Origin of the sequence: Flavobacterium sp. S87F.05.LMB.W.Kidney.N, from assembly GCF_004366435.1 — a bacterium.
Taxonomy (GTDB): Bacteria; Bacteroidota; Bacteroidia; order Flavobacteriales; family Flavobacteriaceae; genus Flavobacterium.
The window spans coordinates 769,149-864,073 of sequence record NZ_SODX01000002.1; the positions used below are offsets into that span (position 1 = coordinate 769,149).

Consider the following 94,925-nt stretch of genomic DNA (forward strand, 5'->3'; position numbering starts at 1 on the left):
AGATCTTCATTTTCTGCCAATGTATTTAATCCTAATCCGTGTGGAATGTAAACAGCATCAAATAATACCGATGAAGCCGTTAAAAAACTAAATTCGGCAGCAATTGCACCATCAGAATCAGTTATAATTGACCCTAAATGTGGCGCAATAATACATCCCTTAGCGTCTTCTTTTTTAAGTGCTTTTTTCATATTCAGAACAGCAGCTTCAGAAACGCCATCAGAACAAATAATGGCTACTTTTCTAGAAGCAATTGTTGGTGAATTTGTTGGATTTTTAATCATGCTCAATGCTTCTGAAGCAGAAACACTAGATTCTACAGTTTGAGGTTCTTGAGGACCGCCTTCGTTTTCAGGAGATACACCTTTATTAATCGGTGTTTCCAAAATTGGCGGAACAGTAGCTCCAAGTCCAAGAGCCACTTTTTCAGCAAGAGTGGTATCAATTTGCGAAAGCAGTCCTAACATTCTAACTCTTATGGCAGTAGTTTCTACTTTCCCAAGTTCAAAACGCAATGCTTTTACAATATGGCTTTTTTCTTCTGGGGTTTGGCTGTTAAAAAATAATTTTGCCTGCCCAAAATGATCATTAAAGCTTTCGCTTCTTTCTCTTACTTTATGCGCATCAACTCGTTCATTAAAACTTGCAAAACCGCCTTGTTCAATTTTTGCTTGATAAGGACAGCCGCCGCCAAGTGAATTAGGATGATAACTTACGCGACCTTTATTAATTTCCTGACGCATATGTCCGTCACGTTGATTATTGTGAACTGGAGCGACACTTCTGTTAATTGGGATTTCATGAAAATTTGGACTTCCTAATCTAGAAAGCTGTGTATCGGTATACGAAAATAAGCGTCCTTGTAAAAGAGGATCATTACTAAAATCAATTCCTGGTACAATATGACCCGGGTGAAAAGCAATTTGTTCTGTTTCTGCGAAGAAATTATCTGGATTTTTGTTCAGAACCATTCGGCCGACAATAGTTACCGGAACTAATTCTTCAGGAACTAATTTTGTTGGGTCAAGAAGATCAAATTCATACTTATTTTCATCTTCAGCAGGAATTACTTGAACGCCTAATTCCCATTCTGGGAAATTACCCATTTCAATTGCTTCCCAAAGATCTTCTCTGTGAAAATCTGGGTTTTTTCCTGAAATTTTTTGCGCTTCATCCCAAGCAACAGCGTGAGTTCCTAATTTAGGTTTCCAGTGAAATTTTACAAAAACAGATTCTTCTCTTTCGTTGATCAATCTGAACGTGTGCACTCCAAAACCTTCCATCATTCTATAACTTCTTGGAATGGCGCGATCAGACATTACCCACATGATCATGTGCATGGATTCTGGCATTAATGAAATGAAATCCCAAAAAGTATCATGCGCAGATGCAGCTTGCGGCATTTCATTATGAGGTTCTGGTTTTACTGCGTGAATAAGATCGGGAAATTTAGCGGCATCTTGTATAAAAAACACAGGAATGTTGTTTGCAACTAAATCATAAATACCTTCTTGAGTATAAAATTTAACTGCGAAACCTCTGGCATCTCTAGCAAGATCTGTAGAGCCTCTTGATCCTGCAACGGTAGAAAATCTTGCAAAAACAGGAGTTTTAAGACCTTTTTCTTTAAGAAAACCTGCTTTAGTTAATTCTGGAATTGGATTGGTTACTTCAAAAAATCCATGTGCTCCTGATCCGCGTGCGTGAACAATTCTTTCTGGAATTCTTTCGTGGTCAAAATGCGTTATTTTTTCCCTTAGTATGAAATCCTCGAGTAGAGAAGGTCCTCTTTCTCCAGCTTTCAGCGAGTTGTTATCATCATTAATTCGCAGGCCTTGATCTGTGGTTAGAAATTTGTTTGTGCCATCTGATTTGTTGATTGATAAATCGCGTTGTTTTTCGTCTTGAAAATTTTTCATAAAATATCTTATTAGTTAAATACTTTGAAATTTTGAAAAATTATAACCCTTACTTGTCAGATCTCTAGCTAGTTAAAAGTTGTAATTTTTCTTTTATCAAATGTAAATTATCCTAATGTCACGTATTTATAATATTACAATATATAGTTCTACAATTACCAGTAGGTCAGATAAATAAAAAATGACCATCAACTAATCAGGTGTTTTTTTGGCATCAGTACAAGATTAACTAAAGTTAATTTTTACAGATAGGGAATGACTTATAAACTAAATGATCTATTATTTTATATTATTGAACGTAATTGCTCAAGTAATTACAGTTAATTTAGTTAATGATTTTTCGATACTGGACTTCTAAAAAATTGGTCATTCATTAAAATTGCTTTATCTTTCCACTTAAAACAAAATATTTCGCAGGTGCAGTTAAGTAAAAAAGAATTCGAAAATTCATTTCTAAAAAATGGAGGAGAATTAGGAACCCTAGTAAGGGAAATGAAATGGAGTAATACCTCTTTGGGAGAAACAGAATCTTGGCCGAATAGTCTTCGTACTTCTTTGAGTATTATATTTGGTTCGAGTATTCCTATGTTTGTTGTATGGGGAAAAGACAAGATTTTTTTTTATAATGATTCTTTTCGCCCCTTTCTTTCTGGTACAGAAAAGCATCCGCATGCTTTAGGAAAATCATTAAAAGAAACTTTGCCGCTGGAATGGAAAAGTGTGTCTGATGCTATTTATAATATGATAGATGATGGTATTTCTAGATCTGAATCTAATATTGTAACAGTTCTCAATAGAAATAACGTTTCACAACGCGTATACCTGACTCTGGGATATAGTACTATTTTCAATTCCAATAATACAATTGAAGGTGTTTTTGTAACCTGTACAGAAAATTCAGCAATAATTCCCGATCTTATAGAATCCGGATCTGTTCGATCACAGCTCAACAGCGTTTTAATGCAGTCAAATGCAGGAATTGCACAAGCCAATATTGAAGGGCGGGTAATAGAAGTGAATGACCGCTACTGTCAAATGCTGGGTTACAGCAGAGAGGAAATATTAAAAATGAATCTGGGAGAACTAACTCATCCTGATGATTTAGAAAACAATATGATCCTTTTAAAAGATTGTATTGCAAATGGAAAGGATTTTCTAATTACCAAACGCTACATCTGTAAAGACGGTTCTGTCATTTGGGTTAACAATAGTATTTCTTTAGTCAAAGATGCAGCGGGAGAAAAATATATTACAGCAATTGCTATAGATATAACCGCCGAAAAAGAAAAAGAAAAACAATTGCAGGTCAGTGAACTTCGTTTTCGTGCACTTATTGAAAAAGCTCCTGTTGGTACTGCTTTATTTCGTGGCAGTGAATTTTATATTGAATTGGTCAACGATGCAATGATGGAATACTGGTCAAAAGATATTGCTATTATCGGTAAGAAGATAAAAGAAGTCTTTTCAGGTAAAGATTACGAGGATTTATATAGAAAGCTCAATGAAGTTTATGTAACGGGAGAAGAATATAAAATTTCTGGAATCAGAATTCGAAACGAAAAATCGAATCTAGAACAGTATTTCGATTACTCCCTTACACCTTTGCGTGATGAGAAAAATACTGTTTATGCCATTCTCGTTATGGCTTCTGATGTTACCTCATCATTTAGGGCCCAGCAGGAAATAATAGCACGTCAGGATGAGTTGGTAACAATGTTCGAACAGTCACCTGTAGGTATTGCTACTATTAGTATAGAAGAAGATTTGATTTTTCAAAATGCTAATAAATTTTATTGTGAATTGGTAGGGCGCCAGCCTCATGAAATTATTGGGAAACCACTTTTGGAGGCACTTCCAGAACTAAAAGGTCAGGGATTTGACGACCTTCTAAGGCAAGTGATCCAAACAGGTAATGCCTATATTGCCAAAGAAGTAGAAGTAGAATTGCTCCGCAAAGGCAGGCTCGAAGATGTGTATGTTGACTTAACTTATCAGCTTAACCACAATGCGCTTGGAGATGCAACAGTTTTATTGGTAGTAGCTACCGACGTAACGCAACAGGTCCTAAGCCGCCGTGAAGTAGAGGAGAGCGAAACCAAATTAAAAACCCTGATTGCTGCCGCTCCCGCTGGTATAGGTCTATTTGTTGGTCGGGATCTTATTATAGAATATCCTAACCAGACTTTTATTGATATAGTAGGTAAAGGACCAGATATTAAAGGACTTCCGCTGCGAGAGGCTATGCCAGAATTGATAACTGAAGGCCAAGCGTACCTTAAAATACTCGATGATATTTTTACTACGGGAGTTCCTTTTATTTCACCTGCTTCGCTGGTCAAAATAAACCAGAATGGAGTCCTTAATGATAATTATTATAATATTTCGTATACACCACTGCGTAACAAGGCAGGAGAGATTTATGCAATTTTAGATATTGCTATTGATGTCACGGCACAGGTTATGGCACAAAAAGCAATGGAAGATAGTGAAGCCCATCTGCAGTTATTAAGAGATACTGTTCCGGCCATGATTTTTTATCTGGACGAAGAACAGCGTTATCAAACTTATAACAGTGTATTTATGGAGTGGTTCTCTGTAAATGAACATGAAGCCATTGGTAAAAGTGTACGGGAGTTTTTGGGAGAAGCTGCCTATGCAAAAACACTTCCGCATCTTGAGGTCGCTTACGGAGGTGAGCAGGAGAAATATGAAATGTTTGCTCCTTCGAGAATGGGAGTTACAAGATGGCTTAGTATTGTATATACGCCGCATAAAAATAACGAAGGAAAAGTAATTGGCTTAATTGTTCATGCTACTGATATTACACAGAGTAAATTAACGGAGATTGCACTTCGAGAAAGCGAATCTAAACTTCGTTCGGTATTGGCAGCTGCGCCTGTATCTATAAGTTTATTTGTAGGCGAGGATTTAATTATTGAGAATGCAAATGAACCCTTTATAAAGAAAATAAATAAAGGAGATTCAATAGAGCAACAATCTTTAATTACAGTCTTGGAAGGAAGTTCTCCTGAATTTATAAAAGCCGTACAAGAGGTTTATCGCAGTGGAGAACATTTGGCTGCCAATGGGGTAGCAGATATCCATACTACAGAAGAAACGCCGCAGTATCACAATATAAGTCTTACGCCTTTGATGGATAGTAAGGGTGAAGTATATGCGGTACTGTATGTAAGTTCTGATGTTACAACAGAGATCAATGCAATTAAGAAAATTGAACAAGCTGAGGAAGCACTTCGATCTGCTGTAGAACTAGCACAGTTAGGTACATGGTCAATGGATGTCAATACAAGAATGAGCACCGTTTCTGAACGCCATGCCGAAATGTTTGGACTTAATGGTACTCATGTATCATCTCAAGATATACAAGCGCTTATCAAGCCTTCAGATCATAAACGGGTAACAGAGGCTTTCTTTGCCGCACAACAAGCAGGATCTAGCGGAAAGTACGAAGCTGAATACCGCATTATTCATGGAGAAAGCGGAAAGGAAAAGGTAATTCATGCTGTTGGGCAAACGTATTTTGATATAGAGGGCAAACCACTAACAATTAGCGGGACAGCACAAGACATTACGATTCAGCGTGAACTGCAATTGGAACTGGAGATTGAAGTAGCACTTAGAACCAGAGAACTTGAAACTGTTTTACAAGAGCTACAGGCTTCTAATTTAGATTTGGAGCAGACCAACTATGCCTTGAAACATTCTAACGAAGAACTAGCACAATTTGCGTATGTAGCCAGTCACGACCTTCAAGAACCTTTACGAAAAATTCGAATTTTTGCAGGTTTGCTGCAGGAAGAAAATTCAGGAAGAAATCCGAAAACTTTAGTGGAAAAAATTTCTTTTTCAGCAGCGCGTATGAGTCAGTTGATTTCAGATCTTCTGAGTTTTTCTCGATTAATACAACCTGAGAAAAGTTTACAGCCTGTAGATTTAAATAAGGTAATAGAAAATATTTGGACTGATTTTGAGCTGGCCATTGAAGAGAAAAAAGCAGTGATTGAAATGGGAAAACTGCCAGTGGTTCAGGCTGTAGGTTTACAAATGAATCAGCTGTTTTATAATCTTATGAGTAATTCTTTAAAATTTACTAATCCAGAGGTTATACCACAGATTAAAGTTAGTTCGACTTTAGTTTCTCGAGAATATGTAGCGCAGTTTACAGATTCTCCGCTAGTACTAGGCGAGTATCATCATATTTCATTTACCGATAACGGAATTGGCTTTAAGGAAGATTATAAAAATAAAATTTTTGAAATTTTCAAACGTCTGCATGGACAGAATATTTTTCCAGGAAGCGGTATTGGTCTTGCTTTGTGCAGAAGAATTGTTATGAATCATCAAGGAGTTTTATTTGCAGAATCTCAATTAGGAGAAGGATGCACATTCCATATTTTCCTGCCAGATTTCCCAAAAGATAGAAATAGTATTTAAACCTGATTAAAGAATAATCCGTATATTGGGATAATAGCACGCAAAAAAAAAAAGAATAAAATTATGTTATACAAAGAAATTCTACTCATTGATGATGATATAGATGACGCTGAAATATTCATGGAAGCGGTCTATAGTATCGACACAGAAATAGTTTTTCGCGTCGAAAGTAACCCCGTTAATGCATTCAATAAATTAGAAAGCGCCGAAAAGCTTCCTGATTTGATATTTCTAGATTACAATATGCCACTTTTAAATGGTAAAGAGTTTCTGCAGAAAATAAAAAGTCATGAGAAACTGAAAGACATACCTGTAATCTTGATTTCAACGCCTTCCCAAGAATTTGTTCAGGACTTATTGCAAAAAAAAGAAATTATACACTATATGAGTAAGCCCAATAGTTATGATGAACTCATTAGTATGCTCAAATCTGTACTACAATAATCTAACTATTTCTTTATCTTAAGATTCAGTAGATTACACCAAAGTTTTTGATCTAATTAATGAGACGATGAAGGAGTTAAACTTGTACGCCAATATTCCATGATATTTTGAATCATTAACTTGTATGTTGGGAAATTTTCTTCTTTCGTAAAATAACCCTGCACATTATAATTGTAAGCTTTAGTTACATTTTCAGGATTTTTTGAAGTAGAAAGAAAAATATAAGGCACACATTTTTGACTTATTCCGTCATGAGCAAGAATCTGGCTGCGAAGTTCGAATCCATCAATTTTCGGCATATTAATGTCCGAAAGAATAAGAAAAGGATTTGTCTGAGGTTTTAACAAATAAGGAATTGCAAGTGTAGGGTCTTCAATGAATACAATTTTGTTCGGGTAGCCCAGACTATCAAAGATATCTTTAAGAAAATTTCTGTCATCTTCGTCGTCTTCTATTATAATGATTTCTCCATTTCTTCTCATGGTGTAAATATACCACAATTATTGGAAAAAGTAGTGTATTATAAAAAACGAACTTTTATATTTTGCAAGAAATTAAACTATAGTTTTAGTATTTGATTTGCCAATTTTATACAACCTAATTTAATAGCAGCTAAGAATTCATTATATTTTTTTTAATTTTCTACTGGTTGATATTCAAATATTTGAATGTTATAATATTGAATTAGAATTGTATAAGCTAACTGTTTGAATGCTCCCTACATTTGATAAACTAATTTTAAAAATTATTATCATGAAAGATTCAAATACAAAGACAGCTGCAAAAAAGCCAGCTGCATCTAAAACAAACGCATCTAAAACAAGTGCGTCTAAGACAAGTGCATCTAAAACAGCTGCACCAAAAGGAACTGTAAAAGCTAAATCATCAGCAGCAGAAGGATTAAGAGACTTATTTGTTGACTCTTTAAAAGATATTTATTGGGCAGAAAAAGCTTTGACTAAAGCATTACCAAAAATGGCTAAAAATGCAACCTCTCAAAATCTTATTGATGCAATTAATGAGCATTTAAAAGTTACTGAAGGACAAGTTACCCGCTTAGAAGAAGTTTTTGCATCTGTTGGAGAAAAAGCTGTTGCAAAAAAATGCGATGCAATGGAAGGCTTGATCAAAGAAGGTGAAGGGATTATGGAAGAGACAGAGCAAGGAGCAGTTCGTGATGCCGGAATTATTGCAGCATCTCAAAAAATTGAACATTATGAAATTGCAACATACGGAACACTTGCAGCGTTTGCTAAAACACTAGGTGAAGATGAAGCAGTATCACTTTTGGTTCAAACTTTAAACGAAGAAAAAGAAGCTGATACTACCTTAACAGAAGCGGCTTATAATACTATTAATTTTGACGCCACAGAAGGCGATGATAAATAATAGAAACGCTTAGTTATGAAAAAACCTCCATCTGAAATAAGGATGGAGGTTTTTTTATTTTATATTTTTATGAAATAATTTGACGTGTATTGGACTCAAATCAGTTTTTGCAGGACCATTCATTACCGTTCCATCTGATGCAAATCGAGAACCATGACACGGACAGTCAAAAGATTTTTCGTTAGTATTCCATTGCACGATGCAGCCTAAATGCGGACAAACAGCCGAGAAAGCATGCAGCGTATTATCATAATCACGATATACGGCAATTTTTTTCAAACCAGACGAAAGAACACCTCCTTCACCAGCATTTAAATCCGCAGTATTTTTTAAATCAGAAGCTTTTACCCAATCCAGATATTGTGAAGCCATATTCGCAGTTTCTTTAGCAAAATCTCCAATAGATTTGAGTGAAATTCTTGAAGGACTGTATAACTCTTCCCATTTGTTTTTTATTCCAATTATTGCATCACTGATAATCATTGCGCCAATTGTGGCATGAGTCATTCCGTTGCCAGAATCACCAGTTATAATATAAATATTATCATCACCAGGATTTTTCCCCATATAACCTAAACCATCTACAGGTTCCATTATCTGGCCAGACCATCTGTAGGCAATATCTTCAAGTACAGGGAAATAATTTCGTGTCCAGCTTTCCAGTCTTTCATATCGTTCAAATTCCGAAATTCCTTCTTCATCAGCCTGCCCAGTTTTATGATCTTCTCCACCAGAAATCAGCAGGTCATATTCGTCATCAAAATTTTCCAAACGAACATAATGATAAGGTTGCGAAACCCATTTCGAATTTAAATCGCCAGTATCCCACCATAAAGAATTTGGCAGTTTGCCTTTGGGAACTTTGCCCGCAATAACATAACTTCTGTAGGCCGCTTGTTTGGTGTGCATCGTAAAAGTATCGTTAATAGGCGAATTAGTAGCCACAACAATATGTTCTGCAGAAAAATTATACCCATTTACTTCTGCACCATCTTTAGTAATTTTTTCGGCTCTTGCTTCTGTATAAATAGTTCCGCCAAGAGCAATAACTGCATCAGCAACTCCTTTAAGGTATTGCAAAACATGAAATTGAGCCTGATTATTAAAAACAATACATGGCATAGATTCCCCACCGTTTATTGTTGGGGTTTCTTTTAAAAAAGCGGTATCTATTCCAGCGTTTTGTGTGGCATTGAATTCCTTTTCTAGATTTTCTATTTTATCCGAAGGATGCAGAAACAAATAACCGTTTACTCTTTTGAAGGAACAATCGATATTTAAAGTCTGCACTATATTTTCTATTTCATCAATTGCAGCACTGTGGCTTTCGGCGGCTAGTTTTGCTCCATCTTTGCCAAAAGTATCTTCTAAATAATAATATCGATCATCTAAGGCGCAGGACAAATGTGCTGTAGTGCGGCCGGTTTCTCCGCTTCCTATCACACCATCGTCTACTAAAACCACTTTTTTACCTGCTTTTAATAATTTATAAGCTGTAGTCAGACCAGCAATTCCACCGCCAATAATAAGGACTTCTGTTGTAATATCTTGGTCAGGATTTTGAAAAGCAAGAATAGAAGTAGAATCAATCCAATACGATACATTGCTTCCTGACGAAATGCTGCCATCATTCCATTTATCATCTGTTTGTGACATAATAAAATTGTTTTAAGGATTATTGGATTTGAATCAGATTTTTCAAATCTCTCTCAAATTTATAAAATCAACACCCCAAAATATTATAGCTTAAAATGATTAGTTTACATCATTACCAGTCAATTTTTATGTAAGAAAATGGAATTAAAATATAATATTAATGGTTTAAATAAGAGTTACTTAGCGTTCTATTAATGTAAAAATAAATATTATGAAAGCAGCAGTTATCCATGGACCTGGATCCATAAAATACGATACAGTCGATGACCCAAAATTAAATGCCAAAGACGATATCATTCTTAAAGTTACTTCGACAGCAATTTGCGGATCTGATCTTCATATTTATTCAGGAGGATTTCCTCAGCCCAGACCTATGGTTCTCGGGCATGAATTTATGGGGATAGTAGAAGAAGTTGGCTCTGAAGTAACTCATGTTAAAAGGGGCGATAGGGTTGTAGTTCCTTTTCCTATTGCATGCGGAAATTGTTTTTTCTGTAATCACGATGTTCCCGGAAATTGTGAACATAGCAATCCTGAACATTATGGACCTGAAGGAGGCATAGCCACAGAAAAAGGAGGTGCACTTTTTGGATATACAGATCTTTACGGAGGTTATGACGGAGGTCAGGCTCAATACGTAAGAGTTCCTTATGCAAATTATGGACCAAGAGTTGTTCCTGATAATTTAACAGATGAGCAGGTTCTTTTTCTAACAGATATTTTCCCAACTGGATATACAGGAGTAGATTGGGGAGAAGTTAAAGGAGGAGAAACAGTAGCTATTTTTGGTTCGGGACCAGTTGGTTTAATGGCTGCAAAAAGTGCCTGGTTAAGAGGAGCAGCGCAAGTTATTGTTGTAGATACTCTTCAGTACAGACTTGATAAAGCAAAAGCTACAACGGGCTGCACTACTATTTTATGGGAAGACGGACCAAAAGATGTTGTAGAACATATTCGTTCTTTAACAAACGGCCGCGGTGCAGATGTTTGTATTGATGCCGTAGGTTTTGAACCTGATCGAAATCTAGGTGACCGAATTAAAGCAACTATTAATTTTGAAAAAGGTTCCATAAAAGTACTAGAAGCTTGTATGAGTGCTGTAAGAAGAAGTGGAATAGTTGCTGTACTGGGCGTTTATCCTGTTAATTACGATAATTTTCCGTTGGGACAATTCTTTGACAAAGGAATTATCCTAAAAGGCGGACAAGCTCCTGCACATAAACATATTGATAAATTACTAGAATATGTGGTTCAGGGAAAAGTACAGCTTGATGATATTATTACACACAGACTGCCATTATCTGAGATTTCGCATGCTTACGACATTTTTAAAAAACGTGAAGACGGATGTGTAAAAGTAGTTCTAGATCCTTGGAAGTAATTCAACTCTATATCACGAGTAATTTATATTGAAGTAAAAGAAAGGGAAAACTTTAAAACTATTTAGAGCTTTCCTTTTCTTTTTTTAAAGCAACCACTATTTATTTAGGGATTTTTGAATACTTGATATTCAATAAATCATTTAATAATATAATAAAGCTCTATAATGTTGTAAAATACTGAAAGCCAGTATAAGTAATTTTAACATTGAGAAAAATAAATGAATTTTCATGTTGTGATTTATTTATTAAATAATGAAAAGAGAAGATTTTGTATAACAATAAGGATTAAGATTATGTTTAAGAAAGGTCAAAAAGTACAGCAGGAATTTGGTAATCAAGTAATGAAAATTATAGATTTTGAACCAGATTTGATCGAAAATGTCATTACCCAATGGGAAGATGAACAAGGAACTATTGTTACGGGAAAATTTATGGAATCTCAGCTTTTACCAGCAGATGAATAAATGCAGAATATAGAGGGATTATGGTTTAATATAATATACCTAAAATTATGAAAATGAATTCAACATATAATAAGAATACTTTCTATGATTATCAAGAAAAGGATATCGAAAGTTTATTTGGTCATAAAAAAATAACTACAATACAAAAACTGTTTTATGAATTGCCAAGTGCTGGCGGTATATCAGTAATGTTTTCTGAAATGAACATATTATGAAAACTTTTATACGCAACAACGGACTTTCAATTTGTTTCTTATTATTATTTTTTGCTTCGTTTGCCGGGCAGATTCTTTTTGGTTTTAAAGAATATAATAAAGATCTTATTGAAAACGGAGTGACTCCAATTACTATATTATCTTATTTCTCAACAGGACATTTTGTAGAGTCTACTTTTGAAAATTGGGAAAGTGAATTTTTGCAAATGGCGCTTCTTGTTGTATTAACCATTTTTTTACAGCAAAAAGGATCTTCAGAATCTAAAGATTTTGATAAAGAAGAAGAGGTTGACCGTGAACCTTCTCCCAATAAAAAAGACGCTCCTTGGCCCGTTAAAAAAGGAGGATTTATTTTGGCTCTTTACAAGCATTCACTTAGTATTATGTTGTTTTTATTATTTGCGCTTTCATTCGTTGCACATTTTTATGGAAGTTTAAAAGACGAAAATGAACAGCTCTCTTTCAAAGGAATGCCCCTAGAAACAGCATCAAAATATATTACCGATTCAAGATTTTGGTTTGAATCATTTCAAAATTGGCAGAGCGAATTTTTATCAGTATTTGCAATTATAGTACTTTCTATTTATTTGAGACAGATAGGTTCATCTCAATCAAAACCTGTAGATGCACCTCATGCAGAAACTGGCGAGTAATATTTGTTTAAACAAAATTTCAAAATTTACCATTAATGCTATCTTAAACAAATGATGTATGCATACAATTTCACCATGGGCAGCCACAGTGCAGGCCGATTTAGAAAACAGCGTTTTAATATGGGAAAAGGAATTTCATAACTATTTTTTCCAAGTTTATAATACAGGCGATTCATTATGGATTTTGGTGATTTGGCCAAATCAGGTAAAGATGGCCTTTCGTGCCGCTTTTGCTATGAATAGTTGTTTTGAAGTCACAAATCTATTTGATGACGAGGAAATACTCATAATTAATTTAGAAACAAAACTGGGCACTTACAGCACAGCTATTTCTTTTCCGAATTCTGATAAAGCTTTACTTCATTATAAAACTACATTTAAAGCTAATCAGCCTTTTATGATTCCATTTTGGCCAAGAGATATAATTCCGGTAACCCAAAGTGGAAATGTTGCCAATACAAATGGAACCATCCATACCAATCAAATAGGTTCAAGGTCTGGACTACTTTTTGCAAGTATGACCAAACCAAAAGGAGGTTCTTTTTTTTACTTTCAAGATTTGGGCTCTATAAGCGAATATTGTGAGGCAACAGAAACATCATTAGAAAATACTGTTGGCGGAAGCTGGCCTGAAATTGGTTTTCAATTACCAATAACAGAAGAAAAACCTTTGCCTTCAGATAAAGCCTATGTGATATCAGATGCCTATGTTTTATTTTCTGAAGATACAATTGAAAATGAAATACAAGAAACACAAGAGTTTATTAGAAATTTGGCAGATGTTTATTGCGTTTTACCACATCCTGAAATCATTTATCACAACTGGCCTGAAATTACCCAAAATTGTCTGGACGAGTTGTATCATAATAAAGGATCTTGGACTCAGACAAAAGGAAACTCTTTTTTAAATGCTTATTTGTGCGATTACGATACTCCGGCAGAAGTTATGGTTCAGCTCGCCGTATTAATGCCTCTTAATGAATTAACCCTCTGGTACGGAGAAACACATCCAGTTTATAATGATTTGCTCGAAGGAATAGATTCGTTTTATGATCCTAAAATAAAGACAATCAACAGATGGCTTCCAGAACTTATTGAAGAACTTGATAAGTCAGAAGAACAAAAGAAGGAAATGGTAATGGATTCCTGGTACCTGCATCATCCTCTCATGAATCTGACAAGACTCGCTTTGAATGGCGAAAAAAAAGCAGAAGATCTCGTTTTAAAATCTATTGAATTTGCCATTAAGGTTGCGCATCATTTTGATTATAAGTGGCCGGTATTTTATAAAATGGATACTCTTGAAGTTGTTAAAAAGGAAACTGCTCCTGGAGAGGGAGGTGAAAAGGATGTGCCGGGATCATATGCACATTTAATGCTGTTGCTGTATCGCTTGACAAAGGAGAAACGTTATCTAAATGAAGCTGAAAAAGCAGTTAAGAAACTCATAGGCTGTGGATTTAGTATTTTTTATCAAGCGAACAATACCGCTTTTTCTGCTGGAGCACTTTTAGAATTATATAAAATTACGAACAAAAAAGAATACCTGGATTTAAGTTACGCTTGTCTGGCTTGTCTTTTCAAAAATATGCAGATATGGGATTGCCAATACGGATTTGGGAAAAACTACCCAAATTACTTTTCTGTTTTTCCTCTTAACGAAGCACCTTATACTGCCGCATACGAAGAAATGGAAGTATATGCAGCGCTATCAGAATATTTAATACAGGCCGAATCGATAGATCTTGAACCTGCATTAAAAATTCTTATTCCAGAATTCTTAAAATATGCTATCAGCAGATTTCCTTATTATTATCCAACCAAACTTCCTCCTGAGATGGTTTCAGACGAAGCTAAAACAGGCGAAATAGGCAAAACATTTTGGATTCCGCTCGAAGATCTTTATAATGGATGGGAAAAAAGCGGACAGGTAGGGCAGGAAGTTTATGGAGCTGGCGTGGGTTTTGGAGTCATGACAAGACAATATCATCAAGTAAGAAATGAAGACTTTTTAATTTTTACAGATTATCCAATTGTAAATTTTAAAAAAGTAAAAAAAACAATAACATTTAAAGTTTTAGGAAATGCGGATTTCGAATGCAATTTTAAAATTCTACTAAATGAGAAAAGTAAAATAGATTTTGAAGTTTTCCAAAATAAGAAAAAAATCGAACCTGAATCTAAATCCAAAACTTTAGCAGAGTACAAAATAAATGGAGATTCTTCTGTAAAAATAATTTTGTAGTGTTTGTTGTTTGATTTTTAGATAGATGTATGAAATATATAAAATCTAGAGATCGATAATGTAACAATAAAAGAGTGTGGAGAAATAACTTTGAATAATAACTAAAAAATAAAAATTATGAAAACTATATTCAAAACCTCGATATTAATCTTCTTGTTTGCAGCGGTCATTTCTTCATGTAAAAAGAATGAAAATGCTGCTGAAGATAATACTTATACCAATAGTGCTGATTCAACAGAAACAACTATTGATACTGTCGGACCAAATTCTGACACCACAAATACTAGTACAAATGGAACAACCGGTGCCGTTGGTGAAGGTTCTACAGGTTCTGGATCTGACGGAACAACGCAAAAAGGAAGTACTAGTGTAAAAACAGACTCAACATCTAATAGTAAAGGCAGTAAATAACTGCCCTGGTTGATTACTTAATGTTGAACCTGCAGCAGTTGCTTGCTGCAGGTTTGTTTTTTAAATAAAAAAAAAATTGATCAAATTCTAGAGAATCAAAATTACGATTTCTTTATCGAAATTCAGGCAGGAAAATAGGTAGTTAAAAGATTTAAAGTTGTCTCATAAATAGGCTTCTGTCGTACTTTTGCGAGCAGCCATGCCAAAAAGCTCATGATCAAAATATCCTTAGGTCCATTTTGAGATGTAATGATAAAATCTTCAATTGTTTTTTGAAATTTTTCAGTTTTTATAATTTCTGGTTTCAGTACATATTGTTCTACAAATAAAAGATACTGCATAACTCGCTCTTCATTTACCGTAAAAAGATATTTTTTGTAACGGCGTTTAAAACTTTTTATACGCGATATTGCCAGTTCTGTATTTTCTTCCTGTACATGAAGCAAGATTTCTACAAGACACTTTTTGATTGTCCAGTCCATTCCCATTTTTTTTTCGTACCAGCTGTCGGTATGGTTTAGTTTTGCCATTTCTTTTACGGCATTACGTCCTGCATTTTGCTGTATATAAAAAACGATCAGCATCAAACGAATATCATTACTGTCATTAGGATCTGTCTTTTTATTTAAAGTTAAAGACTTCTCGGCAGTCTCTATCGCTTTTTGAAAATTTCCAAGATAATTTTCATTGAAAGAAAGCAGTAAAAAATATCTCAGGCAAAAACGCTGATAATACTTACCACACTGATTATTCAGTTGTGTAAACATCGAATTCAAATAGCTTAAAGATTCTTTAAATTGACCATTTCTAAAATAGAAGTTCGCTATAAAATATAATATGTAGATATGATAGTACAAATGCTTATTTGTCAAATCTGCTTTTTTACTAATGAAGCGATAGCTTTTAAGAACAAATGGCTGTATAAGCGAGAAATTGTTGTTTATAGAAGCATACTCATTGGCAATGAATAAGATCTGGTAAAGAGATTTAAAAGTTAATCCTTGTTTTAAAGAAATTCCGTATGTTTCAATAGTGCTTTTTATAAGCGACTGGAAGTCTACAATCCGGCTTTCATGATAAATAGCAGCCAGTTCGCGTCGCAAAACAGCATAGCCCAAATTAAGCTGTTCTTCGTATTCGAGCTGTTTTTTATTTGCTTTGAAATTCTGTATTATTTTTTCAATTGGCTGTGACAGATCGAAGTGGGCAAACTGTATCTGAGTCAGATATATTTCATTAAGCAGACTAAAATGTTCCAAGTTGACTGCAATTTCTTCAGCCTTTGCCAAACATTTGAAAGCCGTTTTTTCGAGTTTATGTTCAAAAAATAGGCGGCTCACAACAATAAGACGAAGTATTGCATTTTCTTGTGAAGTATCATTTTCAAAACTTCGATTAGCCATGAAGTCAATCATGTTGTCATAAAGTCTTTTTCTAAGGGCATGATACGCATCTGTACTTTTTGTATCTAATGAATTCTTTTTGTTAAGTTTTATATCGTCAGTTTTTAAAGAATTAAATAAAGCGATATTACCTGCATCTTTTCGCTTGTTTTTTCTTGATAAATACTGTATGAATGCCTTTTTATCATTCTCATTCATTATGTTTGATATTTCTTGGAGTGCATTCATAAATAAGATTTTTATTGAGGTAAAAATAATAAAATGTATTTTATATCGTCAGTTTTATATGGAAATTGATTTTGATAACTCCTGCTTCATCCTGAAATTTGTCTCATAATTATAAAACATAAAATTATGGAACCGCTAAAATCAAATGAATCAAACAACAATTCAGAATCAAAAAATGCAAAATCAAACAATGGATTTAATCCGTTAAAACCGAGCGCTGCCTTTGTGGGAGCATCTTGGATGACATTAATTATTGGTATGACCTCTTATTGTATTGGTCTTTACAATTCGGAAATGGCTTATAACGAAAAAGGCTATTATTTTACAATTCTTCTCTTTGGTCTTTTTTCTGTAATATCAGTACAAAAAAGTGTGCGTGACAAGCTGGAAGGAATACCAGTAACCGACTTATATTACAGTATAAGCTGGTTTAGTACTATTGCCTCTATAGTCTTACTTATAATTGGTTTGTGGAATGCTAATTTACTATTGAGTGAAAAAGGTTTCTTCGGAATGTCATTCGTATTAGGATTGTTCTCTGCCCTTGCTGTGCAAAAAAATACCCGAGACCTTAAACAATTTGAATCTACTATTGTATAATATTTTAGCGGAGCCTCATTACTGTCACAGCAATGTGCAGTTTTGAGGTTTTCTAAAGTTTAATTCGTATGATTATGAAATCTAGATACAAAACGATTATTTATAGTATGGGAGTATTATTGCTTGCCATTAATGTTCTAGATAAAATTTGGTGGATATATATAAGCAAAATCTACACTGAGTTTGAAGATTGCAAGACAGCTTATCTTAGTGTGTTTCCCGAATGTATTCAAGATGCTTTTCTTTTAACAGTTATTGAAATATTTTCATTAGCAATAACGGCGATTATCTTTTCAAAAGCTAAAAAGGCTGCTTATCTAAAAAAGACATCCAAAATTCTGATGATAATTTCTTTAGTACTCTGTGGATGGAATGTTTTTTCTTTGATGTAAAAGATTTACAATTTTACATATTATACAAAAAAAAAACACTTCACAATGAAGTGTTTTTTACTTGGTTGCTAATAAATAATCTAGATATTTTATATAAAAAAGAGGCTCCCCAAAGCCTCTTTTGCATTAATGTTTCCCATTTCCTTTGCCCTTACCATTTCCATTATGGTTCCCACTATCGTGATGTCCATTATTCCCTTTACCAGGTTTTGGACCAATTGTTTTTTGAGGTTTTCCTTTATAACCTTTTGCATATTTTACCTTATGGGTTTTAAAATTGTCATAAGGACGGTCTCCTCTATAATCTGTCAAAACTACTTTGTACTCATTGTAAAGATCATAATTTCTATAGGCAGCAGGCAATGCTCTTGTTCTGACCCATCTTCCGTTGTTTAAGTACACATAATTTGACGTGCTTACATCATAATAAGTCTCAAGATCTGGAAGATAATAATAGCGAACATCTGTGTAGCCCACCGGACCCCATGCAGGAGGAGTTCCTATATTTACATTTACAGATACTTGTGCTTGAGATTGACTAAAAGAAAAGAATACGATTCCAATCAATAAATATTTTAAAGTTTTCATAATTTCATTTTTTTAATTCATTACTGTATTTAGAATAAACAAGAAGCGTGCCTAAATTTATTTTATTTTTTAAGTGGTTGATTATCTTTTATTTGTATTTTATATTAATGCTTATAATATCCGAAGTCATATTAGTAGTTCTAGTATAATGCCCGTAACGGAGTTCTAATGTATTCCAGTGTTTAAGTCCAAAAATTCCGTTTAGAGGCGTAAATTTCATTCCCATTCCAAAGAAACTACTGTTAAACTTAGATAAATCATAATTGCTGGTGTAATATTCATCAGCTGCAGTATGTTCTCCGTATGGTTTAAAATATTTAGTTCCTGTTTGTGTATAATATCTATAAAAAGGACTGACTGAAAAAGCCTGGGTTAATTTCACAGGAATTTCAATATCGGCAGTATGCGCTTTTAAGCTCCAATCGTCAGTATAATATCTGTAATAAGCACGAATAATTATATTGTCTCCCAAGAAATAACTGGCTCTGATTCCCAATGGAATTTTGAATCTGGTATCCGGCATTTTTTCCTGATGCACCGAGCCATCTACAAAATAAACTCTATGAAAAGGAAGGCTTAAGTATCCATTTTGGCTGATTACATCTCCTACAAGCATTACCTGCAGGTTCTTGTTTACAACCTGCGAGTAGCTTAAAGTTCCTGCAAAAGTATTACGGTTGGCGCTGCCATAGCCTTCCTGGCCTGGAGGGCGGAGCTCGACTGGTTCAATTAATTTTAACTGATCTATAAAGGTCTGAAATTTAGCTGTAAATTCTCCGTTTCTGTCTTTTGTTTTTTGTGAGAAGCTGATGTTTCCTCCAAAGGACTGGTAGTCAAACTCCGTTGATGATGAAACTCCAATTCCCAATGTTCTTCCTTTTTCTTCATTCTCTCTCAAATAAGTCAACGAAGGATAGAAGCGGTTGTCTGAAGATGATGCAGATGAATTGGCACTCAAATCAATCATATCTGATGATGCTGAGGTATAGTGATCTATACCAGCTTCGATATCAAAAGTGTGCTTAATTCCAGTTTCTCCGTATTTTACTAATTTTACATCAATAGTATTTGCTATATCTGTAAGGTGCTCAGAACCAATACCTCCAGTAACGGCAGAATTATCTCCATCCTGTTTATAATAACTGGAAACCAGATTTACTTCTTCCAGCTTTAATTTTTTGCTTTTATAACTAATAGAATCAGTAGGAACATTTTGTGCTTTTGTCTGAAATAATGCCAACAAAGCAAACCCTGTTATGAATATTCTTTTCATTTTTTTATAGTATGAAAATTAGTTACACCCGCAGCCGCCACCGCTTTTTCCTGAATTTGCTCCGGAAGCTCCTTCACGGTAGGATTGAAAACTGAGTTCTGTCTTTTCGATTTTTCGATTAGAAAGTACCATTTCAGAATCGTTGATTTTTCCCTTCTGGTATTCTTTTACCGAAGTACAAGAGGTGAACAGAATAGCTGTAAAAGCAATGCTGCAGAACAGTACCAGTTTTTTTTGCTTTGGCTTTTTCATTTCAGGTTAATGTTTTTTGATGTGTAAATTTTATTGCTGTCATCGATAATAATACAATATAAATCAGGGATCTGATCTATTAAAAATAAGCCTGCCTTAATTCCCATAACTGCTATTGGAGTTGCCATTGCATCTGCAAATTCTGCATTAGAAGCGATAATGGTAACACTTTTTATTCCGGTTATTGGCAGCCCTGTTTTTGGGTCAATGGTATGCGAATATTTTTTTCCATTAATGGTTACGAATTTTTCATAGTTGCCAGAGGTTGCTACTGCTTTATTGGATATTTCCATGTACGAAAAAGCACCATTTGGAGAGTCAGGGTTTGCTACGCCAATTGTCCATTTTTTTCCATCAGGCTGTAATCCCCACGCAGATAGATCTCCACTGGCATTTATAATGCCGCTTTGAACATTTTGTTTTAAAAGGATCTGTTTGGCCATTTCAGCGGCATAACCTTTTCCAATACCTCCAAAACCAATCCGCATTCCTTTTTCTTTTAGAAATACAGTTGAGTTTTCTTTGTCCAGCATGATATTTCTGTAATCAATAAGGTGCACCATTTTTTTTGCTGTCAGTGCATCAGGAAGTGTGGTCATTGTTTTGTCAAAATTCCAAAGACTTTTGTCGATACTTCCGTAAGAGATATCAAATGCACCTTGTGTGATTTTCGAAATTCCAATGGATCTTTCGATAAGATTAAAGACTTCCAGATCTACTTTTACAGGCTGAATTCCTGCATTATCATTAATCAGATTGGTCTGGCTATCTGTGCTATAAGTAGTCAGCAGCTTTTCAATCCGCCTGATTTCTTCAATAGCAAGATTAATATTCTCATTTCCTTTTTTCTCATTTTCAGCTACAACTGTAATGGTAAAGTTGTTTCCCATGAGTTTTAGGGATTGTGAATATTTTTGCTTTTTGAATATGTTATTTTCGGCTTTCACAGATCGCTTTTATTTCGGCAGTCCATTGTTCAGGTGAGGTTTCAGGTTTTCCGTGCCAGGTTTTGATTACTTTGCCATCAGCATCTAGAAGAAGTGTTAGAGGAAAACTGCCTTCTTTATTATATATTTCAGCTAAGGCTTCATTACGCTGGACTTGTTCGGCTGTTCCGATGTTTTTCTTTTTTCTTGGAAAATCAGCATTAACCAGTACTAAATTTTCATTTGCCATATCTGTGAACACCTGACTTTCAAAATATTCTTTGCGCGTTACGATGCAGGGTCCGCACCAGTCTGAACCAGAGAAGTTCAAAAGAATTAATTCGTGCTTTTCTTTTGCAATTTTTTTTGCATTATTAAAGTCAGGTTCCCAATTTACAGGAGACATAAATGTTAATAGGAGAAACATTGCGATAAGCTTCATTATTCAGTTTGTTTTTAGGTATATACGAAATAACGAATTAGAAGGGATCTTATTTTTTTTTCTCGCTTAAGATTTGATTAAATTTATATTACATTGAAATCCTAACTTTTTAAGCGGTCTGAACTCCAAAAATATAGCCAACTAGCGCAGATGCTGCCATTGCAAAAGTACCCCAGATACAGATACGCATTACTGCTTTTAAAATATTTGATCCGCCTGCCTTTGCAGCTAGTATTCCAGATAGTGCCAAAAAAAGTATTGAAAAACCATATTGATAAAATACCATTTGTTTAATAGGAGCGAGAATAGCTACTACAAGCGGTAAAATACCTCCAATAATAAATGAAACAGCCGATGCAAATGCCGCCATTAATGGATTGGCCTGCGTAATTTCATTTATTCCTAGTTCATCTCTTGCGTGAGTTTCAAGAGCATTATGAGCGGTTAGTTCATGAGCGACCTGTTTTGCTAATTCTTTATTTAGTCCCCTTTGAATGTAAATATGTGTCAGTTCTTCAAGTTCAAGTTCTGGCATATTTTCCAACTCTGCTTTTTCTCTTTTAAGATCAGCAGATTCAACATCAGCCTGGGAACTTACAGATACATATTCGCCTGCTGCCATAGAAAGGGCACCAGCTACTAAACCAGCCGTTGCAGCCAGTAAAATAGGTTCTCTTGTTACACTCGCTGCAGCTACACCAATTGCTAAACTTGTAGTAGATAAGATTCCGTCGTTTGCACCTAGGACAGCTGCCCTTAACCAGCCGCTTCTATTGATATAATGATTTTCAGTATTCATAGTTCATGTAAATTATTTGTCCAGTCGAAATAAGTTTTAAGAAATTCCCTATTTTATAATTATGTTTCATTCTGGGCAGGCTTTTGTCTATACCATTTATTTCACTTTTATATCTAAATAAAATTAACTGAAAATGTCTTCTATCATGTGATTAGTACAAATAGACTGATTCTAAATTTTAGCCATTATAATTTTTGATCTTAATTACCGTAATCAAAAATATTTATTCAATATTATATACTTTGTGTTGTTTGTTTTAAAGGAAGCGTTACTGTAAATTCGGCTCCATTATCTTTTTCTCCGGTGGCTGTAATTGTACCATGATGTCTTTTTGCTATTTTTCTGCAAAGCGAAAGCCCGAGTCCATTTCCTTCATATTCGTCTTTAGAATTTAATCTTTCAAAAGCATTAAAAATCCTTTCAGCGAAAACAGAGTCGAGTCCGATGCCATTATCTTTAACGACAATTTGTACAGCATCTTCACCATTTAATGTTGTATTTGCACATGTAATAATAACTCTTGGCGGCTCATCTGCTTTTGAGAATTTTAATGCATTTTGTATAAGGTTATAAAAAAGCTGTGTAATAAGAATAGGCGCTCCTTCTATTTCGGGCAGATCACAAGAACTCAATATTGCGCCTTTCTCTTTTATAATCAGTTCTAGGTCTGTTTTTATACCGTCAATAACTTCATTGAGATTAATTTTTTCAATAGACTGCTTGGTTTTATCAATAGTAGAGTAGCTGAGAATACCTTCTATTATATTGTTCATTCTAAGTGTAGACTGGTCTATTTTATGGAGATATTTTTTACTGCTCTCATTAAAATTAATTTCTTTTTCATTTTTTAAAAGAGTATTGAAAATTTTAATTTTTCTTACAGGTTCTCTTAGATCGTGACTTACTACATTTGCAAAATGAAGTAGATCATCATTTGATCTCCTTAGTTCTTCGGTGCTGTAAGCAACCTGTTTTTTTAATTCTTCTTCAAATTGCCTCTGCTCACTAATATCCTGAATAATTCCAATTATAGTGATTGGAATTCCATTTTCATCTTTAATAATCTTGCCATTAATTTTTGTCCATCGTATGGATTTATCATTATTTACAATTCGAGCTTCATAACATATTTTCCCTGTGCTTTCAGCTTCTTTATGTGCTTTTTCACGAGCTGCTAAATCGTCTGGATGAAGTTTTGCGACTAATTCTTCAGTGGATATTTCTGATTCAATAGCGCATATAGAATTGAAATTCCCACAGGTTTTGATTTTTTTGGTTACAAGGTCTATTTCATAAGTTCCCATTCCAGATGACTCTATTGCAATTCTAAGCCTTTCTTCTGCACTCTGAACCTGTTGCGTAGCCATATGTAAATCAGTTACATCTGCGCCAGTATTCATTACTCCATAAATTTTTCCTTGTTCATCAATAAGAGGAATGAAACTATAATTGAAATAATATGAATTTGTGACGCCATTACTAATTAGATCTACCTTTTTGTCTTGAGCATGAAAGGGAATTCCAGTTTTAAGTACATTAAGTGCCTCATCAAAAAAAGAATCTTTTTTAATCTCAGGAAGAATGTCAAGATAATTTTTGCCTATTACATTATTGCCTTTCCCCCAAAGTTGAATCATAGCAGTATTGGCAAGCTCAATTTTTAGATTATCACCTGTATAAACTGCGATAGGCAATGGTGTATGGTCAACTATATCTTTTAAGATCCTCACATTTTGATACATAGCAATTTATTTTAGGTTTTTGTTTGACAAATCTAATTTTTTATTAAACATTTTTGTTACACTAATAAGCTAAAGTGTTTCATAATTTGTGGCTAATATTAACTCCAAAGTATCGTTTTAATTTGGGGTTTTGTGTTATTACAAGGAAAGCTTATTATTGAAATCTAAATTAAATAAACAATTCTATTTTGTTTAACCTTGTTTTAAAATAATTAAACAAAATAAAATATTTAACAATTAAATAGATCAATTATTTAGAAATTGGAAAATTAAGAGTAAATGATTTGAAATTTTAATACTTAATATCTCATTTTTAAATTTGGTTTTGTAAAGTAGATTAAAGTAAATGTAATTGATTTTTCGACAGAACTTTACTTTTTAAATCAATCATATTTTAAATTCTAAGTTTTGCATCGATTTTGTCAAAAAACTTTTCAGGAATTTTTAAAAGGTCAAAAAATGTTTTTACACAAAAAACTAATAGTATCATTTTTTAGTCTCTAAGATTTAAACCTTTTCTTCGGCAATCAGAGAATGAATAAACAATTCCTTTAATATGTATTTTCAACAATACCATTTTTAAATAAACAAACTGTAAAATATGTCTATGTTTTTGATTGATGAATCCATCTTTTCTGATAGTCTTATACATAATTTTATTTTCCAGTTCAGAGCCCATTATTTTGCTCTAAATTTTATTAAATAAGAATTGTTAATTATTAGTAATAGATTTTTGTTTGGTTTGTTTTGTGGGGAGATTAAATAGTTAATCTCCCTTATTTATGTTTTAGAAATGTTTTAAGACAATTTAATAAATATGTGATTGATATGAAAAAAGAGAATTTTCTAAATAAAAAGCACGGTTCTTTAAAAAGAATTGTACCATTTTTTATGCTGCTGTTTTTTTGTGTAGTGAAAGTATACTGCAAAAATGAAGAAAAAACAGAAAGTGCCCAAAAGGTAATAGAAAGACTTATAGGTAATCGTGCCAGCGAGTTCGAATTAAGCATTATTGAAAACAAAGGGAATAAATTAGATTGGTTTGAAATTGAAACAACAAACAATAAAGTAAAAATAAAAGCATCAAATAATACTGCTGTATGCTATGCTGCTTATAATTTTCTTAGGGATATAGGTGCAGTTTTAGTCAGCTGGGAAGGAAATAGAATTCATTTACCCGAGACATGGCCAAAATATTCTAAAAAGAGTGAGACACCATTTCAATATAGAGAATATTTAAATGCCTGTACTTTTGGTTATACGACACCATGGTGGGATTGGAAACGATGGGAACAAGAAATCGACTGGATGGCAATGCACGGAATAAATCTTCCTACCGCAATGGAAGGTCAGGAAGCAGTATGGCAGGAACTATGGAAAGAGTATGGCTTGACCAGCAATCAGTTAGAAGCTCATTTTGCAGGGCCAGCCTATCTGCCATGGCAGCGAATGGGGAATATTAATAGTCTAGAAGGACCATTGCCAAAAGAATGGTTTAGTAAAAAAGAAGAGCTGCAAAAGAAAATATTGGAAAGGATGAGAGCCTTAGACATGCATCCTGTTGTTCCTGCTTTTAGTGGTTATGTGCCTAAAGCTTTTGCCGAAAAACATCCTGAGGCTAAAATAACAGAATTAAAATCTTGGTCGGGAGGCGGCTTTGCAAGCACTTTTCTATTAGATTCCAAAGATCCATTGTTTAAAAAAATAGGAAAACGTTTTATTGAAATTTATACCCAAAAGTATGGCGCATCTAATTTCTACTTAGCAGATTCTTTTAATGAAATTGAACCTCCTGTTTCTGAGCATAATAAATACGAAGAACTTTCTAATTACGGAAGTGCAATTTACGAAACTATTAATGAAGCAGCTCCTGGTGCAGTATGGGTAATGCAGGGATGGCTTTTTGGAGACAATAAAGACTTCTGGACAAAAGAAGCAACCAGCGCATTTTTAAGCAAAGTTCCAAATGACAGATTGATGGTTCAGGATTATGCCAATGACAGGTATAAGGTATGGGAAAATCAAGAAGCTTTTTATGGTAAACAATGGACTTATGGTTATGTCCATAATTATGGAGGATCAAATCCTGTATACGGAGATTTAAATTTCTATAAAAATGAATTGACAAGTTTGCTGCAGAATCCAAATAGAGGAAATATTGTGGGTTATGGGGCAATGCCAGAAGGCTTAAATAATAATTCAATTGTTTATGAATACATATATGATCTTGCGTGGACTAAAGGAGAGCAGCCTCTTAATAACTGGCTGACTAAATATTTACATGCGAGATATGGACAAAAACCTACTCAATCTATTTTTCAAGCTTGGGAATTATTACTAGAATCTGTTTATAATGTGAAATACTGGGAAACTCGCTGGTGGAATGATAGGGCTGGAGCATATTTGTTATTTAAACGCCCAACGGCCACAATTACAGAATTTAAAGGAAATCCTGGTGATAAGAAAAAATTAAAAGAAGCTTTGGATATCCTTCACAAAGAAGCTGCAAAGTATGATAAAAAGAATTTCATTAACTACGATTTAATTGATATTTCAAGACATTATTATTCATTGTGTATTGATGAGGATTTAATGAAATGTGTAAAAGCCTATCAGCAGAAAGATGTTATCAAAGGAGACCAGCTTTTTAAAAAAATAGAAAAACAAGCTTTGGAGATTGATAAAATGATGTCCGGGCAGCCATTAAATAGTTTAGATCAATGGGTAAAATCGGCTTCTGATTACGGAAGTTCAGCAGAGGTTTCAAAATTATATGTAAAAAATGCAAAAACACTAATTACGCTTTGGGGTGGAGAAGGTCATTTGAATGATTATGCTTCGCGATCATGGCAGGGAATGTACAAAGGATTCTATTGGCCGAGATGGAAAATGTTTTTAGAAGCCTTTAGAAAATCAGTTGTAAACAATACTCAATTTGATGAATCTAATGAAAGAGAATTAATCAAAAATTGGGAAATTAAATGGACTGAAAGTAATTAAAATAATACTTAATTGCGATTAATTCGTAGATACATAAAAAATAACCAATACTTCATAACCAAAACCAAAACAACAATGAAAAACAGGAACTGAATCTTCGCGAAAACGATTTATTAGTAAGTTTTTAACTATAGAATTTTAGAAAAATAACTTTGGCAAGCCTTACTATCACTGACTTTATAGAAATTATCCATGTTTATGAATAACTTGTCCATTTCTTAACATTTCATTAGCACTAATTTCGTCAGTACTATTTAACCAATTAACCAATATCACAATGGAAAAACTTAAACTTTTATTATTAGCCCTTTGCTTTGGCTTCTCAATTAATACCTGGGCACAAAAAACAGAAGTGTCCGGTGTAGTTTTAGATGACAAAGGCATTCCACTGCCAGCCGCCAATGTACTAGAGAAAGGTACAACGAATACAGTAACAACAGATTTTGATGGGAAATTTAAAATTTCAGCTTCAAACAAAAATGCGACACTTATATTTTCCTTTATGGGATTTGATGATCAACCGGTAAAATTAGACGGGACAAAATCAAATTATACGGTTAAATTACAGTCAACTACAACTAACTTAGAACAAGTAGTAGTTGTAGGTTACGGAAAAGGATCTCGAAAAAACCTTACTACTTCTGTAACTTCTGTAAAAGCCGAAGATTTAAACCGAGGAGCAATCAGTGACGTGGGACAGCTTTTGCAGGGTAAAGTTTCTGGTTTGAACATTTCCTCTAGTGGTGACCCAACTAAGACAGCATCTGTAGTTTTGCGTGGAGCATCAACATTAAATAGTTCTCAAGGACCATTTTATGTAATAGATGGAATTCCAGGAGTCGACATTTCTGTAATCGCTCCAGATGACATTGCTACAATTGACGTTTTAAAAGATGCTGCTGCAACAGCAATCTACGGTAACCGTGCGGCAAATGGTGTTATCATGGTAACTACAAAAAAAGGAAGTAAGGGCAGAACGCAAATTGCATACAATGGTTATGTGGGCTGGGAAGAAGTTTCAAATAATCTGGACATGATGAATGCAGATCAGCTGAGAGCTTTTACAACTAAAAACAATTTGAATTTTACTCCAGAAAATGATAAAGGCGCTAACACTAACTGGCAGAAAGAAATTTTAAGACCAGGACGTGCGGCATCAAGCAGTCATAACTTGTCTATGAGCGGCGGAGGCGATCATGGAAACTATACCGCAAGTATTACTTCTCTTAACAAAGAAGGAGTAATGTTGAAAAGTGATTTTTCTCGTATCATTGCTCGTTTGTCAGTCGAACAATTTGCTTTTGATGATAAGGTTAAATTTGGTTTAAATGTTACTAATTCTAGTACCAAATATCAAAATGTACCACAGCGTAATACTGTTCTTTTACAAGCAGCGAGTTATCTTCCTGTCTCACCAGTAAGAAATGCTGATGGAAGTTATTTTGAAAATTTTGTCAGCCCAGGATATTTCAACCCAGTAGCTTTAATCGAGCATGGAACAGACGAAACTAAAACGGATAACCTTGTTGGGAATCTTACTGCAGAAGTAAAACTACCATTTGGAATTACTTATAATTTGAATTTAGCACATCAAAGATTAACTGCATCTCATGGAGAATTTTACGACAGCTATTATTCACAATACAATAGTGCCAACTTCTACAACAATCCAGATCCGCCTTTGACAAAATCTTTAGTAAATTTTGGTGTAAATGGTTCTGCATTGAGAAATTCTTATGAAACAAGAAACAATATTATTGAGAGCTTCTTTACTTGGGACAAGTCAATAGGAGAGCACAAAATAAAAGCGGTTTTAGGGTATTCTTGGCAAGAAAACACTTTAGGTGATGGTTTTCAAGCTACAACAACAAACTTTCCTGTAGACAATGTTGGATATAATAACCTTGCTTTAAGTAATTACACTTCTGTTAATGGGTATGTAGTAAATTTTGGAGATAGTAAAGCATATCAAAAAACACGTTTGATCTCATATTTTGGACGTTTAAATTATAACTATAAAGATAAATATCTTTTACAAGGATCTCTTAGAAGAGATGGAGGCTCTATGTTTGGAGCAAATAACCAGTGGGGATATTTTCCTTCTGTAGGTGGTGCTTGGAGATTAGACAAAGAAAGTTTCATGCAGAATCAAAGCTTTTTTAGTGATTTGAAAATCCGCGGAAGCTGGGGGGTAACTGGAAACTCTTCTGGATTTAATGCTTACACAGCTCAATTTATTTCTGGAAGTTTAGGAACTTTCTATTATAACGGACAACAAATTGGAGCTTACGGGCCTAACCAAGCCGCTAACCCAGATTTGAAATGGGAAAAAACAGCTACTTCAAATATTGGAGTTGACTTCGCTATCTTAAAAGGAAAAGTTACAGGTTCTGTTGATTTATATAATAAAAAGACAACAGACATGATTTTCAATTATAATGTTAATCCTGTACTTGTGCCAGTAGGAACAATTGTTGCAAACGGTGGTACAATGTCTAATAAAGGTATTGAGGTTAGTTTAAGCACAACTCCAGTTAAAACAGCAAATTTCAGCTGGACAACTAATCTGAATTTATCACATAATAAGAATGAAATCGTAAAATTAACCAGTCCATTCTTTGTTGGAGGTGATTCCATTCGTCGTGTACAGCCAGACGGTGGCGGACAAACAGGAAGTACATTACAAATCTTTAAAGAAGGAAAACCTTTAGGACAATTCTTTACATTGAAATATGCAGGAAAAAATGCTGCAGGAGTTTCACAATACTATGATAAAAATGGTGATTTAACTACTACACCTCAAATTGGAGTAGATTATCATTATGCAGGAAGCGCACAACCCAAATTATTGGTAGGATGGGCAAATAATTTTCAATACAAAAAATTTGATTTAAGTATTTTCTTCAGAGGAGTATTTGGTAATAAAATTTTCAATGCAACTCGTGCCGATTTATTCAGGCCAAGCACCGCAATGACCAATAATATTTTAGTTGATGCAGGAAATGAATCACCAAATGACTTAAACTCTTACAAGTATTCAGACCGTTTTATAGAAGACGGCAGTTACGTAAGACTAGACAACATGACTTTAGGATATAATTTTGGTAAGGTGGGCAAATACATACAAAGCGTACGTATTTACCAAACAATAAACAACGTATTTGTTATTACCAAATACACAGGAATTGATCCGGAAGTAGAACAAGGAGGAACAGCTCCTGGTGTAGATTCAAATAATTTCTATCCAAAAACCAGAACTTATATGTTTGGTTTAAATGTGATCTTCTAAAAATTAAATGCTAAAAATTATGAAAAAGATATTAAAATATTTAGGACTTCCAGTACTTATAGCTGGTTTATTATGGTCTTGTGACGATCTAGAAGTGCCTATTACAACACAATTAACACCTGAAGTATTTCCTCAAAACTCAACACAATATATTCAAACTACTGGACCTGTTTATGCAGCTTTCCGCGGTGAATTTTCATTTGCCTGGTGGTGGTCTCAATCTTTATCTACAGATGAAGCTATTTTGCCGTCAAGAGGAGGTAACTGGTTCGATAATAGAAACTATATTTCGATGCATTATCATGATTGGAATGCTGATAATGGTATTATCGGAAGTCTTTGGGATTGGTCTTCTAAAGTGATAGGAACAAGTAATCAGGCAATTTCTATTTTAAGACAAACAATGCCGGAGGGTGCAGAGAAAAAAACTTTGATTTCAGAGTTAAAAACTATGCGTGCTATTTCGTATTTCATGTTAATGGACAGTTATGGAGATGTACCTTTAGATACCTTATATGGAGATTTTACATCTCATGCTAAAACACCAAGAAAAGAGGTTTTCAATTTTATTGAGAGCGAATTAAAAAATGCAGTTCCCAATCTAAATCCAGCAGCGGGAATTACAACCTACGGTAGACCAAATAAACAGACTGCTAATGCAATGCTTGCTAAATTGTATTTAAATGCTGAAGTTTATACAGGGACACAACGTTATAATGAATGTATTGCAGCTTGTGATGAGGTAATTAACTCTAATTTATATGCTGTTGAACCAAGAGCGACGTATTTGCAAATGTTTTATCCAGCAAACGGACCACAAATGAAAGAGTTCATTTTTGCAGTACCTTATGATCCAGCAGCCGTTACAGTTGGTTATAACGGACAAATGTATCACGCTCGTTATGATGTGCCACGTTCTGAAAGAACTAAGTTTGGTCTTCCTTATACACCAAGTGCACCAAGAAGTACGCTGCCAGAATTTTATGCTTATTTCAATGATGCAAATGACATTCGTAACAAACAGTGGCTTACGGGTCTCCAGTATATGAATGATGGAGTTACACCAGTAATGGTTACTACAACTAAAAAAGGATACGATCAATTTTATACTGGATCTGATGGCGGTGCAACTTACACGTATCAGGTAAATTTAACACCAGATATTATCCTTCGTCAAAGTGTAGCCTTATTCGATCTTGGAAACGATGAAATTGCTTGGAATATGGGGTATAGAAATATTAAATTTTATCCAGATGCAACATCAACAAATCGTAACCAAAAGAACGACGTTCCTTTCTTGCGTTACTCAGATGTTCTTTTAATGAAAGCAGAGTCAATTCTTCGAGGTGGAGCAGTAACTTTAGGACAAAGTGCAGATGCATTAGTAAATATGGTTCGCTCTAACCGTACAACATCTGCAGCCTTGAGCGGTGTAACTTTAGAAGAGCTTTACAAAGAAAGAAGCCGTGAATTTGCTTGGGAAGCTTGGCATAGAAATGATATGATCCGTTTTGGAAAATATGAAGGACAATGGGGATACAAAACCAATACAGATGTTTATCGTCGTGTTTTCCCAATTCCAACCAACGCGATGGTCTTAAATCCAGCCCTGATTCAGAACGATGGATATTAAAAATAAAGTTTTAGTTAAGTACGCATTGTAACCCAATTTTAATTTTGAAAAGGAGAAGAGCGTAAAAATTCTTCTCCTTTTTTACTAAAGAAAAACTGGTTTCTAGTTGCTCGTGAGAACCAGTTCAGTTTCATTTTCATTTTTTTGAATGAATGCAAAGCTTAATCAAATGCCGATCTTGAAAGTCAATGAAAGATTAAGCTTTGTACCATTCTATCAATTTATACTTTAAAGAATAATATAACTCTTTGTTGTTTAGAAAATAGTATCTCTACTAATTTCAATTAGCCTATTCCGAACAAAAAAATTTGTCTAAACCATATTTGCCCCACCAATAAATAGAATAAATGAAACTAAATAAAATCTATAAAATAGGACACATTGTAATAGGTTTAACTCTTATTTTTTTAGTGTCATGCAATGCTCAGAAAGCTGTTAATTTAAAGAAAAAACAGCTGTCTGATATGGTATATCCGTTGTTGGACACCGAAAATTCTAGATGGTTTTACTTTTCATCAGCAAGTCGTCCCTTTGGAATGGTAAACCTAAATCCTGATACCGAAATTAACGGCGATTGGGGTGGCGGTTATAAATATACTACAGATACAATTAAAGGTTTCAGCCACATTCACGAATGGCAAATGTCAGGAGTATCAGTAATGCCCGTAACAATTGCACCAGAAAATAAACCAACAATCTTTAAAGACTTTTATTCCAAATTCAGTCACCAAACCGAAATCATTACTCCAGGATATCATTCTTTAAAACTAGATCGTTATCAAATAATTACAGAATTAACCAGCACACAAAGAGTTGGTTTTCATAGATATACTTTTCCTGTAAAAGCACAAAAAGCAGTTCTTTTTAATTTGAACACTATTTTAGGACCTTGCGAAAATACAAATGGGAAATTAGAAAAAAACAATGATTATGAACTTTCAGGATCATTAGTTTTGAGTACCAATTTTAGACGTCCAAAACCATTAACCGTATTTTTTAAAATTAGAACCAATGAGCCTATTTCGGCTATAGAAAGAGATAATCTAACAGGAAATTATTTAGTTTATTTTGATAAAACAAAAGAACAATTATTGATGAAAGTGGGAATATCCTACACTTCAATTGAAAATGCCAATAACAATATAGAAACTGAATTACCAAATTGGGATTTTAATAAAACAGTTGATAATTCCAGAAATGAATGGAGTAATTTATTAGGAAGAATAAAAATAGAAGGCGGAACCAAAACCGATCAAAGAAGATTTTATACAGATCTTTGGCATGCCCTGCAAGGGAGAAAAATGATTAGTGATGCAAATGGATCCTATCCTGATAATACAGGGGAAAAATTCAGGGTGGGACATTTGCCTGTAAATGCAGATGGAAAACCAAAATTCAATCATTACAATTCAGATGCTTTTTGGGGCGCACAATGGACAATAAATAATCTTTGGGGACTTGTATATCCTGAAATTATGGAAGAATTTGTGTATTCGCTCATGCAGTATTACAAAGACGGAGGCATGATTCCGCGCGGACCTTCAGGAGGAAATGATACTTACGTCATGACAGGAGCTTCTGCAACACCATTTATCGTAAGCGCCATTCAAAAAGGAATTGTAAAAGATGATTTAGAGGAAATTTATACCGCACTCAAAAAAAATCATATGCCAGGCGGTATTATGGAAAAAGCAGGATATGAACATAATACGAACATTGGAGGCGGATTAAAATATTATTTGCAAAAAGGATATGTCCCTTATCCGCTTCCAGAAGGTAATTTCGGAAGCCATGAAGACGGTGCAAGCCAGACTTTAGAATACGCTTACCAAGATTGGACTTTGGCACAATTGGCTAAAAAATTAAATCATAAAGAAGATTATAAGTATTTCATGAAAAGAGCCCAAAACTATCAGAATATTTTTGATAGCAAAATAGGCTGGATGCGTCCGAAAAATGTAGAAGGAAAATGGCGAGAAAATTATGATCCGTATCAATATGAAAATGGATTTATAGAATCGAATGGAGCTCAGTCAACCTGGTTTGTGCCGCACGATATTGAAGGTCTGGCAGTTTTGATGGGAGGAAAAGAGAAAGCTGTCGTAAAATTGAATACTCAATTTGAAACCGCTAAAAAACAAAAGTATACTTCAGGTACATCGCACGATGCAGAATTACACCCAGAATTCAGTAGAATTCCTGTAAATTTTGGAAATCAGCCATCTATGCAGACCTCTAATATTTTTACGGTTTTAGGAAGACCAGATCTAACACAGTATTGGACAAGAAACGTAGTAAAAGAAACTTTCAGCGGATTATCACCTTCAACGGGATATAATGGAGACGAAGATCAAGGATTAATGGGAAGTTTAAATGTTTTGCTCAAATTGGGTTTATTTCAAATGAATGGAGGAACAGACCAAGATGCCGTTTACCAGATAGGAAGTCCAATATTTAATAAAATTTCGATAGATTTAAATCCAAAGTATTATTCAGGGAAAACATTTGTAATTAAAGCAGCCAGCAACAGCAATGAAAATGTTTATATAAAAGACATAAAATACAACCATAAAGAAGTACAAAATTTTAATCTTTCACACCAAGATATTATCAGTGGAGGTGAGTTGATCTTAGAGATGGCTTCTCAACCAAACCCTTAAAACTAAAGAAATAATATACAATGAAAATAATATCCAAGTTTATCTTTTTTTTAGGAATATCAATTTTTAGCGCAAGTACGGCTAAAGCACAGCAAACAGTTCATCAATATGTAGATCCGATGATAGGATCAGAAGGAGTTGGGCGGGTTTTCATTGGTCCGTCTTGTCCATACGGAATGGTAAAGCCAAGTCCAGACTGTACCTCAAGTCCCAACAGCGGCTGGCTTCCAATGCCAAAAGAAGTTACAGGTTTTAGCCAGGTACACGTAAGCGGAACAGGCGGAGGCCCGAAATACGGAAATATTCAAATCATGCCATTTTCTGGAGCTTTAGATAAAATGGATCAAACATCCTTTAGAACAGAAGAAAATGTAAAACTCGGATATTATGAAACTGTTTTTAAAGAAAATAAAATCAAAACAGAAATAACCACTGGAGAAAAAGTATCTTTTTACCGTATTACTTATCCCAAAAACATTTCAAAAGAATTAAAAATTGATCCTGGATTTTTTCTGGGAGAAGAAAAGATTCCAGATGCCAGAGAAGCTCAGCAGTTTGTAGGTTCGCAGATTGAAATCGTTTCGGATACCGAAGTTCGAGGATACAGCAGAATAAGAGGCGGATGGAATAACGGACGCGCTTATACCGTTTATTTCTGGGCAGTTTTCGATCAGCCAATTGCAAAATATGTAACCTTTAAAGATGGGAAATTTTACAACAATCAAAAAGCGCAGTTTGATTCAGGAAAAAAAACTGGAGCTCTCATTTCTTTCGGAAACACAGGAAAAGAAGAACTAAATGTCAAAATAGGAATCTCATTTTTAAGTGACTTAAAGGCAAAAAATAATATTGAAGTAGAAATCGCACACTGGAATTTTAATACTGTTTTAACTGAATTAGAAAATAAATGGGAAACATTATTAAACCGAATTAAATTATCGGAAGATACATCAGATGCTTATAAAAAAATGTTTTACACAGGTTTATATCATACCATGATTATGCCGGTTGACCGAACAGGAGAAAATCCGTTATGGACAAATGATGAACCATATTACGACGATTTTTATACAATTTGGGATACGTTTAGAACTTCGAGCCCTCTAATTACTTTGATTGACAGCAAAAGAAAAGTTGAAATAATCAATGCGATGCTGAACATTTACAAACGCGAAGGATATCTGCCAGAAGGAAGAAGCGGAAACGACAACGGAAGAACTCAAGGAGGTTCTAACGCTGAGGTTGTTATAGCCGATGCTTTTGTCAAAAACTTAAAAGGAATAGATTACGAAATGGCGCTTCAGGCTATGATCAAAGACGCGACAGTACCGCCGGGAGGAAATGAAGAAAAAGAAGGAAGAGGCGGATTATTAGATTATCTAAAATTAGGTTACGTTCCCTACGGAACAGACCGCGCCGGAAACCGAACAATCGATTATGCATACAATGACTACAATATTGCTATTGTAGCTAAGGGATTAGGTAAAATAGATTTGTACAATCAATACATGAAACAAGCAGACAGCTGGCAGAATTTATGGCGTTCGGATTACGAAAATAATGGCGCCAAGGGTTTTATTATGCCAAAAGACAAAGATGGAAAATGGCTGGATGATGTTGTTTTTGGAGAATCAAAAATTCAGAAACCTACTTTCAAATATACGCCAGTAATTATCGAATCTCCTTGGTATGTCTGTCATTGGTGTGTGTTTTTCTACGAAGGAAATTCATGGGAATATTCATTTAGCATTCCGCACGATGTTCCAGAACTGGTTCGTAAATCTGGAGGAGAAAAAGCTTTTGAAGAAAGATTGAATACCTTTTTTAACTCAGATTTATATAATGTTGCCAACGAGCCGTCATTCTTAACACCATGTCTATATCACTGGATCGGGAAACCGTATAGGAGCAGTGACAGAATCAGGACGATTATCAAAAATAATTTCAATACCTCAAGAGAAGGTCTGCCTGGCAATGATGATTCTGGGGCAATGTCTTCCTGGCTAGCTTTCCACATGATGGGATTGTATCCAAATGCAGGACAGCCTTACTATCTTATTAATACACCTTTGATAAAAGAAACAACGATACAATTGGAGAATGGTAAAAAGTTTAAAATCTCAGCTAAAAAAATGAACGATAAAAGCAAATACATAAAAGCTGCTTGGTTAAACGGAAAACCGTACAATAAAGCGTGGATTTTACACGATGATATAAATAATGGAGGAGAATTAATTTTAGAAATGGATTCAAAACCTTCCGTATGGGGAACAACATTTTTACCGCCAGCAAAATAAAATGATGAACAAGATGAAAAAAATAATAGTAGTATTTCTGTTTTTATCATTTTATGAAACAGGAAAAGCACAAACCTACATTCCGACACTTAAAAACAATACAGAACTGAATTATGTCTGCAAATTGCACGGACAGACCAGAACTTTATCCCTTAAAGCGGAAACAGCAAAAGGCGGTCTAACGTTTAAACTAGAAACTAGAGGCGTAAAAAGTAGTATTGTAATGCTTCCCGAAGCTGTTGAAAAAGGTAACGCCCTAAGCTTTAACCAAGGAGAATATGCGCCAGTTTTAAACTTAAAACCAACAGAAACTTTTTTTATGATTTCAAGATCGGCATATCAAGATCTAATAAAAAGTAGTTCATTCGTTTATAATAACACAAATTATGTCTTAGATAAAAGCGAAGATAAAAATCCTGTTTCTATTGATGGAAAAATAGTCGATGCTTTGCACGTAATCGCGCAAATTGATGAAACCGAAATGTGGATCGTAAAAAATACTGAATATCCGTTAATCTGTAAAATAATTAAAAACCCGTTAGGGATAAATTTTGTTTTGGTGAAAGTGGATGATAAGTAAAGAAAATATTTTCCCTCCTGTTGTTTTGTAGTGCTGCTCTTTTTTTATCACAAAATGAGTATTTATTGAGAAATCGTTTGCGTAATAGTGAAAGTATTGAAATCTTAGTTTAAATTTACGAGAATTAAATTTTAAACTATAAATAATTGAAATTATGAGATTATCAGTCATCATCACTTTACTTTTTTGCTGCATTTGTTTTGGACAGAATAATACAGACACCAGTTTGTATATGAAGTCTGATAAAATTACTTATTTGACAGATATTGGCTCAGAAACAGGAGATTTATATAAAACCATTGGACATCACGGTCCAGCTGTTGAAAATGAATGGATGGCTTTGAGAATTTATTTTAGCGATAAAGTAGCGATTGACGTTTATTCTAAAGCTAAACCAGGTTTAGAGTTAAGAAAAGCAAATTGGTACCCAACACCGCAGCAGCAAAAAGAAGGATGGGGAGCTGATTATTATAAAGTAGCATCAACTGTTGGTTTGGGAGGTGTAAAACTTTGGGACGGCGAAAAAGTTGTGCCTTTAAATCCAGTAACAAATCGTTTAGCACGTGTAGGAAAAACAGATACTACTTCGTGGATGGAAATGATTTCTAGAGGGGTGCCATACAAAGGAAAAAAAGTAGACATCTTAGTTCGTGTTACAGTGTTTTCTGGTAAAAGAGAGGCTAAGGTTGAAGCAGTTTCTTTAAGCGGAGAAAAAGTGCAGTTTGCTACAGGAATTAATTATTTCAAAGATTTTGGAACTAAAAAAGGAACAAATTATATCGCAGTCTGGGGAAAGCATCCCGAAGATGTTGCCGCTGAAATCGTTGAGATTGGAGCAGCAATTATGTATAATCCAAAAGATTATGAAAAAAGTACAGATGACGGAACTCAATATTTATTGATCTCAAAACCTGCGAAAAATTTACAAACAACAATTATTTCTTCAAGTGCAAGAGAAACAGAATTAAACACTTTAGATAAATTGGAAGCTTACATTAAAAAATAAAGCATAAAAAATACATGTTTAGAATATCGGCTATAGTAGTACTATTACTTTTTTTATATTCCTGCAAATCGCAAAAGGTCTCTAAAAAAGAAGTTCAAATCGCTTTTATAGCCGATGTTCATTTACAAGATATTTTTGCAAAATTTGAGGATAACGATTATCAAGGAATTAAAAATCCGATTACTGGCGAATATGCCAATATCAGAACAATGAATTCTCAGCTGCATTCTACCAGAATTTTCAATGAAAATTATTTTGCCTTTTTAGAGGCCTTGAATAATATTGTAAAAAGAGGTATCAAACAAGTTGTGCTTCCAGGCGATTTTAGCGATGACGGACAACCCGTTCATGTGCGCGGATTGAGAAAAATACTTAATGAATATTCTCAAAAGTATGGTTTATCTTTTTGGGTGACTACAGGAAATCATGATGTTGTAAGGCCATTTTCGCAAGATGCAGCAAAAACTGATTTTCTGGGTAAAGGTGGAAAAGAGCAGGTTATAAGCAGTTCTAAAGAAAATTTCAACAAAAATAAAAGTGAATTAGAACCTATAATTACTTCTGATATAAAAAATTGGGGTTATAAAGAAACCATTCACGAAATGCGTGATTTTGGTTTTTTTCCGAAAAAAACAGATTTGTATTGGGAAACGCCATTTTCAAACTATACGTATGACCAATATAATTTTAAAGAAGCGCAAAAAGAATCTTCTTTAGAAAAAAGAACGTATGCAATTAAAAATACCAGTTTGTTTCTTACAGATGCCAGTTATGTAGTTGAGCCTATTAAGGGAATCTGGCTTTTGGCGATAGATGCCAACGCTTATGTTCCGAATGAGAAATTATCAGGAAAACCAGATAATCCGCAAGATTTTTCAGGAGCCAATACAGGTTACAATAACGTTCTGGTTTATAAAAGCCATTTATTAAACTGGGTGAAAAAAGTTTCAGCAGAAGCGAAACAAAGAGGAAAAATACTGATAGCTTTCAGTCATTACCCAATGGTAGATTTTAATGACAACGCATCGCCTGAATTAAAACAGCTTTTTGGTGCCAATAAAATGCAATTACAAAGAGTTCCTGATGAAGAAGTAGCACAGCAATTTGCAGATGCTGGAATTCAGATTCATTTTGGCGGCCATATGCATATTAACGATACAGGAGTAAGGACTTCTGCAAAGGGGAATACTTTGTTTAATATTCAAACACCTTCATTAGCTGCCTATATGCCGGCTTATAAAATATTGACTATTCATTCTGATTCTGAGTTTGAAGTTGAAACAATTGTCATTGGCAAAGTCCATAAATTCAATAGTTTATTTCCTTTTTACGAAGAAGAATATGCTCATTTGCAAAACACGAAAAGTGATCATATTTGGAATAAAGAAATTTTAAAAGCTGAAGATTATAAAGAATTTACAAATTGGCATTTAAAAGAATTGGTGCGTTTAAGATTTCTGCCAGAAGATTTTCCAGCCGATTTTCTAAAATCAATTATAAATATTTCAGGCAAAGATTTAGTAGAAATAAATAAAAACACATCAGAGATTGCCAAAGATTTAAAATCAAACTCCCTGTCAATTTCCGATTTTGAATCATGGACTGGTTTTGATATGATTTTCGATTTTTACCGTTTAAAAAATGCCGGTGAATTGGCTGTTTCACAAATTGAAAAAAAGAGATTAAAGCAATACGAATTGGTTTGCATCCAATTAAAAAAATCAAATAATCCCAAACTCGTTTTATGGGCCGAAATATTCTTGAAAACCATGGATGGAGAGCCTTCTAATCATTTTAAAATTGATTTAAAAAACAACAAAATTGATAATTTATCTGTTAAATAATTTTGATATTTATTAAGTCAAAAAGTTTAAATTACATTTATAATTTATTTTAATGAAACAGCAATCCCTTGTAGCAGTCTTGTTTTTTACCATTTTTTATCATTCTTATTCACAGAATATAAAATTTGCGCATTATAATGACAATAACGGATTGTCTCATAATTCGGTGCGCCATATTGTACAGGATAAGAAAGGTTTTATGTGGTTTGGAACGTTTTCAGGATTAAATCGTTTTGACGGTTACCAGTTCAAAAGCTATATGAGTTCTACCCCTGGAAAAAATAAACTATACAACGATGACATAACAGCTTTGGAGCTGGATGAACAATCTAACCATTTATGGATTGGTACCAGAAAAGGATTGACTCTTTTCAAAATGGATACACATGTTTTTACCACTTTTTTTCATAAAAATGAAGATCCAAATAGTCTGCCCGACGACGAGGTGCGATCTGTTTATGTCGATAAATTTAAAAGAGTCTGGGTTGGTACTAAAACAAAAGGAGTATATCTTTTTTTTCTCAAAGAGAACCGATTTGAAAAAATTAAGCTTAAAGGTTTTGATTACGTAAAAGAAATTTTTGAAGACAAAAAAGGCAATGTCTGGATAGGAAGTTATGAAAAAGCATCGGTAGCAAAAATTACTATGGATGCAAAAGGAGCAATAGTAAAGATTAACAATTACACGCTATCTGTTCCAAATTCAAACATAAAAAATCCATATCTTAATTTTATTTACGAGGATGGCAAATCGGATATTTTTGTTGGAACCCGTGAAGGATTATACAAGCTCGATCGAGCCACCGACCAGTTTGTAAATTTATATATAGAAAACAAACAAATTAGAGGCGCTTTAGGTCCGTATTTTTTATCAGTAGCCCGCGCTCCAGACGGAAAATATTGGGTAGGAACTTTGGGAGGATTGTTGGTTTGTAATCAATTAGAAGACATTCAGAAAGGAAATTACAAATGGTATTATTCTATTTTATCAGATGACACTTCACTTGTAGATAATTTAATTTCAGCCCTTTATTTTGATGCATCAGGAGTTTTGTGGATTGGAACAGAAGATGGATTGGATAAGTATGATCCTTATGAAAATCAGTTCACTTTAAATAAAGATATATCACGTTCTATTGGCAATCAGGCACCTCGCATTAGGGGTTTTGCTAAAACTTATGACGAAAAAGTGATTGTGGCAACCTATCACAACGGACTTTTTATTTCTAATACAAAGGGCTCAACTCCTTTGCACAATACCGGAAAAGACATTGCCAGTATTTATTCTGATGATGGAAAAATATTTTATTGCGGTCTTTGGGATGGTAATATTTTAGTTTACAATTACGGCACAAATTCTTCGAGAGAAATAAAAGCTGGATTTGATAAATCGCCTGTTTTTGCTTTTAGAAAAATTACAGATGATTTGATGATAGTGGGTTCTTTTGGTGAAGGCGCAGTGATTTTGAATACTAAAACACTTCAAATACAAACTTCTAGTAAACTTTTGCCAGACTTTCAAATTAATGCCATTGAAAGAGATGCCAAAAACAATGTTTGGTTTGCCACCGAAACAGGAGTGGTAAAATACAATATCAATTCAGGAAAAATAGAAACCTATTCATCCCTTTTTATCAAAGAAAAAGGAGTGCCGCACGATGAAAATGTCAGCGATATTTTAGTAGATGCAAAAGGAAAAATCTGGGCGTCAACACGTTTTGGATTATGTTTATACAATCCGAAAAATAATCAATTTGAGCCTGTAAAAAATCTAAAAGAACTTTCAGGCAAATGGATTACCGATATTTTATCTGATGCCAACGGAAATTTGTGGCTGAACATCAATAATAATAACATTGCTTTTGTTAAATCTAATTTAAAAGATATTAGTATTTATCACGTAAACAGCGGTAACAGACTAGACGTTTTTAGTTCTAGCGGCTTTTTTTACTTTAATAATTCTAATATTTTCCTTGGAGGTAAAAACGGAATTATTTCTTTTTCACCGCCAGAAATGAAAAGAAATAAATGGTCGCCGTTACCTGTCATATCCGAATTTAAAATTCAAAATGAGGAAGTATTTCCCGAAATGGAGATCAATGGAGAAATTCCGCTTTCAAAAGATTTGAATTATGGAAAAGAAATAGAACTTACCCATAAAAACCGCAATTTTTCGATCCAGTTTTCTGCTCCTTCATTTGCAAATGAAAAGCTGAATAAATTTCAATACATGCTGGAAGGTTTTGATAAACATTGGATTACGGCAAACAGTACTTCTAGAATAGTCCAGTATACCAACCTTTATCCAGGAAATTATGTCTTTAAAATAAGAGCAAGCAACAGTGACGGATATTGGAGTAAATCGGTTTCTTATAAAATAAAAATCCTGCCTCCTTTCTGGCTTACGCCGACTTCTTTTTTACTGTTTTTAGCACTTTTATTTGGTGTTTTTTATTTCATCAGAAAAGAAATTAAAAACCGAATTCGTTTAAAGCAAGAATTGCTTACTGAAAAAGTAAACAGGGAGCACGACATTAAACTGAACAATGAGAAGTTACGCTTCTTTACCAATATTTCGCATGAATTAAGAACCCCGTTAACGCTTATTTTAGGTCCGGCAAAACAGCTTTTGGACGAAAGCAGCAATGCTACCGATTATGAAAAAAGCAGATACAATCTGATTTATCAAAATGCCAGCAGATTGCTGAATTTAGTAAATCAAGTATTAGATTTTAGAAAAGCACAATCTGGTGAATTAAAATTAAAGGTAACTCAAACGGATATTCTTGCTTATTCGAAAAATATATTCGATTCCTTTAAAGAAATGGCTTATAATAAAAAGATTAAGCTCAATTTTATTACTGAAGATGAGGAAATAAATGGCTGGCTGGACAATGATAAATACGATAAAATTCTTTACAATCTGTTGTCGAATGCCTTAAAGTTTACTAATAAGAACGGAAACGTAGATTTTTACGTCAGGCTGAAAGATAGTGTTGAAGATATTTTAGTAATCGAAGTAACGGATGACGGAATAGGAATTCCATTAAAGAGTCAGGATAAAATTTTTAAACGTTTTTATCAGGCAACAAACAGTAAAGCCAATAATACAGGATCTGGTATTGGTTTGTCGCTGGTAAAATCTTTAGTAGCAATTCATAAAGGAACCATTTCTGTAGAAAGCACACCAGGTAAGGGAAGTACGTTTAAGGTTGAAATTCCAATTGACAGAGCATCTTATGAACATAAAGAAGTTTTTGAATATGCACTGAAAAATGATAATCTGAGTATGCTTATTCCAGAAAAAGCGGCTAAGAAAATCATTCGGAACACGGAACTTAAAGAGAAAATATTGGTAATTGAAGATAACAGTGAACTCAGAAAATATCTGGTTGACTATTTGTCTGATTATTACAAAGTTTATGATGCAGAAAATGGTGAAGAAGGGTTGAGAATCTGCAGACAAATTAAACCCATTTTATGCGTTACCGATGTTATGATGCCCGTGATGGATGGACTTGAATTTTGCCGACAACTTAAAAACGATGAGTTCATTAGCCATATTCCGGTGGTAATGCTTACCGCCCTTTCTGAAAACATGGATAAAGTTAAAGGGTACGACATGGGTGCAGACGGCTATTTGGTTAAACCCTTTGAGCCATTACTGCTAAAAACAGTGATTGAAAACATGATTAAATCAAGGCTGGAGCTTAAACAGAAATTCTCTGGAGAAGTAGAAGGAAAAATCAGCATGCTGACTCACTCTCCAATTGACGAAGAATTTATGGAAAAAGTTACCAAACTAATCAATGATAATTTAAGCGAAGTAGATCTTTCAACAGAATTTCTATGCGATAAACTGGGAGTTAGTTCTTCAAAATTGTACAGGAAAATTAAAGAACTGACCGATTTGGCACCAAACGAATTCATCAGAACCATTCGTTTAAAAAAATCAGCAGAACTGCTTAAAACTAAAAAGTATAATGTATCAGAAGTCACTAATTTGGTTGGTTTTAATGATCCATTATATTTTAGCCGTTGTTTCAAAAAACAGTTTGGTTTTCCGCCTAGTAAAATAATCAATTAGTTTTTAGCCGCTACTTACACGAATTATTTTTCGAAACATAGCCTAAGGTTTCCACTTTCGGCGCGCGTTTCAAATTCGCATTGCAAATCCACAATCTAATTTTTCAGGCTTTCTCACACAGTATAAACCGTGGGCTGTATTAAAATGCGGGAATAAAAAAAAGTCAATAAAAAAGTATAAAAATCTTACAATAATTAAAATTATCCATGTTTTTGATGTATTAATCCATTTTGAACGGTAGATGTAATTCTATTTTTGTCTTATAACTTTTAAACTTTTTAGCATTATGAAAAAGCATATAGACACAGATAATCCGTTGAATAATTTAGATGAGTGGGAAGATGATTTGTTGCTGCGATATCCTGATCCTTCAGAAAGTACACCAGAAAAACAAAAAGAAGAATTTAGAAATTACGTCGATTCGGAAAGAGTAGAAACGGTTAAGGAGTTTTATAGAATAAACCATACTTATCAGACTTATGATTTTGTATGCAGTAAAGAACAGGATTTTCTGCAGTTTAATAGAAAAGAAATGTCAATCTGGGAAGCTGTTGAGTTTTTAAACACACTTGTAGATGACAGCGACCCAGATATTGACTTAGACCAGACACAACATCTTTTACAGACTTCTGAAGCCATTCGAGCAGACGGACATCCAGATTGGTTTGTATTGACAGGATTTATTCACGATTTGGGTAAAGTTTTATGTCTTTTTGGAGAACCGCAGTGGGCAGTTGTGGGCGATACATTTCCAGTGGGCTGTGCTTATTCGGATAAGATTGTTTATTCGGAGTTTTTTAAAGAAAATCCAGATTATACCGACAAAAGATTCAATACCAAATTTGGTGTATACACAGAAAACTGCGGGCTGGATAATGTAAAAATGAGCTGGGGACATGATGAATATCTTTACCAGATTATGAAAGATTATCTTCCAGATCCAGCTTTGTATATGATTCGCTATCATTCGTTTTATTCACAGCATAAAGAAAATGCTTATGCTCATTTGATGAATGAAAAAGACGTCGAAATGTTTGACTGGGTAAGAAAGTTCAATCCCTATGATTTATATACCAAAGCACCTGTTAAGCCAGACGTAAAAGCACTACTTCCATATTATAAAGAATTAGTGGCTAAATATTTACCTGAGAAATTGAAGTTCTAGGAATATCAAAATTTCATTTGAAAGCTATCTAAAACCAAAATAATGTATAAAACCAAAACCAAAATATTTTTTATAAACCTTTTACTGCTTATCACGGCAGGAATTTCGGCTCAGGAAAAAGACCGCAACGACTGGGAAAATCCACAGGTATTTCAAATTAACAGAGAACCTGCCCGTGCAGCTTTTCTTCCTTATGCAGATGAAACTTCTGCGATAAGCGATAAATATGAAAAATCACCTTGGTATTTTTCTTTAAACGGTAAGTGGAAATTTTCCTGGTCGCCAACACCAGATCAGCGCCCAAAAGATTTTTATAGAACGGATTTTAGCACCCTGCACTGGAAAGAGCTTCAGGTGCCTTCAAATTGGGAACTGAATGGTTATGGTATACCAATTTATACCAATATAACCTATCCTTTCGAAAAAAATCCGCCCTTTATAAATCATTGGGATAATCCTGTTGGTTCTTATAAAAAAGATTTTGTACTGCCTGAAAACTGGAAAAATCGACATGTTTTTCTTCATTTTGAAGCAGGAACATCTGCCATGTATATTTGGGTAAATGGTGAAAAAGTAGGATATACCGAAAACACTAAAAGTCCTGCAGAATTTGATATTTCTAAATATTTAAAACCTGGAAAAAATGATCTGGCTGTAGAAGTTTACAGATGGAGTGATGGCTCATATCTGGAAGATCAGGATATGTGGAGACTTTCTGGAATTGACAGAAATGTATATTTATACAGCACAGATAATGTTCGCATTTCAGATTTTTTTGCCAGACCAGATTTAGATACAAAATACAAAAACGGAAGTTTGAATGTCGAAGTAAGTTTAAAAAACCTTACGTCGACTGCTGTTAACAATCAAAAATTGACAGCAAAATTGGTAGATGCTTCTGGAAAAAACGTATTTACAAAAGAACTTGATGTCAATTTTGAAGCTTCAAAAATTCAGGCAATCAATTTTTCACAAAAGGTATCCAATCCTAAATTATGGAGTAGTGAAACGCCAAATTTATACACTTTGCTTTTGACTTTAAAAAATGCAAAAGGAGAGATTATCGAAACCGTTTCCACTCAAATTGGATTCAGAAAAGTAGAATTAAAGGGCGGACAATTATTGGTAAACGGAGTCCGAATAATGGTTCATGGTGTAAATATTCATGAACATAATCCAAAAACTGGACATTATCAGGACGAAGCCACGATGATGAAAGATATCAAAATGATGAAGCAGCTGAATATTAATTCCGTACGCTGCAGTCATTATCCAAACAATATTTTATGGGTGAAATTATGCAACAAATACGGTTTGTTTTTGGTAGATGAAGCCAATATCGAAAGCCATGGAATGGGAGTAGAGGGACAGCCTCTTATTTATATGAATCCAAAAACGAATCCTGGCCACCTTCCAGAATGGAGAGAAGCGCATCTGGATAGAATCTATAGTCTTGTTGAAAGAGATAAAAATGCGCCATCTGTCATTATTTGGTCATTAGGTAATGAAAGTGCCAATGGACCTGTTTTTCATGAAGCCTACAAATGGATCAAAAAAAGAGATAATACAAGATTAGTTCAGTTTGAGCAGGCAAAAGAAAATGAAAATACAGATATAGTATGTCCGATGTATCCAACAATTGCTTACATGAAGGAATATGCGGCACGTAAAGAAGTCAGCCGTCCATACATCATGTGTGAGTATTCGCATGCAATGGGCAATAGCAGTGGTAATTTTCAGGAATATTGGGATATCATTCGTGGCAGCAAAAATATGCAGGGCGGATTTATCTGGGACTGGGTAGATCAGGGATTTGAAGGAACAGATGAAGCAGGCAGAAAATATTGGACCTACGGCGGCGACATGGGGAGCCAAAACTATTTAAACGATGAAAACTTCTGTCACAACGGATTAGTTTATCCCGATAGAACTCCACATCCCGGAGCATTTGAAGTAAAAAAGGTATATCAGGATATTTTATTTAATGTCATTGATATCAAGAACGGATTAATTGAAATTGTAAATGATTTTGGATTTACAAATCTAAATAAGTACAACTTTAAATATGAGGTTTTAGAAAACGGTAAAGTAATTAAAGAAGGAATAATTAATGTTGCTCTAAATCCAAAAACAAAAAAGCAGTATAAGCTCGATTTACCGACATTAGAGTCAAAAGAAGGAACAGAATATTTATTGAATGTCTTTGCGTACACCAAAACGGGATCAGAATTACTGCCTCAGAATTTTGAAATTGCGAAAGAGCAATTTGTTATCGAAGACTCCAATTATTTTGCAAAATCAGAAAAGATAAATACTGCTAAAATTCAGGAGGAAAAAGAGCAATTTGTTCTGACGTCAAATAATGTTGTTGTAAAAATCAGCAAATCAACTGGATTAATTTCGTACTACAGTTTAAATGGTGAGGAATATTTTAAACAATATCCTGAACCCAACTTCTGGAGAGCACCAACTGATAACGATATTGGAAATAAAATGCAAATTAGAACTAATGTTTGGAGAACGGCAGGAAAAAATACCACTTTAGAAAACATTCGGCAGACAGAAGAAAATGGGCAGCAGTATGTGATTGCAAAATTAAAACTGAACGATGTTGCATCTGATTATACTATCAAATATTCATTAGGAAATGATGGTGCTTTAGCAATACAATCATCTTATAAAAAAGGCAGTAATCCGTTACCAGAATTACCTCGTTTCGGAATGATTTTTACCTTGAAAAAGACATTGGAAAATCTGGACTACTATGGAAGAGGACCTTTTGAAAATTATCCAGACAGAAAAACAGCCTCATTCAAAGGAATTTATAATAGTAAGGTTGCAGACCAATATGTGCCTTATACACGCCCACAAGAAAATGGATACAAGACCGATATACGCTGGTTCAAATTGTCAAGCAATACAGGAAATGGCTTGGAAATAAAAGGTCTGCAGCCTTTATCTATGAGTACTTTGAATAATTATCCTAGTGATTTTGACGGAGGAATTTCTAAAAAGAATATGCACTCCAGCGATATTACCCCAAGAGAAGAAGTAGTAGTTTGTGTCGATTTAACACAGCGAGGTTTAGGAGGAGATAACAGCTGGGGATTGCCGCCGCACGAACAATATGTACTAACACAAAGTGAATACAGCTACGGATTTGTTATTCAACCAATAAAATAAGTTTGCAGTTTGCAGCCTCAGTATTCAGCATAAACTACACTGAATACTGCGACTGCGGCTGAATACTAAAAAAACTATCAACCGACCACTGAATATTAAAAAATGAATAAGCCTACAAATGGAAGATTAATTTCCTTAGATGCACTGCGGGGATTTGTGATGTTTTGGATTATGAGCGGGGAACATATTATCCATGCTCTGGCAAAAGCAGCTCCAATTCCTGTTTTTATCTGGATGTCATCACAGCTGCATCACGCAGAATGGAATGGAATTACTTTTTATGATATGATTTTTCCTGTGTTTCTATTTGTTGCAGGAGTTTCTATGCCATATTCTTTTGAAAAGAAAATGAGTTTAGCGGGAGTAAAAACACCTCAGGAATTGCCTTCAAAAGAAAAACGAAAGATTTATTTTTCCATGCTGAAAAGAACCTGTATTTTACTGGTTTTAGGTCTTGTAGTAAATGGATTGTTGCGATTTGACGGTGTTGACCACACGCGTTTTGCAAGCGTTTTAGGGAGAATTGGACTAGCATGGTTTTTTGCCGGAATCATCTATTTGAATTTTGATTTGAAAAAACAATTGATCTGGTTCTTCGGAATTTTAATTGGTTATTATGCTGCAATGAAATGGATTCCCGTACCAGATTTTGGAGCTGGAGTTTTGACCAAAGAAGGATCGCTGGAGGGCTATATTGACCGTTTGCTTTTACCCGGCAGACTGCACAGCACAGTTTACGATCCAGAAGGCATATTTTCAACCCTGCCTGCTATTTCGACCGCTTTGCTGGGTGTTTTTACGGGAACATTTTTAAAATCAAAATGTCATTTATCTATAAAAGTAAAAATTCTTTTAATGGCTCTTGCAGCAGTAATTTTAATTATTGCTGGTTTAATTTGGGATATTAATTTTCCAATCAATAAACATTTATGGACAAGTTCTTTTGTTTGTTTTGTTGGCGGGTTTAGTATTTTATTTTTTGTTTGTTTTTATTTAATTATCGATTTACTGGATTTTCATAAATGGGCATTCCCTTTAATTTTAATCGGTTCAAATTCTATTTTAATTTACATGGCCGCCGAAGGTTTAGTAGATTTTAAACATACGGCAGATTATGTCTTTGGCGGACTTATAAATTTTCTACCGCTTATTTGGCAGCCCGTATTTGCCGCTTTATCAGTAACTGTTATACAGCTTCTTTTACTTTATTTTCTATATAAAAGAAAATGGTTTCTAAAAATTTGATACAAATCAAATCTTAAAATACATTTTACTATCTAACCACACAATAACCACACAATTATGAATGTATTACAAACCGCAGATTACATTGTTTTCTTTATTTACTTTGTCATAGTTACAGCTTATGGAATGTATATTTACAGAAGCAAGAAAACTGCAGCCACTAGTTCCAACGAATATTTTTTAGCCGAAGGATCGCTTACTTGGTGGGCAATCGGAGCTTCTTTGATTGCTTCGAATATTTCAGCAGAACATTTTATAGGTATGAGTGGCTCGGGGTTCGCCATCGGACTTGCGATTGCTTCTTACGAATGGATGTCGGCTGCTACATTAATTATAGTGGCAATGTTTATTTTACCAGTTTATCTTAAAAACAAGATATTTACTATGCCGCAATTTTTGGCCAAAAGATATAGCGGAACAGTCAGTACTATTATGGCTATTATTTGGCTGTTAATATATGTATTTGTAAATCTTACGTCTATTATTTATTTGGGAGCTTTGGCGATTTCATCTATTGCGCCGGTAAGCTTTCAGTTTTGTGTTATTGCATTAAGTTTATTCTCGGTAATTGTTACTTTAGGCGGAATGAAAGTGATTGGATATACCGATATGTTTCAGGTTATAGTCCTAATTCTTGGAGGATTAGTAACAACTTATTTAGCTCTAACATTACTTTCGGATCAGTTTGGTTTTGGAAAAGACATTTTAAAAGGACTTTCTATTATTGCCCATGAAGCGCCAGGACATTTGCATATGATATTAGACGAATCGAATCCGCATTACAATGAACTGCCTGGAATGTCTGTTTTAATAGGCGGTATGTTAATCAATAATCTGGCGTACTGGGGATGCAATCAATATATTGTTCAGAGAGCTTTGGGAGCCGATTTAAAAACTGCCCGTAAAGGAATTTTATTTGCTGCTTTCCTAAAATTATTGGTCCCAATTATAGCTGTTTTACCAGGAATCGCGATGTTTGTAATGCATGAAAACGGCATGTTTCAGCAGGAAATGGTAGATGCTGCTGGAGTTTTAAAACCAGATCATGCGTATCCAACTTTAATGAATTTACTTCCTGCAGGTTTAAAAGGAGTAGCTTTAGCGGCTTTAACAGCTGCAATCGTAGCTTCTTTAGCCGGAAAAGCCAATAGTATTTCGACTATTTTCTCTTTAGATATTTATAAAAAATATTTTAATTCTCAGGCATCAGAAAAAAAGCTGGTTCGTACAGGAAGATGGTGTGTGGTTGTCTGCATGATCATAGCCGCTTTTGTTGCGCCGGCATTAAAATCATTAGATCAGGCCTATCAATTCATACAAGAATATGTGGGCTTCTTTTCTCCTGGAGTTTTAGCCATTTTCTTATTGGGAATGTTCTGGAAAAAAACAACTCCGTCAGCGGGACTTGCAGGCGCATTATTGACAGTTCCACTTGCGGCAGTTTTAAAATTCCTTCCAATGTGGACAGAAGGTGCTTTCCCAGATTATCCTTTTTTAGACAGGATGACCATTGTTTTTTTCATGATTGTGTTGATAATGGTTGGAATAAGTCTGGCAAAACCAGTTTCTGAAGAAGAATCTGAAATCCATAAAATAGAGGTAGATAAATCAATGTTTAAGGTGTCTTCGGAATTTATTATAGGGTCATTTATTATCAGTGGCGTTTTAGTGGCTTTATATACTGTTTTTTGGTGATTTTAATTAGTAATTGAAAAGAAATAAGTATGAATATTTACAACAAACAAGTTTTCAAGAATTGCTTCATTTTGTTTTTTCTTTTGCAGCTGAGCTTCAATGCAGAAACGTATGCTTTTAAAAAGAAAGATTATTTAATAACTGCTTATGGCGCCGTAGGAGATGGTAAAACTTTAAATACCAAAGCTATTCAGAAAGCTATCGATGCAGCAAATAAAAATAAAGGAGGAAGAGTTATTTTTTCTAAAGGTAAATTTCTATCCGGGAGTATCGTTTTAAAAAGCGGAGTAGAATTGTTTTTTGAAGAAGGGGCAGTATTATTAGGAAGCATCAATCCAAATGATTATCCAAAGTACGGAGAAATAAGAGCTTTGATTGTAGCAAATGAATCAAAAAATATTGCCGTAAATGGAAAAGGAATTATAGATGGACAAGGAAGAGAACTGGCATTGGCAATCGACAGCCTGCATCATACTGGAGTTCGAATTGATCCAAAATACAATTATAGAAGAATGCGTCCTGAAGATGGAAGAGGAAAACTCATTTCGTTTGTAAAATGCGACTCGATAACCATGACCCATATTACCTTAAAGAATAGTCCAGGCTGGGTGCAGTGTTTTACAGATTGCAAAAATATTGTAATTGATGCTATGCAAGTCAATAGCAGAGCTTACTGGAATAATGATGGGATTGATATTGACGGATGCGAAAATGTTCGCATAACCAATTGCAATGTAAATGCAGCAGATGATGGAATATGCTTAAAATCAGAAGTACCGGGCTTGCATAATAATAACATTTACATTGCAAATTGCACGATCAGATCAAGTGCCAATGCCGTAAAATTTGGAACTGGCTCTTATGGCAGTTTCAAAAATGTAACAATTGAAAACATCAATGTTTTTGATACGTTCAGATCGGCAGTTGCAATTGAATCTGTTGACGGGGCAGCAATTGAAAATATTAATGTTTCCAATATAACCGCTGTAAATACAGGAAACGCAATATTGATTCGTCTTGGCCATAGAAATGGAGATAAACCGGGATATATCAAAAACGTATCGGTTAAAAATGTAAAAGTGCAAGTTCCTTTTGGACGTCCAGATATAGATTACGATATGCGCGGGCCAGAAGTAGATTATTTCCATAATCCGTTTCCTGCTTCGATCGCTGGAATTCCAGGACACCTTGTAGAAAATGTGACTTTAGAAAATATAGAAATTACATATCCCGGAAGAGCTTCAAAAGGAATGGCATATCATCCTTTAAGCAGATTAAAAGATGTAAAAGAAAACATAAGCGGTTATCCTGAATTTACCATGTTTGGAGAACTGCCTTCTTGGGGTTTTTACGTTCGTCATGTAAACGGAATCGAAATGAAAAACATAAAACTGAAACTGGAGAAAGAAGATTTTCGTCCCGCTTTTGTTTTTGATGATGTACAAAATCTGACAATGAAAGGTATTGATGTTCCTTCTGATAAAATCAGCCAAATTATTTTTAAAGATGTTCCATCAAGTAATTTGGACAGCGAATCTTTAAAAAGGAAAATAGAGCCAGAACAAAATAAGTTTGAACTGCCTGCTAAATAAAATTGCGCCGCAGAGACGCGAACCAGCAGTATAAAATTAAAAAAATAAACCGAAAACTTTGCTAAAGCTATTTTAAACAAGGTTTTTAATAAATAAATTAAAATGAAAAAGAAATCTATAATTGCGATCCTGATTTTTTGTCTGTCTTTAACAGTCTCGGCACAGAATGTTTATGACGTTAAAAAGTACGGAGCAAAAGGAGATGGTAAAACCAATGATGCAGCAGCCATTCAAAAAGCAATTGATGCCTGCAGTAAAACCGGAGGAAGAGTTTTAATTCCGGCACCATTTACATTTTTAGCTGGACCAATTGATGTTAAATCAAAAGTAGATCTTCATATCGAAGCAGGAGCAAAATTATTGGCTAGTCCAGATGAAAAGTTATATACAAAAAGCGCTTTTAGGACCAATCCAGGAGAAGGTACAATATGGATTGGAGGAGAAAATGTTGAGGATTTTACCATTAGCGGAAGTGGCAAAATTGATGGAAACGGAATTTCTTTCATGGGCGAGGAATTAGAAGATTCGTATGTTTTAAAACCATTTAATGTGCTGGATCCAAGACCGCATGTGTTAACCATTATTGGAGGAAAAAATATCAGAATTAAAGATGTTCATATCGGAAATTCAGCTTATTGGACCATACATTTAGTAGGTTGTAACGATGTTGTAATAAGCGGGATTACTTTATTGAACAGCTTAAAAGTACGCAATAGCGATGGTATCGATTTGGATCATTCTAAAAACGTAAGAATCAGCGATTGTTATATAGAAAGCGGTGACGATTGCATTTGTTTAAAAAACAGAAGGGAATTTGAAGAATTTGGCGCCTGCGAAAATATTACAGTGACTAATTGTACAATGACCAGCAGCAGCTGTGCGATCAAAATTGGATCAGAAAACATGGATGCAATCAGACAAGTAGTGTTCAATAATTGCATCATTAAAAACAGCAATCGAGCATTAGGAATTCAGAACAGAGATGAAGGAACAGTGAGCGATGTCATTTTCTCAAATATCATTATCGAAAGTAAGTTGACCACAGATACTTGGTGGGGAAAAGCAGAACCCATTTATGTAACGGCTTTTAGCAGGGCAAAAGGAAATCATAAAGATGCCAATTGGCGTTTTCCAAAAGGTGCAACAGAAGGAAAAGTGGGTGAAATAAAAAACATCTATTTCTCTAATATTCAATGTACAGGAGAAAATGGTGTGTTTGTGAGCGGCGAATCAAAAGATAAAATAAAGAATATTGTTTTTGACAATGTGAGTATTTTTATAGATAAGACAACATCTTTTCCAGGTGGAGTATACGATAGAAGGCCTTCTAATGTTGAAGGTTTTGTAAAAGGAAGTACTTCGGGATTTTATTTTGATGTTGCTGAACGTATTAAAGTTCAGAATTGTACCGTACAATGGGGGGAAAATAAACCAGAATATTTTAAACATGCAGTAGAAAGTAAAAACGTAGATCAATTAATCGTAACAAATTTAGACGGAGAATCAGCTTTTCCAGCTAAATTAGAGGCAGTAAAAAAATAATTCTTTCATTCCAAAAACTATGAAAAATAAGATCCTTACAAAATTTACTATTTGTGGTATTCTTTTAAGCAGTTTTTATATAAGTGCTCAAAAAGTAACTTTAGAAGTAGATGCCTCTAAAACCATTACTAAAATCCAGCCAACCATGTTCGGGTTATTTTTTGAAGATATCAATTTTGCTGCAGATGGAGGGCTATATGCCGAAATGATTAAAAACAGATCTTTTGAATTTGAAAAACCTTTAATGGGATGGGAACAGCCCAATACAAAAAGATCTTCATTAAATAAAGAATCGGGTAGCGCAGCGCCAATAAAAATTGAGGCAGATAATACTGTTTTTTGCAGAGTTGAAATTAATAATGCAAAAGGTTATGTTTTAATAAATGAAGGTTTTAGAGGAATGGGAGTGAAAAAGGATGCAAAATATAACCTTTCTTTAAAAGCAGCAAATCATAACCAAGGTGTCAAAAAGATTATATTTCAACTTATTGATAAAGATCAAAAAGTAATTGGAGAAACCAGTGTCGATCCAAAATCTGAAAAATGGACCAATTATACCGCACAAATAACAGCACTTCAAACGGAAGCCAAAGCAAAATTGAAAATAACTTTTGAAGGAACAGGAACTATAGATTTAGATATGATTTCATTGTTTCCTGAGGATACTTGGAAAAACAGAAAAAATGGTCTTCGTAAAGATTTGGTGCAGCTTTTATATGATATGAAACCTGGTTTTTTACGCTTTCCGGGAGGCTGTATTGTTGAAGGAAGAACGTTGTCAGATCGTTACCAATGGAAAAAATCAGTTGGAAATGTAGAAGACAGAAAAACGATGATGAACCGTTGGAATGTAGAATTCAGTCATAAACAAACTCCAGATTATTTTCAAAGTTTTGGATTAGGATTTTTTGAATATTTTCAGCTTTCAGAAGATATTGGTGCAGAACCGCTTCCCATTTTAAGCTGCGGCATGGCTTGTCAGTACAATACTGGTGAATTGGCTCCAATAAACGAACTTGACCCTTATGTACAGGATGCTTTAGATTTAATTGAATTTGCCAATGGTGCTGTCACAACTACTTGGGGGAAAATCCGCTCGGATATGGGGCATCCAAAGCCATTTAATCTAAAATATATTGGAGTTGGAAACGAACAATGGGGACCCGATTATATTGAAAGATATAAAGTTTTTGAGAAAGCAATAAAAGCAAAATACCCAAACATCATTATTGTATCTGGAAGTGGTCCTTCTCCAGACGGTGAACATTTTGATTTTGCTATGGAAGAACTTAAAAAACTTAATGCAGAACTTGTAGATGAGCATTATTATAAAAGTCCGCAATGGTTTAGAGAAAATGCCGGGCGTTATGATAATTATGACAGAAAAGGTCCCAAAATATTTGCTGGAGAATATGCTGCTCAAAGTGTTTCAGGAGCCAATCCGAATAACAGGAATAATTGGGAATGTGCTTTTTCTGAAGCTGCTTTTATGACCGGACTGGAAAGAAATGCAGAAGTAGTTCATCTAACATCTTATGCCCCTTTAATGGCTCACGAAGATGCTTGGCAATGGACTCCAGATATGATTTGGTTTAATAATCTACAATCTTATGGTTCCGCCAATTATTATGTACAGCAATTGTTTTCAACCAATAAAGGGACAGATTTATTGAGTATTACTAAAGAAGCTAAACCATTAACGGGGCAAAACAATTTATACGCATCTGCAGTAAAAGATGCCAATACAAAAGAAATAATTGTGAAATTGGTTAATACATCGGCATCAAATCAAGAGGTTTCGATTGATTTGAAAGGAGCAAAATTAGGTTCAAAAGGAAGTATAATTACACTTGTAAGTCCGAATGTTCAGGATGAAAATACGTTTGCAGATCCGAAAAAAATAAGTCCGAAAACAGGAGAATATAAAATTGCAAAAGGGAAACAGCAATTGAATCTTCCTGCGTATTCGGTAACGGTTTTAAAACTGAAGACTATTTAATTAAAAATTTAAAAATGATGCTTTACAATCTTTTAAGAAAAAGTTTTTTGCTTTTGTTTTTGTTCCGTTTTGTGGGTTATGCCCAAGATTTAAAACTCCAATACAATCAGCCCGCTGTTGAATGGACAGAAGCTCTGCCAATTGGAAACGGAACACTAGGTGCAATGGTTTTTGGAAGAATAGATTCTGAATTAATTCAGTTGAACGAAGCAACTTTGTGGAGCGGCGGACCTGTGCAGAAAAATGTAAATCCAGATGCTTTTAAGAATTTGGCTCTAATTAGAGAAGCACTAACGAATGAAGATTTTGAAAAAGCCTATGCTTTGACTAAAAACATGCAGGGGGCTTACAGCGAAAGTTTTATGCCCTTGGGAGATCTTATTTTGACACATGATTTTGAGGGACAAAAAGCAGCATCTTATAATAGAAGTTTGGATTTACAAACGGGATTAGCATCTACCAGTTTTAATATAAAGGGTGTAAATTACAAAAGAGAAATATTTGCTTCGGCACCAGCGCAATGCATTGTGATTAAACTTTCGGCAGATCAGTTGAAGAAACTCTCAGTAACAATTGATGCTTCAAGTCTTTTAAGAAATCAAAAAACAGTACAAAATCAGTCAGTGGTTTTAAAAGGCAAAGCGCCTTCGCATGTAGATCCGAATTATATTGATTATAACAAAGAACCAATCGTTTATGAAGATGCATCTGGCTGTAGAGGAATGCGTTTTGAATTGATTATTAAACCCGTAATAAAAGACGGTGTAATGAATTCTGATGGAAATAAATTAGTAATTAAAAATGCATCTGAAATACTACTTTTCGTTTCGGCAGCAACCAGTTTTAATGGCTTTGATAAATGTCCAGACAGCGAGGGAAAAGATGAACATAAATTCGCAGAAAATCCAATTAAAAAAGCTGTAACAAAGAAATATGATAATTTACTAAAAGATCACGTTGCAGATTTTCAGCATTTTTTTAATAGAGTTTCTTTAAAGCTTAATGAAAAAGAAACCGATAAATCGAATCTTCCGACTGATACAAGATTAGAGCAATATGCAAAAGGCGAAAAAGATACTGGTCTTGAAGCTTTATTTTTTCAGTTTGGGCGTTATTTGTTAATTTCTTGCTCGCGTACACACAATGTGCCGGCCAACCTTCAGGGAATCTGGAATAACAAACTTCGTGCACCTTGGAGCAGTAATTATACGACAAATATTAATTTGCAAATGAATTATTGGCCTGTTGAATCGGGAAGTTTGTCCGAATTGTTTTTTCCGCTTGACGAGTTCATTAAAAATGTTTCGGTAACAGGAACAGAAACAGCCAAAAGTTATTATCATGCCAATGGGTGGGTAGTGCATCATAATTCAGATATATGGGCAATGACCAATCCTGTAGGTGATTTTGGAAAAGGAGATCCTATGTGGGCCAACTGGTATATGGGAGCCAACTGGCTGAGCAGGCATTTATGGGAACATTATGAATATACAGGTGATAAAGAATACTTGAAAAAAGTATATCCAATTATAAAAGGAGCGGCAGAATTTAGTTTAGACTGGCTTCAAAAAAACAAAGACGGCTATCTGGTAACGATGCCTTCAACATCGCCAGAGAACAAATATTTTTATGATGGAAAAAAGCAAGGAACTGTAACGACAGCTTCTACCATGGATATCGGAATCATAAAAGATTTATTTGAAAATACCGTAAAAGCATCTAAAGTCCTAGGCACCGATTTAGAATTCAGGCAAAAAGTTAACAAAGCTTCAGATCAATTACTTCCTTTTCAAATTGGAAATAAAGGACAACTTTTAGAATGGTATAAAGATTTTGAAGAAGAAGATCCGCATCACAGGCATACATCACATCTTTATGCTTTACATCCTGCAAATTTAATAGCACCGCTAAAAACACCAGATTTGGCTGCGGCAGCAAAGAAAACATTAGAATTGCGCGGCGACGATGGTACGGGCTGGAGTCTGGCATGGAAAGTAAATATGTGGGCGAGACTTTTAGATGGGAATCACGCTTATAGATTATTTAAAAACCAATTAAGATTAACAAAAGAAAACAATACCGAGTATAGCCGACATGGCGGGTGTTATCCAAATCTTTTTGATGCTCATCCGCCTTTTCAAATCGATGGGAATTTTGCAGGAACAGCTGGTGTAATAGAAATGCTCATGCAAAGCCAGAACAAAAAAATACATCTGCTACCCGCTTTACCAGATTCGTGGACAGACGGAGCAATAAAGGGGATTACAGCAAAAGGTAATTTCACTGTAGATATTAAATGGAATGATGGCAAAATGAGCCAGGCCAAAATTGTATCTAATAAGGGAGGCATTTGTGCTGTAAGAGCAGGAGAACCATTCGTAATTGAAAAACTTAATATCAAAAGCGAGAAATCGTCTATTGGTTACACCGTAGTATTTGAAACTAAAAAGGGAACATCTTATACCATAAAACCAGTCAATTAAAAATATATTAAAGCTAAAGATAATGTATACAAATAAGATCTTACTACCCATATTTCTCTTCTCCTGTTTTTCGGCAATCAGCCAGATTTCGTTTGGAGATTCGAACAAAATCAATGACAACTGGAAATTTAATCTTCAGGATATTTCTGATGCCAAAAACGTTTCATTTGACGACAGTAAATGGCAGCAGGTAAATGTGCCGCATGACTGGAGCGTAAAAGGACAACTGAGTCCGACTCTTGCAAGCTGTACAGGTTATCTGCCAGGAGGAATTGCCTGGTATAGAAAATCTATAACTATTCCGCAAAGTAAATCGGGCGAAAAAGTCTATTTGTATTTTGAAGGGGTTTACAATAGAAGTGAAGTTTTTATTAATGGACATTCATTAGGAAAGCGTCCAAATGGTTATATATCGTTTGCTTATGACGCTACTGGATTTGTAAAATATGGCAGTGAAAATATCATTTCTGTTCGTGTAGACCACAGTCAAAGTGCTGATTCAAGATGGTACAGCGGTTCTGGAATTTATAGAAATGTTTGGTTAGTTTATGCAAATCCAGTACATATTGCACAATGGGGAGTTTACGCTTATCCAGAAGTAAAAAAAGGAAATGGAATATTAAATGTTGAGGTTGAAGTCGAAAATAGCTCAAAAGAAAAAACTAGCCTTACAATTATAAATGAACTTTTTTCGCAGGATAGAAAATCAGTAGCAAAATCTTCTTCTAAAGTTGAAGTTGCAGCAAATCAGAAAGGAAAAATAGCTGCTAAAATAAACGTAAAAAATCCACAATTATGGGATTTAGATAATCCGAATTTATACGAACTCAAAACTACAGTTTTACAAAATGGAAAAGAAATTGACAAAACAGTAACACAAACAGGTTTTAGAACTTTTACATTCGATCCTAATAACGGTTTTGCCCTTAACGGAAAATGGATGAAAATGAAAGGCGTTTGTTTACACCACGATGCTGGAGTTCTAGGTTCTGCCGTTCCTAGAGAAGTTTGGAAGACCAGATTGAAAACCCTGAAAGAAATTGGAGTAAATGCGATTCGTACAAGTCATAATCCGCAGGCACCAGATTTTTATGAGCTTTGTGACGAATTAGGATTATTGGTTTTAAACGAAGCTTATGACGAATGGGAATTTCCAAAACGCAAATGGTTACAAGGCTGGAATTATGGAACGCCAGGATTTGAAGGTTCATTTGATATTTTTGCCGATTGGGCAGAAAGAGATTTAGAAGATTTTGTCCGTCGTGATAGAAACCATCTTTCCGTATTTGCGTGGAGTATTGGCAATGAAGTAGATTATCCAAACGATCCGTATTCGCATCCAGTTTTAGATAAAGGAACCAATGGTTTTGGACAGGCTGCGTATGGTGGTTACAAAAAAGATGCACCAGATGCCATGCGACTAGGGGCTATTGCCAAACGCTTGGTTGCAGCGGTTAAAAAATACGACAAATCTCGTCCTGCAACGGCTGGTTTGGCGGGTGTTGCAATGTCTAACGAAACAGAGTATCCAGGTGCTTTAGATATTACAGGATACAATTATACAGAAAGTAAATATCAAGAAGATCACAAAAAATACCCTCAAAGAGTGATTTACGGAAGTGAAAATACGCATAATATAGAGCCTTGGCTTGCTGTAAAAAATAACAAACATATTTTCGGGCAGTTTCTCTGGACAGGAATTGATTATCTAGGAGAATCTGGAAGATGGCCCTCGAGAGGATTTTATTCTGGTTTAGTTGATTTTGCGGGCGTAATCAAACCAAGAGGATATTTCCGCCAGTCATTGTGGTCAGATAAACCAATGGCTTATTTAGGAACGTATCCGCTGACAAATGAAAAAGATATTTCTAAAGATGCTTGGGCAATCTGGAATTACGAAACTGGACAAAAAATTCGCGTGGTTTGTTATACCAATGCGGCAAAAGCACGTTTAGAATTAAATGGAAAAGTAGTAGGCGATACCAAATCGTACGATGAAAAAACGGGAATAATATATTGGGATATTCCGTTTGTTTCAGGAAAATTAGAAGTAGTTGGTTTAGATAAAAGCGATAAAGAAGTAACTCATTATGCAATTAAAACAACAAACCAGCCAGTTGAATTAGTTATTGACAATAAAGATATTACCATCAGCAGAGACAAAGGAGTAGCTAAAATTATGGTTCAGGTTAAAGATCAAAACGGTCTTCCAGTTATGCTTTCAGACAATGAAGTGAAATGTACAATAAGCGGACCCGGAACTTTATTAGGACTTGAAGCGGGAAACAACAGCGATATGACAGATTACACAGATAATGTACAGCGAGTTTTTCATGGACACATTGCAGCTTACATTCAGGCAAATGGAGAAGCACAACCTATCAAAATTAAATTTACGAGCCAGTGGTTAAAACCTGATGAAGTAACCATAAACGTTAAATAGAAAAATAGTATTCAAATTAATTCAAATTAAGATGAAGATAAAAAACACAGTTGTGTTGGTATTAGGAATTATTATGTATTCGATCTCATCGAACTGTCAAAATAAAACCTTTCAAAAAGAAGAATTCAAGCAATGGTCTCAGACACCGCCAATGGGGTGGAACAGCTGGGATTGCTATGGCCCAACAGTTGAAGAACACGAAGTAAAAGCCAATGCCGATTACATGGCAAAAGAGCTCAAGAAATTTGGATGGGAATATATTGTTGTTGATATTCGATGGTTTGTTGAAAATGATAAAGCAGGAGGTTATAATCAGACAAACCCGCGATATGTAATCGATCAGTACGGAAGATATCTTCCAGCCGTTAACCGATTTCCTTCTGCGAAAGATGGACAAGGTTTTAAGCCTTTAGCCGATTATATCCATAAAAAAGGATTAAAATTCGGAATTCATATAATGCGTGGAATTCCGAAGAAAGCAGTTGAAGATAAACTCCCACTAAAAGAAACCAACGGAATCACAGCAGACCAGATTTATTCTACAGCATTACAATGTGAATGGTTAAGAGATAATTATACTGTTGTGGCAGATAAACCCGGAGCTCAGGAATATTATAATTCTATCTTCGAATTATATGCACAATGGGGAGTAGATTTCATTAAAATCGATGATTTATCAAGACCTTATCACGAAGGAGAAATCAACTTAATAAGAAATGCAATCGACAATTGCGGACGTAAAATAGTTTTGAGCACTTCACCTGGAGAAACACCAATTTCTGCTGCACCACATGTAACTACACATGCCAATATGTGGCGTATGGTGGATGATGTTTGGGACACATGGCCGCATATCACGCATTTGATGGATGTAGCACAAAAATGGTATCCATACATTGCACCAGGAACATGGCCAGACTGCGATATGATTCCGTTAGGACGTATTTCGATTAGGGGAGAGCGTGGCGAAGACAGAATGACGCGTTTAACAAAAGACGAACAATATACGTTGATTACATTTTTCAACATTTTTAAATCACCATTGTTCTTTGGGGGAGACTTACCTAGCAACGATGCCTTTACGCTATCTTTATTGACAAATAATGAGGTCGTGAAAATGCATAACGAAAGTACAGCAGTAAAACAACTTTTCCAGAAAGAGGGAAAGATTGCCGTGACTTCAAAAAATGCAAAAGATGGAAGTATTTATCTGGCTTTGTTTAATATCTCAGATACAGTTTCAAAAAAAGTAATTGTAAACCTTTCAGATCTTGGAATTTCAGGTTCTGTGGAGGTTTTAAATATGTGGACAGGCGAAAAATCAAAAATAATTTCAAAAGAAATAGGAACAGATTTAAAATCGCACAGTTCTGTTTTATATCAATTAAAAAGTAAAAAATAGATAAATGAATATTTTTACTCTATTAGTATCTTTTGAAATATAAACAACAAATGTTCTTAAAAGTACATAAAAAAAGCCAGCGGAAACTTGATCGTATCCGCTAGCTTTAATTTTTTTTGTGCTTTTTTCAAACTAGAAAAGTACCTTCTTAGTTATAATATGGCCATCATCTAATGTTGTTTTAACTAATAAAATTTGAGGCCCTGATTGAATGCTGGAAATCTCTAATTCTGACTCCCCGATATTTTGTTTATTGTAAAGCAGTTTTCCTGCTATGTCGAAAACAGAAACCTCATTTAATCCTGTCTTGTCCGATTTTAACCTGATGGTTTTATCCTTCGATGCAACATTTAATTTCTGTGGAACATTTTTAAAATCATCTATTCCTAAGTTTTTATCAGTACCATAACTTATAAAGAAACGATCTGTAAAAACACCTGTAGGAGAGGAGAATGTATAACCGCCACTTTTCAAATTATGAACAGTACCAGTTTCTTTATCATGTAAATAAATATTGTAGTTTAATAAATCGCCATCAGCGCGATCAATGGCAATAGTCAAATCTCCAACAATACTGGATCTGTAACCCAGAGGCACTGTATCGGCTAAATCGAATGGCAGGGCGCGTCCTTGAATAACGAGTTTTTTATCCTCATTGATACTGTAAAAATCGGCGAACTTGTTAGCATCCAATGAGACAGCGTCATAATTGAGATCCCATCCGTTGGTGGCTCCTTTTACATATCCGATAAGAATTTGTTTAAATAAACCGTTGGGATTTGTTAGATTAATCCACACCCTGTGTCTTTCTGTTTCAAGTGGGCTAATGGATTTTGTAAAGCCTACAGCTTCAAAGATTTGATAAGGGCTGACAGCAATAGGATTAGATAAGAGAACCGAATTAATAGGAAAAAGCAGGACAGATGATAAGAAAAGTTTTTTCATAATACGATAATTTAAATGTTTAATAAAGAGATATACGCTGATACCTTGGTTCTCTAAAAATTTTAAAATATCATCAATAGAAAAGATGCACAGAATGAATATTCTGAAACTAGAAATACAAAATAAATACAAAATAGATTGTGATGAGTAGTTTTTTCTCCCTAGCGATGATTTTTAAATTTGTAATTTGTTTTTAATTATTAATAAATAGTAAAATTTTATTGATCGATGGTAAAAAGCCACGCATTTGTTTTTTAATAAATTTAGGTAATACATCGGTTTTTTTAACCGTTAGTCGATCAATTATTATGTTAAGTTAAGAAATTTTCTTTCATTATAAAAGTTAAAAAATAAATAAAATGTGATTTTAACACTATTTAATTTCTGGCTTTTAGTCTGTTTTTACAAAAAAATACATGTTGAACAATAGGAAGCGATTCAAATAAAGAATTTATGAATCTATAAATCGAGAAATTAAATTTAAAAGCAGAGGTTTTGAAAAGGAATATTGATGATTGTACTGTTTATTAAAATCCTGTGTTTTCAAGGCCTCTTTCATACTGTTAAGATATCCTGCTCCCATCTACTTCTGCTGGCTGTATTGGTGTTGTCAGCTACATCATCCATTTTTTATTTTTTTGGACTCCAGTTGGGATATAATGTTTTGAACGGCTGAGAGTAGAATCTCTTGATAATACGGAATACCGTAAAAAACTTACAAATAATTAAGTTATATTGCAAGTGGTATTATACTGATTCAAATTTGAAAAATGATGTTTAAGGCATTTTTATCGGATACAGTATGAATCAAGAATCGGGAATAATTGGCATTTTAATTTAAAAATATAAGCTCAGCTCCATTTAAATGAAGATAATACAAAGTTTTTGGACCGGTAATTCAACTGATATAAAAAGTAATTATGGCTGGTTTTCCTATAAATACAATTGGTTGAGCTGGATTTTAAGCTGTCACCAATTGGTGAAATTTCATAAAGATGTTGAATTGTACACAGATCGTTTCGGATATGAGATCTTAATTACAAAACTTCAGCTTCCGTATACAAAAGTTCATGTCGTTTTAGATGATTTAAATGATTATCACAGTGATCTCTGGGCTGTTTCTAAAATTAAAGTATACCAGATGCAGACCGAGCCGTTTCTGCACATTGACGGAGATGTTTTTGTTTGGGAATCTTTGAATGAAAAATTTCGTGATGCGGCTGTACTCACGCAGAATTTAGAAATTACTGCCAGTAACTATGCTAAAATGTGGAATGAAATTTCACCCGAACTCCTGTACATGCCCAATGAAATGAAGAGCTATCACAAGCGTCCCGATAATTTTGGATGCAATATGGGCGTTACAGGGGGAAATGATATTGATTTTTTTAAAGAGTATGCCAGAATCAGCATTGATTTTTTAGATAAAAACAGAAAAGCCTGGTCCAAAATAAACTGCCTTAATTTTAATCTATTTTTTGAGCAGGTGCTGTTTTATCAGTATGCTCAGAAGAGGGAGGCAAAAATTGATTTTTTGTTTAATGAAGTGTACAATGACGGCTACTATTCTGGTTTTGCTGAATTTCAGGATGTTCCCGATAAAAAGTATTTACATTTACTGGGAGCCTATAAAAAAAATCCTGCCGTATGTAAAGCTATGGAAGTCTATGTAATGAAAAATTATCCACAGTATTATTCAAAATGGGCCGTAATGATCAATGAGGCGGAAGGCGAGCAAAATGAAATTGAATTTTTGACCCCAGAAATGGCAGCAGAACTGATTTCTATGTTTGATCATGAGCTCAAAAGTAAAAAGTTTTCTGCTGAGCATTATCTGCTGAAAAGGGACCTTTATACAGAAGGTCTGTCAGGTTATCTGAAAAGCATGCTTGGGAAAAAGGAAGATTTTAATATCGCGCTGTTAGACGGCCTTGAACAGACAGTCTCTGAGCTCAATGGTGAAGAAGTGTCTTTTCTGGAAATAAAGGAGCATAACGCTGCTCCTGGAAAATACCAGCTGGATGATTTAGATCAAATTGCATTAGGCGCAATAGAACCGGGAATCCCGTATTCTGAGTTTATTGCAGAAATGCTGGTTCATTTTGATTACGACACACAGGAGCAGCAAGACGGCATTTTAACACTTTTAAACGGACTTCTTGCCAGTTATATTGTTTTAAAAATAATCGCAATTTATAAATAAGAATAATCTAAAGCATATTGGTCAAACATTTCATAGGGTTCATTGTTTCATGAATATTTTTAGATACTCCTTGTTATAAAAGCAGTAATTATGTTAAAATTTAAAAAAAAGAAGCTAAAAGTAAGTAATTATCGTAAAAATAAATCATATTTGTAAGTATAATTTTGGTTTTGTGGATACCAGAACTTAATCATGACCTTGCACAGTTAATTCAAAGATATTTAAGCAGTAAAAAAACTGCGCTAAAACAGACATAAATTCCAAGTGTCTTTAAATGATTGGAATAATAATCACTTTAAAACTATAAGTTATGTTTAACAAAAAACCAAAAGACAAAGAAGTTAAAAAATTTCTACCGAGTGATGTGCAAAAACTAACTGAAAAACAGTTAAAACAGACTATGGGAGGTTATCAGTATCCTAATCTGTGTTATGATGAAATTAGAAACAGATATTATAAGTGTTAATTCAGCCTTGAATAGAACATCAGGATCTTGAAGCTCATTTTAGTGCTGTTCTTAAAGACACTTTATAATTCCAAATTAAAACTGCCAGTATTTATGCTGGCAGTTTTTTTTTATCCAAAAAGTAATGAAAGTTCTTTGGTCATAAACTTTTGGGATGTCTTATGGGTTAAGAAATTTAATATTATAAGCCTAGTGTGCCTCTCATTTTGATTATTATCTTATCATTTTGATAATAATTTGAATAGTGTAATTACTATTTTGTTCTTTATTATCTTGATAATTAATTACTTGCAAATATTTATTTTTCTTGGCATACCCTTTGTTTTTTAGCTTTCAGAAAAATTACAGTTGTTTTAAACTTGATAGAATCGAATTGATTTGTAGGTTCTAAAACTTTTGCTGCAACTTTAACAATATAGATATATGAAAACAAATAAGACTAGAAGTAAAGAGATTACGAAACAATACATAACAAATAAATCTACACACAATAAAGGAAGGGTAATAAATTTAATGGTGTTCACCATAGTTTTCTTTATTACTGTTTTGCTAATCTCTAAAATATTGTAAACTAAATTATTATGAAAATTATGAACCCTATTATAGATCCTAAAATACATTTGCCTAGTAAAAGTGCTTTATTTTCAAGCTCATTTTACACTAAAACAATCCCTTCAACTGCCGCGGATGTTTTGGAACCAGTTGAATTTATTATTGAGAAAGCCAGATCTGTTCATACTTTTTGGATCAAGCAAATCAGTGAGGTAACATTATCATCGGCTATCGCACGTGGAACAGGTATTTCTCAGCGCTCTCCAGAAATGCTTGAAGCAAAAATGAAAAAAGGAGAAGCTGTCATCGCTTTTGCATCAGATGGCAGGTGGGCAGGTTTTTCTTTTATTTCTGCATGGGAGAAGGGAAAATATGTTTCTAATTCAGGATTAATTGTAGCACCTGAATTCAGACATACTGGACTTGCAAAAAGGATTAAGAAAACTATTTTTGAGCTGAGTCGTGAGAAGTATCCAACTGCCCGTATATTCAGTTTGACTTCTGGTCTTGCCGTAATGAAAATGAACCATGAACTAGGTTTTGAACCGGTTACATTCTCGGAACTTACAAGTGACGATCTTTTTTGGGAAAATTGCAAGACTTGCGTGAATTGCCCAATATTGCTCAGTAAAGAAAGAAAAAACTGTTTGTGTACGGCAATGCTTTATGATCCGAAAGCTGATGCATTTTCATCTGAGGACAATTGATCTCAGACGTATAATATTTCAGTTTGGACAGCTTCCTTTATATATGCTTTTATAATAAGGAGAGAGGTGTAAGCACATTAACAACAACCGACCCTATAAACAAAGTAAATAGGACTTTTAAACAAAGTTTGCGGGATAAATGCTTTTTATTTTTGTTCTAATAAAATTTTAAAAAAATGGAACAAAATAATTACAACGGAGCTTTACAAAAACCGATAGGTTCAGGCTTCAACAAAGCATCAACAACAACAGATGTTATCCAAGGAATTGATCTTACAGGCAAAACCGCAATTGTTACAGGTGGTGACGGTGGACTTGGATTAGAAATCACCAAAACACTGACTTCGGCAGGGGCAACAGTTATCGTTCCAGCAAGAGATACGGAAAAAGCAAAGAAAAATCTGCAAGGAATTTTCAATGTAGAAGTACAAACATTAAATCTAACAAACCCAGATTCTATTGATGCATTCGCTGAAAATTTTTTAGCTTCGGGTAGACCGCTGCATATGCTTATAAACAATGCAGGTATTATGTGGACCCCTTTGCAGCGTGATCAGCGTGGTTATGAAGGACAATTTTCTACCAATCATTTAGGGCATTTTCATTTGACTGCGAAGCTGTGGGACGCCTTGAAAAAAGCAAATGGAGCAAGGGTGGTAAATGTTTCATCCTCAGGGCATCACTTTTCGCCAGTTCTTTTTGAAGATGTAAATTACAATGTTAGGAAATACGACAAATTTGAAGCTTACGGGCAAGCCAAAACAGCAAACGTGCTTTTTGCGGTAGAACTGGATAAAAGAGCACAGCAGTTTGGTGTTCGTGCTTATAGCTTACACCCTGGTTTAATTCTAGAGACGAATTTGAGCAGATATTTAACTTTTGAAGATTTTGTTGCAATAGGTGCATTGCATCCAGACGGAACACCAAACATTGAAGCCGAAGCAGAAATGAAAAAAATACAAAAAACCAAAGAACAAGGAGCTGCTACAACCGTTTGGGCAGCTACGAGCCCTAAACTTCAAAATATTGGAGGTGTATATCTAGAAAATGTTGAAATTGCAGACTACAATCCTGATTTCTATGATAGTGAAGCCGGCAGAAAAAGTCCTGCTGGAATAGCTGGGGTTGCACCGTTTGCAGTGGAAGACCAGGCTACCCAAAGACTCTGGACTATAAGTGAAGAATTGACTGGTGTAAAATTTGACATTTAATATAATTGAAAGAAATAAGGCTTACATAGTTGAGCCTTATTTCTTTTTTTACATTTGCATTATGGCAACAAGACAGATAAATAACCATGCTGAAATTGTTTTTACTTGCAGCGAAGCAGTTCATCACAATACCGAAATGATAGCTGAAGAACATTCTGTTGTTCGGGTTTTGTCGGGCGAACTAAAAGTAATCCAATCCAATAGAACGTATGTTTTGGGAGCAGGTGAAACATTTCTGTTTCCACGAAACAGGCTGGCTTCATTGATAAAATCTGAAAAAGACGGTCTGCCTTACAAAGCAATTATCGTAAAACTTACCCACGATGTTTTGAGAGATTTCTACGAGCATAAAAATATGGAAACCTTTCTGGCTTCCAAAACTGACAACATTATTCCGTTCCCCAAAGATCCTTTGCTGGACAGTTTTTTCGCTTCAATGCTTCCCTATTTTAACTTGGATTACAAGCTGCCGCAAGACCTGTCGACATTGAAAATTCAGGAAGCTATTACTATTTTACGTTCTGTAAATAGAGATATTGATACTATTTTGTCCGATTTTTCAGAACCGCACAAAATCAATATTTCAGCGTTTATGCAAAGAAATTATATGTTCAATATGCCAATAGAAAAATTTGCTTATTTGACTGGACGCAGTTTGACTACTTTTAAGCGGGATTTTAAAAAGGCATTTGATACCACACCACAAAAGTGGCTGACAATGAAACGGCTGGAACTTGCCCATTACCAGCTGACCGAAAAGCATAGAAAACCTATTGACGTTTTTTACGAAGTTGGTTTTGAAAACTTATCACACTTCTCGTATGCCTTTAAAAAACAATTCGGACAGTCGCCAACAGAGCTTGCTGTAAGAAAAACAGATGTTAGCCGCTAGCCGCATTCTAATATGGCGAGTTAATTACGAAATTCATTGACATTTCTCTAATGAAATCCTGAACTGAATCTTTGCTCTTCGATTTCAACTACTCCTTCAAGACGTTATATTCTGCCTAAACTGACAGTTCGACAAACGAACTTAGAAACCTTGATTAGGATACATCTTTCAGAGAATTGGCTACTTTGACCGTTTTAAAGTTTCTGACCTTTGTGTTATAATTAAAAAACATGAAAATGGAAGCAAAAAATTCAACAGCAGACAACATCCCTTCACAACAGAAAAAAACAATTTTAATTACAGGTGCAAGCAGTGGCATTGGAAAAGAAACTGCAAAGTTATTTCAGTCAAAAGGCTGGAATGTAATTGCTACAATGAGAAATCCAGAGAGCGGATCAGAATTAAAACAGTTAGATAATGTGTTAGTTACAAAACTTGATGTTTTAGATCTGGATTCTATTCACAATGCATTTATGGAAGCCGTTCAAAAATTTGGCAGCATTGATGTATTACTTAATAATGCTGGTTATGGTGCATACGGACCACTAGAGGCATTTAGTAGGGATGAGGTTTTAAGACAATTTAATACCAACGTCATCGGACTTTTAGATGTTACCAAGACCGTTCTGCCTCACTTTAGAAAGAATAAAAAAGGTATTATAATTAATATTTCTTCTATTGGAGGCAAAATGACTTTTCCTATGGGTTCATTGTACCACGGAACAAAATTTGCCGTCGAAGGTATTTCAGAATCGCTTGGTTTTGAACTAGCACAATTTGGAGGACAGGTTAAAATTGTCGAACCAGGTATGATAGCAACCGATTTTTCAGGCAGGTCTTTAGTTTTTAGCAACGATGAAAACATAACCGAATACCAAGGTCTTGTTGGTTCGTTGATGGCAGCAATGCCAACAATGGCTGAAAATGCTTCGCCTGCAAGTGTGGTGGCTGAAGTAATCTTTAAAGCTGCAACCGATGGAACAGATCAGTTAAGATATACAGCGGGAGAAGATGCTAAAATGCTTATGGCAAACCGTCAGCAATACGATGACGCTACATTTATTAGCGGTATAAAATCACAATTTGGGCTTAAATAGCAGAATGAGGTTATCCAAATGCCTATAAAGAAATCTGGCTTCAAACTCTCGATCTCTCTCTATATAGCTGTCGCGAAACTGGTTTATGAAGTGCGGCAACTGTGACACTTTTTAAGTTTCTCAGCTTTGTGCCATAATTAAATATAAAAAAAAATGACAACAAAACATTGGACTGCAGACGACATTCCTTCACAGCAAGGGAAAACAATATTGATTACTGGTGCAAACAGCGGACTTGGACTGGAAGCATCCAGAGTATTGAGCAGCAAGGGCGCTCACGTAATCATGACTGCCCGTAACCTAAAAAGCGGTAAGGAAGCAATTTCTCTGATCAAAAATAAAAACGCTAATGCCAAGCTGGACCTGATGCAGCTGGATCTTTCCGACTTTGCTTCAATTCATCAATTTTCGCAAGAGTTTCATAAGAAGTATAAACAGCTTGATGTACTTATTAATAATGCAGGTGTCATGTTTCCAGCAAAGCGTGAACTCACCACGCAAAAATTCGAAGTCCAGTTTGGAACCAACCATCTGGGACATTTCCTGCTGACCGGCCTGCTTTTGGATATTTTAAAGAGCACCCCGAATTCCCGTATAGCAATACAGTCAAGCGGACAACATAAGGCAAAAATGGGCAAGCCAGATATCTATTTTGATGATCTTAATTTTAATAAAGCTTACAATAAGTATGTTGCTTATTCCCAAAGCAAACTCGCAAATCTATTATTTGCGTATGAGCTTGACAGACAACTGAAAGCGAATAAGATTGACATAACAGTTGTTGCTGCTCATCCCGGCTATACGAAAACAAATCTTGTTAGACATACAGGTTTTTTTGTTCAGGCTGTAATTACCAATATACTTGCACAGAGCGTTGAGATGGGTACATTGCCCATATTAAGGGCTGCAACCGATACGAATGTAAAAGGTGGTGAATATTTTGGACCAACTAAAATGAACGAAATGCAAGGATATCCTGAACTGGTACGGTCAAGTGATAAATCTTATGATAAGGAGTTAGCTGGAAAACTTTGGAAGGTTTCTGAAAAATTAAGCCAAATTATTTATAATTTTGAATGACCATGAGTCCAATAGAAAATAAATTTGTTAAAATCAACTCCGTTTCGGAACTGCATAAACTAATGCGGCTTCCAAAACCTAAGCATCCATTGGTCAGCCTGATCTCCTATAACGATGTTCAGTACGATGCTATTGATAACTCGATAAAGGCAATACTCAACTTTTATACTGTTTCTATAAAGCACAATGCTGACTGCAAGTTCAACTATGGCCAAAATTATTATGATTTTGACGAAGGTGTTTTGGCATTCATGGAACCGGGACAAATAGCATCTGGCACCCAAAATGGAAATAGGAGTGCAGATGGCTGGCTGCTGGTATTTCATCCCGACCTTATTAGAAATTATCCAATTGGAAAAAATATAAAAAATTACGGCTTCTTTTCATATGCAATAAATGAAGCATTGCACCTGTCTGAGTCTGAAGAAGCGATGCTTGGAGAGATCTTTAAGAATATTGAAAAAGAATACAATCATTCGATAGACCAATTCAGCCAAGACGTGATGGTTTCACAGATTGAGTTGCTGCTAAATTATTCCAACAGATTTTACAACAGGCAATTTATTACCCGCAAAACTGCCAGCAGTGACCTGCTGACTAAAATGGAAATTTTGCTTGACGAATATTTTGAAAGCCGTAAAATACTGGAAACAGGACTTCCAACAGTTCACTTTTTTGCAGAGAAGTTAAATCTATCTCCTAATTATTTAAGCGATATGCTGAGAACTATCACAGGTCAAAGTACACAGCAGCATATCCATAACAAACTAATCGAAAAAGCAAAAGCTGCATTGTCCACTACAAATCTTTCTGTAAGCGAAATTGCATACCAGCTTGGGTTTGAGCATCCGCAATCGTTCAGTAAATTATTTAAAACCAAGATGAACGTTACACCGCTTGAGTATAGGGCATCTTTTAATTAATAAACAAAGTTGTAGTAGACATCACAATAGCTGCGGCCGAAAGAACTCCCTACAGAAGTGACATTTTTTCATCATAATATATGAAAAAATGTCATTTTTTTCCACTGGCACATAATTTGTTTTTTTTCTTGTGCACGCTGGTGTGCACGTTCAAATTTTTATTGTCTAACAATTTTAAAAATTAATGTTATGAATCTTATTAAAAGAGATGCAGGCCGTATACCGGCTTTTCAACGCTTGTTTTTTGATGATTTTTTTGGCCGTGATCTTTTCAATTGGGAAAACAACAATTTTTCAGCAACAAGCACTACACTGCCGTCTGTGAATATTAAGGAAACAGATGAGAATTACGAAGTCCAAGTCGCCGCACCGGGAATGGACAAAAAGGACTTTAAGGTTACTCTTGACAATGGGCAGCTCACTATTTCTTCGGTAAAACAAAATGAGCAAAATACCCAGGAAGAAAATTTTACTCGCAGGGAATTTAGTTATCAGTCCTTCCAGCGAAGCTTTACCCTGCCAAAAAATGTAGTGGACGAAGATAAAATCAGTGCTCGTTACGAAAACGGAATTTTACTGCTGTCTATTCCAAAGCTCGAACAAGCCAAAGAAAAATCTCCCCGTCTGATTGATATTTCTTAAGTTAAACAACACAGTTAGAAAGCTGCCTCCGGCGGCTTTCTTTATAATCATTTCCACATGTTATCACAATTATTCTCTGGGATAGCTGTGCTGTCCTTTGTTATTTTACTGCTTATCTTGCTTCTTCGCGGTTTAAAACAGCCATATTTTATCGCTTATATAGTCGCTGGAACACTTTTAGGGCCTCAGGCTCTCAATATTATTGACCATCCAGGAGTGATTGCAGAAATAGGTGAAATTGGGATTGTACTGCTTATGTTCTCCATTGGCCGTGAGATTGATATTCAAAATCTGAAACGAAATATTCATAAACCGCTTTTAATCGCTTTTGTGCATCTGCTGCTGAGTTTTTTCTTTATGCATACCATTGGGTCTTATGCAGGATGGAAAATGACAACTACAGTTTTGATGGCTTTTATTATAAGCATAAGCAGCTCTGCTATAGTATTTCAATATCTGGCCAGAACGGGAGAAATTAACAGTCGTCTGGGAGTAATTACAGGAGGTGTGCTTTTGCTGCAGGATATATTGGTTATTCCAATGATGCTGATCCTAAATTTTATGTCAGGAAATCATATCTCGCAGATCCAGCTGATTAAAGTGTGCGCTGCTGGACTGCTTATGCTGCTGTTTTTAAAACGTGCAGTGGGGCAGAAACCACTGAAACTTCCCATGAGCAGCGAAATTGCGGCAGATCACGAATTGCAGGTTTTCATAGGTTTCAGCTTGTGTTTTGGAATGGCCTGGATAACTGGAGCACTCGGTTTATCAACCGCTTTTGGGGCTTTTGCAGCAGGAATTTTAATCGGTCATGATAAAGCGACTCATTGGCTCGATAAATCCCTTATGCCGTTCAGGGTCTTCTTTATGGCTTTCTTTTTTGTAGCCGTCGGACTGCAGTTGGATATTAAATTCTTTTCGCAGCATACTTTAACCATACTGCTGATTTCAATCGCGGTGCTTTTCAGCAATAGTGTCATTAACGCGGTTCTCTTTAGGGTTACAAAAAATTCTTGGCGTGATAGTATATACGCGGGCGCATTATTATCTCAGATAGGAGAGTTTAGTTTCGTATTAATAACAACCGCTTCCTCACTAGGTTTGATAGGTCCTTTTATGTACCAGATTACCTTAGCAGTAATTACCTTGACAATGGCTTTTACCACTATATGGCTTATGGTAATCCAGAAGCTGATTTACAAAATCAACAAGAAGGGTAAGACGGGTTTCAAATGCTCGAAGAAGAGCTTGTCTTAAAAAAAGAGACTAGTAAAATATCTCTAAAAACTACCTGAATTTTTGCGGCAAAAAATATACAAGCAAAAAAGCGATTGAAAAATCAATCGCTTTTAAAAACAACAACCTGAAATTATTATTTAGTATATTTTTTTCTTAGAATGTTTATTTCCTTAGGCCCGATTCCCATTTCCTGCTGTAAAAAGTTTTCTATACTTCCGTATTGCGTTTTAATGCCTCCAAAAAACGAACGGATAAGTTCAGGTTTTAATGCCATTTCATTTTCTACCTGTGCTTCTGTCAAACCGCTCATTTTTGCAAGCGGAGCCATCATTCCGTTGTTCATTTTCTTAAGATATACATTAGATGCCACATAATCTTCTTCAATGGTTTTTTCAGGAACGTTTAAAATATATAAAAATAAGGCAGTTGCCATACCGGTACGATCACGTCCGCCGGTGCAGTGGTACATTACGGCTTCTTTTTTATCAGCAGTTAATAATTTTACAAATAACGGACGGAACCTGTCTCCGCTGTATTTCACAGCATCAATCCCATAAAATTTTTCAAGAAAACCTCCTTCTTTTAAAAGTTTAACCATTTGAGCAGGATTTGGAATACTGTCACTTCCTGCCGGGCTTAAAGTGTAATCTGTATTTTGAGGTAAACGGTCCGGAGCTGCTTTAGATTCTGCAACGCCTCTGAAGTCAACTACTGTATGGATTTTCTTTTTATCCAAAAGCGCTAGATCTTCATTTGTCAATTTATCAATTCCAGCACTTCTAAATACTTTTCCCCAAACAACTTCTTTTCCATCTGCAGTTTTGTATCCGCCTACATCTCTAAAATTTAATGCACCTTTTACAGGAACGAGTCTTTTAATACTGTCAGTAAGCTGAGCATTTGCTAATGTCTGTACTAAAATTGCAGCTATAATAATTGTCTTTTTCATTTTTATATTGATTAATTTATTTGTTTTTAAAATATGTCATAACGCAGACCTGCCTGTCCTCGGCTTCCGTACCATTCCTGCGAAGTAACACGGCGTTTATCATTCCCCATATACATTTTTACTGGTGAATCACTAAGGTTGTTTAACTCAATAAATACTTTAAGTTTTTTATTGATATTGACAGTTGCAGAAGCATCAATTGTGAAATTAGAATCGGACCAAATGTAATAATCAGGACCTAATTGCTGATTTATGGTTTCTACAGAATTGCCGCGGTAATTGCCTGCAAGACGAACCATTACGCCATTTCTTTCATAAAATAAAATAGCATTGAAAAGATTTTTAGATTGGTTAGGAAGACTTGTTTTGTCATTGAAAGTATTTGTTCCGTTAACACGCGGCACTTCTGTTTTTGAGTCTAAATAAGTGTAATTAAATTCTACTCCGAAACCGCTCCAGAATCCATTAAGGAAATCAAACCTTTTATTGATTCCAGCTTCAAATCCTACTAAAGATGCTTTGTTTAGGTTTTTTGCCTGAGTAACCAAATAATCATTTCCGTCAATGTTCTGCATACTTACATCTGTAAATACCACATCTGTAATATTTTTGTAAAATATACCTCCTGAAAGAATTCCCACATTATCAAAATAGTATTCTCCCATTACGTCAAAATTATTACTGAATGTTGGCTTTAGATCAGGATTCCCTTGTGTGATAGTCTGAGGAGAAGCTGTTGTATTTGTGGAACTTCCAGGTGTCATGTCTCCAAAATTCGGACGGACAAATGTGCGGGTGTAAGCAGCACGAAGATTTGATTTGTCGCTTACTTTATATTTTAAATGAAGCATTGGAAGAAACGAATTATAATTATTCTCGACCACAGACGGACTCAGCGTTATTACTGCAGGAGTTCCTTCAGTAGTAGCTTTAGTTCCGTTTAAAGTCATAGCAGTATACTCATTGCGTAGACCTCCAACTATCTTTAGGTTATCTGTTGCATCTATTTCTGCCATTGCGTAACCTGCAATTACATTTTCATCACCTGTATAAAAAGAAGTTGCATTTGTTTTGGATGTAAAATCCATAAATCCGTTAGCAGTCTGGAAAGATTGTCCGTACATATTAAACAACTGATCTTTAGTCAATGGGTTTACGATGAACTGGCTGAAATCACCATTCATGTTTCCAAAAAACTTGCTTCCGTTAGGGAAATTAGTAGTCTGCAATGCTGAAAGCGGCACTAAAGCAGGCGAATTTGGAATTCCGACAGCTGCTCCAGGCAGATAAACAAAATTAGATCCGTAAGTGTTTGTTCTGTCTTTATGACGGTATTTTGCACCGAATTTCAGGTTTACTTTGGAACTGGCTTCTACTTTTAAATTAATTTGCCCGATCTGGTCTCTTTCACTGTTATCAAGCTGAGCAATTACCAGCTGGTTTAATAGTAGTTTTGAAGGATCCATCACTTCGTTTGGATTTGCAATACCAGTTTCGAAGTGATCTACGGTACCGCCGACTCCGTTTGGAGAATCAAATCCCCAGTAACGTTTTCCATCACTGGAAAGATCATTGAAACCACCTGTTATTTTCTGGCGGAAAGTAGCAATAGGAAGTCCTTTGTTGCTTGAAGTTGGAGGAGTGTCTAAGTAATATTCTGATTTATGATTGCTGTAGCTCCAGTCCAGTTTAAATTTTTCACTCATTTGATGTTCACCACCCACTTCAAAACCATTTAAAGCTGTTTGATAATGAGAATATCTGTAATTGTATTGAAAACGAGAATTGGTATAATCAATATAAGATTCATAAACAGGACGAATGTCATCAAATTTATTTGCCATTCCTCTAAAGAATATTTTATCAGATGGAGTAAGTTTATATTCAGCACCTACATTTAATCCTTTCGTTTCACGCTCTCCCATATAGCGTTTAAAAAGAACGGTATTAAGAGATTTTTTCTGTTCAACAACAGCAGCACCAGTATTATAAGTTGCAGCAAATTCATCAGATCCCCATTGTCTGCTCCAGATTGCCCCAGAAACAATTACTCCCAATTTGTTATTAAAGAATCGGTCTCCATAAGTTACAGAAGCATTGTAAGTACCGTTTTCACTGAATGTATTGTAACCTCCGGCCGCGCTGACATTCAAAACACGTTTTGATGGGGCTGTGCGTGTAATAAAATTGATAGACCCTCCAATGGCATCTCCTTCCATATCTGGGGTAACAGCTTTTGCAACCTGTACATATTGAATCATTTCTGAAGGAACGGCATCTAAAACTGATGAACGATTTCCCATAACATTAGAACTCGGAAGACGATTTCCGTTAAAGAGGGTAGAAGTCCATGCAAAAGGAGTTCCCCTGACCGTTGCCTGATCGGCCTCTCCATGATAACGTGCTACGGCAACACCCTGCATACGCTGTACTGCTTCGGCGGCATTACGATCTGGTAATTTACCAATAGCATCGGCCGCCATTACATCCATTATGGCAAGCGAATTTTTCTTGATGCTGTAAGCTTTTGCCTGAGAAGGAGCCATGGTTCCTTTTACCACAATTTCTTTTAGTGCTGCTGAGCCGTCTGGTGTCATTTGAATCAGCCCCAAATCATTTATTCCTTTTGCCAGATTTACAGTTATCGATTTTGTTTCAAATCCAATATAGCTGATCTCAATAACAGCTTCTCCTTCGGTTGGTGCTGTAAGGGTGAAAGCACCCTGCAGATCTGAAACTGCCGAGTTATTAAATGTTTTTCCAGTAATGTTAGCTGTAGGCAGTGTTCCTGCATCGCTTGTAACAACTCCTTTTATGGTCTGTGCATTATTCGATACGATAGAACCAATTGTTAGTGCAGCAGTGAAAAGTATTTTTTTAAATATCTTTTCCTTTTTAAACAAAGATTTTAAAATAATTTTAGGTGTCATGTTTTGTAGTTTTTCTGCAAAGATTGCTTCGATTTAAACTAGCAAACGACTTTGTCGATCTAGAACTACTTTTAGAAAGTGTCAATCTTTTGATTAGGCTGTAAGATGTTTATTTTTAGTGTTTTAATTTTTGTTATTAAATTGTTACGAATCAATTATTTCGCATTTAATAAACATTAAATTAACAGCCTCATGGTACTTTAGCACAAAGATTTTAAGATGAAATACATTATTGCAATAGGAATTTTTCAGGCGCTGTTAGCCGCAGTATTACTTTTAAGAAGCAGGTACAGAAAAAATGCAGATGATTTGCTGATATCTCTCGTAGTATGCATTGGGCTGCATCTTTCTATAAAATTTTTCATTTTTACTTTTGTGGAGGATCAGCAGGTTTTAAATATGATGAATACCTTTATCGGGTTCTGCTACATTCCATTATTGTACCTCTATACCTTAAAAACAATCCGTCCTGAATTTGTAACTGCTTCAAAATGGTATCTTTTTATTCCGTTTATTATCGGTGCTATAGGTTATTTTTCTACTGTGTGCGTTTTATCAGTAACATCCCCAAAAGCTTATTTAGTGCTGTATTGGTACAATACAATTAGTCTTTACACACTGCTTCCACTGGATATTATTTTTTCATGCGGCATCATTTACCTGGCGATGAATAAGCTGCCAAGAAACAGTCAGGAGAAAAAGTTAGTTGTCCAGCTTGCTTCTCTTTTTTTATCTGTTGGGGTTTTAGGAGTCTTGTTTGTAATTTTCAACTCTTTCTTCGACTCTTCAAATTATTTGTGCCGATCTATAATTTATACTCTTCTTATTGTCATTACAATTAGAATAATAAATTATAAATATGGGGCAGTAACAGAAACTGAAATGCTTTTATCTTCTGGAAATTACAATGGTGATGAGATTACTACTGAAATGGAGCCAAGCAGTGTAAGTAATTTTGTATTGGATCCGATTGAAAATATTCAGAGAGAAGAAAGAGAGATATCCGTACCTCAAAAGAGAAAAGAAATATTAAGCCAGAGTGAAATGTTTAAGATACTGCTGAAACTTGAAAAAGCAATGGAAAACGAGCAGTACTATGTGGACAGCGAACTCACGCTTGATAAACTTGCAAAACTTACGAACGTCAATAAATATCATATAAGTGAGACATTAAATCATTTTGTAAATAAGTCTTTTTATACTTTCATAAATGAATACAGAATCGAATATGTAAAAGAAAAACTTAAAAGTTTATCAGAAAAAAATAGCAGTATTACTATTTTGGAATTGGCGTATGAATCTGGTTTTAATTCTAAATCATCCTTTAACAGATATTTTAAAGAGATAACTACATACACGCCTAGAGAATACCTGAATTTAATTGCGGCAGAAGTTTTAACGACTTAGAAGAACTCTGTTGTTTTGCAGTATTTTAGAATTATTACTTTGAAGTTTAATTTTTTTAGAAAAAATACAGCTTTAGTTTTTTCTGTATTTTTGTTTACATATGAATTAGTCGAGAGTTGGAAAATTGAACAATTAAGAAGATGGTTAAAAAATATTCGGTTTTACTATGTCTGTCCATTTCCTTGATTTTGATGGTAATAGCGGCCTCACTTTATCCTGGCGGCTCATTGTTTGACAAGAATTCCATAGGGTTTGGCTGGTCAAAAAATTTCGTAAGCAATTTATTTGCTGCAAAAGCGATAAATGGTTCAGAAAATCCCGGCAGGATCTGGGCAGTTATTGCGATGGCATTCCACTCGGCGGGTTATGGGATTTTTTTTATCAATATGTCAAAAAAAATACCTTCTGTACAATGGGCCAAAATTTTAAAATTTATTGGCATCGTTAACATAGTATTTATTTTCTTAATTGCAACGCCCTTGCATGATCTGGGAACCATATCGATCGTTTTAACATTGTTTGGTCTCTTTACAATTACGATATATATTCTAAAGTCAAAACTTCATTTCCTTAAATTCTGCTGTATTTTATGCTTGTTGACCTTTTACTGTTTCTTTTTTCTATTTGGATTTGGTTATTTGGGTTTGGCAGTCATAATGCAAAAAGTATATAATGCAAGCGCAATAATATTAGTTTTGGCATTGGAGTACTTTACCAACTATGAGGATTTTAAAGAAATCAAATCGGCAGGTCAAAAAATATAAGATTGGGTATTAACAAATACAGCGCATACCGATAGATTTCCTGCAGATTACCTCTTTCGAACGATAAATTTCCTTTCCTGATTTTCCTGATTTCGAGTCCAATTTACACGTGTGTTAGAATAGTTTAAATATTTTTTAAAGCTCCATTAAATCAATTTTAAACTCATGATAAATTTTTATTTATTCAATAAATTTTGATTTTATGTGCATTTAATTTATATAAAAATAATAATTGATGAATTAAGTTTAATGAATTTGTAAATTTTATTTTATTGAATCATTTTTTTTTATATTTTTGGTTAAATAAAATCTACTGTTTTGATTTCTAGGAAAATAAATAAAATTTTAAAAACTAAATCTCTTACTTTAAGAGGTCTTCAGCCTATTTTTAATTGTTGAAGAAAATTGTTACGGACCTTTGCTTTTAAAAGCTTCTCGTTTACAATTTAGTTATTTTATTTTTAATTTTCTCAACTACAAAAAATGAACTATAATAACTTAGCACTCGTTTGTATTGATTGCAAATCACTTTATTTAAAAGGGTTGCAGCCAATATTCAATTGTTGAAAATAGCTTTCTTCATACTTAAAGTTTTCAATATATTAATTTCTACTTTCTACTTTGGAAATTGTATTGAAAACTAATATTCCATTTTATTAATTTTTAAAAGATTGGAAAATACAATTTTCAATAGCATTTAAAATTCTGTAAACATTGTTGTAATATGTTTTAAACATGTTGCAACAGTATAATTTGCGATTTTAGGACTATTGTTAGTTTTTAAATTTTAACATTAAACAAAAAACATATTATGAAAAATATTTACAATATCAAGAAGAATTATTTGAATATAGTATTATTTCTATTCACAATAAATTTTGCCTACTCACAAACTTATACAAGCTGGATAACAGGAAGTACTTCGGATGTTAACACCACAACTACAGGAGGTACATGTTTAATGGGAGGCGGAACGGATAATGATGATGCAATAAAATGGATGATACAAAAATCAGGTGGCGGTGATTTTGTTGTCATTAGATCTGCAGGTACAGGAGCTTACAATGATTATATCTATGGATTGGGAACAGTAAATTCTGTAGAAACAATTTTAATAGATACTAGAGCAAAGGCCAGTATTGCAGAAATTGCGACAAAAATCAGAAATGCTGAAGCTTTATTTATTGCAGGTGGAGATCAAGCTACTTATGTATCTTATTGGAAAGATACTCCGGTCGAAGACGCTATAAATTATCTTATAAACACAAAGAAAGTACCTGTTGGAGGAACCAGCGCTGGATGCGCTATTCAAGGTAAATATTATTATAGTGCTGCAAATGCAAGTGTTACATCAGCTCAAGCCTTGGCCAATCCATATAATTCAGATATGACCATTGGAGCAAATGATTTTCTAAACAATCCAATACTGGCTAATGTAATTACTGATACACATTATAATAATCCGGATCGCAGAGGTAGGCAAACCGCTTTTATTGCCAGAATGTGGAAAGATTTGGGTGCGGGATTGAATGCAAAAGGAATTGGGGTTTATGAAAAAACGGCAGTTTGTATTGACCAAAATGGTATTGCTAAGGTTTTTGCTCCGGCAAGCGCAAACTATGCTTATTTCTATCAATTTGATACCAGTTCGTTACCAGAAACCGTGACTTCAGGTTCTGCTTTAACTTGGAACAATAACGGAAAAGGAGTAAAGATCATCAAAATTGAAGGGGATAGTACAGGGTCTACCACACTAAATTTAAACGATTGGACGACGGTTTCAGGATCTAAAGCAAGTTATGGAGTGATTAAAGTAGTTAATGGGACTTTAACAGAAACATTAGGTACTGCACCATCAGGCTGTCCTATGCCTACAAATTTAACTGTAGGCAGCATAACAACTAATTCTGCAATCCTTAACTGGGCGGGTACTGCAACAAATTATACTGTTAAATATAAGACAAATAGTTCATCAACTTGGACAACACTTAGCGCTACAACAGCAACTTCGGTTAATTTAACAAGTTTAAATACCAATACTGTTTATAATGTTGAAGTTTATGGCAATTGCACAAGCGGTTCTTCTCTAGCTGCAACGATAAACTTCACCACAACATCTGGAGGGGGCGGTACAGTGACCTATTGTTCTTCCGCCGGAAGTGATGCCAGTAGAGAATGGATTAAAAAAGTAGCAATTGGCAGTATTAGTAATTTAAGTAATTCAAATGGAGGTTATGCTGATTTTTCTTCACAAGTAGCTAACATCTCTAAAGGAACCGCGACCACTTTGACATTGACTCCTGGATTTAGTGCAACGAGAAAATTATACTGGAAAGTATTTATTGATTTAAATAATAATGGTGCATTTACCGATTCGGGAGAAGAGGTATATTCTATTTTCAGTAGCTCCACTTTAACACCTCAAATCACAATACCGGCATCAGCCGTAAATGGAAACATAAGAATGCGGATCATAGTAAGTTATAATTCAATTACATCTTCTTGCGGTACTTATACTTATGGCGAAACAGAAGATTATACATTGAATGTTTCAGGCGGAACTGCAAAATTTAAGGAAATTAAAAATATAGAAGTAACGAATAGTCCAATAGTAATTTACCCAAATCCGACTGTAGATATCCTTAAAATTGATTTTGCAGTGGCAGAAAAAGAAGATATTCAAGTTTCTATTTATGATCTTAATGCTTCGCTTTTAAAAACAATTAACATTAAGGGGAATCCTGGTGAAAACAGTTTAGATGTGAATGTTTCAGATCTAAAAGCGGGTCAATACTTACTTTCTATCAGAAAGGGCGACCAAGTCGTAAAACGTTCTAAATTTATAATATCAAATTAATTTTTTTGTTTTTTAAAGCATTCCGCAGATAATGACAAAGCAATCAATTTTCATACTTCTTTTTTAGAATTATTTATTTTGATATTGGGAAACTATTTTTCAAATGAATATGTTTCCCAATATTAGATTTTTAGAAAATCCTTTTGTTTTATTTGGCAGGAATCTTAAAATTATAAAGAAAAATCATTATAAAAACTAAAAGGGTAAATAAAATTTAATTAAAAGTGTGGTTTTTATCTTTTAATTCATTTTTTTTTCTACTTTTAACATCAAATAAAATCAGTCTCTTTTGATTTCAGGAAAAGCAAATACAATCATAAAAACAAAATCTCTTACTTTAAGAGGTCTTCAGCCTATCTTTAATTGCTGAATAAAATTGATATTTATACACCACCGTTCTGGAGTGTTTGATATCATTATTGTATTTTTTTATTTTCTCAACCAAACTAACCCAAACCAAATGAATTTTACCAATTTATCAAACCGCTGTATTGATTGCAAATCACTTTATCTAAAAGGTTTGCAGCCAATATTTAATTGTTAAAGTTTCCCTTCTTCGTTTACAGATTTTTATGCCAAAACGCTTCATTTTCATGAATAGTTAAGGTATTTCTATTGTCAATTTTATTAAATTTTAAATCAAGAAAATGAAACTAAACAATAAACTAAAGCTAATTGTTGTGTTGTTATCATGCATTTCAACATACGCTCAAAAAACTATAAAAGGAACTGTTGTAGACAAACAATCCAATATTCCCATGGCAGGTGTCAATGTTATTGCGCCTAATTCAAAAGCAAGTGCAATTACAGATTTTGATGGAAAATTTGAACTTCAAATACCTGATAACAGCAATTTAATAGAACTCTCTTATATCGGATTTCAAACTCAAAAAGTAATTATAGATGGAAAATCCAATTACACTATTTTTATGACATCGGGTCAAGGCCAAAGTCTAGATGAAGTGGTGATTATTGGTTACGGAACACAATCTAAAAAGGATGTAAGTTCGAGTGTACAATCTATAAAAACAAAAGACCTGCCTCAGGGAACCTCGTCAAGTTTTGAAAATAGTCTCCAGGGGCAGACTCCAGGGGTGAATATTAGTTCATCTTCGGCTACACCTGGAAGTGCTGTGAGTGTTAATATCCGTGGTGTATCTTCTATTTCGGCCAGCAGCCAGCCTTTATACATAATAGACGGAATTCCAATAGTATCTCGAAATAATTCAGCCTTGAATGCTAATATACAGCCTGTTAATCCTTTAGCGGATTTGAGCCCAAATGACATTGAATCTTTTACAATTTTAAAGGATGCCGCGGCTGCAGCTATATATGGATCAAGAGGTGCTAATGGTGTAATTTTAATTACTACCAAAAGAGGTAAAACTGGTGCAAGTATTGTCGATGTTAATTACTATACTTCTTTTGCTCAAATTTCAAAATATCCAAAAATGGTAGACAGCGAGAAGTTTAAAAAATTTTTTAATACCGCTGCAGAATTTGACGGACTAGGTTCTGATTATTTTGATTGGATTGATACTTCAAAAGGAATCAACACCAATATCTATGATGAAATTTTCAGAGTGGGTGTAACGCAAAATTTAGATCTTAGTGTTAAAGGCGGAAGCGAAAAAACAAGTTATTACTTAAGCGGAAATTATTATAATCAGGAAGGAATTCAATTGGGGCAAGGCTTTAAGAGATTAAGTGCTCGTATGAATCTGGATCATAATATTAATGAAAAGTTTAAAATTGGAAACACTTTTTTTATAACTAGAAGTAATCATCAGCGAACAATTGGAGAAAATGATGAATATGGAGTTGTAATTAATGCGCAGGGATGGGATCCTACAAAACCAATTTATGATGATAAAGGGAATTACACCAATCCATTCAAATACAATACTTGGTGGCCTCTTGAGAATCCTGTTCAAATTGCCAAAGAATATAAAAACAACTCTCAATCGACACGTGTACAGGGAACAGCATATGTGGAATGGAAAATTATTCCAGATTTAAAATTTAAGTCTGCTTTTTCATTAGAATATTCCGACTTAGTTGAGGATTCTTACGTTCCGTCTGGCACAAATAAATCTAAAACAGGTGAAGGTATTTTTGCGACTTATGAAGAAACCAACTGGCTTTTGGAAAATACTTTAAACTACAATAAACAGTTTGGCGAAAAGCATAATTTCGGAGCAATTTTAGGCTGGACAATACAAGAAAATGAAACACGTTTTTCAGATCAGTCTGGTGTAGGATACGCTACTAACACAACATCTAGTATTTCAGCGGCAAGTACAATTATTGCGAGTACGTCTGGTAGAAATCAATACGGATTGCAGTCTTTTTTTGCTAGAGCTAATTATGTTTATGATGATAAATATATAGCATCATTTACGGTGAGAGCTGATGGTTCTTCCCGCTTTGGAGAGAACAACCAGTATGGCTATTTTCCGTCAGGATCACTAGCTTGGAGAATTAATAAAGAGAAATTTTTCAAAATTGAAAGTATTTCTGATTTTAAAATCAGAGCCAGTTACGGACTGACAGGGAATCAGGAAATTGGTTCAAACTGGAGAGGAACTTATACTTTGAATGCTAATTATAATGGAGTTCCCGGAATAGCTCCTAATCGATTAGAAAATCCAGACTTGGGATGGGAAAAAACAAAACAGCTCGATATTGGATTAGATTTTGGATTGTTTAAAAACCGAATCAATTTTACGGCAGATTATTTCAACAAACAAACAGATGATCTTTTATTGCAGGCTAAAGTTTCGGGACTTACAGGCTTTAACTCCGTTTACCAAAATGTTGGGGCTATAGAAAATAAAGGATTCGAATTTGGAATTAATGCTGCTGTCTTTGATGGAAATGATTTTAAATGGAATACAGGAGTAAATTTTACGCTGCTTGACAACAAGATTAAAAAATTAATCAATGATGGAGAAGAAGTAGGAAGAAATCATATTCTTAAAGAAGGACAAGAGGTTAGTACTTTATATTTAATTAAATTTTTGGGTGTAGATCCTCAAACTGGAGACGCAAAATTTGATGACGTGAATAAGGATGGAATTATTGATTTCTCTGACAGGCAGATTGTTGGCGGTGCATTACCAACTTATTTTGGCGGATGGAGCAATAATTTTACATACAAAGGATTTACCTTAACAGCAAACTTCGTATTCTCTGGAGGAAATAAAATATTCAATCAAAGCCGACATGTTTATGATAATTATGGTTATACAAAAAGCGGCATCCCTTATTCTAATATAAGCGAAAGAGTATATGATAATTATTGGAGAACGCCTGGGCAAATTACCGACGTACCAAGACCATCAACAAAAGATGGGCAAATGCAGCGTTTTAGCACGCAGTTTTTGGAAGACGGTGATTTCATAAGATTGAAAACGTTAAGTCTTGCTTATAAACTGCCCTCTAATGTTATTCATAAAATTGGTTTAAATAGTCTTTCTCTTTACGTACAAGCTCAAAATTTGTTTACCATAACAGATTATTTAGGTTTTGATCCTGAGGTTTCTACAAATACTTCAAGTCAGCAAGATTTAAACAGCATGCAAGGGGAAGATTTTGGAACTCTAGGTCAGGCGCGCACTTTTACATTAGGACTAAGTACAACATTTTAAATTTTAAAATCATGAAAAATAAAAAGATATATATATTCTTGTCTATGCTGCTTGCCTTTACCGTTTTAGGATGTGACGATGTATTAGACACTAAATTAGATGATGAAATTCCAGCGGCAACTGCAATAACTGATAATATTTCATTAAAGGCAGCAGCTGTCGGATTATATGATGTGATGCAAAGCGGCACTTACTATGGAGGTGAATTTATATTGGCTCAGGAATTAACAGGCGGTAATGCTGATGCGACAGGCTTTCAGGAACGTTTTACACAATTAGACAATGCTATTGTCCCTCCCTCAAATGCTTATATTCAAAGCAATTGGGTAAATGTTTATTCTCTTGTTAATGCCAGTAATTTGATTTTGCTAAAAATGGAAGAGCTTCAGTTACAAGATGATAATTCTAAAGGAACTGCACTTTTCTGCAGGGCATTAGGGCATTTTGATGCGCTGCGTCAATTTGGACAATTTACAGATCTAAACTCAAAATATGGTGTTCCTGTTTCAACTAAATATTTGGATGCAAAAGCGGCAGCCGAAATTTCCAGGTCTACTGTTGCAGAATCTTATCAGCAGATAATCTCAGATTTAAAAGAAGCTATCGGAATTTTGAAATATGACAGTGCTAGATTTTTTATTACAAAAGCAGCAGCCGAGGCTTTACTTGCAAGGGTTTATTTATATCAAGGTGATTATGATAACGCTATATTGTACGCCACTAAAGTGATCAGCAATAGTACTTATAAATTAAATACAAAATTTAATGATATTTATGATGTTGAAGGTTCGTCTGAAGCTATACTGGAGTTACAGTTTTTAGGTATTGACGGTAATAGTTTAACCGAATATTTATCAGTTTCGCCTCCAGAGGTTTCTGCCAACTACAATAATTTCTTCAAAGCAATGGACGCTGATAACGATCCAAGAAGCTATAAATATTATAATTCAGGAAAAGAAGTTTTTTGTGATAAATATGGAACCCGTGACAGCGAGATAGATGGAAATGCAATTATCCTCAAACTTTCAGAAATCTATTTAATCCGCGCAGAGGCACTGGCAAAGAAAGACCCGCAAAATTTAACTTTAGCTTTGGCTGATTTAAATGTGGTTCGTCAAAGATCGCTGCCTGCTAAACCTTACACTTTGGCGGAAATTCCAAATCTAGATGCTTTTATTAATGTTCTCATTGAAGAAAACAAAAGAGAATTAGGCTTTGAAGGACATCAGTGGTTTACTATAGTTCGATTAGGAAAGGCATCTTCAATTTTAAATATTCCTGCCTTTAGAACAACTTATCCGATTCCGCAAAATGAAATTACGATTGCTCGCGGCAAATTAGAACAAAATCCAGGATATTAAAATCAAAATAAGAAGCTGCTACTGCGGAATCCATCAATAAATGGTATTTCGCCAGCAGTCTTCTTTCAAATCAAAAAAAAGAAAAAAGAAAAAAGAAATGACAAATAAAAAAACCTTTGCACTTTGTATACATGGAGGTGCCGGTGTAATAACTCCTGAGAATTTATCACAAACAGACAAAAATAAAATAAAAAATGACTTAATTCTTGCCCTGAATGCAGGAGAAGCAATTTTAGCAGAAGGAGGCAATGCTGTTGATGCTGTTAGTGCTGCTGTAGTAGTTTTAGAGAATAGTATCCATTTTAATGCAGGAAAGGGAGCGGTTTATTCTCGTGAGGGCAAACATTTACTGGAAGCGTCAATAATGGATGGTGCTACTTTAGAGGCTGGAGCGGTAGCGAACAGTATGAAAATTAAAAACCCTATTTTATTTGCCAAAAGCTTATTAGCAAATAAAGATATTATAATGATTTCAGGCGAGGCTGCGGATAGTTTGGCAGAACAAACTAATCATGAATTAGTGGATAACCATTATTTTGACACTGATTTTAGAAAAGAACAATTTTTGGAGGCGAAAAAAATTTCTGAAACAGCAAGTTTTTTGGATCATACCAATTTAAAGATGGGAACTGTTGGCGCTGTTGCTATTGACAGAAATGGTAATATAGCTGCAGCAACTTCAACTGGAGGTATGACCAATAAATTGGATGGACGTATTGGTGACTCTGCAATTATCGGTGCTGGTACTTACGCCAATAATAAGACTTGCGGCGTGTCCTGTACAGGTGTTGGAGAATATTTTATCAGGGCCACAGTCTCTTCAATGGTTTCAAATTTAATGGAATTTGGGAAAATGTCTCTTGAGCAGGCAACTGAAGTAACCATCAAAGGCCATTTGACAAAGCTTGGAGGAGAAGGAGGACTTATCGCAATTGATAAGGATGGCAATGTTAATTTTTCTTATAACTCGGAAGGAATGTATCGAGGATATGTGAGTGAAAAAAATAGTGAGAAGAAAGTGTTTATCTGGGATCTGGAAGAAAAAATTTAATGTCAAAAATGAAAACTTTCAAACAATTAGCAATGATAATTTTATTACTAAGTTTATCATGCAAATCAAAACAAAATAAGTCTTTCAAACAAGATAATTTACCAGCAGGCAAAATTGTAAAAAATACAGCCAAAGGAAACTTATTTATAATTGGAGGCGGTAAAATATCTAAATCACTGATTAAGGAATTGATAAGCACTAGTAATTTGAAAGATAACGATTTTATTGTAATACTTCCAATGGCAAGCGAGGAGCCAGACTCTGCGTCATACTATGCTAAAAAAAGTTTTGTTGACGTAGGGATCAATGCGGATAAAATAAAAACATTTAATTTAAAAAAAGAGCAGCAAAGCATTTATCAGATTGATTCTATAAAAAGAGCATCCTTAGTTTACATTACTGGCGGTGACCAAAATTTATTTATGTCCCAAATTCTTCACACACCAGCATACCAAGCCATACACACCGCATACCAAAATGGTGCGACAATTGCTGGAACAAGCGCTGGCGCTGCTGTAATGAGCAGGGAAATGATAACTGGTATTGAGTATAAACATTCTCAGTACACTGGTAACTTTCGAACTATTGAGTCAGAAAATTTTGAGATTAAAGAAGGACTTGGACTAATGCCCTCTGCAATCATAGATCAGCACTTTATTTACAGGATGAGAATGAACAGGCTCCTTTCAGTTGTTTTAGAGCATCCTGATAAAAAAGCAATTGGTATTAATGAATCAACTGCCCTAATTGTTCATGGTGACTCAGCAGTAGTTTCTGGAGAATCACAAGTTATCATTTTAAAAAACTCGAATAAAAATAGTATTAAAACAAAAGATGGTCTTTTGGGCGGTGAAAATATTCTTATAGACATTCTTCTACCTGGAGAAAAATTTAAACTTTAAAAAAATGAAACTATTACAAAAATTTCCAGATACAATCACTATCATTTTAGTGATCACTATTCTTTTTATTGGTTTAACCTGGGTTATTCCTGCGGGAGAGTTCGATAGGTCACACGGGAACAATACTGAGAAGATTATTGCAGGTTCGTACAAACATGTAGCGGCATCTCCTCAAGGAATTAAAGCTTTTTTAGAAGCTCCGATTAAAGGTTTTATTTCCGCATCGCAAATTATTGCTTTTGTATTTTTGGTTGGAGGTGCTTTTTCTATTATAAATTTGACAGGTGCCATAAATGCTGGACTTTTTAATGTAATTGAGTTCAGTCAAAAAAAGCCAAAACATAAAATTTTCATTATTCCTTTTTTAATTATATTGTTTTCTTTTGCTGGAGCTACTTTTGGATTGAGCGAAGAAATTTTAATATTTATTTTAATTACCGTACCCATGGCAAAAGCGATGGGTTATGATGCTATTGTTGGTGCCGCTATTCCAATTGTTGGCACTGGTGTTGGTTTTGGAGGAGCCTTTAGTAACCCATTTACTATTGGTATTGCACAAGGTATTGCACAAATTCCAATTTTTAGCGGGATGGAATATAGGATTTTTGTATGGTTTGTTTTGACAACCTGTGCCTGCACTGTAATCACTCACTATGCAATAAAGATCGAAAAAAATCCCGAGAAAAGTCTATTATTTGGCAGTACTGATGAGAAAGAGAAAAGCAGTCTTGAGGTATCAGATTTTAAATTAGACGGTTCAAGAAAAATAATTTTATATGCACTTTTTGCTTCAATTATCATATTAATTTATGGGGTGAGTAATTATGATTGGTACATAAACGAAATTGCTGCTTTATTTTTGGCATTAGCAATTTTTGTTTCCATTATTTACAGAATGTCTATGTCAAAAGCGATAGATGCTTTTGTATCTGGAGCTAAAGATATGATGACTGCAGCTTTGGTAATTGGATTGGCTAAAGGACTATTAATCATTGCGCAGGAAGGCAAAATTATTGACACAATACTTAATTCAATTGTATCAATAACGCAGGACACGCCCAAAGCTATATCCGCCGAATGTATCTTTTTTTTCCAATCATTTTTAAACTTTTTTATTCCTTCAGGATCAGGACAAGCTTCTTTAACGATGCCTATTATTATTCCTATTTGTGATGCATCAGAAATAAGCAGACAAATGGCTGTGCTTACTTTTCAATTAGGTGATGGTTTTACTAATCTTATCATTCCCACAAGCGGGGTTACAATGGGAGCGCTTTCTTTGGCGAAAATACCCTATAGTAAATGGTTTAAATGGATGCTGCCTAGAATGTTGGTGTTTTTAATAGCGTCTATGCTGCTGATTCTCCCTCCTTTATATTTATTTAATTGGTAAAATCATAGTAAAATGAAAACAATTACGATAACTTTTCTGCTGATTTTAAGCGGTTGTTCTTCTGAAAATAATCAGGAAAATTCAGTTCAACAAAAACCAGAAGTAAAAAACTACATGTCTTATTTTACAGGAAATAAAGTAGATAAAATTACTGTTCCAGAAGGCGGAATCTGCTTAATGGGAGGAGCCACCGAAAATGATGAAGCAATGAAATGGTTTCTAAAAAGGGCAGCTGGCGGAGATGTTTTGATATTAAGAACTTCGGGATCCGATGGTTATAATTCGTACTTACACTCTTCTTTAGGTGTTGCCGTTAATTCTGTTGAAACCATTGTCTTTAAGACTGCTGCAGCGAAGTCAGATAAGTATATATTGGATAAAATAAATAATGCTGAGGCGATATGGTTTGCAGGCGGAGATCAATGGGAATATATTTCGTATTGGAGAAATACTCCAATTTCAGAAGCAATTAATAAAGCTATTAAAAGAAAGGCAGTTGTAGGCGGAACCAGTGCTGGAATGGCTATTCAGGGTGATTTTTATTTTTCGGCTCAAAACGGCACGATAACTTCTCAAGAAGCTTTATTGAATCCTTATGATACTAAAATTGCACTATCAAATGATTTATTTTTAGATAATGCAATATTAAAAGATGTAATTACCGATACGCATTATGATAACCCCGATAGAAAAGGAAGGCACGTGACTTTTTTAGCTCGAATTATAAATGATTATAAAGTAGAAGCTAAAGGAATTGCGTGTGATGAATACACATCGGTATGTATCGACGAAAAAGGAATTGCAAGAGTCTTTGGCAATTATCCTGCAAGGGAAGATATCGCATACTTTATAGTACCAAATACAGAAATTCCAGATAACAAGCCAGAAATTTGTAAGCCTAACACTCTATTAGAATGGAATCGGAATGCAGCTGCAATTAATGTTTATGAAATTAGAGGAACTAGTACAGGAGTCAATACATTTAATTTGAATAATTGGAAGGATGGAGTAGGAGGCATATGGAAAAAATGGTTTGTAGAAAGTGGTAAACTAAAAGAATAAGAACCTAAAGAAAAATGCATTTTAATGAAAGATGAACCATTTTTGTCTTTAAAATATAATAAAGTTATGTTGCAATTAAATGTAAAGAACGAAACGTCAAGACTGCGTGCCGTAGTTTTGGGTTCTGCCGTTCATAATGGGCCGACTCCTTCATTAGAAGAAGCCTATGATCCTAAATCATTGGAACATATTAAAGCCGGAACATATCCTGTCGAAAAAGATATGACTGCTGAAATGGATGCTTTTAATGCTGTGTTTCAAAAGTATGATGTAACTGTTTACCGCCCCGAATTGATAGAAAACTACAATCAGATTTTTGCAAGAGATATTGGATTTGTAATTGATGATGTTATTATAAAATCGAATATTTTACCAGACCGCGAGCGTGAACTGGATGCCATTCAATATGTAATTGATCAAATAGATCCTTTAAAAGTCGTGCGTCCGCCGGAAGAAGTTCATATAGAAGGCGGAGATGTTATGCTCTGGAATGATCATATTTTTATAGGTACCTATAAAGGAAGCGATTACAAAGATTATATAACTGCACGAACAAATATGCATGGCGTCAATTTTATAAAAGAATTATTTCCAAATAAAATTGTAAAAGAATTTGATCTGGTTAAATCCAAATTAGAAGCCCGCGACAATGCATTACACTTGGACTGTTGTTTTCAGCCGGTTGGAAAAGACAAAGGAATAATCTATAAAAGAGGTTTTCGTGAAGAAGCAGATTATCTGTATTTGGTAAATTTATTCGGGAAAGAAAATTTATTTCATATCGAAAGAGAAGAAATGTACAATATGTTTTCCAATGTATTTTCGATTGATAAAGATATTGTGGTTTCTGAGAAAAATTTTACCCGATTAAATAACTGGCTTCGTTCAAACGGATTTACTGTGGAAGAAATTCCCTATGCTGAAATTGCAAAGCAGGAGGGTTTGTTGAGATGTTCAACCCTTCCATTAATTAGAGACTAGAAAAATAAGTTTCAAGTTTCAGGTTTCACGATTAAAACTTGAAACCTGAAACCTGAAACAAAAAAGATAAATAAAATGAGACAAACAACAAATGCAATCGTAATGATTCGTCCAGTTGCTTTTAGAATGAATGAGCAGACGGCTGTAAATAATTATTACCAAAAAGTATTAGACGGATTATTGCCAAGTACTGTAAATGCTAAAGCCCAGCAGGAATTTGATGCTTTTGTTGAGAAACTGAGAGCTGTTGGCGTTGATGTAACGGTTATTGAAGATACTTTAGAAACAGATACCCCGGATAGTATTTTTCCAAACAACTGGGTTTCGTTTCATGAAAATGGGGATGTAGCCCTTTATCCAATGTTTGCTGAGAACCGCCGCCAGGAACGCCGCGAAGATATTTTAGATGCTCTAGAAGAAAAAGGATTTGAGATTACTAATATAATGGATTATACTTCTGCAGAAGAGGATGGTATTTTCTTAGAAGGAACAGGAAGTTTATTATTAGATAGAGCAAACGGAAAAGCTTACTGTGCTTTATCCCCGAGAGCAGATGAAGAGTTATTTATAGAATTCTGCGAAGATTTTGATTATGCCCCTGTAATTTTTGAAGCTTTTCAGACTGTTGACGGCGAGCG

The 94,925-nt window shown here is 34.6% G+C and carries 64 protein-coding genes (1 of these 64 only partly in view); 50 read left to right on the forward strand and 14 right to left on the reverse strand.

All coding sequences use genetic code 11. The features are described 5' to 3' along the window. Positions 1–1,919: the 5' portion of a catalase gene (locus EDB96_RS09040; RefSeq protein ID WP_134140261.1), read on the reverse strand. Its footprint begins 223 nt before the window's first position; the window shows 1,919 of its 2,142 coding nt (coding positions 1–1,919); the start codon lies at positions 1,917–1,919; its stop codon lies off the left edge, out of view. 699 nt (positions 1,920–2,618) lie between these two features. Between EDB96_RS09040 and EDB96_RS09045 the strand changes: the two genes are divergently transcribed. Then, entirely contained in the window at positions 2,619–6,374 is a 3,756-nt protein-coding gene (locus EDB96_RS09045) for a PAS domain S-box protein (RefSeq protein WP_208326189.1), read from the forward strand. 63 nt (positions 6,375–6,437) lie between these two features. Next, a complete protein-coding gene (locus tag EDB96_RS09050) occupies positions 6,438–6,818 on the forward strand; it encodes a response regulator (protein WP_057116357.1) in 381 nt (126 codons plus the stop codon). A 56-nt stretch (positions 6,819–6,874) separates the two neighbouring features. Here the strand turns inward: EDB96_RS09050 and EDB96_RS09055 are convergent, their stop codons facing one another. Next, positions 6,875–7,300: a response regulator gene (locus tag EDB96_RS09055; protein ID WP_057116356.1), complete on the reverse strand. Its 426-nt coding sequence runs from the start codon at positions 7,298–7,300 to the stop codon at positions 6,875–6,877. Positions 7,301–7,571: 271 nt separating this feature from the next. Between EDB96_RS09055 and EDB96_RS09060 the strand changes: the two genes are divergently transcribed. Further along, on the forward strand, positions 7,572–8,207 hold the full coding sequence (locus EDB96_RS09060; protein ID WP_057116355.1) for a ferritin-like domain-containing protein: 636 nt from the start codon (positions 7,572–7,574) through the stop codon (positions 8,205–8,207). A 54-nt stretch (positions 8,208–8,261) separates the two neighbouring features. Here the strand turns inward: EDB96_RS09060 and EDB96_RS09065 are convergent, their stop codons facing one another. Then, positions 8,262–9,863: an FAD-dependent oxidoreductase gene (locus tag EDB96_RS09065; protein WP_134140264.1), complete on the reverse strand. Its 1,602-nt coding sequence runs from the start codon at positions 9,861–9,863 to the stop codon at positions 8,262–8,264. Positions 9,864–10,074: 211 nt separating this feature from the next. Between EDB96_RS09065 and EDB96_RS09070 the strand changes: the two genes are divergently transcribed. The 6 genes from EDB96_RS09070 (at position 10,075) to EDB96_RS09085 (ending at position 15,233) form a co-directional block, all read left to right on the forward strand. Then, complete coding sequence (locus EDB96_RS09070; protein WP_134140265.1) at positions 10,075–11,244, forward strand: zinc-dependent alcohol dehydrogenase; 1,170 nt, start codon at positions 10,075–10,077, stop codon at positions 11,242–11,244. 294 nt (positions 11,245–11,538) lie between these two features. After that, entirely contained in the window at positions 11,539–11,709 is a 171-nt protein-coding gene (locus tag EDB96_RS21050) for a hypothetical protein (RefSeq protein ID WP_166669287.1), read from the forward strand. Between the two features lie 53 nt (positions 11,710–11,762). Then, a complete protein-coding gene (locus EDB96_RS21055; protein WP_166669288.1) occupies positions 11,763–11,924 on the forward strand; it encodes a hypothetical protein in 162 nt (53 codons plus the stop codon). Further along, positions 11,921–12,577: a DUF6766 family protein gene (locus EDB96_RS09075; RefSeq protein ID WP_057116352.1), complete on the forward strand. Its 657-nt coding sequence runs from the start codon at positions 11,921–11,923 to the stop codon at positions 12,575–12,577. Before EDB96_RS21055 ends, EDB96_RS09075 begins: the two co-directional genes overlap by 4 nt. 58 nt (positions 12,578–12,635) lie before the next feature. Then, the gene (locus EDB96_RS09080; protein ID WP_134140266.1) at positions 12,636–14,822 is read left to right on the forward strand and encodes a hypothetical protein; all 2,187 of its coding nucleotides are present in this window, start codon (positions 12,636–12,638) and stop codon (positions 14,820–14,822) included. Between the two features lie 117 nt (positions 14,823–14,939). Beyond that, a complete protein-coding gene (locus EDB96_RS09085; RefSeq protein ID WP_057116350.1) occupies positions 14,940–15,233 on the forward strand; it encodes a hypothetical protein in 294 nt (97 codons plus the stop codon). A gap of 122 nt (positions 15,234–15,355) precedes the next feature. Here EDB96_RS09085 and EDB96_RS09090 read toward each other — a convergent pair whose 3' ends face one another. After that, positions 15,356–16,864, reverse strand: coding sequence for a hypothetical protein (locus EDB96_RS09090; protein ID WP_134140267.1), 1,509 nt, complete (start codon positions 16,862–16,864; stop codon positions 15,356–15,358). Between the two features lie 126 nt (positions 16,865–16,990). On the opposite strand from EDB96_RS09090, the gene yiaA reads away from it, so the two are divergent. Together yiaA and EDB96_RS09100 are read left to right on the forward strand one after the other, a co-directional pair. After that, complete coding sequence (gene yiaA, locus EDB96_RS09095) at positions 16,991–17,464, forward strand: inner membrane protein YiaA (protein WP_134140269.1); 474 nt, start codon at positions 16,991–16,993, stop codon at positions 17,462–17,464. Positions 17,465–17,538: 74 nt separating this feature from the next. After that, positions 17,539–17,856, forward strand: a complete 318-nt coding sequence (locus tag EDB96_RS09100) for a hypothetical protein (RefSeq protein ID WP_134140270.1) — start codon at positions 17,539–17,541, stop codon at positions 17,854–17,856. A gap of 126 nt (positions 17,857–17,982) precedes the next feature. On the opposite strand, the gene EDB96_RS09105 is transcribed toward EDB96_RS09100, so the two are convergent. From EDB96_RS09105 to EDB96_RS09135, 7 genes are all read right to left on the reverse strand, one after another. After that, entirely contained in the window at positions 17,983–18,444 is a 462-nt protein-coding gene (locus tag EDB96_RS09105) for a hypothetical protein (RefSeq protein WP_057116346.1), read from the reverse strand. An 88-nt stretch (positions 18,445–18,532) separates the two neighbouring features. Continuing rightward, positions 18,533–19,717, reverse strand: a complete 1,185-nt coding sequence (locus EDB96_RS09110) for a DUF3570 domain-containing protein (protein ID WP_134140271.1) — start codon at positions 19,715–19,717, stop codon at positions 18,533–18,535. Between the two features lie 18 nt (positions 19,718–19,735). Beyond that, positions 19,736–19,969 carry a DUF4266 domain-containing protein gene (locus EDB96_RS09115; RefSeq protein ID WP_057116344.1) on the reverse strand — a complete coding sequence of 78 codons (234 nt, stop codon included), beginning with the start codon at positions 19,967–19,969 and terminating at the stop codon, positions 19,736–19,738. Beyond that, positions 19,966–20,859 carry an FAD:protein FMN transferase gene (locus EDB96_RS09120; protein ID WP_057116343.1) on the reverse strand — a complete coding sequence of 298 codons (894 nt, stop codon included), beginning with the start codon at positions 20,857–20,859 and terminating at the stop codon, positions 19,966–19,968. Before EDB96_RS09120 ends, EDB96_RS09115 begins: the two co-directional genes overlap by 4 nt. A gap of 40 nt (positions 20,860–20,899) precedes the next feature. Next, positions 20,900–21,337 (reverse strand): thioredoxin family protein, encoded by a 438-nt coding sequence (locus EDB96_RS09125; RefSeq protein WP_134140273.1) that lies wholly within the window; start codon positions 21,335–21,337, stop codon positions 20,900–20,902. Positions 21,338–21,446: 109 nt separating this feature from the next. Continuing rightward, positions 21,447–22,136 carry a VIT family protein gene (locus EDB96_RS09130; RefSeq protein ID WP_057116341.1) on the reverse strand — a complete coding sequence of 230 codons (690 nt, stop codon included), beginning with the start codon at positions 22,134–22,136 and terminating at the stop codon, positions 21,447–21,449. A 233-nt stretch (positions 22,137–22,369) separates the two neighbouring features. Beyond that, positions 22,370–23,878: an ATP-binding protein gene (locus EDB96_RS09135; RefSeq protein WP_134140274.1), complete on the reverse strand. Its 1,509-nt coding sequence runs from the start codon at positions 23,876–23,878 to the stop codon at positions 22,370–22,372. Positions 23,879–24,706: 828 nt separating this feature from the next. Between EDB96_RS09135 and EDB96_RS09140 the strand changes: the two genes are divergently transcribed. The 19 genes from EDB96_RS09140 (at position 24,707) to EDB96_RS09230 (ending at position 63,023) form a co-directional block, all read left to right on the forward strand. Further along, positions 24,707–26,878 carry an alpha-N-acetylglucosaminidase gene (locus EDB96_RS09140; RefSeq protein ID WP_134140275.1) on the forward strand — a complete coding sequence of 724 codons (2,172 nt, stop codon included), beginning with the start codon at positions 24,707–24,709 and terminating at the stop codon, positions 26,876–26,878. Positions 26,879–27,155: 277 nt separating this feature from the next. Beyond that, positions 27,156–30,167: a SusC/RagA family TonB-linked outer membrane protein gene (locus EDB96_RS09145; protein ID WP_134140277.1), complete on the forward strand. Its 3,012-nt coding sequence runs from the start codon at positions 27,156–27,158 to the stop codon at positions 30,165–30,167. A gap of 19 nt (positions 30,168–30,186) precedes the next feature. Continuing rightward, entirely contained in the window at positions 30,187–31,800 is a 1,614-nt protein-coding gene (locus EDB96_RS09150; protein WP_134140279.1) for a RagB/SusD family nutrient uptake outer membrane protein, read from the forward strand. Positions 31,801–32,147: 347 nt separating this feature from the next. Then, the gene (locus tag EDB96_RS09155) at positions 32,148–34,460 is read left to right on the forward strand and encodes a GH92 family glycosyl hydrolase (RefSeq protein WP_134140280.1); all 2,313 of its coding nucleotides are present in this window, start codon (positions 32,148–32,150) and stop codon (positions 34,458–34,460) included. Positions 34,461–34,480: 20 nt separating this feature from the next. Further along, positions 34,481–36,757 carry a GH92 family glycosyl hydrolase gene (locus tag EDB96_RS09160; protein WP_134140282.1) on the forward strand — a complete coding sequence of 759 codons (2,277 nt, stop codon included), beginning with the start codon at positions 34,481–34,483 and terminating at the stop codon, positions 36,755–36,757. Positions 36,758–36,770: 13 nt separating this feature from the next. Beyond that, complete coding sequence (locus EDB96_RS09165; protein ID WP_057116993.1) at positions 36,771–37,337, forward strand: hypothetical protein; 567 nt, start codon at positions 36,771–36,773, stop codon at positions 37,335–37,337. A gap of 154 nt (positions 37,338–37,491) precedes the next feature. Further along, positions 37,492–38,343: a DUF4861 family protein gene (locus tag EDB96_RS09170; protein ID WP_134140284.1), complete on the forward strand. Its 852-nt coding sequence runs from the start codon at positions 37,492–37,494 to the stop codon at positions 38,341–38,343. A gap of 14 nt (positions 38,344–38,357) precedes the next feature. Then, positions 38,358–40,187, forward strand: coding sequence for a metallophosphoesterase family protein (locus EDB96_RS09175; protein ID WP_134140286.1), 1,830 nt, complete (start codon positions 38,358–38,360; stop codon positions 40,185–40,187). 52 nt (positions 40,188–40,239) lie between these two features. Further along, complete coding sequence (locus EDB96_RS09180; RefSeq protein WP_134140287.1) at positions 40,240–44,274, forward strand: two-component regulator propeller domain-containing protein; 4,035 nt, start codon at positions 40,240–40,242, stop codon at positions 44,272–44,274. A gap of 286 nt (positions 44,275–44,560) precedes the next feature. Beyond that, positions 44,561–45,439 (forward strand): inositol oxygenase family protein, encoded by an 879-nt coding sequence (locus EDB96_RS09185; RefSeq protein WP_134140289.1) that lies wholly within the window; start codon positions 44,561–44,563, stop codon positions 45,437–45,439. A 42-nt stretch (positions 45,440–45,481) separates the two neighbouring features. Beyond that, complete coding sequence (locus EDB96_RS09190) at positions 45,482–48,622, forward strand: glycoside hydrolase family 2 TIM barrel-domain containing protein (protein WP_134140291.1); 3,141 nt, start codon at positions 45,482–45,484, stop codon at positions 48,620–48,622. Positions 48,623–48,724: 102 nt separating this feature from the next. Further along, positions 48,725–49,867, forward strand: coding sequence for an acyltransferase family protein (locus EDB96_RS09195; protein WP_134140294.1), 1,143 nt, complete (start codon positions 48,725–48,727; stop codon positions 49,865–49,867). 57 nt (positions 49,868–49,924) lie between these two features. After that, positions 49,925–51,562, forward strand: a complete 1,638-nt coding sequence (locus tag EDB96_RS09200) for a sodium/sugar symporter (RefSeq protein ID WP_057116329.1) — start codon at positions 49,925–49,927, stop codon at positions 51,560–51,562. A gap of 29 nt (positions 51,563–51,591) precedes the next feature. Further along, positions 51,592–53,154 (forward strand): glycoside hydrolase family 28 protein, encoded by a 1,563-nt coding sequence (locus tag EDB96_RS09205; RefSeq protein WP_243839322.1) that lies wholly within the window; start codon positions 51,592–51,594, stop codon positions 53,152–53,154. 102 nt (positions 53,155–53,256) lie between these two features. Beyond that, positions 53,257–54,696: a glycoside hydrolase family 28 protein gene (locus EDB96_RS09210; protein WP_134140296.1), complete on the forward strand. Its 1,440-nt coding sequence runs from the start codon at positions 53,257–53,259 to the stop codon at positions 54,694–54,696. A gap of 19 nt (positions 54,697–54,715) precedes the next feature. Continuing rightward, on the forward strand, positions 54,716–56,695 hold the full coding sequence (locus tag EDB96_RS09215; RefSeq protein WP_134140298.1) for an alpha-L-arabinofuranosidase C-terminal domain-containing protein: 1,980 nt from the start codon (positions 54,716–54,718) through the stop codon (positions 56,693–56,695). A gap of 14 nt (positions 56,696–56,709) precedes the next feature. Continuing rightward, positions 56,710–59,178 carry a glycosyl hydrolase family 95 catalytic domain-containing protein gene (locus tag EDB96_RS09220; RefSeq protein WP_317126463.1) on the forward strand — a complete coding sequence of 823 codons (2,469 nt, stop codon included), beginning with the start codon at positions 56,710–56,712 and terminating at the stop codon, positions 59,176–59,178. Between the two features lie 22 nt (positions 59,179–59,200). After that, positions 59,201–61,621, forward strand: a complete 2,421-nt coding sequence (locus EDB96_RS09225; RefSeq protein WP_134140300.1) for a sugar-binding domain-containing protein — start codon at positions 59,201–59,203, stop codon at positions 61,619–61,621. A 31-nt stretch (positions 61,622–61,652) separates the two neighbouring features. Continuing rightward, entirely contained in the window at positions 61,653–63,023 is a 1,371-nt protein-coding gene (locus tag EDB96_RS09230; protein WP_134140302.1) for a glycoside hydrolase family 27 protein, read from the forward strand. A 132-nt stretch (positions 63,024–63,155) separates the two neighbouring features. Here EDB96_RS09230 and EDB96_RS09235 read toward each other — a convergent pair whose 3' ends face one another. After that, the gene (locus tag EDB96_RS09235; RefSeq protein ID WP_134140304.1) at positions 63,156–63,968 is read right to left on the reverse strand and encodes a T9SS sorting signal type C domain-containing protein; all 813 of its coding nucleotides are present in this window, start codon (positions 63,966–63,968) and stop codon (positions 63,156–63,158) included. Positions 63,969–64,833: 865 nt separating this feature from the next. On the opposite strand from EDB96_RS09235, the gene EDB96_RS09240 reads away from it, so the two are divergent. From EDB96_RS09240 to EDB96_RS09280, 9 genes are all read left to right on the forward strand, one after another. Beyond that, positions 64,834–66,171 carry a DUF6734 family protein gene (locus tag EDB96_RS09240; protein WP_134140306.1) on the forward strand — a complete coding sequence of 446 codons (1,338 nt, stop codon included), beginning with the start codon at positions 64,834–64,836 and terminating at the stop codon, positions 66,169–66,171. A gap of 1,047 nt (positions 66,172–67,218) precedes the next feature. After that, the gene (locus EDB96_RS09245; protein WP_243839323.1) at positions 67,219–67,896 is read left to right on the forward strand and encodes a GNAT family N-acetyltransferase; all 678 of its coding nucleotides are present in this window, start codon (positions 67,219–67,221) and stop codon (positions 67,894–67,896) included. Between the two features lie 176 nt (positions 67,897–68,072). Next, a complete protein-coding gene (locus EDB96_RS09250) occupies positions 68,073–69,107 on the forward strand; it encodes an SDR family NAD(P)-dependent oxidoreductase (RefSeq protein WP_134140308.1) in 1,035 nt (344 codons plus the stop codon). Positions 69,108–69,168: 61 nt separating this feature from the next. After that, positions 69,169–69,999, forward strand: a complete 831-nt coding sequence (locus EDB96_RS09255) for an AraC family transcriptional regulator (protein ID WP_134140310.1) — start codon at positions 69,169–69,171, stop codon at positions 69,997–69,999. 236 nt (positions 70,000–70,235) lie between these two features. After that, positions 70,236–71,096: an SDR family oxidoreductase gene (locus tag EDB96_RS09260; protein WP_134140313.1), complete on the forward strand. Its 861-nt coding sequence runs from the start codon at positions 70,236–70,238 to the stop codon at positions 71,094–71,096. A gap of 153 nt (positions 71,097–71,249) precedes the next feature. Then, on the forward strand, positions 71,250–72,176 hold the full coding sequence (locus EDB96_RS09265; protein ID WP_134140315.1) for an oxidoreductase: 927 nt from the start codon (positions 71,250–71,252) through the stop codon (positions 72,174–72,176). 2 nt (positions 72,177–72,178) lie between these two features. Beyond that, positions 72,179–73,099 (forward strand): helix-turn-helix domain-containing protein, encoded by a 921-nt coding sequence (locus EDB96_RS09270; RefSeq protein ID WP_134140317.1) that lies wholly within the window; start codon positions 72,179–72,181, stop codon positions 73,097–73,099. A 189-nt stretch (positions 73,100–73,288) separates the two neighbouring features. Then, the gene (locus tag EDB96_RS09275) at positions 73,289–73,741 is read left to right on the forward strand and encodes an Hsp20/alpha crystallin family protein (protein ID WP_134140319.1); all 453 of its coding nucleotides are present in this window, start codon (positions 73,289–73,291) and stop codon (positions 73,739–73,741) included. A gap of 57 nt (positions 73,742–73,798) precedes the next feature. After that, positions 73,799–74,998, forward strand: a complete 1,200-nt coding sequence (locus tag EDB96_RS09280) for a cation:proton antiporter (RefSeq protein WP_134140321.1) — start codon at positions 73,799–73,801, stop codon at positions 74,996–74,998. A gap of 115 nt (positions 74,999–75,113) precedes the next feature. Here the strand turns inward: EDB96_RS09280 and EDB96_RS09285 are convergent, their stop codons facing one another. Then, positions 75,114–75,929: a tyrosine-protein phosphatase gene (locus EDB96_RS09285; protein WP_134140324.1), complete on the reverse strand. Its 816-nt coding sequence runs from the start codon at positions 75,927–75,929 to the stop codon at positions 75,114–75,116. A 26-nt stretch (positions 75,930–75,955) separates the two neighbouring features. Then, positions 75,956–78,859: a TonB-dependent receptor gene (locus EDB96_RS09290; RefSeq protein WP_134140326.1), complete on the reverse strand. Its 2,904-nt coding sequence runs from the start codon at positions 78,857–78,859 to the stop codon at positions 75,956–75,958. A 219-nt stretch (positions 78,860–79,078) separates the two neighbouring features. Between EDB96_RS09290 and EDB96_RS09295 the strand changes: the two genes are divergently transcribed. The 11 genes from EDB96_RS09295 to EDB96_RS09345 form a co-directional block, all read left to right on the forward strand. Beyond that, entirely contained in the window at positions 79,079–80,266 is a 1,188-nt protein-coding gene (locus tag EDB96_RS09295) for a helix-turn-helix domain-containing protein (protein WP_134140328.1), read from the forward strand. A 140-nt stretch (positions 80,267–80,406) separates the two neighbouring features. Further along, positions 80,407–81,030, forward strand: coding sequence for a hypothetical protein (locus EDB96_RS09300; protein ID WP_134140330.1), 624 nt, complete (start codon positions 80,407–80,409; stop codon positions 81,028–81,030). Between the two features lie 811 nt (positions 81,031–81,841). After that, positions 81,842–83,887, forward strand: coding sequence for a GEVED domain-containing protein (locus tag EDB96_RS09305; protein WP_134140332.1), 2,046 nt, complete (start codon positions 81,842–81,844; stop codon positions 83,885–83,887). A gap of 647 nt (positions 83,888–84,534) precedes the next feature. After that, the gene (locus tag EDB96_RS09310; RefSeq protein WP_134140334.1) at positions 84,535–87,537 is read left to right on the forward strand and encodes a SusC/RagA family TonB-linked outer membrane protein; all 3,003 of its coding nucleotides are present in this window, start codon (positions 84,535–84,537) and stop codon (positions 87,535–87,537) included. A gap of 11 nt (positions 87,538–87,548) precedes the next feature. Continuing rightward, the gene (locus EDB96_RS09315; RefSeq protein WP_134140336.1) at positions 87,549–88,898 is read left to right on the forward strand and encodes a RagB/SusD family nutrient uptake outer membrane protein; all 1,350 of its coding nucleotides are present in this window, start codon (positions 87,549–87,551) and stop codon (positions 88,896–88,898) included. Positions 88,899–88,995: 97 nt separating this feature from the next. Further along, complete coding sequence (locus EDB96_RS09320) at positions 88,996–89,949, forward strand: isoaspartyl peptidase/L-asparaginase family protein (protein ID WP_134140339.1); 954 nt, start codon at positions 88,996–88,998, stop codon at positions 89,947–89,949. An 8-nt stretch (positions 89,950–89,957) separates the two neighbouring features. Then, positions 89,958–90,851, forward strand: a complete 894-nt coding sequence (locus tag EDB96_RS09325) for a cyanophycinase (RefSeq protein ID WP_134140341.1) — start codon at positions 89,958–89,960, stop codon at positions 90,849–90,851. Positions 90,852–90,855: 4 nt separating this feature from the next. Continuing rightward, the gene (locus EDB96_RS09330; RefSeq protein ID WP_057116308.1) at positions 90,856–92,244 is read left to right on the forward strand and encodes a YfcC family protein; all 1,389 of its coding nucleotides are present in this window, start codon (positions 90,856–90,858) and stop codon (positions 92,242–92,244) included. 12 nt (positions 92,245–92,256) lie between these two features. Then, positions 92,257–93,306, forward strand: coding sequence for a cyanophycinase (locus EDB96_RS09335; protein WP_134140343.1), 1,050 nt, complete (start codon positions 92,257–92,259; stop codon positions 93,304–93,306). Positions 93,307–93,372: 66 nt separating this feature from the next. Further along, on the forward strand, positions 93,373–94,287 hold the full coding sequence (locus tag EDB96_RS09340) for a dimethylarginine dimethylaminohydrolase family protein (protein ID WP_134140383.1): 915 nt from the start codon (positions 93,373–93,375) through the stop codon (positions 94,285–94,287). A 75-nt stretch (positions 94,288–94,362) separates the two neighbouring features. Beyond that, positions 94,363–94,925 (forward strand): arginine deiminase-related protein (locus tag EDB96_RS09345; RefSeq protein WP_243839324.1); only part of this gene is annotated, 563 nt, incomplete at its 3' end.

What these genes read in the sequence shown, in the direction of transcription:
- EDB96_RS09120 (WP_057116343.1), bottom strand. Translation starts at nt 20,859, where the DNA reads ATGGGAAACAACTTTACCATTACAGTTGTAGCTGAAAATGAGAAAAAA.
- EDB96_RS09155 (WP_134140280.1), top strand. Translation starts at nt 32,148, where the DNA reads ATGAAACTAAATAAAATCTATAAAATAGGACACATTGTAATAGGTTTA.
- EDB96_RS09135 (WP_134140274.1), bottom strand. Translation starts at nt 23,878, where the DNA reads ATGTATCAAAATGTGAGGATCTTAAAAGATATAGTTGACCATACACCA.
- EDB96_RS09205 (WP_243839322.1), top strand. Translation starts at nt 51,592, where the DNA reads ATGAATATTTACAACAAACAAGTTTTCAAGAATTGCTTCATTTTGTTT.
- EDB96_RS09270 (WP_134140317.1), top strand. Translation starts at nt 72,179, where the DNA reads ATGAGTCCAATAGAAAATAAATTTGTTAAAATCAACTCCGTTTCGGAA.
- EDB96_RS09070 (WP_134140265.1), top strand. Translation starts at nt 10,075, where the DNA reads ATGAAAGCAGCAGTTATCCATGGACCTGGATCCATAAAATACGATACA.
- EDB96_RS09275 (WP_134140319.1), top strand. Translation starts at nt 73,289, where the DNA reads ATGAATCTTATTAAAAGAGATGCAGGCCGTATACCGGCTTTTCAACGC.
- EDB96_RS09255 (WP_134140310.1), top strand. Translation starts at nt 69,169, where the DNA reads ATGGCAACAAGACAGATAAATAACCATGCTGAAATTGTTTTTACTTGC.
- EDB96_RS09330 (WP_057116308.1), top strand. Translation starts at nt 90,856, where the DNA reads ATGAAACTATTACAAAAATTTCCAGATACAATCACTATCATTTTAGTG.
- EDB96_RS09220 (WP_317126463.1), top strand. Translation starts at nt 56,710, where the DNA reads ATGATGCTTTACAATCTTTTAAGAAAAAGTTTTTTGCTTTTGTTTTTG.
- EDB96_RS09240 (WP_134140306.1), top strand. Translation starts at nt 64,834, where the DNA reads ATGAAGATAATACAAAGTTTTTGGACCGGTAATTCAACTGATATAAAA.
- EDB96_RS09290 (WP_134140326.1), bottom strand. Translation starts at nt 78,859, where the DNA reads ATGACACCTAAAATTATTTTAAAATCTTTGTTTAAAAAGGAAAAGATA.
- EDB96_RS09055 (WP_057116356.1), bottom strand. Translation starts at nt 7,300, where the DNA reads ATGAGAAGAAATGGAGAAATCATTATAATAGAAGACGACGAAGATGAC.
- EDB96_RS09280 (WP_134140321.1), top strand. Translation starts at nt 73,799, where the DNA reads ATGTTATCACAATTATTCTCTGGGATAGCTGTGCTGTCCTTTGTTATT.
- EDB96_RS09250 (WP_134140308.1), top strand. Translation starts at nt 68,073, where the DNA reads ATGGAACAAAATAATTACAACGGAGCTTTACAAAAACCGATAGGTTCA.
- EDB96_RS09285 (WP_134140324.1), bottom strand. Translation starts at nt 75,929, where the DNA reads ATGAAAAAGACAATTATTATAGCTGCAATTTTAGTACAGACATTAGCA.
- EDB96_RS09320 (WP_134140339.1), top strand. Translation starts at nt 88,996, where the DNA reads ATGACAAATAAAAAAACCTTTGCACTTTGTATACATGGAGGTGCCGGT.
- EDB96_RS09310 (WP_134140334.1), top strand. Translation starts at nt 84,535, where the DNA reads ATGAAACTAAACAATAAACTAAAGCTAATTGTTGTGTTGTTATCATGC.
- EDB96_RS09335 (WP_134140343.1), top strand. Translation starts at nt 92,257, where the DNA reads ATGAAAACAATTACGATAACTTTTCTGCTGATTTTAAGCGGTTGTTCT.
- EDB96_RS09195 (WP_134140294.1), top strand. Translation starts at nt 48,725, where the DNA reads ATGAATAAGCCTACAAATGGAAGATTAATTTCCTTAGATGCACTGCGG.
- EDB96_RS09215 (WP_134140298.1), top strand. Translation starts at nt 54,716, where the DNA reads ATGAAAAATAAGATCCTTACAAAATTTACTATTTGTGGTATTCTTTTA.
- EDB96_RS09065 (WP_134140264.1), bottom strand. Translation starts at nt 9,863, where the DNA reads ATGTCACAAACAGATGATAAATGGAATGATGGCAGCATTTCGTCAGGA.
- EDB96_RS09295 (WP_134140328.1), top strand. Translation starts at nt 79,079, where the DNA reads ATGAAATACATTATTGCAATAGGAATTTTTCAGGCGCTGTTAGCCGCA.
- EDB96_RS09185 (WP_134140289.1), top strand. Translation starts at nt 44,561, where the DNA reads ATGAAAAAGCATATAGACACAGATAATCCGTTGAATAATTTAGATGAG.
- EDB96_RS09110 (WP_134140271.1), bottom strand. Translation starts at nt 19,717, where the DNA reads ATGAAAAGAATATTCATAACAGGGTTTGCTTTGTTGGCATTATTTCAG.
- EDB96_RS09085 (WP_057116350.1), top strand. Translation starts at nt 14,940, where the DNA reads ATGAAAACTATATTCAAAACCTCGATATTAATCTTCTTGTTTGCAGCG.
- EDB96_RS09230 (WP_134140302.1), top strand. Translation starts at nt 61,653, where the DNA reads ATGAAGATAAAAAACACAGTTGTGTTGGTATTAGGAATTATTATGTAT.
- EDB96_RS09200 (WP_057116329.1), top strand. Translation starts at nt 49,925, where the DNA reads ATGAATGTATTACAAACCGCAGATTACATTGTTTTCTTTATTTACTTT.
- EDB96_RS09090 (WP_134140267.1), bottom strand. Translation starts at nt 16,864, where the DNA reads ATGAATGCACTCCAAGAAATATCAAACATAATGAATGAGAATGATAAA.
- EDB96_RS09060 (WP_057116355.1), top strand. Translation starts at nt 7,572, where the DNA reads ATGAAAGATTCAAATACAAAGACAGCTGCAAAAAAGCCAGCTGCATCT.
- EDB96_RS21055 (WP_166669288.1), top strand. Translation starts at nt 11,763, where the DNA reads ATGAATTCAACATATAATAAGAATACTTTCTATGATTATCAAGAAAAG.
- EDB96_RS09235 (WP_134140304.1), bottom strand. Translation starts at nt 63,968, where the DNA reads ATGAAAAAACTTTTCTTATCATCTGTCCTGCTTTTTCCTATTAATTCG.
- EDB96_RS09340 (WP_134140383.1), top strand. Translation starts at nt 93,373, where the DNA reads ATGTTGCAATTAAATGTAAAGAACGAAACGTCAAGACTGCGTGCCGTA.
- EDB96_RS09225 (WP_134140300.1), top strand. Translation starts at nt 59,201, where the DNA reads ATGTATACAAATAAGATCTTACTACCCATATTTCTCTTCTCCTGTTTT.
- EDB96_RS09180 (WP_134140287.1), top strand. Translation starts at nt 40,240, where the DNA reads ATGAAACAGCAATCCCTTGTAGCAGTCTTGTTTTTTACCATTTTTTAT.
- EDB96_RS09080 (WP_134140266.1), top strand. Translation starts at nt 12,636, where the DNA reads ATGCATACAATTTCACCATGGGCAGCCACAGTGCAGGCCGATTTAGAA.
- EDB96_RS09190 (WP_134140291.1), top strand. Translation starts at nt 45,482, where the DNA reads ATGTATAAAACCAAAACCAAAATATTTTTTATAAACCTTTTACTGCTT.
- EDB96_RS09160 (WP_134140282.1), top strand. Translation starts at nt 34,481, where the DNA reads ATGAAAATAATATCCAAGTTTATCTTTTTTTTAGGAATATCAATTTTT.
- EDB96_RS09175 (WP_134140286.1), top strand. Translation starts at nt 38,358, where the DNA reads ATGTTTAGAATATCGGCTATAGTAGTACTATTACTTTTTTTATATTCC.
- EDB96_RS09050 (WP_057116357.1), top strand. Translation starts at nt 6,438, where the DNA reads ATGTTATACAAAGAAATTCTACTCATTGATGATGATATAGATGACGCT.
- EDB96_RS09260 (WP_134140313.1), top strand. Translation starts at nt 70,236, where the DNA reads ATGGAAGCAAAAAATTCAACAGCAGACAACATCCCTTCACAACAGAAA.
- EDB96_RS09150 (WP_134140279.1), top strand. Translation starts at nt 30,187, where the DNA reads ATGAAAAAGATATTAAAATATTTAGGACTTCCAGTACTTATAGCTGGT.
- EDB96_RS09325 (WP_134140341.1), top strand. Translation starts at nt 89,958, where the DNA reads ATGAAAACTTTCAAACAATTAGCAATGATAATTTTATTACTAAGTTTA.
- EDB96_RS09125 (WP_134140273.1), bottom strand. Translation starts at nt 21,337, where the DNA reads ATGAAGCTTATCGCAATGTTTCTCCTATTAACATTTATGTCTCCTGTA.
- EDB96_RS09210 (WP_134140296.1), top strand. Translation starts at nt 53,257, where the DNA reads ATGAAAAAGAAATCTATAATTGCGATCCTGATTTTTTGTCTGTCTTTA.
- EDB96_RS21050 (WP_166669287.1), top strand. Translation starts at nt 11,539, where the DNA reads ATGTTTAAGAAAGGTCAAAAAGTACAGCAGGAATTTGGTAATCAAGTA.
- EDB96_RS09105 (WP_057116346.1), bottom strand. Translation starts at nt 18,444, where the DNA reads ATGAAAACTTTAAAATATTTATTGATTGGAATCGTATTCTTTTCTTTT.
- EDB96_RS09115 (WP_057116344.1), bottom strand. Translation starts at nt 19,969, where the DNA reads ATGAAAAAGCCAAAGCAAAAAAAACTGGTACTGTTCTGCAGCATTGCT.
- EDB96_RS09100 (WP_134140270.1), top strand. Translation starts at nt 17,539, where the DNA reads ATGAAATCTAGATACAAAACGATTATTTATAGTATGGGAGTATTATTG.
- EDB96_RS09145 (WP_134140277.1), top strand. Translation starts at nt 27,156, where the DNA reads ATGGAAAAACTTAAACTTTTATTATTAGCCCTTTGCTTTGGCTTCTCA.
- yiaA (WP_134140269.1), top strand. Translation starts at nt 16,991, where the DNA reads ATGGAACCGCTAAAATCAAATGAATCAAACAACAATTCAGAATCAAAA.
- EDB96_RS09265 (WP_134140315.1), top strand. Translation starts at nt 71,250, where the DNA reads ATGACAACAAAACATTGGACTGCAGACGACATTCCTTCACAGCAAGGG.
- EDB96_RS09170 (WP_134140284.1), top strand. Translation starts at nt 37,492, where the DNA reads ATGAGATTATCAGTCATCATCACTTTACTTTTTTGCTGCATTTGTTTT.
- EDB96_RS09140 (WP_134140275.1), top strand. Translation starts at nt 24,707, where the DNA reads ATGAAAAAAGAGAATTTTCTAAATAAAAAGCACGGTTCTTTAAAAAGA.
- EDB96_RS09315 (WP_134140336.1), top strand. Translation starts at nt 87,549, where the DNA reads ATGAAAAATAAAAAGATATATATATTCTTGTCTATGCTGCTTGCCTTT.
- EDB96_RS09130 (WP_057116341.1), bottom strand. Translation starts at nt 22,136, where the DNA reads ATGAATACTGAAAATCATTATATCAATAGAAGCGGCTGGTTAAGGGCA.
- EDB96_RS09165 (WP_057116993.1), top strand. Translation starts at nt 36,771, where the DNA reads ATGAAAAAAATAATAGTAGTATTTCTGTTTTTATCATTTTATGAAACA.
- EDB96_RS09075 (WP_057116352.1), top strand. Translation starts at nt 11,921, where the DNA reads ATGAAAACTTTTATACGCAACAACGGACTTTCAATTTGTTTCTTATTA.
- EDB96_RS09305 (WP_134140332.1), top strand. Translation starts at nt 81,842, where the DNA reads ATGAAAAATATTTACAATATCAAGAAGAATTATTTGAATATAGTATTA.
- EDB96_RS09245 (WP_243839323.1), top strand. Translation starts at nt 67,219, where the DNA reads ATGAAAATTATGAACCCTATTATAGATCCTAAAATACATTTGCCTAGT.
- EDB96_RS09300 (WP_134140330.1), top strand. Translation starts at nt 80,407, where the DNA reads ATGGTTAAAAAATATTCGGTTTTACTATGTCTGTCCATTTCCTTGATT.